The following is a 115,343-nucleotide window of genomic DNA, read 5'->3' on the forward strand; positions in this document are numbered from 1 at the left end:
GCCTGCGGCGACGTCGCCGAAGCCGCCTTCCTCTTTGTTGCCACCTGGTTACTCCTTCACGTTGGGGTGCATCTGAGCCCACAAACGCTGCACCAGCGCAACGGCCTGCGGAAAGGTCTGCGCGTCAACGTCGTGGGTGGCGGCGAGGTGCTGGTAGCGAGCGGGCCAGGAATCGGGCAGCGGAGGTAGCCGGCGTGGCGGCTCCATGACGTTCCGCTCAGCCCAAACCGTGCGCGCGGCGTCAGCGACTGCACCGGGATTGAGTAGGTCGTTCTCGATCAGCAGCACGAGGTCAAGGAGGTCGCGGACCCGCGAGTTCTCGCGATCTCCGAAGTCCCGGGTCATGGCGTGGAACTTCTCGGCGGCGTGACGGTGCACGTCGACGATTTCGACTTCTACCGTCGGGATGGCCGCGAAAGCGAGGGAGTTCGGCAAGGGCAGGCGGTCGGTCGCCAATAGTTCGTGCGCCCGAGGTGAGATGTCGAGCTTGATCGCTCCAAACGGCTTCCCGGCAAGGAAGCTCGCGATCGAAACGCGCCACGTGAGGTGCCCCCCTCCGTCCTCGCGAAGCGCGGCCGGTTCGCTCACCTCGAAGACGAACCGGTCTACGAATGGATCGGCGGACAATGCGTCGATCAAGCGGTCATGGAGATCCGCCGAACTTGGGACGCTGTCGCGCAGGCCCATGTCGACATCTTTGGTCAACCGTGCGGCGTCGGCGAGGCGCACCTCAAGAGCCATGCCGCCCTTGAGTACCCAGAGTCCCGGTTCTGCGGCTTCCAAACGCGCCACGATCCGTTCGAATAAGACACGCCGACGGAGTCGATCCAGAGCGATGCGGGTCTCCCGCGAGGTCATAAGCAATCGGTGCTCCAGAGCAGCTCGCAATGCCTGCGGTGAGCCGTATGTCATGAGACATCACCGCGATTGAGGGCGCGTTCAAGGTACAGCGCAGCACGCGGGTCGATGGATTCTGCCCGCGCTCGCAGAGCCCGGACGCTGACGAGTCCGCGTTGACGAGCGTCCGCCACTGCTCGACCCAGTTGATCCTCATCGGGTGCTGTCGCGGCAATATCGATCAGCGACCGTGCGGGCGTCGTGACCCGAAAGCCGGGCCCCTCCTGCACATCATCGACATCTAACTCTGCGTAGTGCAGGTCGACGGCGTTATCTCGCGTCGTGAAACCGGCGGGCACCGTCAGGTTTACCAGTGCAGCTTCGAACTCGCCGATGTCGTGCACAGCAAGCGCCGTTTCGTGCGAGACCACTCCCTGGCCACGCGACCACAGTGACCACCTCACCAGGTCGTCATGAACGTCGGGGATCCATTCGGCAAGTCGGAACAACCCACGTTCGATCCGCAGCCAGTTGCCTGCTGAAACGTGGTAGGCCTGCGCTTGGTACGAGTACCCGACGCCCTTGGCTTGGGCCGCGGTGAAGTACCCAGCCTGCCCGGCGGCAAGGCTGAGCAGCCTTCTTCGCAGATCGCGGCGGTCGATGGGCACACCACGATCCTATACGCAAACTGTAGTTTCATTGCGCAACTGCTAGAACAACTCAAGTTCCCATTGAGTTCAGGCCACGTATACAAGTTCTCCAAGTCTCGTTTGTGCCGTACGCCAGGCCTCCGGTGAGCCGAACCGGCGCGCGATCTCGACCGGCGTACCAAGTGCCGACAACGGCGGCACCTGGAGCACGCCGGGGCTTTCCAGTTCGGTGATCCCGTACTCGGCGTACTTGTCGAGCAGGTACTCAAGCACCTCGCGGGCGGCCGGCTGAAACTCCGTGAAGAAGTCCGCATGCTCCTTGCGGACACGCCGCGCCCGATCGGTGCGCGTCGCGAGCGGCTGATTCCAGGCCAGGTGCACGAGAATGTCGATCGGGTCGGCATCTGGCAGGCCGGCGCGCTCGGCAAGCTCGTCTGCATCGATCCCATGTTCGGCCAGCATGTCGAGCACCTCGTACCGACTGAGCCGGCTGGCCCACTTCGCCCGCAGCTCATTGGCGCTGGGAAACAGCGACCGAATAGTCTCGGTCACCAAATCGCGGTACTCCACCAGCCGCAGCCGTTGAGTCTGCGGGTCAAGTTCGTACACAGCCTCTGCGGTGACAAACACCTCGACATCGTCGACGTAGAACTTGGCGCGCGGTTCGGGCAGATCGTCGGGGTCAATATCGGCTTCGCCGTCGTCAGGGCGCGGTGCCGGCTCGAATGACGGCTCGGGCTCCTCGACGACGACATCCTCTACGACGTCACCTTCATCGTTGATCGATTCTTCAATGACACGCTCGGGTGGTCCGTCGAACTCGGGATCACTGAACAGGGCGCTCGCGCCCGAGTAGTCGATGATGTCGAAGGAGAGCTTGTCCTCATCGGGGAACAGCCGGGTTCCGCGACCGATCATCTGCTTGAACAACGCCATCGATCCGACCGTGCGGAACAGGACCACGTTACGCACGGTCGGCGCGTCCACGCCGGTGGAGAGCATCTCGGAGGTGGTCGCGATCACCGGAAACTGCGCCTCGGTGTCGCAAAACCGACTCAGGTGTCCGATGCCGATCTCCTGTTCGTTGCTGACGATCCGGACCGCATAGTCCGGGTGCTGCGGTGTGAGATCGGAATTCGCGTTGTGCAAGGCACGGCGCATCTGATCGGCATGCTCCTGGTTGACGCAGAACACGATGGTCTTGGCGAACCGATCGGTAGTCCGCAGGTAGTTCGTCAGGTGCTTTGCGGCAGCCTCGGTACGGCTGAGCAGTGAGACCACCCGCTCAAAATCTGGTGTCGTGTAAAGCCCAGCCGGGATCTCCTTGCCGAACAGGTCAAGCTGACCCTGATCGGGCGCCCAGCCGTGCGCATCCGGGCTGAGCACGACTCGGCGTACCCGGTAGGGCGCCAAGAACCCGTCTTCGATGCCCTGCGCCAGCGAGTACTCGAACAGCGGGGCGCCACCGAAGTAGGCATACGTATCGGCTGTCTCGTCTCGCTTCGGCGTGGCAGTCATGCCCAGCTGCGTCGCTGGACTGAAGTGTTTGAGGATCTTCCGCCACGAAGACTCGGCGCGGGCACTGCCGCGGTGACACTCATCGACGATGACGAGGTCGAAGAAGTCAGGCGCGAACTGACGGTACATGCCGTTGCTTTCGTCGCCGCTGTCGGCAAGTTGTTGGTAGAGGCCGAAGTAGATCTCGCGGCCCGCTTTCGCCGTACCCTTCAGCTTCCAAATCGGCGAACCCTCGCCATCGCCGAACGCCGGCTTGAACTCACGCTCAATTGGTTGGTCGATAAGGACATTCCGGTCGGCCAGGTAAAGGATGCGCGGATGCCGACCGTGGACCCATTGACTGTTCCAGAGCTTCCACACGATCTGCATCGACACGAAGGTCTTGCCGGTTCCAGTAGCCATCGTGAGGAGCAGCCTCTTGTCGCCGCCCAGGATTGCCTCGACAGCACGGTTGATCGCGGTCCGCTGGTAGTAGCGGGGCTCCTTAACTGTCCCGTCGCCGTTGCGCAATGACCGATTGAACGGAGCGAGCAGGCCATCAGCGGCGGAGTCGTCTTTGATCCCCTTCCACTCCCGGTAGCGAGCCCACAACACCTCGGGTGACGGGAACGCCGGCAGGTTGTCGCATTCAATGCCGGTGTTTCGGTCGTCTTCGACGATGCTCACGCCGTTTGTCGAGTAGGCGAAGGGAACGTCAAGCAGTTGCGCGTAGTTTTTCGCCTGCTGCATGCCTTTGCCAGCGGTCGAGTACTCACGCTTGGCTTCCACAACGGCGATCGGTACGCCCGGCTCGTACTCGAGCACGTAGTCAGCTCGCAGCGCGGCGGCTCGCCGGTGCTTGGAGCCGATCTTGACTATCCGCCCGTCGGTGATGGCGTACTGCTCGACGATTTGATCGTCGTCCCATCCCGCATCCTCCAACCGCGGCAGGACGTAATCCCGGCAGGTGTCCGCCTCAGTGGGGCGGGGGCGCTTCTTCTGTGGAGCGCCCGCAGTCGTGGGCGGATCCGGCTCCGGATCGCCGAGCAGCGCGCGCAGGGCTGCCCGGACGATTTCGCTGACCGATGTCCGCTCCGAATGGGCGCGCGTTTCCAACCGTTCCTTGAGTTCGGGCGGGACACGGATAGGTACGACTTCGGCACGTCCCTGCGGTCGCTGCCGGGCTCGGACCGCAGCAAGGTCAAAGCCCGACTCCGCCTCGGCGACCCCAGGCGATAGCTCCTTCGCGGAAGCGGCTTCTGGCAGCTCAGCGGCCTCGGATTCGAGGTACTTGAGCACGGCATGTCGAACCAGTTCGCTAACCGACGTGCGCTCGGCAGCCGCGTACCGTTTGGCGGCGGCATGCAGGCCGGCGTGTAGTCGCACGGGTAGCACGACGGCTGGTGCGGCTCCTATGCGCGGGCGCCCCAACGCGCGAGTGATGCGACCCGCGTCGTAGCCACGCTCAGCCTCGTCCGCGAGCGCACCGAGCTGCTCCTCCGAAAGTGCAGGCGCGGGAACGGCATCGTTGTCTTGCCTGTCTCCTTTCATGTGATCACCTCCCCGCCACCCGGGAGCAGGCCTAGGTACTGACGGCGGCAACGCATCGCGTGCCAGATCAAATGGTCCCCGCTGGGCTGGCGACCACCGACGAGTTCAACAAGGTTGCCCGCACTGTCCGGCCCGATGGTCAGGATCTTCGGAGGATCAGCACCGTCGTCGATAACCCCCTCAAAGACATAGAGGTCGTAGACGTGGGAGATCTCCTCGATCGAATAGCCGTGCTTGAGCGCAGACTCAGCCACCCGAAGCACAGATTCGAGTGTAATACGAAATTATGGCCTGTCCAGAGCTATCGGCCCAGCTTGAACTGTTACATCTCCGACGACGTCAGCCGCTCGGTGAGGAATTCCACCACCCGCTTGCGCGCCTCGTAGGCAGGGTGACCGTCGACCTCGCGAACCTGGTCGGTGAGCACCGAGTGCGCCATCCGAGACAGACCGTGCGGGTTGCCCGACGAGGAATCGATCTCGATCACCTCGAAAGCGTCCCCGAGCCGCGCTTTGAGCGTCGCGAAGCGGTCGCCGGGCGCCATCTTGTCCTCGCTGAACCGCAGGCCCAGCGCGCACAGGCCGCCGCCCGCGGCCCGGTCGGCAACGACGCCCAACTCGACCTCGGAGAGCCCCGGGTCGCGGCGTTGCTTCAACGTCAGCGGTATCGGCACGGACGGTTGGCTGAGCACCGGGGCCAGCACGGCGTCGTCGACCGCGGCTGCCAGCGCGAAGCCGCCGGTGAAGCACTGCCCGATCACGCCGACGCCTTTGCCGGGAGTCTTCTCGTTGAGATCACGGGCCAGCGCCCGCAGGAACTGGCTGACCGGCCGCTGCTTGTCGGTGGCGAACGCGGCGAACTCCCTGGTCACGCAGGCCCGGGCGATCGTGGTCGCGGCGTAACCCGGCGTGATCGCCTTGCCCGGCTCGCCGAACAGCGAGGGAATCGCGACGGTGAACCCGTTGTCCACCAGGTGATTTCCCAGCGCCAGCACCCCCGGGTGTATCCCCGGGATCTCCGGGATCAGCACCACGCCGGGCCCCTCGCCCTTGCGGTACACGTCGTGGGTGAATCCGCCGCCGGTGAACGGCTCGGCGACCCATCCGGTCAAGTCTGCTTCGGGTGCGGTCATCGGTCCTCTAGTCCTTTCGCCTAGGTCGGCGTCTCACGCCATGGGTGTTAGGGTATCGGCGCGAAGTGCCAGGGAAGTCGGTGTGACTCCGACGCAGGCCCGCTACGGTGTTCCGCGGCGCATTCCGGTGCGCCCCGGTCAGTCCGAATACCGGCTTCGCGTTGCCAACACTGGGCATCACGAGCGGAGCCTCAATGCAACAGCTGTACCCGTTCCCCGCTGTCCTCGGCGGCGACCCGGATGCCCCGGGCGGCCTCGACGACATGGCGCTGGCGCTTGTCCTGAGCGCGATCTCCCCCGGTATCGGCGGGGTGCTCATCCGCGGCGAGAAGGGCACCGCCAAGTCGACCCTGGTTCGGGCGCTCGCCCAGGTGCTGCCGCCCATCGACGTGGTGGCCGGCGACCGGTTCTCTTCCGATCCCACTGAGGCGAACCCGCTCTCCCCCGACGGCCCGTTCCCCAGCGACGTCGCTGTCGAGACCCGCCCGGTGCGGCTGGTGGAGCTGCCGGTCGGCGCCACCGAGGACCGGGTGGTGGGCTCCATCCACCTGGAGCGGGCGCTGAGCGCCGGCACGGTCGACTTCGAACCCGGGCTGTTGGCGCGCGCCAACCGCGGCATTCTCTACGTCGACGAGGTCAACCTGCTGGCCGACCACCTGGTGGACCTGCTGCTGGATGCCGCGGCGATGGGGCGGTTGACCGTGGAGCGTGACTCGGTCTCGGTGACCCATGCCGCCCGTTTCGTGATCGTCGGGACGATGAATCCCGAGGAGGGCGAACTGCGTCCGCAGCTGCTCGACCGGTTCGGGTTGACCGTCGAGGTGTCTGCGCCGCGCGATCCGGCGCTGCGGGCGGAGGCGGTACGGCGGCGGCTGGCGTTCGACGCCGACCCGGATGGTTTCACCGCGAGCTACGCCGCGGCCCAAGAGCGGTTGCGGGCCCGGATCCGTGCAGCCCAGAAACTGCTGCCGCAGGTGGCGCTCACCGACGCTTCGCTGGTCAAGATCGGTGAGATCTGTGCGGCGTTCGACGTCGATGGCCTGCGCGGCGACATCGTGTGTGCGCGCACCGCGGTCGCGCATGCGGCGTGGCAGGGACGCGATGCGGTCACGCTGGAGGATCTGCGGGTGGCCGCCCGGTTGGCCCTGCCGCATCGGCGACGACGCAAGCCGTTCGACGCGCCGGGTCTCGATGACGCCGAACTCGACGAGCTGCTGCCGCCGGAGGATTCCGGTCCCGAACCCGACCCGGACGGTCCGGGACCCGACGGTCCCGAGCCCGAGGGTCCGCCGGAGGGCGGGAACACCACACCAACCGACCAGAGCGGGCCGCCCCGGTCCAAGCCGGACTCCACGTCGACGGTGGGTGCCGACTCCCCTTACCGGGCACGGCTTTTCTCCGTCGACGGCGTGGGCGAGGGACGCGCCGGCCGGCGCAGCAGGGCCCGCACCAGTTCGGGTCGCCGGGTGGGCGCCACCGCGTCCGGTAACACCGGCGGACTGCACCTGTTCGAGACGCTGCGCGCCGCCGCGCCGCATCAGGGCGTCCGGGGCCGGATCGGCGGCCGGATGATCCTGCAGGCGAACGATCTTCGTCGGGCCGTCCGGGAAGGCCGGGAGGCCAACCTGGTGCTGTTCGTGGTCGACACCTCCGGGTCGATGGCCGCCGTCGAGCGGATGCGCCACGTCAAGACCGCGATCTTGTCGTTACTGCTGGACGCTTACCGGCGCCGTGACCGGGTAGCGGTGGTGACGTTCCGGGATACCAAGGCGGAGTTGGTGTTGCCGGCGACCGGGTCGGTGGAGATCGCCGCCGTCCGGCTCGACGAGTTGCCCGCCGGTGGCCGCACCCCGCTGGCCGAGGGCCTGCTGGAGGCCGCCGAGGTGATCCGCCGGGAGCGGCTGCGCGAGCCGGCCTGCCGACCGCTGCTGGTGGTGTTGACCGACGGCCGCGCAACCGCCGGGGCCGACCCGGTGCAGCGATCCGTGCTGGCTGCCGACCAGCTTGCCGGACAGGGTCATTCGGCGGTCGTGGTGGATTGCGAGAGCGGCCGGATGCGGCTCGGGTTGGCCCGCACGCTGGCCGAGCACTTGCGGGCCGAATACGTCCCGCTGCCGCAGGTCAGCGCCGAGGCACTGACCGACGTCGTCCGCGACGCCACCGGAAGAGGAGCCGCCTGATGCCGCAGGGACAACCGTTGACGGTGCCCGACGATAACCTCACCACCCGCCAGCGCCGCAACCGACCGCTGCTGATGGTGCACACCGGCGACGGCAAGGGGAAGTCCACTGCCGCGTTCGGATTGGCGCTGCGCGGCTGGAATCAGGGCTTCAACATCGGGGTCTTCCAGTTCGTGAAATCCGCGAAGTGGCGAGTCGGCGAACAGAGCGTGCTCGAGCGCCTGGGCGCACTGCACGCCGAGACCGGTGAGGGCGGCCCGGTGCAGTGGCACAAGATGGGCTCGGGCTGGTCGTGGAGCCGCAAGGCCGGCGGCGTCGAGGATCACGCCGGTGACGCCGCCGAGGGCTGGGCACAGATCAAGGAACGCCTGGCGGCGCAGACCCACGACCTGTACATCCTTGACGAGTTCACGTACCCGATGGGTTGGGGCTGGGTGGACGTCGAGGACGTGGTGGAGACGTTGGCCAACCGTCCGGGCCACCAACATGTCGTCATCACGGGCCGGCGCGCCGATCCGCGGTTGATCGAGATCGCCGACCTGGTCACCGAGATGACCAACATCAAGCACCCGATGGACACGGGCCAGAAAGGCCAGCGCGGCATCGAATGGTGAACGTGGTGGGCGTTTCCCTTCCCCGGCTGGTCATCGCCGCACCCGGATCCGGGCACGGCAAGACCACGGTGGCGGTCGGAGTGATGGCCGCGCTGTCCGCCCGCGGCCTGCAGGTCAGCGGACACAAGGTCGGCCCGGACTACATCGATCCCGGCTATCACGCGCTGGCCACCGGCCGGCCGGCCCGCAACCTGGATCCGTATCTGGTCGGCACCGACCGGATCGTGCCGTTGCTGCTGCACGGCGCCGCGGGCGCGGATGTCGCCGTGATCGAAGGCGTGATGGGGCTTTTCGACGGCCGCCTGGGCACCGACGGTGAGGCCTCCACCGCCCATGTCGCGGCGTTGACGGCAACGCCGGTGATGCTGGTCGTCGACGTCTCGCATGCCTCCCGGACGCATGCGGCGGTCGTGACGGGTCTGGCCGGTTTCGATCCGGCGGTGCGCATCGCCGGGGTGGTGCTGAATAAGGCCGGCAGCGCGCGGCACGCTGATGAAGTCGTTGCCGCGCTGCGCCCCAGCGGTATTCCCGTTCTCGGGGTGTTGCCCCGCGACGCGGATGTGCAGACGCCGTCGCGCCATCTCGGGCTGGTGCCGGCAGCCGAACGCGACGAGGCGGCCGCCATGGCCGCTCGGCTTGCCGAGCTCATGGAGCAGCACGTGGACTTGGACACGCTACTGGCGGTGGCGCGCCAAGCTCCGGAATTGACCGGTAGCGCTTGGGATCCGGCTGCTGAGGTCAGCGCCGCGTCCGGGCGCCGGCCGGTGGTGGCCGTCGCCGCGGGACGCGCCTTCACGTTCGGCTATACCGAGACTTTCGAACTGCTGCGCGCCGCCGGTTGCCAAGTGGTGACCTTCGACCCGCTCACCGACACGTGCCTTCCGCCCGATACCGCAGGGGTCTACCTGGGCGGCGGGTTCCCGGAGGTCTACGCCGAGCAGTTGGGCGCCAACACCGCGCTACTGGCTGCGCTGCGGGCGGCGATCACGGCGGGCGTGCCGACCGTCGCCGAGTGTGGCGGGCTGGCGTACCTGTGCCGCCGGGTGGGTGATGACGCCGGGGTCGGCGCACTGCCGGGCGATGCGGCGATGACCCCGCGCCTGACACTGGGCTATCGCGAGGCCACGGCGGCGGCCGACAATCTGCTGGCGCGGGCCGGAGATCGGGTCACCGGGCACGAATTCCACCGCACCCAGGCCGTTTTCGATCACGCCGTCAGCGCGGCCTGGCAGCTGCCCGACGGCCCGGACGGCTTTGCCTCCGCCAGCCTGCATGCGTCTTACCTGCACACCCACTGGGCGGGGTATCCCGGGTTGGCGCAGCGGTTCGCCGACGCGGTGCACGGTTTCAGCGGTCCGGATCTGCACCATCACGGCGATGTCGAGGCCGCGCCGGGTCTGCTCGATTTCGCAGTCAACGTCTACGCCGGGCCGCGCCCGGACTGGCTCGAGCACGCCTTGCATGCCTCCCTCGACGCGGCCGTGGCCTACCCCGAGACGTCAGCGGCCCGTGCCGCGTTGGCTGCCCGGCACGGTCGCACCGCCGCGGAGGTGCTGCCCACTGCGGGCGCGTCGGAGGCCTTCGACCTAGTGGCTCGAATGCGACCGTGGCGCGCCCCGGTGGTGGTGCATCCGCAGTACACCGGCCCGCATGCCGCGTTGACCGCCGCCGGTCACAGCGTCGGCGCGGTGCTGTGCCGGGCCGACGACGGCTTCACACTGCACCCCGATGCGGTGCCCGAGGACGCCGACCTCGTCGTCGTCGGTAACCCGACCAACCCCACCGGGGTGTTACATCCGGCCCCGACGCTGCGCCAACTGCTGCGCCCAGGCCGGGTCGTGCTGGTCGATGAGGCCTTCCTCGACGCGATCCCGGGTGAGCCGCAAACCCTCTCCGGGGAGACCCATTCGGGACTGCTGGTGAGCCGCAGCCTGACCAAGCACTGGTCGATCCCCGGAGTTCGCGCGGGATATCTGCTCGGCGATCCCGCGCTGCTCGCCGAGGCGGCACGGCTGCAGATCCCCTGGTCGGTGTCCGCATCGGCGCTGGCGGCCATGCTGGCCTGCTCGGATGAGCGGGCGGCGCACGAAAGTGACTGCCGGGCTCAGCAGTTGGCTGCCTGGCGGGCGCACCTGGATGAGGGACTCGCCGCGCGTGAAGTGCGGTCTGTGGCGGGTGTGGCTCCTTTCGTGCTGGCCCAGGTCGGCCGCGGGGTACATACAGCGTTGCGTGAGAACGGTATTGCGGTGCGACGCGCCGACACTTTTCCGGGCCTGGATGCCAGCTGGGTGCGGATCGCGGTACGGCCCCCGGGCCTGACCGATCAGCTGCTGGCCGCGCTCGACCGGACGCGGCGGTGATTGCGGCCCGGGCACTCGGGCTGGCGCTCGGCTACGCCGCCGACCGCGCTTGGGGTGATCCGCGGCGACTGCATCCGGTCGCCGGGTTCGGGACGGGTGCGCTGGCGTTGGAGCGGCGGACTTACCGCGACAATCGAGCAACCGGGGTCGCCCACGTTCTGATACTGGTCGGCGGCGCCGTCGGGCTGGCGTACGCCGGTGAGCGTGCAGCCCGGAATCCGTTGGCGCGCACGGCGCTGACCGCCGCCGTCACCTGGGCGGTGCTCGGCGGCCGGTCCCTGGAACGCGAAGCCGAGACCGTGAACGCCTTCCTGGCCGCCGGCGACCTGGACTCGGCCCGGACCCAGGTCCGCAACCTGGTCGGCCGTGACACGACCGCGCTGGGACCCGACGAGATCGCGCGTGCGGTCGTCGAATCCGTGGCGGAGAACACCTCCGATGCGGTGGTGGCGTCGTTCGTATGGGGTGCGGTGGCGGGTGTTCCGGGTCTGGTCGCGCACCGCGCTGCCAACACACTGGATGCCATGATCGGGCACCGCAACGCCCGTTATGACCGGTTCGGCTGGGCGGCAGCACGATTGGATGACCTGCTGGGATTGCCGGCCTCCCGGTTGAGCGGTGTCCTGGCGGCTGCTCTGGGCCCTGATCCCGCCGGCGCGCTGCGGGCGTGGCGCCGCGACGCCCGGTATCACCCCAGCCCCAACGCCGGGGTGGTCGAGGCCGCCTTCGCCGGGGCGCTGGGGCTGCAACTTGGCGGGGTCAACACCTACTACGGAAATCGGCGTGAAGATCGCGCCCGGATGGGCTACGGTCGGGCGCCTGCGCCGTCCGACATTCCGCGGACGACGCGGCTGGCCCGGCGGGTGGGCGTGGGCGCCCTGCTCACCGCGGTGGCATGGTGCCTGACCCGAGGCTGATGAGGAGGTAGCGGTGGCGGATCTCGACGGTGTTGAGTTCTCGAGCGATGCTGCGCGCGTGGATCGAGATTGGCTCTGGAACGAGCTCGTCGAGCACACCTACTGGGCGAAGTACCGCACCCGCGCCATGTTCGACCGTCAGCTCGACAGCGCGTGGCGCACGGTGGGCGCCTACCGGGCCGGCGACGGAGCAATGATCGGTTTCTGCCGCGCGGTCTCCGACGGTGCTGCCTTCGCCTACCTCGCGGACGTGTATGTCGCGCGCGATCAGCGGGGCCGCGAGATCGGCAAGGGCTTGCTGCGGACGATGATCGACGAGGGTCCCGGTCGCGACTTCCGGTGGACGCTGCACACCGCTGACGCGCATGGCTTGTACGAGCAATTCGGCTTCGCTGTGCCTGACGCGACATACATGGAGCGGCCGTCGCGGCTGGCGCATATCCGGGACTGACACCTTCAGGCGTGCGTCAGGTCCGCTGCGTGGCTCTTCTCATTCGGCTGGACATCGCTGGCATTCGTTGATTTCAGCCGCCAGATGGTGACCAACCCGTCGGGGCCGGTCAGCTCGCCCGCAGCGAGCGCTTCGCCGATCAGGTGCCGCACGCGTGGCTCGTCGGCGGCTTCCGTGGCGAACAGCACCCGCAATACCACTTCGTCGCCGACAACGTGGTGGGCGACGTGGTGCGGCGCCAGCGGGCACGGCGGCGGGTGATCCCAGCTGCCGCACAGCGCCTTGGCGATGGCGCCGCCGGGCGCATTCGGGCTTCCGCCGGCCTTCATCACCACGACCGCATCGTGCGCGTAGGCATGGCGAACCATGGGTGGCGATGCTACGGGATTCATCCACAGTTGTGGGTTGATCCACAGGCCGGGTGGGTGATGTGGCCGGATTCGGCTGAGCTGTCCGGGCGAGTTTTTAGTGTCGGGGTATGGCAACAGCACTGGGTGCGGCAGCGGCACGGGAGCAGGTCTGCGCTGCTCTTGATGCCATTGACACCGCCCATGCGGTGTTGCGGTCGACCGCGACGGATCTGGTGGGCAACACCTTTCGCATCGAGGTCGCCGACCGATTGGAGACCCAGGACCGGGTGAATCGTGGGTTGATGTACCGGATCTTCGGCGAACTCGCCGACCCACCCGATGGTTCCGGTTCGATCGCCGCAGCACGGGCCGCATTATGCAAACGCTTGCGGATCACCCCACGCGAGATCACCCGCCGCTGCCGTTTGGCCGCCCGCATTAGGCCCCGCCGCTGCCTGACCGGTGCCGCGATCCCACCCGAACTCCCAGCCCTAGCCGCCGCAGTCGAATCCGGTTCGATTGGGGAAGACCACATCCGCGCGATCTGCCAAGCCATCGACATCCTGCCGGGATCGGTCACCCCGCCCCAGATCGCGCAGGCAGAGGCCGCCCTGATCTCCCACGCCAGCAGAGTCGACGCCGGGATGCTCACCAAGATCGGGCAACGCATCGCCGATCACCTCAACCCCGATGGGCTGTTCAGCGACCGCGACCGCGCACGACGGCGCGCCCTGACACTGGGCCGCCAAGGCCCCGACGGCATGTCCAAACTCACCGGCCTCCTAGACCCCCAAACCCGCGCCTACTTCGAAGCAGTTGCAGCCGCCGTACGCCCCGGACGACACAACCCCGATCCCACCGCCCCGGCCGCCGGTGATGACCGCACCACAGCGCAGCGCTGCCACGACGCCTTCCGCTGGGCCATGGCCACCGCCATCGCCTCGGGAAAACTCGGCACCCACCGCGGCCACCCCGTCACCGTCGTGGTCACCACCACCTTGGCCGAACTCAACCAAGCCGCCCACGCCGCCACCGACCCCACCATCGCCATGCCACCACCAGCACTGACCGGCGGCGGCTCCCGACTGCCCATGCGCGACCTGATCGCCATGGCCGCCCAATCGATTCACTACCTCGCCGTCTTCGACGACCACACCACACGACCCCTGTACCTCGGCCGACAAAAACGCATCGCCACCGCCGACCAACGCCTCATCTGCCACGCCCGCGACCGCGGCTGCACCCGACCCAACTGCCTGCAGCCGGGCTATCACTGCGAAGTGCACCACTCCACACCCTGGGCACACGGCGGACGCACCAACGCCGACGAACTGTTCTTCGCCTGCGGCTGCGACCACACCGACGCCACCGACGGCCACCAACACACCACCATCACCACCAACGGACGCCTCGGCTGGACCGACGGCACCGCACCACCCCAAATCAACCACGCCCACCACCCCGAAGAACTCCTACGCGGTGATTCCGACCCACCCGCAGCCTGATGCTGCTCAGGCGCCGGTTCTGATCAGCTCCACCACCGGAATGACCCGCTGGGTGCGTTCACGGTAGGTGGCGAAACCCGGGTAGCGCTCGGCCTGGATCCCATAGAGCCGATCGTGTTCAGCGCCGGTGATCTCGGTGGCCGTGACCGCAAACGTGTCGGTGCCGAGTTCGACAGTCGCCGAGGGGTTCGCCCGCAGGTTGTAGTACCAGCTCGGATGGTTGTCCTTGCCCTCGTTGGAGGCGAACACGATGATCCGGTCGTCCTCGGGGAGATACATCATCGGGCTGGTGCGCTGCTGGCCGGATTTGGCGCCGGTGGTGGTCAGCAACAGGACCGGGGCCCCTTCGAACCGTCCGCCCAATTTCCCACCGCTGCTACGGAACTCCGCGATATTACGGGCGTTGAACTCCAGGGTGCGCTGTGCGTCCACGGGCGGCCATCTCCTTAGTCGATACCGACGAAGTGCTCGATCACCGGCGGCGAGTCGTAGAAACCGTGCAGCAATGCGCGCCACTGCTCGAATTCCGGCGACTTCCGAAATCCCTCGGTGTGCGCCTCAATGTTCTCCCACTGCACCAGCAACAGGTAGAGGTTCGGCGATTCGACCGACCGGGACATCGAAATCCCCAGGAATCCGGGCTGGGCGGCGATCAACGGCCGCGCCTTGGCGAACGCTGCTTCGAAGTCGGCTTCGCTGCCGGGCCGGATGGGCAGTACTCCATGTTCCACAATCACGCCTGTCAGTGTGCCCGACGATGTGTGGCCTGAATTACCGCCTAAAGACTCTTGTCTGTAACCGAATGACACAGATACGTTACCTGCAACTGACAGACACAGATATCTGGAGGAGGTGACGGGATGAGCGCTCTCGCGGCGGCAGTCGTCTTTGCCTGGTTGGGCATGGTATTGGCGATCTCATTCCTCGAAGCGCCCCTGAAGTTCCGCGCGCCGGGAATCACCATCCCACTGGGGCTGGGTATCGGCAGACTGGTGTTCCGGGCCCTCAATGCGGTGGAGATCGTGCTGGCGACGGTGGTGGTGTTAGCGGTGGTCACCGCTAACACCGGACCGATTTCGCTGGCCGGGGTCTGCGTTGCGGTGGCAGTGCTGAGCGTGCAGATACTGGTGGTCCGGCCCCGGCTGCGCCGCCGCTCGGATGCGGTGCTGGCCGCGCAGACCGCCCCGCCCGGCGGGATCATCGAGCGCTCTCGCGCCCATTACGCCTACGCGGGGCTGGAGGTGGTCAAGGTCGGTGCACTGCTGACCGCGGGTGCGGCTCTGCAACTCGCCTCAGTCGCCGGTTAATACCCAGGCCAGCGCGCGCTCGACGTCGTTCACCGTGGCCACGCCCTCCGGCCGGGCCGGCCGGCGCACGACGACCACCGGCAGGCCGAGTTCCTCGGCGGCCAGCATCTTGGGCCAGGTGTATTCGCCGCCGGAGTCTTTCGTCACGACGACGTCGGCGCGGTGATCGCGCAGCAGCGCAAGTTCTCCGGGCAGCGCGTAGGGTCCGCGGTCCCTGATCAGCGACCAGCCGGGTGGCAGGTCGATCGACGGCGGCTCGACCACGCGCGCCAGCACCGACGCGTCGGCCAGCGCCGGCAGGTAGGAAGCCAACTGCTGACGCCCGATGGTCAGTACCGGCCGCCGCCCCAGCCGGGCCGCGATCTGTGCGGCCTGCTCGTGCGAGTCGGCCCAATGCCACGCCTGTCCGGCGCGCTGCGACCAGCCGGGCCGCTCGAGGCGCAGCAGGGGCCGCCCGGCCGCCGCACACGCGGCGGCCGCGTTGGCCGACATTGTCGTCGCGAAGGGGTGGGTGGCGTCCACGACGACGTCGTAGTCGGTCAATGCCGCACGCAGACCGTCGATTCCGCCGAAACCGCCGATCCGCACCGCCCCGACCGGCAACCGTGGGTCGGCGACCCGCCCGGCCAGCGACGTTGTGACGTCGACACCCGCAGCGACCAGCCGATCGGCGAGGGCCCGGGCTTCGGCAGTGCCACCGAGCAGCAGCACGCGCGTCACGGTGCCCCCGGCGGCAGGAACGGCATACCCCGAGGCGCACCGGCCGCCAACTCCACCAGAGCGTCGATGTCCAGATGCTCCTCGACCAGATCCCCGAGCAGGTCCAGCCGGCGCTCCCGGGCGGCGGGAAAGGACACCTGCGACGGCGCCAGGCCGAGGGTTTCGGCCAGGAACGCCGCACGCAACGCGTCGACCTCCAAACACCCGTGCCGCATGGTGCCGAAAACCTGGCCGGCGCGGACTCCGCCGGGAAACGCATCCGCGACATCCCCGCGGCTGATCCGGCCATGATGTATCTCGTATCCGCCATCGGAGAGCCGCAGCACTTTCTCTGCGGCAAAACATGTTTCAACGTCCAGCAGGCCAAGACCGGCCACTTCGCCGGGCGCTCCCTCGATTCCCTCGGGGTCGCGAATCATTCGGCCCAGCATCTGAAAGCCCCCGCAGATACCCAGCACCGGCTTGCCCGCGGCGGCGTGCGCGGCGATCGCGGAATCGATCCCGCGTGACCGCAGCCAAGCCAGATCGCTGATGGTTGCCCGGGTTCCGGGCAGCACCACCAGATCAGCGTCGGACATCCCACGCGGGTCGGCGGCGAACACCACGTCCAGGTCGGGCTCCAGTCCGAGGGCGTCCAGGTCGGTGAAGTTGCTGATCCGCGGAAACCGGATCACCGCGACCCGCCGCGCCCCGGTGCGCGCGGAGCGTCGGCCGTCCAGATCCAGCGCATCCTCGGAGTCCAGCCACAGCTCCGGGTGCCACGGCAGGGTGCCGAACACCCGCCTGCCGGTGAGGCGTTCCAGATCCGCCAGGCCGGGCTCCAGCAACCGCAGCTGGCCGCGGAACTTGTTGACGATGAACCCCGCCACCAGCGCCTGGTCCTCTTCCGACAGCAGCGCGACGGTGCCGAAGAACGCCGCGAACACCCCGCCGCGATCGACGTCACCGACGACCACCACCGGCAGGCCGGCGTGGCGCGCCAGGCCCATGTTCACGTAATCGCCGGCGCGCAAATTGATCTCGGTCGGGCTGCCGGCCCCCTCGGCGACGATCACGTCATAGCGCCCGGCGAGATCGTCGTAAGCACTGTGCGCGGCCGTAGCCAACTCCGCCCGGCCGTGCATCCAGTTCGACGACGAGAGCGTCCCCCACGGCCGGCCCATGAGCACCACATGACTTTGCTGGTCACTGCCGGGCTTGAGCAGAACCGGATTCATCGCCGGCTCCGGGTCAACGCGCGCAGCGCAAGCCTGAATCCATTGCGCCCGGCCGATCTCAGTCGTCACCCCGTCAGCACCGACGCACACCATGGAGTTGTTCGACATGTTCTGCGCCTTGTAAGGCGCCACCCGCACGCCGCGGCGAGCCAGCGCCCGGCACACTCCGGTGGCCACCACGGTCTTACCGGCGTCGCTGGTGGTTCCGGCGATCAGAACGCCGGCCATCAGGTCCGCCGCACCAGGAACACATCCATCACCCAGCCCGCCTCGGCCCGGGCCGCAGCGCGGGCGGCCGCGATCTCCTCGGCCACCTCAGAGACCCGGCCGGTGACCAACCGCTCCCCCGCCGCGCCGAGGTTGGCGCCCCACCAGATCGTCCAGTCGGCCACCGCCGAAAGGTCGAGCGCCTCCGGGTTGAGCATCGCAACGATGTTGTCCTGACCAGCGACAACCGCCTCTGCCAGCCGCCGCCCGGTGGTGATGTGCACCGGACGGCCCACCTCGTGCAACACGATCCGGTGCCGGGCGGCCAACAGTTGCGGGGCGCTGATCCCAGGAAGAACCTCGTAATCCAGTTCAACACCTAGGGCTTTCACCTGCTCGACGATGCGGATCGTCGAGTCGTACAGCGCCGGGTCGCCCCAGACCAGGAAGGCGGCCGTCCCGCCGCGGGCCCGCAGCACGTCGGCGTAGCGCTGCGCCCGCGCCGCGTGCCAGTCGGCCACGGCGCGGGTGTAGCCGGGCTCGGTCAGCCCCGGGGAGCGATCGCGGGCCGGGTCGGCGACCGCGACGATCGGAGTCGAGGCGGCGTAAGCGTCGACGATCGAGCGCCGTAATGCCAAAAGGCTGTCGTCGGAGGACTTCTCGGATGCCACTATGTAGTCGGCCGACCGCAGTGCGCTGGCGACCTCGGCGGTGACGTGCGCAGGTCCCATACCGATTCCGAGAATCCAGACTTTCACCGATCCTCCAGGTCGCCTTCTACGTCCAGGTAAGCCTGCCGCAACGCCGCCATGGTCTCGGGGTCGGGGTGCTCCCACAGGCCGCGGTCGGCGGCTTCGGTCAACCGTTCCACAATGCCCTGGAGCGCCCAGGGGTTGGACTTGTCGAGGAACTCCCGAGTCTGCGGGTCCAAGACATATTCGGCCGCGAGCTTTTCGTACATCCAGTCGTGCACAACGCCGGCGGTGGCGTCGAAGCCGAACAGGTAGTCCACGGTGGCGGCCAGTTCGAACGCACCCTTGTAGCCGTGGCGACGCATCGCGGAGATCCAGCGTGGGTTGACCACCCGCGCGCGGAACACCCGCGCGGTCTCTTCGGCCAGAGTGCGGGTGCGGATGGCATCCGGCGAGGTCGAGTCGCCCACATAGGCTTTCGGGTCGGCACCGGTCAGCGCACGCACGGTCGCGATCATGCCGCCGTGATAGACGAAGTAGTCGTCGGAGTCGGCGATGTCATGCTCGCGGGTGTCGATGTTCTTGGCGGCCACCTTGATCCGGCGGTAGTTGGTGCGCATGTCGTCGGCAGCCGGCGCGCCACTCAGTCCCCGGCCGTAGGCGAACCCACCCCAGGTGGTGTAGACCTCGGCCAGGTCCTTGTCGTCACGCCACGTCCCGGATTCGATGACCTGCAGGATTCCCGCCCCGTACGAGCCGGGCGCCGAGCCGAAGATCCGGGTGGTGGCGCGGCGCAGATCCCCGTGTTCGGCGAGGTCGGCGCGAGCGTGCGCGGCCACGAAGTTCGCGTCGTCGGGCTCGTCGAGGGTGGCGACCATCTGCACCGCGTCGTCGAGCATCGACACCACGTGCGGGAAAGCGTCGCGGAAGAACCCCGAGATGCGCACTGTCACGTCGATTCTGGGCCGGCCAAGCTCCTCAGGTGAGATGACCGCCAGCCCGGACACCCTCCGCGACGCCTCATCCCACTCGGGACGCACGCCGAGCAGGGCCAGCACCTCGGCAATGTCGTCGCCGGAGGTGCGCATCGCCGAAGTACCCCACACCGATAGCCCGACCGACTCCGGGTAGCCGCCGGTGTCATCGAGGTAGCGCCGCACCAACGAGTCGGCCATCGCCTGCCCGGTCTGCCACGCCAGCCGGGACGGCACCGCGCGGGGGTCGACGGTGTAGAAGTTGCGCCCGGTGGGCAACACGTTGACCAGACCACGCAGCGGCGACCCGGACGGCCCGGGTCGTACGAACCCGCCGGCCAGCGCGTGCAGCACCGCGTCCAGCTCGGCCGAGGTGCCGGCCAGTCGCGGAACCACCTCGGTGGCAGCGAATCTCAGCACCCGGCATACCTCGGGGTCGGGATGCAGCGTGTCGGCCACGCCGATCTCCCACTCAGCCGCCTCCATGGCTTCGACCAAGGCGCGGGCGCGGCCCTCGATCTCGTCGACGACCGCCGCAGCGGCGTCTTCCTTGAGTCCCAGCGCGGCCCGCAGGCCCGGTACCGCATGGTCTACCCCGCCCCACACCTGTGGAGCACGCAGGATCGCCAGCACCAGGTTCACCCGCTCCGGTCCAGTCGGAGCGCCACCGAGCACGTGCAGGCCGTCACGGATCTGGGCGTCCTTGATCTCACAGAGCCAGCCGTCGACATGCAGCAGGAAGTCGTCGAACTCCTCGTCCTCGGGCCGCTCATCCAGCCCCAGGTCGCGGTGCATCTCCGCGGCCCGCATCAGATTCCAGATCTCGCCTCGGATCGCCGGCAGTTTGGCCGGGTCCATGGACGCGATGTTGCCGTACTCATCGAGCAGTTGCTCGAGACGCGCGATGTCGCCGTAGGACTCCGCCCGTGCCATCGGCGGGATCAAATGGTCGACGATCGTGGCGTGCGCCCGCCGCTTGGCCTGGGCGCCCTCGCCGGGGTCGTTGACCAGGAACGGGTAGATCAACGGCAGGTCGGCGATCATCGCGTCGGTGGCGCACGCGGAAGACAACGCCGCGGTCTTACCGGGCAGCCATTCCATCGATCCGTGCTTGCCCAGGTGGATCACCGCGTGCGCACCGAAACCATGTGCCAGCCAACGGTATGCAGCCAGGTAGTGGTGGCTGGGCGGCAACTCCGGATCGTGGTAGATCGCCACCGGGTTCTCCCCGAAGCCACGGGGCGGCTGGATCATCAGCACGACATTGCCGGATTGCAGTGCGGCCAAAACGATCTCGCCGGCGTCGTTGACGAACAACTTGCCCGGCGCCGGACCCCACGCTGTCGTCATGGCATTGCGCAGGTCGTCGGGCAGCTCAGCGGTCCACTGCGCATACTGCTGCGCGGTGACCCGCACCTGCGCGCCGTCCAGCTGCGTAGCAGACAGCCAGTCCTCGTCCTGACCGCCGGCCTCGATCAGGGTGTGGATGAGGCGATCGCCCGCCTGCGTCTCGTCAGCGACGTCGAGCACCCCAAAGCCGTCCCCGACGTCATACCCCTCCGCCGCCAGCCGCTGCAGCAGCCGCACGGCCGACACCGGCGTGTCCAGACCGACGGCGTTGCCCACCCGGGAGTGCTTGGTGGGATAGGCCGACAGCACCAGCGCCAGCTTCTTCTGCGCATTCGGGATACGGCGCAGCACAGCGTGATTCACCGCCACCCCGGCCACGCGGGCGCAGCGTTCGGGATCGGCGGCGTAGTGCGGCAGCCCGTCGTCGTCGATCTCCTTGAAAGAGAACGGAACCGTGATGATCCGTCCGTCGAATTCTGGGATGGCGATCTGGGTGGCCGAATCCAGCGGGGTCACGCCGTCGTCGTTGGCCTCCCAATCCGCGCGCGACGATGCCAGGCACAGCCCCTGGAACACCGGGATGTCCAGCGCAGCGATCTGTTCGATGTCCCACGCGCCGTCGTCATCGCCGGCACTGACCCCCGCGGTGGCGTTCATCGCCCCACCGGCCGCCAGCATGCAGACCACCAGCGCATCGAGGCGCCCCAGCGCGGCGAAGAGCTCGTCGGGGGCGTTGCGCAGCGACGCGGCGAAGATCGGCACCCCGACCGCCCTGGTGCCGAGCTCCACCCCATCAATGGCGTCGGCCAGGGCGTGCGCGAAACCGGCGTTGCCGCTGACCTCGTGGGCGCGGTAGTACAGCACCCCGATCCGCACCGCGTCGGAAGACTCGACCGCCGCCCGTTGGCCGTAACCCCACTCCGGGATCACCGCCGGCTCCTCGAAGCCTTCCCCGGTGAGCAGCACCGTGTCGCACAGAAACGCGTGCAGCTGCGCGAGGTTGGCCGGCCCGCCCTCGGCGAGATAGGCGTGCGCCTGCGCGGCCAGGCCGATCGGGACCGTGGAGCACTCCATCAGCTCGGCGTTGGGCGAGCGCTCCCCGCCGAGCACCACCAGCGGCAGGCCGGTCGCGCGCAGCAGCTTCAGTTCGTCGGCGATCTCGGCGGAGGACCCCAGGATGCGCAACACTACGACGTCGGCGCCGTTGACCAGCGGTTCGATGTCGTGGCGTGCGGGGTTCCCGAGCCGGTACGCCGCGCCGCTGGCCCGCGCGGACAGCAGGTCAGTGTCGGAAGTGGACAGCAACGCGATACGGCGTGCCTGCACCATCAGGGGCCTCCTCGGGGTTCTCGCCCCTCGTCGTAGGAAGTCTCGTGGCCGTATCTGGCTAGGGGCACGCGACCCCTCACAGTGGCGGAACCGCCCCGGATTCACACCGGGTTCCTGACGCCACGAGACGGCGGCCAGCCTAACGCAGCACGGCATGCAACAATGTCGCCGGTAAGGCGATGACGAATGAGGAAGCCGGTGTGAATCCGGCGCGGTCCCGCCACTGTCATCGGGGAGCGACCCTCATCAGCCACGGCCCGCCACTTGTGGGGTTGGAAGGCGAGGCGAGCAGTGATCCGAGAGCCAGGAGACTCACGTCAACGCGTCCTGCGAACCGGGGCGGTGTACCCCGAGGAAGCTGACTCACGCCCATGCCCCGTGCGCTGCGGGTAGTTCCTGCGCTCCTGGTAGCACTGGCCTTGACGCTGACAACGGCGTTGGCCGGCTGTTCTGGCGAACCCTCTTCCAGCACCCTGCAGGCGCGTGCCGGCTGCATCACCGACTTCGATCCGACCGCCGACTACTTTCCGGACAAGTCGACGCTGACCGAAGCCACCAACTTCGCCATCACCTACCACGGCAGCTACCAGGTTCTGACGGTCAAGCGGCCCTACCTCGGCGGAAAGCCGGTGTCCTGGGTGCTGGTGCGCTGCGGTGCGCCCGCGCCGGCGCTGACCGGCGAGCTGGCGACTGCCCAGCGGATCACCGTCCCGGTGCACAGCCTCTACTCGGGCTCGACGACGCACCTGGCGATGATCACCGAACTCGGCCAAGCCGGTGTGGTGACAGGAGTGGCGAGTCCGGCGGCCGTCGCCGACCCGCAGATCCGCGCGCGCATCGAGACCGGTGAGATCGTCGGCTACGCCCCCGGCGGCCAGATCAATATCGAGCGCGTGATCGGCGCGGGCCCCGACCTGCTGGTCACCGAGGGCATCGACGATCCCGGCTATCCCAAGCTGCGCGAAGCCGGTACCCCGGTACTGGCCGACGCCGAATGGCTGGAGGCCACCCCGCTGGGCCGCGCCGAGTGGATCAAGGTGTTCGCCGCGCTGACCGGGACCGAACGCCAAGCCGCGCAGGTCTACCAGGACATCCGCGACCGATATCACGCCCTGGCCGCGCAAGCCGCCACAGCCAAGCCCGTCGAGGTCTTGGTCGGCACCATGTATTCGGGCAGCTGGTCGATGCCCACCGGCGACAGCTACTCGGGGCGTCTGGTCGCCGACGCCGGGGGCACCTACCCCTGGCTGTCGGACACCGGCGCCGAGAACCGGCAACTGAACTTCGAGTCGGTGTACGCGCGTGCCGGCACCGCGCCGGTCTGGCTGGTCACCGACGACTGGCAAACCCTGGGCGACGCGGTGGCCCGCGACAGTCGCTACGGCGAGCTGACCGCGCTGCGGACCGGCCATGTGTGGTCGGCCACCAAGGCTCAGGGCACCGGGCCAGAAAAAGGAAGAAACCTCTACTGGGAACGCGGCACGGCCCGACCGGATCTGCTGCTCGGCGACTTGGTCGCGATCCTGCATCCTGAGCTCGCTGCCAACCACGCCTTCGAGTTCTACCGGCGGGTGCCGCGATGAAGCCGCGTATCGCCGTGGTGCTGACCGCGCTGAGCGCAACGGTGGTTCTGCTGGCCGTGCTGGGATTGGTGCTCGGCCCGGTGCGGGTGCCGGTGCTCGACACCGTGCAGGTGCTGTTCGGCGCCGAACCCTCCGACCCGCGCTGGCAGGTGATCGTGTGGAACATGCGACTGCCGCGGGTGCTGACCGCGCTGGCCGCCGGGTCCGCGCTGGGTGTCGCCGGCCTGCAGCTGCAAACCCTGTTCCGTAACACCCTCGCCGATCCCTACATTCTGGGCGTGAGCTCCGGGGCCAGCCTCGGCGTTGCGGTGGTGGTGCTACTCGGTGGGGCGGCCGGCGGCGGTTTCACCTCCGCAGTGGCCGGCGCCAGCCGCGCCGCGGAAGTGATCGCGGCGGCCCTGGGGGCGGCGGCCATGCTCACGCTGGTTCTGGTGCTGTCGCGATGGACCCGCTCGGCGGCGACGCTGCTGCTGATCGGCGTGATGATCGGCGCGGCCAGCACCGCGCTGGTGAGCTTGGCGCTGGTGTACTCCGATCCGCAGCGGGTGCAGCAGTACCTGTTGTGGGGCCTGGGCAGCTTCGCCGGAACCGGTTGGGCCGATTTGGAGTTGCTGCTGCCGCTGGTGGCCGTGGGGCTGTTGACCGCGGCGATGACGATCCGGCCGCTCAATGCCCTGCTGCTCGGCGAGAGTTACGCGGCGACGATGGGCATCAACGTGCACCGGGCCCGGATCGTCACAGTCGTCTCCGCCTCACTGCTGGCCGGTGTGACGACCGCGTTCTGCGGACCGATCGCGTTCCTCGGCCTGGTGGTGCCGCACGTGGCCCGCATCGTGATGGGCACCTCCGATCACCGAGTGGTGGTCCCGGCGGTGGTCTTGCTGGGCGCGGTCGCCGCGCTGGCCTGCGGCATAGTCAGCCAGGTGCCCGGCAGCGACCTGGTCATCCCGATCAACGCGGTCACCGCGCTGGTCGGGGCGCCGGTGGTGATCGCCGTGCTGCTGCGGGCCCGGCGCGGATCGGGGTTGCCGTCATGAACCCGGCCGTCGAGCTCGCCGGCCTGGCGATCGGCTACCGCAGCCGGCGCCGGTCGACGACAGTGGCGACCGGGCTGGCCGCCCAGGCCCGCCGCGGCGAACTGACCGTGCTGATCGGGCCCAACGGTGCCGGCAAGTCCACCCTGATCCGCACCCTGGCGGGGTTGCAGCCCGCGCTCGGCGGACGTGTTCTGTTGGACGGCGCTGACCTGACCGCGCTCCCCCGTGACGAACTGGCCCGCCGGGTCGCGGTGGTGCTGACCGAACGAGTCGACCCCGGCTTGTTGTCGGCGCGGGAACTGGTTGGGCTGGGCCGCATCCCACACCTGGGGCTGGGTGCCCGACTTCGCCCGGCCGATGAGGAGATCATCGACTGGGCACTGGCGGCGACCGGCGCGCAGCATCTGGCATCGCGGCCGGCGGCCGAACTGTCCGACGGCGAATGCCAGCGGGTCCTGACCGCGCGCGCGCTGGCCCAGCAGCCGGGTCTGCTGATCCTCGACGAGCCGACCGCGTTCCTGGACGTGTCGTCGCGGGCCGCACTGTTCGGGCTGCTGCGCGAACTCGCCCGCGACCAGCAGTTGGCGGTGGTGCTCAGCACCCACGACCTGGAATTGGCGCTGCGGGTGGCCGATCGGGTGTGGCTGATGGATCCGGCGGGCATCCTGGTGGACACCGTCGGTGAGGAGTTGATGTTGTCCGGGCGCATCGGGGACATGTTCGGCAACGACACCCTGCGTTTCGACCCGGCTAGCGGCATGTTCGAGTTCATCGAGGCTAATAACGAACGCACCGCCCGGGTCGACGCCCAAGAGCCGTTGCGCTCCGCACTGATCCGGGTGCTGTCTCGGGAAAGCTGGGGCATCGACGATTCCGCCGAAATCGTGCTCACGGCAACCGATCACGCTGCCATCACGCTGCGCACCTCCAGCGGCAATCAGATCACCGCGCTGCGCGACCTGCCGCAGCGACTGCGCGCCCTGCCAGCGACCCCGCACCGCTGCGCCTCCCAGGATCAGACGATCACGGCACTGGCCGAGTTATCGGCTGTCAGCTCATATTTCGCGGTCTCCACCGGGACCGCGGACGATGCTGACTGGCATCCGGTGACACAGCTCTACACCGATCCCGATCTGCTCGCGGGTGCCATCGCCGGCGTGCAGGACCGCATCGGAGCCGCAGATCTCCGCGTGGCCGTGTCCACCTTCTATCTCGGATTCGCGGCACGACTGTGGTCGATCGGTCTGGGCGGACTCGCCGAGCACAGCCTCTTGATCGATCTGGATCCCGACCAGCTCTGGTACGCCGATTCGGGCGGGCCGGTCCGCCTGTACCTGCCGAATCCGACGGCCTGGCAGGGGTCTTCGACGAACGACGAACTGGAGCCGGCGCTGGCCGACATGATCCTGACCGGGCACCTGGAACCGTTGGCCGTCGCGGTGCGCCGGCTCGGTCCGATCTCGGAGGGGCTGCTGCGAGGCAATATCGCCTCCGCAGCGCTGGGCGCTGCCCGCGCCCTGCGCTGGCACCATGGCGGGGACCTTGCAGACCAGCCTATCTGGGACCTCGCGCGCACCATGTGCGATGACGAACGACTCGCTGGCGCAGTAAGTTTCAGCGACTCCGGGACAGATTACCGCCGAGCCAGCTGCTGCCTGTTCTATCGCACGCCCGGCGGCGGGCTGTGCGGCGACTGCGCACTGACCCACAAGCCCCAGGTTCGCCTGAACCCATGAAGGAAGGGATTCCCATGACCGAGAACACCGGAACCGTCGTCGCCGATCCCCCGATCGTCGACACCGAAGACCGCGGTCGCGAACAACGCTGGCCGCTGCCGACCGATCAGCAGAGCCTGCTGGACCTGCTGCACCTGTGCTTCGACGAGTACTGGAACGAGATCTGGTTCGGCATCATCATGGAAGGCGCGGCCTGGGAGGTGGCCGCACCCAACGCGCCGCGCAAGATCGGCATGCTCGACGGCTACGCCACCATCGACTTCGGCCGCTGGCATTTTCACCTGTGCATCGGCAAGCACCGGGCCAGCGGGAACGAGCTGGGCCGCATTCGGAGATGCACCCGGGCCGAGCTGTACCGCCGCATCGGCAAGGACGGCAACCCCCAGTCGTGGGGCGTGCGCCTGTTCAACGGGCGCGACGAGCAGATGATGACCGTGATGCTGCCGAACCCGTTCCTCACCAACGACCAGCAGATGCGCGACGAGCCCGAGTGGGGCCAGCTGGAGTTGTGGGACAAGCTGCGCGAGAAGTATCTGGGCCTGGGGCCGGACGCGCTGGACCGCGGCGGGAATCGGATCCGCTGCGGCGGCTAGGAAAAGCGACGTTGATTTTGCGCCCAGGGCTGTGCACGGAGGGGCGGGAACAGCCCTGGCCGCAATTTCAACACAGCCGGTCCGGCTAGTCCGGCTCTGCCGGCCAGGTGTTGGGCATCATCGGGCTGATCGCCCCACCGCCGAACCCGTTGTCGGCCAGGGCGGTCAGCCCGCTCGGCCGTGCGCTGGCCACCCGGCGGGTCCCACCGGCGAAGCCCTGCGAGCCGGCACCACTACTCGAGGCGACCGTCCCGGCAAGTTCCATCGGCTCCGGCTCCAAGTCCATGTACTCGTAGCCGCGACCGCGCATGCCGGCCTTGGCACGGCGCCGACGTCGCTGCGGGGCCGTCTGTTCCGCCGACTCCTCCGCGGGAACCTCCGCGCTGTCCGGTTTCGGCGCCGCCTTCTTGCGCGTGCTGGTGCCCGATCCCCGACGAGCGCCCATATCCAGGCCCCCGACCATGTACATGTAGGCCGGCATCGTGACCGATGGTGGTCCGGCCGGAGTCGGCGGCGGCGCACCGGGCGGCGGCGGGGCGGCTGCTGCCGGTGCGGGCGCCGGGGCGGGTGCGGGAGCCGGAGCAGGCGCCGGCGCGGGAGCCGGAGCCGGCGGCTGGGCCATCACCAGCCCGGGTGGCGGGGCGGGCGGGGGCGGCACCGCAGGGACCGTCGCAAAGTGGTGCGCCAAGCCTCCGATACCCAGACCCCCGATCACCCCTACCGGAGCCAACACACCCGTGGCGGCGAGCGCCGGCAACAGCGCCGGCAGCAGAACCGTCTGGGTGAGCAGGTAATTGAGCGCCTGAATGGTGTTGCCGATCGTCGAGGTGACGATCTCGACCATCGCCATCGGAATGACGAGCGCCAGGCCCTGCGGGTTGAACAGCGCGGTGTACATGATGGCGATCAGGTCGTCGATGATGACGATGCTGGTGAAGGCGAAGTACGAACCCGGGTCCAACGGCACCGAGAAGATGTATGCCAAGTTCCCCGGGTTGAAGAAGCTCAGCGGGTTGCCGGTCCAGCCCAGCCACGACCCGGGGACCCCCCACGGCGGCAGCAACGACGACCCGTTCTGCAGGCTGGCGAAGAATTCGGCGAGCGGATCCGCAAGACCGGTGAAGCCGATCTTGTTGAAGAACTCCTGCAATTCGGCATACAGCGGGTACTGGCTGCTGTCGGGGTAGGGCGGATGCGGGACCAGGCTTTCGAGCCATTTGGCGAAGTCCAGAAACCACTGCGGTGGCTGCGGCGCGGTGTCGGCCGCGCTGCCGGGAGTCTTGAGCACCACCGGCGCCGGTTCGGTCTGAGCTGCCGCCGCGGTCGCCACCGCCGCGCCGGCCACGGCCTGGTAGACGGTCATCACGGTGGCGGCCTGCGCCCACATCCGCGCGTAGTCGGCCTCGTTCAGCGCGATCGGAATCGTGTTGACACCAAAGAAGTTTGTGCCCACCAGCACCGCGTGGGTGACATGGTTGGCGACCAACTCGGCCATGGTCGGCATCGCCGCCAACGCGGCGGTGTAACCGGCGGCCGCTGTCTCCTGTTGCGCCGCCGTGGCGGCACTGTTGGTGACGGCGCGCAGCAGCCAGGCCAGATACGGGGCATTGGCGGTCACGAACGCCTCGGCGGACGGGCCCTGCCATGCCCCGGCCTGCACTGCGCCCAGCACCGCCGTCAACTCGTCGGCGATCGCGGCGTATTCAGTGCTCAGCGCGCTCCACGCAGCGGCCGATGACAATAATGGACCAGCCCCGGGGCCGGCCGACAGTGACGTTGAATGTACTTCTGGCGGAGAGGCCATCCAGATCGGTGCAGTCATCGCACACCGCCGGATGCCACCCGAAAAGGGCGCAACATTGGGGTTTGTCAGCTCTCTCGGGGTACACCGCCCCGGGTCGCAGGATGCGACGATGTGAGTGTCCTGACTCTCGGATCAACGCTCGCCTCGCCTTCCAGCTCCATCAGAGCCGTGGCAGTTGAGGGTCGCTCCCCGATCACAGTGGCGGGACCGTGCCGGATTCACACCGGCTTCCTGCACCATCGTTGCCGTACCGGGGCATTATCGCACGCTGCGGCCCGCAACGCCCGTAAAGCGCGACTACACGCTGGCCCGGCCGGGGCCGCGCACCGCAGCGGCGACCGCATCGGCCAGCGCGTCGACGTCGGCGGGCGCCAGCTCGGCGATGGTGACCCGTAGGCCCGGAGTGGCCCGAATCCGGAACCGCGCCCCCGGGGCCGCGGCCCAGCCTGCGGCGAACAACGCCGTCATCGCCACCGCCTCGTCTGACACCGGAATCCACACATTGAGCCCGGACCGACCGTGCGCGATCACGCCCCGGTCGGCCAGCGCCGCGCACAGCCCGGCGCGGGCCGCCCGGTAGGCGGCTTCGGCCTCGGCCACCCGCCGCGCCGCCGCATCGTCGCGCCACAGTTCGACGGCCAGGTTCTGCAGCAGGTGGCTGACCCAGCCCGGCCCCAACCGCTGGCGGCCCTGCACCCGTTCGACGGTGCGCTGGTCACCGGCCAGCACCGCCAGCCGCAGATCCGGGCCATACGCCTTGGCCGCTGACCGAATGAACGCCCAGTGCCGGGTCACGCCTGCCAGCGGGTGCAGGGGCACCCCGGCGATCGCCGCACCGTGGTCGTCTTCGACCAGCAGCACCTCCGAATCTGCCAGCAATGCCCGCAGTGCATCCGCTCGCTCCGCCGAAACGGCTGCGCCGGTTGGGTTTTGAGCGCGGCTGGTCACCACCACCGCGCGCACCCCGTGTTGCAGCGCGCGGGCCAGGTCGGCGGGCAGCGGACCGTCGTCGTCGACTCCGACCGGCTCCGGGGTCAGCCCCAGCGCGCCGAGCAGATCAAGCAGGTTGGGCCACCCCGGATCTTCGACGGCCACCCGGTCACCGGGCCGCAAGTGGGCGCAGAGCACCCGCTCGATTCCGTCCAGGGCTCCGGAGGTGACCGCCAGCTGGTCGGCCGGTACACCGTCGGCGGCCAGCTCGGCCGCGGCATGCTCGGCCAGCGCCGACGCGATGGGCGGATGCCCGTAAAGCACGACCGGCCCGGGGTACGCCGGCATCGCGGCGATAACGGGCAGCAGCGCCGGGTTGGGGTTTCCGGTGGACAGGTCCCGCACGTCCGGCGGCACGGCCAACCCGCGCAGCGAACGCGGTGTGGTCGCCGGCCGATCACGCACCCGGGTGCCACGGCGGCCGGAGCTTTCGACCGCGCCGCGGTCGCGCAACAACCGGTAGGCAGCGGCGACGGTGTTCGGGTTCACGCCGAGCTGCTGGGCCAGCCCGCGGATCGGCGGCAGCGCGGCCCCGGGAGCCAACGCGCCTTGCGCGATGCCCTCCTCGACGCTGGCCGCGATGGCCTCGGCTCCCCCGCCGGTAATGCTGTATTGTACTGGCACATCTCCTATATTGCACTAGTACATTAATGGAGGCAACCCCGTGTCCTACGCACCGACACCCCAAACCACCCCCACTCGGTATCGGGAACGGGCCCGCTACGACCGCGACATCGTGCACCGCATCCTGGACGAGGCGCTGATCTGTCACCTGGGGTACGCCCGCGACGGCCATCCGGTGGTGCTGCCGACCACGCACGCCCGGGTCGACGAGACGCTGTACCTGCACGGCTCCACCGGCAGCGGCCCGGTGCTGGCCGCCGGCCCCGCGGGGCTGCCGGTCTGCGTCACCGCCACGTTGGTCGACGGGCTGGTGCTGGCCCGCTCGGCGCTGCACCATTCGATGGCCTACCGCTCGGTGGTCGTCATCGGTGCCGCCCGCCTCGTCGATGACGAGGCCGAGAAACGGCTCGGGCTGAACACACTGCTCGATCACGTCGCACCCGGCCGGGCCGCCGACGCCCGGCCACCCAACCGCCGGGAACTGGCGGCCACGGCAGTGCTGGCGCTCGATCTGGTGAAGGTGTCGGCCTCGGTGCGCGACGGCGGGCCCAACGACGAACCCGAGGACGTCGCGTTGCCGCACTGGGCGGGCGTGGTTCCGCTGCGGATGGTCGCCGGACGCCCGGAGCCGGCCGCCGACCTCGACCCGGCCATCGCGCTGCCGTCGTACCTGGAGTCTTACCGCAGACCGCGCTGACGCTCCGGCATCCAGGTGCCCGGCGTCATGGGCGTGGTGGCACCGCCACCGAAGGCGTCGGCGGCCAGGGCGGTGAGTCCGCTCGGCTCGACGGCGTCCGCGGCGTCCGCGGCGTCTTCCAGGTCCATGTATTCATAGCCGCGGCCGAGCATGTCGGCCTTCGCGCGCCGTCGCCGGCGGGCCTTGACCTTCTCCTCGGCGACCACGGCCTCCGCGGGCGCCGCGGCGGCGTCGGGTTCGGGGGCCTTGCGTCGGCGCGCGCTGGTGCCCGCGGCCCGGCGGGCCTGCTGGCTCGCGCCGGCGACCAGATACATCGCGGCCAGACTGTCGCCCGGGGCCAGCGGCGGCGCGGGCGGCGGAGGGGGCGCCGGCGGAGCTGCGGGCGGCGCCGGCGCAAGAGCGGGCGCCGCAGCGGGGGCGGGGCCGGGGCGGGAACCGGCGGCGTGGGAGCGACCGTCAGGCCGGCGAACGGCGGGGGCATGATCGGAACCACCGGAACCGGAACCGCATGCAGCGCGGCCAGGCCGGACAACCCCGCCAATCCGGCCAACGGTGCCGCGGCCAGTGGCGCCAATGCGGCGGTCAGCATCGGCAGCACAACCGGAATCAGCACCAGAGCCTGCTCCAGCAACGTCTTGAGCAGCGCGACCACGTCGGTGATGATCGTGCCGACCGCTTCCACCGCGGCGAACATCAACGTGAACGCAATGGTGCTGGGGTTACCGGAGGCGAACGCCGCCGCGATGTCGGCGCCGATGAATGCGAACGTCTGCGATAGGTAAGCGGCGAACGAGCCGAAGTCCATCGGATAGCCGATCGCGAACGCGAGGTTATAGGGACTCAGAAAGCTCAGCGGGTTGCCCAGGACCGGCAGCCAGGGATCGAACCCGCCGAATAGCGACTGGAAGAACGGGTTGCTGGCCAGCTCATCGATCATCGGCTGCAGCACATTGTTGTAGAAGTCGATGTAGCCGCTGTTCTGCAGCCATTCCATGATCTCGTTCTGGCGATCCGGCGGCAGCTGCGGCTGGCTGGCATCCGCTGCTTTGGCGATCTGTGGCGCTGCCGACGTCTGCGGGCTCGACGCCACCGCGGTGCCCGAGACGGCCTGATAGGTGGCCATCACGGTCGCGGCCTGCAGCCACATCCGGCCGTAGTCGGCCTCATTGAGCGTGATCGGGATGGTGTTGACACCGAAGAAGTTGGTGGCCACCAGCACCGCGTGAGTGGCGTGGTTGGCCGCGAGCTCACCCAGCGTCGGCATCGCGGCCAGTGCGGTGCTGTAGGCGGTGGCCGCAGCCTGCTGGGCGGTGGCGGTCAGGGCACTGGCGACGCCGGCCTGGATCAGCCACGCCAGATACGGCAGATTCGCCGCCACATACGCTTCGGCGCTGGGCCCCTGCCACGCCCCGGCCTGCACTGCCCCCAGCAGCGCCGTCAACTCGTCGGCGACCGTGCTGTATTCGGCGCTCAGCGTGCTCCATGCGGCTGCCGACGCCAACAGCGGACCAGCCCCAGGGCCCGCCGACAGCAATGTCGAGTGGACTTCGGGTGGAGACGCGATCCAGATCGGCGCGGTCACGGTCGTCAGCTCTCTCGGGTTACCCGCCCCGAATCGGAGGTTGCGATGACGTGAGTGTCTGGCTCTCGGGTGAGGTCACTCCCCCGATGACAGTGGCGGGACCGCTCCGGAATTGAAGCGGCGGTCCCAGCTTCGCTGAACCGCCGGTTTCACACCGGATTCCTACATCGTCATCGCCTTACCAGCGAATTGTCGCACGCCAGGCGCCCTGACCACCGCCGACTACGAAATCCAGCTCGCCGGGCACCAGGTAATCTGCCGACCGTGTCCGATCCGGCAAACACCCGCTCCGCGATCTGCCTCAACATGATCGTCCGGGACGAGGCCCACATCATTGCGGAGGTGCTGGACGCCACCGCGCCCTACATCAGTTCGTGGGTGATCGTCGACACCGGCTCGCAGGACGGAACCCAGCAGCTGATCCGCGACCACATGGCGGCCCTGGGCATTCCCGGCGAGCTGTATGAGCGGCCCTGGCGCAACTTCGGGCACAACCGCACCGAGGCGCTGACTCTGGCCCAGGGCCACGGCGACTACATCTGGGTGATCGACGCCGACGACACGATCCACGGCACACCCGATTTCACCGGTCTGGACGCCGACATCTACGACATGCGCATCCTTGAGAACGGTGTCACCGGCTGGCGCCCCCAGGTGTTCCGCGACGGGTTGCCGGCGCGCTACATCGGGGTGGTCCACGAGCACGTGGTCTGCGACGAAGACCACCTCAACACCCGCCTGGAGGGCGACTACGCCATCGAATCTCGGCGCCTCGGCGCCCGAAACCTGGATCCGCTCAAGTACGCCCGCGACCGGGATCTACTGCTGGCCGCGGTCGAGCGCGACTCCGAGGACGCACGGTCGGTCTTCTATCTGGCGCAGACCTACTTCGACTTGGATGATTTCGCCGCCGCGCGCACGTGGTACGAACGGCGCACTGAGATGGGCGGTTTCGACGAAGAGGTGTACTACGCGCTGCACCGCAAAGCCGGCGCCATGGAAGTACTCGGGGAACCGTGGCCGGAAGTGCAGGCCGCCTACCTGCGGGCCTGGGAGTTTCGACCGTCGCGTGCCGAGCCGCTGTATTGCATCGCGTTCGCGTACCGCTCCGCGGGACGGTACGAGCTCGGCTACCTGTTCGCCAAGCTGGCCACTGAAATCCCGATCCCCGACGACCAGCTCTTTGTCGATGCGGGGGTCTACAACCTGCGCGCGATCGACGAGCGTGCGGTGTGCGCGTCGCAGCTCGGCAAGCACGACGAAGCGTTCGCGCTGTGCCGAGGCCTGCTGACCGGCGCCGACGTCCCCGATGAGGAACGGCAACGCATCGCTTCCAATCGCGACTTCTCGGTTCCGGCCATGCTCGACGCCGCATCGCCGTACCCGGAAGCGCTGGCCCACAGCCTGATTGCCGGCCCATCCGACGCCGAGGTGACGGTCAGCCTGCGCACCGGACTCGACCGAGCCAGCACCGAGCAGACCCTGAACTCGTTCCTGAACTGCTGCCTGGACGTGACACACATCGGACGCTTCCTGGCGATCGACACCGGCCTGTCAGCGCAAGATCGGGCCCTGCTGACCGAGCGCTATCCGTTTCTGGAGTTCGCCGATCCCGGCACCGCGATCGGCGGGCGCTACGAGTTACGGCTGGACACGGGCTGGCGGTTCTTTGCCCCGGACAACCTCATCACCCGCTTGACCGGCGTTTTGCAGGCCGAACCGCAGGTGTTCGCGGTGGGGATCAACTTCACCGACGCGGTGAAGCTGACCGGCAGTTGCGCCGCCGAGGACGCCGTGCGCCGCACCCCCGACGCCGGCCGCTACCTGCTGACCGAGACCGCTGCCACCGGCCCGGCGATGTTCGATACCGCGCGACTGGGTCGCGTCGACGGCACCGCCACTCTCGACGAAGTGCTCTGCGTCCTGGAGTGAGTCAACAGGTAGATCGGCCGCTCGCCGTCAGTCCTTCGCGTCGATCGCGGCGTTCAGCGTCGGGCTGGGCCGCATGACCGCCGAGGTCAGGTCGTGGTCCGGCGCGTAGTAGCCGCCGATGTCCACCGCCTGGCCCTGCACGACGTTGAGCTCGTTCAGGATGACGTCCTCGTTCTTGGCCAGCGTGTTCGCCAGTGCCGCGAAGTGCTTGGCCAGCTCGGCGTCCTGCGTCTGCGCGGCGAGCTCCTGCGCCCAGTGCTTGGCCAGGTAGTACTGGCTGCCGCGGTTGTCGAGTTCACCGGTCTTGCGCGACGGGCTCTGGTTGGCGTCCAGCAGCTTGCCGATCGCAGAGTCCAGCGTCTCGCCCAAGATCTTGGCGCGCACATTGCCGGTCTTGGCACCCAGGTCGTCGAAGCTGGCACCCAGCGCCAGGAACTCACCGAGCGAGTCCCAGCGCAGGTGGTTCTCCTCCACCAGCTGCTTGACGTGCTTGGGGGCCGAACCGCCCGCGCCCGTCTCGTACATGCCGCCCCCGGCCATCAGCGGCACGATCGACAGCATCTTGGCGCTGGTGCCCAGCTCCAGGATCGGGAACAGGTCCGTGAGGTAGTCGCGCAAGATGTTGCCGGTGGCGGCGATGGTGTCCTGGCCGCGGATCAGTCGCTCCAGGGTGTACCGCATCGCCCACACCTGCGGCATGATCTGGATCTCCAGGCCTTCGGTGTCGTAGTCCAACAGGTAGGCCTTGACCTTCTTGCGCAGCTCGGCCTCGTGCGGACGCTCGGTGTCGAGCCAGAACACCACGGTCATGCCCGACGCCCGTGCCCGCTGGACGGCCAGCTTCACCCAGTCCCTGATGGCGGCGTCGGTGACCGTGCAGAGCCGCCAGATATCGCCGGCCTCCACGTTCTGGGTCAGCAGCACCTCACCGGTAGCCAGGTCCACGATGTCGGCGACGCCGGCCTCGGGGACCTCGAAGGTCTTGTCGTGGCTGCCGTACTCCTCGGCCTTCTGCGCCATCAGCCCGACGTTGGGGACGGTGCCCATGGTGGCCGGGTCGAACTGCCCGTGGGTCTTGCAGAAGTTGATGATCTCCTGGTAGATCCGGGCGAAGGTCGACTCCGGGTTGACCGCCTTGGTGTCCTTGGTCCGTCCATCGGCGCCGTACATCTTCCCGCCGGCCCGGATCATCGCCGGCATCGAGGCGTCCACGATCACATCCGACGGCGAGTGGAAGTTGGTGATGCCGTGCGCCGAATCCACCATCGCCAGCTCCGGCCGGTGCTCCCGACAGGCGTGCAGGTCCTCGATGATCTCGTCGCGCTGGGAGGCCGGCAGCGTCTCGATCTTGCTGTACAGGTCGACCATGCCGTTGTTGACGTTGACGCCCAAGTCGTCGAAGAGCTTCTGGTGCTTGGCGAATGCGTCCTTGTAGAACACCTTGATGGCGTGGCCGAACACGATCGGGTGGCTGACCTTCATCATGGTCGCCTTGACGTGCAGGGAGAACATCACGCCGGTCTTGCGGGCGTCCTCCATCTGCTCCTCGTAGAACTCGCGCAGCGCCGCCACGCTCATGAACATGGAGTCGATGACCGTGCCGGCCAGCAGCGACACCTTCTCCTTGAGCACAATCGTGTTGCCGCTCTTGGTCGTCAGCTGCATCTTGACGTCGCGGTCGCGGTCCAGCGTCATCGACTTCTCACCGTGGTAGAAGTCGCCGTGCTTCATGGTCGCCACGTGAGTGCGCGAGGCCTGTGACCACTCGCCCATGCTGTGCGGGTGCTTGCGCGCGTACTCCTTGACCGCCTTGGGCGCACGACGGTCCGAGTTGCCTTCCCGCAGGACCGGGTTCACCGCAGAGCCCAGACACTTGGCGTAGCGGTCGTGAACGTCTCGCTCCTGCTCGGACTTGGGGTCCTCGGGGTAGTCCGGCAGCTTGAAGCCCTTGCCCTGCAACTCCTTGATGGCGGAGACCAGCTGCGGCACCGAGGCGCTGATGTTGGGCAGCTTGATGATGGTGGTGTCCGGCAGCTGAGTCAGTCGGCCGAGCTCGGCCAGGTTGTCCGGCACCCGCTGCTCGTCGGTCAGGCAGTCTGGGAATGCGGCCAGGATGCGGGCTGCAAGCGAGATGTCGCTGGCTTGGACGTCGATACCCGCGGGCCCGGTGAAGGCCTGCACGATCGGCAGGAACGAGTACGTCGCCAACAGCGGCGCCTCGTCAGTCAGCGTGTAGATGATGGTCGGCTGGTCGGCGCACATGGCTGTTCTCCCGGCGTCAGGTTCGTTGTGTTCGATTGTCCCGCGTTGTACACGGCGGCATCAGTATCGCGTACCGCCAAATTGCGTCCACCGTGGCGTCCACCGCCGGTGAGCAGGTGGCGACACCTATGTGAGATGCGATAGGCTGCGTGACGGTCATGAGTGCCAGCGCGAAGCCCCGGCTTGCTGGCCGGCAACCCTCCAACCGCGGTGGGGTGCCCCGGGTGATGACCGGGTTGAGTAGCCACTATCGGCTACGCGGCAAGCGCGGGTCCGCCACAACGGGCCCCCCGAGTAGACAGGGGAACCTGATGCGTGCCTCCTTGCGCCCGCTCACCCGTTGCTGTTGTCGCTGAACCCAGGCCTAATCCGCTCTCGTCACCCAGCGACAACACTCCCGAGGAATTCATTCAGCAATGACCGCCGACAACAACACCGACCCCAGTTCGCACTGGTCGTTCGAGACCAAGCAGGTCCACGCCGGGCAGGTTCCCGACGCGGCCACCAACGCCCGCGCGCTGCCGATCTACCAGACCACCTCCTACACGTTCGACAACACCGATCACGCCGCCAAGCTGTTCGGCCTGGAGGTCCCGGGCAACATCTACACCCGGATCATGAACCCGACCAATGACGTCGTCGAGCAGCGCATCGCCGCGCTCGAGGGCGGGGTCGCGGCGCTGCTGGTGGCCTCCGGGTCCGCCGCGGCGACCTTCGCGATCCTCAATCTCGCCGGCGCCGGCGACCACATCGTCTCCAGCCCGCGGCTCTACGGCGGCACCTACAACCTGTTCCACTACTCGCTGACCAAACTGGGCATCGAGACCACCTTTGTCGAGGACCCCGATGACCTGGAGTCCTGGCGGGCGGCGGTGCGGCCCAACACCAAAGCCTTCTTCGCCGAGACCATCTCCAACCCGAAGATCGACGTACTCGACATCCCAGGTGTGTCGGGCGTGGCCCACGACAACGGCGTGCCGCTGATCGTCGACAACACCGTGGCGACCCCCTACCTGATCCAGCCGCTGGCCCACGGCGCCGACATCGTGGTGCACTCGGCCACCAAGTACTTGGGCGGACACGGCGCAGCGATCGCGGGCGTGATCGTCGACGGTGGGACCTTCGACTGGACGCAGGGCCGCCACCCCGGTTTCACCACACCCGACCCGAGCTACCACGGCGCGGTCTTCGCCGATCTGGGAGCGCCCGCGTTCGCACTCAAGGCCCGCGTGCAACTGCTGCGCGACCTGGGCTCTGCGATCTCGCCGTTCAATGCCTTCCTGATCGCCCAGGGCCTGGAGACGCTGAGCCTTCGGGTGGAGCGCCACGTCGCCAACGCCCAGCGGGTCGCGGAGTTCCTGGAAGCCCGCGACGACGTGCTGAGCGTCAACTACGCCGGGCTGGCCAGCTCGCCGTGGCACGCACGGGCCCAGCAGCTGGCACCGAAGGGTGTCGGCGGTGTGCTCTCGTTCGAGCTCCCCGGCGGCATCGAGGCCGGCAAGGCGTTCGTCGACGCACTGAAGCTGCACAGCCACGTCGCCAACATCGGTGACGTGCGTTCGCTGGTGATCCACCCGGCGTCGACGACGCACGGCCAGCTCAGCGCCGAAGAACAGCTGGCCAGCGGTGTCACCCCGGGCCTGGTTCGCCTGGCGGTCGGCATCGAGGGCATCGAAGACATCCTGGCGGACCTGGAGCTCGGCTTCGCCGCGGCCTCGGCACAGCTCGGCGACTCGCCGGCGCTGGCGGCCCGTTGAGGCGGTCCCCGGTGACGATCTCCGACGTGTCCAGGCAGCTACTGCCCGCCGAGGGAGAGACCGGCGTGGTCGCCATCGGATCGCTGACGCTGCAGAGCGGCGCGGTGCTCGATGACGTCCACATCGCCGTGCAGCGCTGGGGCGAGCTGTCGCCCCAGCGTGACAACGTCGTCATGGTGCTGCATGCACTGACCGGGGATTCCCATGTCACCGGGCCCGCCGGGCCGGGCCATCCCACCCCGGGCTGGTGGGACGGGGTGATTGGCCCCGGCGCTCCGATCGACACCGACCGCTGGTGCGCGGTGGCCACCAATGTGCTGGGCGGTTGCCGTGGGTCGACCGGTCCGGGATCGCTGGCTCGCGACGGGAAGCCTTGGGGCTCAAAGTTTCCCGCCATCACGATTCGCGACCAGGTCGAGGCCGACATCGCCGCGCTGGCCGCGCTGGGCATCACCGAGGTGGCCGCCGTGCTGGGCGGTTCGATGGGTGGCGCCCGCGGGCTGGAGTGGATGGTGGGTCACCCGGACCAGGTGGGCGCGGGCCTGCTGCTGGCCGTCGGGGCTCGGGCCACCGCCGACCAGATCGGCACGCAGAGCACCCAGATCGCGGCCATCAAGGCCGACCCGAACTGGCAGGGCGGCGACTACCACGGCACCGGCCGCAGCCCCGAAGCCGGCTTGGCGATCGCCCGGCGCATCGCGCATCTGACCTACCGCGGCGAGGCCGAGCTGGACCTGCGATTCGCCAATGCAGCCCAGGACGGGGAAGACCCGGCCGACGGCGGGCGCTACGCGGTGCAGAGCTACCTGGAACATCAGGGCGACAAGCTGGTCTCACGGTTCGACGCGGGCAGCTACGTGACCCTGAGCGACTCGCTGTCCAGCTACGACGTGGGCGCGGGACGCGGCGGGGTGGCCGCGGCGTTGCGCGCCTGCCCGGTTCCCGCGGTGGTCGCCGGAATCGCCTCGGACCGGCTGTACCCGCTGCGGTTGCAGGCCGAGCTGGCCGAGCTGCTCCCCGGCTGCGACGGACTGCAGGTACTCGACTCCGACTGCGGACATGACGGCTTCCTGCTGGACACCGCCCGAGTCGGCGAGCTGATCCGCCAGACCTTGGACTTGGCGAGCTCGGCCCGGGAACGCCGACGGTGAGCCCGTCCGAGCAGGGCCGCCGCGACCGCTCATTATCGTTCGGGTCGCAGGCCGCCGCCTACGAGCGGGGACGTCCGTCCTATCCCCCGGAGGCGATCGACTGGCTGCTGCCGCCGGGCGCCCGCGACGTCCTGGACCTGGGCGCCGGCACCGGCAAGCTCACCGCGCGGCTGGTGGAGCGCGGCCTGGACGTGGTGGCGGTGGACCCGATCGCCGAAATGCTCGAGGTGCTGGCCAGCGCCCTGCCGGGCACCCCAGCGCTGCTCGGGTCCGCCGAGCAGATCCCGCTGCCCGACAACAGCGTCGACGCGGTGCTGGTGGCCCAGGCCTGGCATTGGTTCGACCCCGCGCGGGCCATCCCCGAGCTGGTGCGGGTGCTGCGGCCCGGCGGCCGGCTGGGGCTGGTGTGGAACACCCGCGACGAACGACTGGGCTGGGTGAAGGAACTCGGCGCGATCATCGGCCGCGAGGACGCCCGCGACGTGGTCGACGCCGGGGTGAGCCTGCCCGCGCCGTTCGGCGACATCGAAAGCCACCAGGTGGAGTGGACCAACTACCTGACGCCGCAGGCCCTGATCGATCTGGTCGCTTCCCGCAGCTACTGCATCACCTCACCGGACGCGGTGCGCACCAAGACACTGGACCAGGTTCGCAACCTGCTGGCCACCCATCCGGCGTTGGTCGGGTCCACCGGGTTGGCGCTGCCCTACATCACGGTGTGCACCCGGGCCACGCTCTCGGATTCCTAGCGCAAGCAGGTGTTTACGCCGGCCGACAGCGGGTATGCCGCCTCGGTCGGCCGGAACCAGGGGGCCCTACGGTTGGCATCTGACATGGCCCCGGCCGTCCGAAGGGCCACCCCACATGACTCACCGTCTGACTCCACATTTCGCTGACGTCCAAGCCCATTACGACCTGTCCGATGACTTCTTTCGACTCTTCCTGGATCCGACCCAGACCTACAGCTGCGCCTACTTCCGGCACTACGACATGACGCTCGAGGAAGCCCAACTCGCCAAAATCGATCTGTCGCTCGGCAAGCTGGGCCTGCGCCCCGGCATGACGCTGCTCGACGTGGGCTGTGGCTGGGGCGCCACCATGCAACGGGCGATCGAACAGTACGACGTCAACGTGGTCGGTCTGACGCTGAGCAAGCACCAGGCCGTCCACGTGCAGTCGATGTTCGCCGCGATGGACTCCCCACGCAGCCGACGAGTGCTGTTGGCCGGTTGGGAAGAGTTCGACGAACCGGTCGACCGGATCGTGTCGATCGGGGCGTTCGAGCACTTCGGCTACGACCGCTACGACGATTTCTTTGCGATGGCCCACCGGGCACTGCCCAGCGACGGGGTGCTGATGCTGCACACCATTTGTGGCCTGTCCCCGCAACAGATGGTCGAGTACGGCATGGCGCTGACGGACGAGCTGGCTGCATTTCAGATATTCCTGATGACCGAGATCTTCCCCGGCGGCGAGCTGCCGTCGGTAGCGCTGGTCAAAGAGCACGCCGTCAAGGCGGGGTTCACGGTGAACCGCATCCAGTCGCTGCAGCAGCACTACGCCATGACCCTCGACCACTGGGCGCAGGCGCTGGAAGCGCACGAGTCTGAGGCCATCGCGCTGCAGTCCGAAGAGGTCTACGAGCGCTACATGCGTTACCTGACTGGCTCCGCCGAGCAGTTCCGGGAAGGCCGCTTCGACGTCAACCAGTTCACCTTGGCCAAATAGCCGCAGCGAAAGCCCTTCTCGCGACGGCGATTCCCGCTACGCGCTGAACAGGTCCGCGAAGTCGTTGGCGATCGACTGGAACGCGCTCATCACGCTCATCAGCTCGAATCCGATGGCCGTGGGGATCAGCCCAGCGTCGGCTGCGATCGGCATTCCGATGGCGTTCGTCAGGGTGGTCAGCAAGTCGTCGCCGTTGCCGAATGCGTTGAAGAACATGCTGATGTCGTAGGCGGGCATGGTGGTCAGCAAGGCGTTGATGATGTCCGCGGTCGGCAGCAGCACCGAATACAGCGTGGCGGCCGCGCCGGAGAAGGTGTTGACGACGTCGAGGAGACTGGGCAGCGCGAAGTCCATCGACGAACCGAGCGCATCGGCCGGGCCCCCGAACGACAGGTGCCCGAGGTCGTAGACGAAGTCGTTGAAGCCATGCTGCGCGCCCTGCCACAGCGAGCTCAGCAGCGTCATGACGTCGATGTCCGGGAGCACGCCGTAGTTCGTGAGCACATTGGCCGGGCCCTGGTCCCAGCCGCCATGGGTCAGCTCGCCGTCGACGTAGGTGTCGACGTTGCCGTAGCCCAGGTCGACCAGGATCCGGGTGACGGGCTCCAGCAGGTCATACAGCGGTTCGCCGATCACCGGGATGCCGAGCAGCGGCTGCAGCAGCGGCAGGATCTCCGTCGGGATCATGTAGTAGTCGGTGTTGAGGGCGGCCGAGGCGCCGTCCGGCAGGGTCAGGGGTCCGTCGTAGTTGGTGGAGCCCAGCAACAGCTGGGCGCTGTCGATGGAGTCGGGCTGGCTGTAGCCGGGGCCGTGTACCAGCGCGATCCCCAGCACGGCGTTGAGCACCGAGAGGAAGTTCAGCGGATAGCGCGGGAAGTCGGCGAATCCGTCATATTCCGCGATGTAGATGTCGGTCGCGTACGGGGTGTCGGGCGTGGCCCCGTAGAAGTCGATGCCCATCGACGGGATGTGCAGCGGGACTTCGGGGATGGCGAAGCGCGACAGCAGGCCGCCGTTGGGGAACATCTCATTGGCGATCAAGACGAACGACAACTGGTCGGGGTCGGGGGCATTGCCGGAGCTGAGCAGGTGGTTCATCTCGATCGAGGAGAGGACGGCGCTCTGCGAGACGCCGTAGACCACCACGTTGTCGCCGGCCTCGATGCGGTCGCGGATGGTCGAGTCGAGCATCCGGACACCCTGGTCGACGGAGGTGTCCAGCGGCAGGCTCTTGACGCCGGTGCCCGGGTACAGCCCTTCGGGGGTGAAGACGCCCTGCATGGTGTAGCCGTCGTAGCCGAGGTGCGAGAGGTATTGGTCGGCCCAGTGGAAGTCCCAGTTGCCTGGGATGGGGGTGCCACTGCCACCCATCACCAGGGCGACGTTGTCGAGCAACGCCACATCGGCGACCACGGTGCGCGCCCCCGCGACCGAGGCCGCCAGTGCCGGCGTGATGACCGGCGAGGCGAGCACCGCGGTGGCGCTGGTCACGGCCACTGCCGCAACTCCCAGGGAGTGGAACGTGGGGCTGACCTTCATGGCGACCTCCGAGAGCAGGGCGTGACAACGCTTGTTGCTTGCAGCACCTTAACGCCTACATGATGAAAACCTGAAGCGACTCTGAATATCTCAAACTTTCTACTGTAGAAATCTCCGGCGAACTGGGCATTTATCCGGCCTAATGCCCATAATCCGACTTATGTTGCTCGCTGTCCGCATACAGAGAGGAAACGCCAAGGTTCGAGCGGCCGGCCCCAGTCCCGCCGCTCCTGCCTCCGGGTGTGTCAGGCCGGCTTCACCTGGACGTCGACGGTGGTGGCACCGGGCTCGGCGGCGATGATCAACACGGAGGACCCCGGCGCGGACACCACGTGCCCGCCGATGACGTCCACCTGGTAGCCGTTCGGGTATTGCAGGGCCGGCACCACGATGCGGGTCTGCGCGTCGGCGGCGAAACCGCCCGAGCCGTCCGCCATCGCAGTGGTGTAGTTGAAGTGGAAGATGCCGCCCGCGAACGACCAGGCGTTGGGCACTCCGGCGATCGCCTGGGGGTACGGCTCGGCCAGCGCTGCCAGCTTGACGGCATCGACATTGTCGCCGACCGGCGGCAGATTGGTGTCGAAGACCAGCGCCTGGCCCTCCGGTGAGCTGCTGGCGACGTCACCGCCGGTATAGGCCCACTCCAGCCAGCCGTACCGGAAGGGATTGGTGTGCGCCAATGTGTTGGCGATGACACCGGCGTTGGCGGTGGCACCGAACTCAGTCATCAGCGCCGGAATGTTGTGTGAGTCGGCATATGTCGCGGCGTTGTTCAACAGGATGTCGAAGTTGAGCCCGCAACCGAAGTCGATCTCGAACACCGAATTCGCCAGGCAGTAGTTGTGGAACGCGAAGATCCCGTGCGGATCGTCCACGGCGCCCAGCGACGTGGGCACCGCCGTGTTGAACAGGAAGGTCGGCTCGAACAACACCGGGGTGTTGGGGTCGACCGAGCGAATCGCCGCGGTCATCTGGTTGTAGAACGGCGTCAAGGTCTGGGCATCGAAGTGCGGGCTGCCCAGCACGCCCGACAGCCACGGCGAGCCCGGCCACGGCTCGTTGATGATGCCGTAGCCGGCCACGCTGGCGTCGTCCTTGAAATAGTCGGCGACGTACTGCCACGATCGCGCGTAGTGGTTGGCCAGACCGATGCCGTCCTCGGCTTTGGCGTTGGACCAGAACGCATCCCAGGCGTGCAGCTGCGCGGGGTTGAACAGATAGGTGCCGATCTGGCCCACGTCGGGGTTGGGCAACCCCCCGGTCAGCACGGCCCATTCCGGCGCGCCGTCGCCGCCGAAGCCGGCGCTGTAGAAGTCCTGGTGGAAGTCCAGGATGCTGTAGATGCCGTGGTCGGACAGGGTTTGCACGGTCTGCTTGATCGCGGCGAGGTAGTCGGGGTCGAACACGCCGGGCTGCGGCTCCACGCCGGCCCAGAGCACCCCTACCCGGACGGCGTTGAAGCCGTTGGCGGCCAGGAACGCGGCGTCATCGTCGCCGAACCCGTCGGCACCCGGGGTGTACGGCGCGATCTTGTAGACCTGGTTGAGCCCGTGCAGGATCACCACCCTGCCGTCGCTGTCGGTGATCCAGGCGCCCGAGGTGGTCAGGCCGGTGTAGGGGCCGCTGTCCGGGGCGCCGGCCAGAGTGCCGAAATGCCCGACCGCACCGTGGATTCCGAACATTCCGGCCGCGCCGCCGGCACCGCCCAGCGCCGGCAGGCTTCCGGCGCCGCCATAGACCCCGTTGCCGGCGTCCCCACCGGCACCGCCGACGCCGATCAACCAGCCACCGGCACCGCCGTCTCCGCCATTGCCGCCGAGACCGCCCTCACCCCCGTCGCCGCCGGTACCGCCGTCTCCGAACATGCCCGCCGCTCCCCCGGCACCGCCGCCACCGCCGGCGGTGTTGTCCCAGCCGGCGCCGCCGTCACCGAATAGCCAGCCCGCGTCACCGCCGTCGGGATGCGCCTCGGTTCCTGCCGTGCCGTCGGCGATCATCGCACCCCAGCCCAGCGTCCTACTGAGGTCGTTGAGTCCGTCCAAGATTGGCGTGGGACCGGTGCTGTGAATCCAGCTTTCGATGCCGGTGTGCAGCGGCGCATAGATGAGCTGCTGCAGCCACGTGGTCGCATCGGCTGCTCCCGCGCTCGGCGCTGCGGACAACCCGGCCAGGACGTCGTTCCAGTGCGCCGGGTCGAAGAATGCGTCCCAGGCCGCCGGGCTCGACAGCGCGGACCAGTCCACGCTGTGGGTCGCCGCATCCACGAACGGTGCCATCAGCTGCTCGAGCACCTCGTCGATCACCTCGGCGCTCGCCGGGACCGGCACAGCCACCGCGGCCGCCAAGGCCGAACCCACTAACGCGCCAACCCCGATCGCCCGACGATTGACTGTGCCGCTGCGACGTCGAGCCATTTGGCGTTGACCTCTCTTGCGCCCCGCAAAACTGAGCGTTGAATGTGTTAACCATGAACGATTCCAGCAACCTAGCGGGCTGAGCCCCGATTTCGGCCCAAAGCCCCGAAATTGCGACATTTGGCCCGGGCGAGACAGTGCCGTAGGCAAACCGTGACCCGGCCGACTCGTCGGTGTTACCGCTTTGATGCAGGATTTCAACAACAACGTTCGGACACCGCTCGGCGCCGAACCAGGATGAGGGGGACGCATGCGAGGCTTCATGAGCAAGGCGGGCGCGGGGGCGGGTTTAGTAGGCCTGATCGCTACCACAGGGTTGGCGGCACCGGCGCAGGCGAGCCCGGTAGACACCTCGTTCCTGTCCGATCTGGCCGGCGCCGGCATACCGGTTGCCGACCCCGGCGCCACGGCTGCTCTGGGCCAATCCGTGTGCCCGATGCTGACCGAGCCCGCCGGCACCGCAGCATCTGTGGCGGCCCCGGTCGCCGGACTGGGCGGCGGACCCAGCATGTCGCCCCAGATGGCGCAGCTGTTCACCGAGATCGCCGTGCAGATCTACTGCCCGCAGATGCTGTCTCAACTGGCCAACGGCCAGCTGCCGGAGCTGCCGCAGATACCGGGAATGTCGGTCGGCATCCCCGGCTTGTCCGGTGGAATCCCCACCATCCCAGCTATTCCCGGGTTCTAGGAGGACGTCGCGGCGCCAGGCTTGAGGTAGCTGACCAGGCTGACGTCGAGGACTTCGTCGATGAAGTAGTACTCGCAGCCGCGCAAGTACTTCAGGTAGCGCTGATACACCTCGTCGGACTGAATCTCGATGGCCGATTCCTTGTTGGCTTCCAACGCGTCGGCCCAGATCTGCAGGGTCTTGATGTAATGCGGCCGCAGCGAAAGCGCTTCGGGAACAGTGAAACCGGCCTTCTGGCCGTGCTCCACCATCATGTCGGTGGTGGGCAGTCGCCCACCGGGAAAGATCTCGGTGAGGATGAACTTGATGAATCGGGCGGTCTCGAACGTCAGCTTCTTGCCGCGCGCGTTCAGATCGTAGGGGTGATAGCTGACGCTGCTCTGGATCGTCATTCGTCCGTCCGCGGGCAGGATGTCGAAACACCGCGCGAAGAAATCGTCGTAGCGCTCGTGCCCGAAATGCTCGAACGCCTCGATCGAAACGATCCGGTCGACCGGCTGATCGAACTCTTCCCACCCGTGCAGCAGTATCCGCCGCTCGCGATCGGTGTCGACGACGTCCAGTAGCCGCTGCGCGTAGACATGCTGGTTCTTCGACAGGGTGAGCCCGATGACGTTGACGTCGTAGCGCTCTAGCGCCCGCTTCATCGTCGAACCCCAGCCGCAGCCGATGTCGAGCAGCGTCATTCCGGGCTGCAGGTCGAGCTTGTCGAGATTGAGGTCGATCTTGGCGATCTGAGCCTGTGCCAGTGACAGCTCCGGCGGCTCGAAATAGGCACAGCTGTAGGTCCGGGTCGGGTCCTGGAACAGCGCGAAGAAGTCATCGGAGAGGTCGTAGTGAGCTTGGACGTCCGCAAAATGCGGCCGTAAGGTCTTGGCGGCCGGAGTATCAGTCATAGCCAGACCTACTTCTGCAACGTGTACTGGTTGACGTCGATATAGCCGGTGCGAAATCCGTTGGCGCACCCGGTCAGGTAATGCATGTAGCGGTCATAGACCTCTTGACCTTGGATCTCGATGGCCTTGTCTTTGTTGCCTTCCAGCGCTGCCGCCCAACAGTCGAGCGTTCTGGCGTAATGGGGCTGCAGCGAATGCCTTCGGGTCAGAGTGAAGCCCGCTCGGGCCGAATGCTCTTCAACCATCTCGATGGTGGGTAGCCGCCCGCCGGGGAAGATCTCGGTGGCAATGAACTTGATGAACCGGGCCATCGCGAAAGTCAGCGGCATGCCCCGGTCGGCCATCTGCGGCAGCGTCAACCCGGAGATGGTGTGTAGCAGCATCACTCCGTCGGGCGGCAGAACGTCGTGGGCCATGGTGAAGAAGTCCTCGTAGCGCTCATGGCCGAAGTGCTCGAAGGCGCCGATGGACACGATCCGATCGACCGGCTCGCCGAAGTTCTCCCAGCCCTCCAGTAGCACCCGCTTGGTGCGCTGGCTGTCCATGCCGGCGAACATCGCCTCCGCGTGGACAGCCTGGTTCTTGCTCAAGGTCAGGCCGATGACGTTGACGTCATGGGCTTCGACAGCGCGCCGCATGGTGGCACCCCAGCCGCACCCGATGTCGAGCAGCGTCATGCCGGGCTGCAGGCCCAGTTTGCCCAGTGCCAAGTCGATCTTGGCGAGCTGGGCTTGTTCGAGCGTCATGTCGTCGCGTTCGAAGTAGGCGCAGCTGTAGGTCTGGCTCGGATCGAGGAAGAGCCGGAAGAAGTCATCGGACAGGTCGTAGTGCGCCTGCACATCTTTGAAATGCGGTGTCAGGTTTTTCGGCATGGCAATGTGCTCTCGGCTGGGGACCGAAAGCGGCTCCCTTCTAGTACTTTCCGAACGCGAGCGCCACGTTGTGGCCGCCGAATCCGAAGGAGTTGCTGATCGCGTAGTGGTAATCGCCGGTCCGCGCGTCGCCGGCGACGACGTCCAGATCGATCTCCGGGTCGAGACGGTGCAGGTTCAGCGTGGGCGGGACTATGCCGTCGCGCAGCGCCAGTACCGTCAATATCGCCTCCACCGCACCGACGGCCCCGACCGAATGCCCGAGAGCGGATTTGGGCGCGTACACCGCGGCACGGTGGTCGCCCATGGCATTGTTGATCGCCTGGGCCTCGGCCAGATCGCCGATCCGGGTTCCGGTGGCGTGTGCGTTGATGTGGTCGATGTCGGTCGGCGCCAGACCCGCAAGATCGATCGCCCGGGTCATCGCGTAACCCGCGCGCTCGCCCTGCGGATCGGGCGCCACGATGTGGTGTCCGTCCGAGGTGATTCCGGCGCCCATCAGGCGGCCGAGAATGGTTGCGCCACGCGCCTTTGCGTGCTCAAGAGTCTCGATGACCATCAATGCGCCGGCCTCGCCGAACACGAACCCGCTGCGGTCGACGTCGAATGGCTGGCAGGCGCCGGCCGGGTCGTCGTTGTGAGTGGACAACACGATACGCATCGCGGCGAATCCCGCGATGGGAACCGCTTCGATCTTGGTCTCGACTCCACCGCAGATCGCGATGTCAGCCTCGTCGTAGACGATGTTGCGCCAGGCCTGAGCGATACCTTCGGAGCCGGAAGCACACGCCGAGATCGGGGTGAAGACACCCGCTTTGGCGCCACGCTCCAGGCCCACGGCAGCGGCCGCCGCGTTAGGCATGTACTTCTGCACTCCCAGCGGTGAGACCGCCTTCATGCCGCGTTCCACCATGCCTTGGTAACCCCAGACCAGTTCTTCCGGCGAGCCGAGCCCGGTGCCGATCGACACCAGCAAACGGCGCGGATCCACCTCCGGCGAGCCGGCATTCGCCCAGACCCGACGGCCCAGGATCACCGCCATCTTCTGCAGGTAGGACAGCCGGTGCAGTTCCTTGCGGTTCAACTCGTGGTCGAAGTCCTCGAGCAGATGCCCACCGATACGCACCGGGAGGTCGAACCGCTCGACGAAGGGATCGTCGAGCTTACGGATGCCGCTCTGCCCGTCCAGCAGTTTCTTCCAGGTGTCCTCGGCGTCCGTCGCCAGCGCCGTCGTCATCGCAACCCCGGTGACCACGACCTCGGGAAGGCCACTCCCAGTGGAGAGCCGAGTCATTCGGGCCATTTCCGCGCCTCGCTTCCAGGACGCTATTTGGTCAAGACGAACTGCCCGACGTTGCTGATTCCTCTGCTGAAGAGGTCAGCACAGCCGGTCAGGTAGCGCAGGTAGCGCTCGTACACTTCCTCGGACTGGATGGCGATGGCGCGTTCGCGGTTGTGGCGCAAATTGTCTGCCCACATATCCAGCGTCCGGATGTAGTGCTCCGGCATCAAAACGGCGTCCTGGATATGAAATCCGGCGCCTTGCGAGTATTCATAGATGTCGTCACGGCCCGCCATCTCCCCACCGGGAAAGATCTCCTTGCCGAGGAACCGGACGAAGCGCAGATCGCTCATCGTCACCTTGATGCCATGCTCACGCCAGTAGGTCTGCGGGTAGGTGAATATGCTGTGGAACAACATTCGGCCGTCATCGGGCAGGATGCCGTAGGCACGTTCGAAGAACGCGGCATAGCGAACCTTCTTGAAGGAGTCGAACGCCTCGATCGTGAAGATCCGATCAACCTTTTCGTCGAACTCTTCCCATCCCTGCAGGCGCGCCTCTGCACGACGCTTCGTATCGATCGCAGCCAGAGTGGCTGCGCTGCGCGCGCAGTGGTTGCGGCTGAGCGTGATTCCGATGACGTTGACGTCGAACTCCGTCACCGCTCGGGCCAGGCCCGCTCCCCATCCGCAACCGACGTCCAACACCGTCATTCCCGGCTCGAGGTTGAGCTTGCGCAATGCCAAGTCATACTTCGCGTTCTGCGCCTCCTCCAGCGTCATGTCGTCGCGCTCGAAGTACGCACAGGTGTAGGCCATTGTCGGATCGAGGAACAGCGCGAAGAAGTCATCGGAGATGTCATATGCCGCTTGAGACTCTTCGTAGTACGGCTTGAGATCAGTCAACTGCGTCACCATGTCCTCCGAATCGCCTACGCCACTGTCTTTTCCATCGTGAACTGGCAGACGTCGGTGTAACCGTCACGGAACAGCTCCCGGCAACCCGTCAGGTACTTCAAAAACGTTTCGTACGTCTCTTCGCCCTTGAGCTCGATCGCCTCGGCCTGGTGCGCTTCGAGAGCCTTGGCCCAGGTGTCAAGGGTGCGCACATAGTTCGACCCGATCCGCTGATGACGGGTGATCTCGAAACCACACCGGGTCGCGTGTTCATCGACGATCGACACCAGGGGCAGCCGGCCCCCGGGGTAGATCTCCTTGCGGATGAAATTGATGAACCGCAGCAGCGACATCGTGCGCTTGAGCCCCATTTGTTGGGACTCCTCGAGAGAGGGCACCACGATCGAATGCAGCAGCATCACGCCGTCGTCGGGCAGCACGTGGTAGCACATCTTGAAGAAATCGTCGTAACGCTCATAGGTGCCGACACCGTCGGCGAAGTGCTCAAAAGCGCCCAGTGAGACGATACGGTCCACCGGCTCGTCGAACTGCTCCCAGCCCTGCAACCGCACCTGCTTGGACCGCGGGCTGTCCATCTTGGCGAACTCGCTTTCGCAATGGGCCACTTGGTTTTCGCTCAAGGTCAGCCCGATGACGTTGACGTCGTACCTCTCGACGGCTCGCCGCATGGTGGAGCCCCAACCGGACCCGATGTCGAGCAACGTCATCCCGGGCTGCAGGCCCAACTTGCCCAATGCCAAGTCCACCTTGGCCATCTGAGCCTGTTCGAGCGTCATGTCCTCGCGCTCGAAATATGCGCAGCTGTAGGTCATGGTCGGATCCAGCCACAGCCGGAAGAACTCGTTAGACCGGTCGTAGTGCGATCGGATGTGATCGACATCCGGAATCAGCTCGACGTCGCCCATCTGTTCCTCCGCTGCACAAAGCGACTTCAAGGCGTCCGTCATCTCGACGCCGCGGCAATTCACGCCGTGCTCCCGGGGTCGATCGATTCCCGAGCTGCGCTTCACACGACCAGCTGTCTTCAAAAGGACTGTTTGCGCGATGAATTCATTGCGGGCACAGCCCCCTCCCCGACACAGCCGACCTACACCGGCCGACCGGACACGTGTTCCCCCAGAGCAGGGCCATCAAACACGGGGCCGATTGGATTGGGAGACGGGCGAATACGCGCCTCGCACCGGGCCAAAATATTGTCGGGCCGGTCAAAAACGACTAGCTGGTCCCCAGCGGGTCGATCGTCGCGGCCACGTAGAGCATCACCGTCGCCGCGGTCGTCATCGTCGCGAAGTCCAGCCCCCGCTCACGCAGCACCAGCATCCCGGCCCGATCCTCGGACAGCACCAGGCGCAGCGCGGCCGCCACCCCGGTCCCGATCCCGATCAGCAGCGCGCCGCGCCGCCAGAAGTTCGCCCCAGCCAGCACGAATGCCGCCGTGAAGATCAGCCCGACCAGCAGGATCGGCCACTGCGCGGCGATCACCCGGCGGACGTCGGTGAGGGTCACAGCGTGCTCTCGACTCTTTCCACGACGTTGGTCAACAGGAACGCCCGGGTCAGCGGACCCACCCCGCCGGGGTTGGGCGACACGTGGCCGGCCACCTCCCACACGTCGGGATGCACGTCCCCGACCAGGCCGGCGTCGGTACGCGAGACCCCGACGTCGACGATGGCCGCACCCGGACGCACCATGTCGGCGGTAAGCATGTGCGGCACGCCGACCGCGGCGACGATGATGTCGGCCTGGCGGGTCAGCTCAGCCAGATCCCGGGTCCCGGTGTGGCACAGCGTGACGGTGGCGTTCTCCGACCGGCGGGTCAGCAGCAGTCCCAGCGGGCGCCCGACCGTCACGCCACGCCCGATCACCACGACATGGGCGCCCGCAATCGGCACCTCATAACGGCGCAGCAGGTGCACGATGCCGCGCGGGGTGCACGGCAGGGCCGCCGGGGTGCCCAGCACAAGCCGACCCAGGTTGGTCGGATGCAGGCCGTCGGCGTCCTTGGCCGGGTCGACGCGCTCAAGGGCCGCGTTCTCGTCCAGATGTTTGGGCAACGGCAGCTGCACGATGTAGCCGGTGCACTCGTCGTTGGAGTTCAGCTCGTCGATGGTGTCGTTGAGCTGGGCCGGACTGCAGTCCGCGGGCAGGTCGCGGCGGATCGAGGTGATGCCGACCTTGGCGCAGTCGGCGTGCTTGCCGCGCACGTAGGCATGCGATCCCGGGTCATCACCGACCAGAATGGTCCCCAGACCAGGCGTGCGGCCGGCGGCGGACAACGCCGCCACCCGTGCCTGAAGGTCGACGAAGATCTCGTCGCGCGTGGCCTTGCCGTCCAACGTAATCGCACCCACGCGGACAGTCTGGCATGCCACCCACAGTTCCAACGATGACGATCCGTCACTAAGCTCCCGCTATGCCTGTTCCCGACGTCTTCAGCCCCGCCAAACTCGGCCCGATCACGTTGCGCAACCGGATCATCAAGGCTGCGACGTTCGAGAACCGCACGCCTAACGCGCTGGCCTCCGACGATCTCATCGAGTATCACCGGCTGCCGGCCGCCGGCGGGGTGGGCATGACCACCGTGGCCTACTGCGCGGTCTCCCAGGGCGGGCGCACCTCCAACGACGGGCTGTGGATGCGCCCGGAGGCGGTCGCCGGGCTGCGCCGGCTCACCGATGCGGTGCACGCCGAGGGAGCCCTGGTCAGCGCCCAGATCGGTCACGCCGGCCCGGTCGCCGACGCGCGCTCCAACAAGGCCCGTGCCCTGGCGCCGGTGCGATTCTTCAACCCGATCGGCATGCGTTTCGCCAAGAAGGCCACCCGCGACGACATCGACCAGGTCATCGCCCAGCACGCCAATGCCGCGCGCTACGCCGTGGATGCCGGGTTCGACGCGGTGGAGATCCATCTCGGCCACAACTACCTGGCGAGTTCATTTCTGAGCCCGCTGATCAACCGCCGCACCGATGAGTTCGGCGGGTCGCTGGCCAACCGGGCCAAGGTGGCCCGCGGCATCGTGGCGGCCGTGCATAAGGCGGTGGGTGGACAGATCGCGGTGACGGCCAAATTGAATATGGCCGACGGAGTCCGCGGCGGTATCAACCTGGACGAGTCGCTGACCACCGCGAAGTGGCTGCAGGACGACGGCGGCCTGGACGCGCTGGAGCTCACGGCCGGCAGCTCGCTGGTTAACCCCATGTACCTCTTCCGCGGGCACGCCCCGGTGAAGGAGTTCGCGAGCGTCTTCCCCCCGCCGTTGAGCTGGGGCATGCGGATGACCGGCAACAAATTCCTGCGCGAGTACCCCTACACCGACGCCTACCTGTTGGACAACGCCCGACTGTTCCGCGCCGAGTTGTCGATGCCGCTGATCCTTTTGGGCGGCGTCACCAACCGCGCGACGATGGATCAGGCGATGGCCGAGGGATTCGAGTTCGTCGCAATGGCCCGGGCGCTGCTGGCCGAACCGGACCTGGTCAACCGGATCGCGGAGGAGTCCACGACGCTGTCGCAGTGCACGCACTGCAACCAGTGCATGCCGACGATCTACCGGCGCACGCACTGCGTCGTTACGGGCGCACCGGACGCAACTCGCTAGAGTTGACTCGATGAGTCACCCAGCCCCGCCGGTGCTGACCGTCCGCCACGACGGGTCGCAAGGCACGTTCTCCGCAGGCCACGATGTGGTCATCGGACGCGACCTGCGGGCCGACGTCCGCATCCCGCATCCCCTGGTCTCGCGGGCCCACCTGCTACTGCGCTTCGAACAGGGCCGGTGGCTGGGGATCGACAACGGCTCCCTGAACGGTATTTACGTCAACGGCCAGCGGGTGCCGGTCGTCGACATCCGCGACGGACAAGCCGTCAACCTCGGCAACCCGGACGGACCGCGGGTCTCCTTTGAGGTGGGACGGCACCAGGGCCAGGCCGGCCGGCCGCCGCAGACCGTTTCGATCCAGGTGCCGCAGCCCGGCCAGCCAGGAATAGCGCGCCCCGCCCGGCCGCCACAGCCGTCGGGTTGGCCGTCACCACCCGAACCCGCGCCGTATGCAGATCCGCGGTCGGCCGGGCACCCCGGCGTGCCGCAGCCGCACCGGCCGCAATCCGGTTCGGCGCCGTATCCACCGCCGCCCGCCCCGCTCCGGCCACCGGCGTATCCGTCCGGTCCCCCCAGTCCCGTCGCCGATGCGGCACTGCGCCCCGGTTATCAGCCCCCGCACCCCCGCTGGCACCCGCTGATGTCTTCCCCCCGCACCAGCCCGCCACTCGGATGGCACCGGTGGCGTCGACGCCGCCCGAAGTCGGCAACATCGCCACCCGCATGATCGACATCCTGCGGCCGGCGTCCAGCTCCACGCCGGACGCACCGGTCGGGGCTCTGACCATCGGCCGTGCCACCGACAACGACGTCGTGATCTCCGACGTGCTCGCCTCCCGCCACCACGCCATGCTGATCGCCACGCCGCTGGGCACCGAGATCCGTGACAGCCGAAGCATCAACGGCACCTTCGTCAACGGTGTTCGGATCGGTTCGGCGATCCTGTCCGAAGGCGACCTGGTCACGATCGGCAACGTCGACCTGGAGTTCACCGGCGGAACCTTGCTGCGCCGCACCGAAGCTGCGACCCGCACCGGTGGCCTGGAAGTCCGCGATGTCTGCTTCGATGTCGAGGGCGGCAAACGGCTGCTCAACAACATCACGCTGACGGCCCGGCCGGGCACCCTGACCGCGATCATCGGCGGCTCGGGCGCGGGCAAGACGACGCTGTCGCGGTTGATCGCCGGCTATACCAAGCCCACCTCCGGCTCGGTCACCTTCGAGGGCCACAACATCCACACCGAATACGCCTCGTTGCGCAGCCGGATCGGGATGGTGCCGCAGGACGACGTGGTGCACCGGCAGCTGACCGTCAACCAGGCCCTGGGCTACGCCGCTGAACTGCGGCTGCCGCCGGACAGCAGCAAAGCCGACCGGGATAAGGCCGTCGCGCAGGTGCTCGAGGAACTCGAGCTGACCAAGCACGCCGATACTCGGGTCGACAAACTCTCCGGCGGCCAGCGCAAACGCGCCTCGGTCGCCCTGGAACTGCTGACCGGCCCGTCACTGCTGCTGCTCGACGAGCCGACCTCGGGACTGGACCCGGCCCTGGACCGCCAGGTGATGCTGATGCTGCGCGGTCTGGCTGACGCCGGCCGTGTGGTCATGGTGGTCACCCACTCGGTGTCCTACCTCGATGTGTGCGACCAGATTCTGCTGATCGCCCCGGGCGGCAAGACGGCGTTCTCCGGCCCGCCCAAAGAGGTCTTTCCGGCGATGGGGGCCGACAACTACGCCGACATCTTCGCCAACGTCGGGGCCGACCCGGACGAAGCCAACCGGCGGTTCCTGGAGCGCGGCGGCGGCCCCAAAGGCCCCGCCGCAGCGGTCCCGTCGACCCCACCGGTCGATTTGGGCAGCCCGCCGCCGGAAAGCCTGCGCAAACAGCTGTCGACGATCGCGCGCCGCCAAGTCCGGCTGATCATCTCCGACCGCGGCTATTCGGTCTTCCTGGCGGTGTTGCCCTTTATCGTGGGCGCGCTGTCGCTGACCGTGAAGGGCAAGGGAGGTCTCGGGATGCCGGGGCCCGATGCCCCGACCGAACCGCAGTACATCATGGTGCTGCTCATCATCGGCGCGGTCTTCATGGGAACCGCGCTGACCATTCGAGATCTCATCGGCGAACGCCCGATCTTCAAACGAGAACAGGCCGTGGGCCTGTCGACCGTGGCCTATCTGTTGGCCAAGGTCACGGTGTTCTGCGCATTTGCCACGGTGCAGGGTGCGATCGCCACCATGATCGTGATTCTGGGCAAGGGCGGGCCGACACAGGGCGCCGTGATGTTCGGCAGCGCGAATTTCGACTTGTTCCTCGCCGTGGCCGGGACCTGTGTGGCCTCGGCGGTACTGGGGCTGGCACTGTCGGCGTTCGCGCAGTCCAACGAGCAGATCATGCCGATGCTGGTGGTCTCGATCATGTCGCAGCTGGTGCTGGCCGGCGGCATGATCCCGGTGACCGGGCGCGCTGGGCTGGCGGAGGCCGCCTGGGTGACGCCGGGCCGGTGGGGATATGCCGCGGGCGCCTCAGCGATCGACTTCAACAAGCTGGTCAACGTGCCGCAGATCCCCAAAGACCACCTGTGGGACCACACCAAGGGCATCTGGCTGCTCGACATGGGGATGCTGGCGCTGTTGTCGGTGTTCTACACCGTGCTGGTGTGGTGGAAGATCCGGCTCAAGCGCTGAGGTCCCCGTTTCGCCCCCGCACACTCAACGCCGTCAACGCACAATGAATGCCGGTGAGTAGCCTCGGACCTGCAGCGCCTGGCGCACCCGCCACACGACCGCCGGTGCACGGTCGCGAGCTACCACCCGAATGACGATCCAGCCCATCCGGGCCAGCGTCTCAAGCCGAATGATGTCCTTGCGCCACTGCAGGCTGTCGACCTGGTGATGCTCGCCGTCGTACTCGGCGGCAACCATGACGTCGGGCCACCCCATATCCAGGTAATAGGTGGCGTCGGCGGTCGGGACCGGGATCTGGGTCTGATCCGGGGGTAGCCCGGCATCGGTCAGCAGCAAACGCAGGTAAGTCTCGCGGGGCGACTCCGCACCTGGGTCAACCAGACTCAACACCTGCTCCAACTGCCTCAATCCGCGCACGCGGGGATGACGGAGGGTTAGCGCCGCGACGACGTCAACGTCAAAGTGGGTCGCTCGGGCCAGCGCGTCGAGCTGCGCTACTGCCGGCCGCAGCGGTTGGTGGCGGCCGATATCGAAGGCGGTGCGGTCGGGGGTTGTGACGAGCATCCCGTTGTCTTGGCCGGTCAGCATCTGCATCTCGTCGTCAAGCAGGGTCTCCCGACGGGTGATCACCCCGACTGGCGCTCGCGGGTTGGCGTGCACCAGCTCGACCGGCACGTCGTCGTCAACCCACCTGGCTCCATGCAGTGCCGCAGCCGCCGGACCGGCGACGACGCCTCGCCGTCCTGACCATAACCACGCCGCGATCGTGCGCTGGTCGAGTCGCAACGAGACCTGTCCGGGCACGTAGACGTCGGGGTAGGCGGCCCGATAGTGGGTCCGCAGCCCGTGCCGATTCAGCCTTCCGGCTGCCAGTGCCTCACTGCCGATAAACGGTTGCCCCTCCACAATCGATGAGCATCGCCATGTGGGGCGACTGGCACCATTCAGCTATCCACAGGTGCTTTTGAGTGTGCGTCGAAGGCGTTGAGTGTGCGGTGACGTCGGGCGGGGCGCCAGGCTACGAGCCGGACTGCGCCTCAGCGCTCATCGGATTCACTGTCCAGGCGCAGCCCGTGGGCGGCCGCATAGGTCATGGCCTGCGTGATGTCGATCCGCGTGCCGGTCAGCGATGCCGTGGTCCACAATGTGGGATCCACTCGCGCGCCACGCAGGTCCGCCTCGTCCAGCCGGGTGCCGATAGTCCGGGCACCGCTCAGGTCGGCGCCCCGTAGCACCGCTTTGCGCAGGTCTGCCTCCACCAGGTTGGCCTCTCGCAGCCGGCAACCGCTCAGGTCCACCGCCCGCAGGTCACTGCCGCCGAGCCCGGCCAGGGTGAAGTCCACTTCGTCGAACACCAGCGGCCGCATCCGGCACTGCACGAATTGCGAGCCGAGCATGCTGCACTGGATGAATTCGGAATGCCACAGCGAGGCCCGCTCGAAGCGACAATTGCGGAACGCCGATCCGCGGTGCACCGACTCGCCGAGGTCGGCACCGGTGAAGTCGCACTCGTCGAACACCACCCGCTCGGTGCGCAGCCGCGACAGGTCCGCATCGCGAAAGTCGTGGCCAGAAAATTCTCGCCCGGTCCACTCTTGTGTGTCGGTCAAGCCCGCGGCGCCAGCGTCGACAGCGCGTATTCGCTGATAGCGATGAGCGCATCGCGGGCCGAGCGGGGATCGCGGGCATCGACGGCGATCACCGGGATGTGGTCGCCCAGAGCCAGGGCCTTGCGGACCGCGGCGACCGGATAACGCGGCGCGCCGTCGAACTCGTTGACCGCGATCAGGAATGGCAGATTCCGATGCTCGAAGAAGTCCACCGCGGCGAAGCTGTCCTGCAGTCGGCGGCAGTCGACCAGGATGATCGCACCGATCGCGCCGCGCACCAGGTCGTCCCACATGAACCAGAACCGGCGCTGGCCCGGCGTACCGAACAGGTAGAGCACCAGGTCCTCGGCCAGCGTGAGTCGGCCGAAGTCCATCGCCACCGTGGTGGTCCGCTTGTCGGGGGTGGCCTCCAGGCCGTCGACACCGACTGAAGCATCAGTGACCAGCGCTTCGGTCCGCAACGGCATGATCTCCGAGACCGTACCGACGAACGTGGTCTTGCCGACCCCGAACCCGCCTGCGATGACGATCTTGGTCGAGGCCGAGTCTCGCGGAGCTGGGGACCTATCCGAGGGCCTATCCGAGCGCTCGTAGGCCACGAAGGGTCCTTCCTATCAGGTCTCGGCGTTCGTCCCGGGTGGATGCCTCAGTCAGTGTGGCACGCACCCGAAGGTATCCCGACGTGACCAGATCTCCCACCAGCACCCGCGCGACGCCCAGTGGCAGGTTCAGCCGGGCAGAGATCTCGGCGACCGACGGCGCGCCTTGACACAGTTCGACGATCCGCCCGCGCGGATCGCTGGCCGGCCATTGGTTGGGCTGGGCCGCCCGCAGGGTCTGCACCGGGGCCTCCAGCGGCAACGGCACGTCGGTGTGGGTTCGACCGGCGGTCAGCGTGTACGGGCGGACCAAGTTGGCTTCAGTTTCCAGGTTCTCTGGGACCTCCGCCGGCTGCGGGCGCGACCAACGCTCGGGCATGTCCATCACCATTCACCGGCACCTCACGAGTGGCCGCCCCGCGACGGCGCCGACCGGCGCGCCGATGAGACCACCGCTCCGACTCGTTCCACCAGAACCGCCATCTCGTACCCGATCTGGCCGATATCGCCGGACGTGCTCGCCAACGTCGCCAGGTGCGAGCCGTCTCCGACCCGCATCAGCAGCAGGTAGCCGTGCTCCATCTCCACCACCGACTGCAGCACCCGGCCGCCTTCGAACAACTGCGACGCCCCAGTCGCCAGGCTGGCCAATCCGGACGCCACCGCCGCCAGCTGATCGGCCCGCTCGGTGGGCAGGTGCTCGCTGACCGCCACGGTCAGACCGTCGACCGACACCAGCACCGCATGCGACACCCCGGGCACCTCGCGGGCGAAATTGGATACCAGCCAGTCCAACGAGCTTTCGGCGGAACGACGCTGCGCGGTGGGATCGGTTGGGAAAGTCATTACTGGTTCTGTCCCTGGTCGGTGTCGAGGCTATTTTCGAAGCCGCTGTCTAGGCCGTTTTCCCGGGCGTGCGATCGTGCGGCGTTCACTCCGCCGAAGTGACTGCTGATCGAAGTGCGGATCGCCGCGGGATCCCGTTCCAGTGGCTCGTCGGCGGGCTGGGGCGGTACGCCGTTGGATGTTACCGGCTGTTCCGCGTCAGCCGGATCGTGCGCTGCGGCATCGGGGCCTTCCTCGGCCGGCGCCGCTGCCGCGGCGGAACCGGGCACCAGCCGGGCGCCGGGCTCGCGGACTGGCAAGCCGTGTTCGGTATGGGCGACCACCGGTACGTTCTCCGCTTCCGCAGCTACCGACCAACCGCGGTCCCAGACCGACTGCCAGTCCAGATCGGCGCGCAGGCTGGGCTCGTTGGGGTCGACGCCCACCGACTCCGAGAGCATCCGCTGATAGATCGAGTCGGTCTCGGTCTCGGGCTCGGGCTGAGGCTCGGGGGCAGCGGTGCCGACCCGGGCACGCGCCGCGAAATACCCCGACGTATCGGCGGGAGCAAACTTCTCGGCCACCGGTTCGGGTGCCCGGTGCGGATCCGGGGTCGGCGCTTCCGACTGCCCTGCGGCCTGCTCCTCGGCTTCCCACCACGGTTGCGGCAGCTCGCGGCGCACTCGCTCGGGGGCGGTCGGCGGCTGCGCCGGTTGCGCCGGTTGTTCAGAGGGCACGCCGGTGATGCCGCTGGATCCGGGGGTACGTCGCGGCAGCAGCGAGACGACGGGACCGGGCTCGGCAGGCTCGGCATCCTCGTAGGGCGGATACGACTGGTAGGGCTCGGGCTCGTATTCGTATGGTTCGGGTTCGTACGGTTCGGCTTCATACCGCTGCGGTGCGGGCTGCGACTGCTCGGCGGGGGCGAAGTAAGGCTGGGCGGGCGGCGCGAGTGCCGGCGCCGACTGCTCGAAGGGCCTGACGGTCAGCAGGTGCGGCGGCAGATACACCTCGGCGGTGATACCCCGAGATCCCTGCGAGGCCGGGAACAGCCGGACCTCGATCTCGTGGCGAGCCGCCAGTCGAGAGATCACGAACAGACCCATGTGTCGGGCGTTCTCCGGACTGAACTCGCCGCCGGCCGCAAGACGCATGTTGGCCATCCGCAGGTCGGTGTCGGTCATCCCCAACCCGACGTCGACGACCTCGACCACTACCCCACCGTCGTTCTCGAAACCGGCGACCACCCGCACCGGCTCCGTCGGCGCCGAATAGCGCAGCGCGTTGTCGATCAGTTCCGCGAGCAGGTGTATGCAGTCCGCGGCGGCGGCGCCGATCACGGTGGTGTCGGGCACCAGCACGGTCTGCACCCGGTCGTAGCCCTCCACTTCCGAGGCGGCCGCGCTGATCAGGGTCGCCAGCGGAACCGGTCGGCCCCGCTCATGCGGCACCCGCGCACCGGCCAGCACCAGCAGGTTCGCGCCGTTGCGCCGCATCCGGGCGGCCAGGTGGTCCAGCCGGAACAGGCTCTCGAGTCGATCCGGGTCGTCCTCGTTGCGCTCCAGTCGGTCGATGAGCGCCAACTGCTGATCGACCAGGGACCGGTTGCGCCGCGACATCGTCTCGAACATCTCGTTGACCAGGCGCCGAAGCCGTGCCTCATCGCCGGCGAGCAGCAGCGCCTGGGCGTGCAGCTCGTCGACGGCGTGGGCGACCTGCCCGACCTCCTCGGTGGTGTACACCGGCAGCGGCTCAGGGTCGCGGTCTGAACCGGGCACGCCGGCACGCAACCGGGCGATCTCCTGTTCGAGGTCGACGTGGGCGACCTGCAAGGCGCTGTCGCGCAGGGTCCGCAGCGGGCGCACCAGCGAGCGCGCCACCAACCACACCGCAAGCAGCGTGGCGGCGATCGCGGCCAGCACCAACACGATGTCGCGAAGGGCGGCAGCGCGCCGGTCCGCGGCCCGGTCTTCTACCGCCGCAGTGACTGCCCCGGTGTTCTCGCTGATGAGGTGGGCGGCGATCTGGTCGGTGGTACGGATGGAGTCGCGCAGTACCGGGTTGTTGGGCAGCACCTGCTCCGGGTCGGACATGATCGACATCCGGGTCACCAGCTGCTGTTGCAGCGATTTGGCGTCCGGGGAGTCCACCCCGAGCACCTCGCTCATCCCGAACAGCGTCGACGGCTCGGTACCGGCCAAGGTCATCATCGAGCTGCGCAGCTCCGGATCGGGAAGTTCGCCACCCCGATTCACCAGCAGTTCCTGCATCATCATCTGGCCCCGCGCGCCGACGGCACGACTCAGGCCCTCGGTCTGCGCCCGGATCCGCTCGCTGTCCACACGCACCGACCCGTTGATGGCGTCCTCGGCGGTCAGCAGGATCGGCGCGTAGCCGGTCACCTCGTCGCGGAGGCCGACACCGGTGGTCGAGACCGCACTCAGCAACCCCTGGCCGCGTTCGATCAGCGACTCCACCCCGGACCGCACATCGGTCGCCACGTCGGTGTGTGACAGCCGAGACTGCAGCTCGTACTTACGGTTCTCGAAGTTCTTCCGGGCACCTTCGGCGTCGCCGTCAGAGGAAGCGGCCACCAGCGCGTCGCCCAACGCCGACATGTAATTGGTGATCGCCGGGATCATCTCGGCGCGGTCGGCGACCAGCCGAAGCCGGTTGGCCTCGGTGAGCGCATTGGAGACACGCAGCCCGCCGAACAGCCCGGCCAGCGCCAGTGGCAGCAACGCGATCGCCAGCACCTTCCACCGCACCGGCCAGTTGCGCACCGACCATCGCGACGGACGTTTGACCGTTGCGGATTCCGGCTTGGGGCCGTCTTCGGCTGGTTCGGTTGACTCCTCAAAGACCTGGTCCACCTCTTCCGGGTGGTCAAAGAGCGTCACCGGTCGGCGGCCGATTCGCCGACCGCTCGGCTGAAATTCACCGTCTGCGCCTCATTCATCGGACTCTCTCCGGTACATCGCACCCGCACAGCGGGTTGCGGTGTGTTTCACGGCATAGCAATTCGACGAGTATGCCAGTCGGCCGCAGGCCTGACCAGAATTTTTACTGAACAGAACACTTTCCGAGACCTTCGCGTGTCTTGGCGTACTTCGGTCGAGCAAACAGACCGACCCGCCATGATCGACCCCATAAGACGGTCCTGGCGGTGTTGAACATCCCTCTGGAGTACCCCTGCAGGTACGCCGGCGCCCCGTACCGACCCGGCATTCCGCGCTTGGGTGTCTAGATGACTTCGCCAGGCATACCCTGCCTGATACGCGGCGACCGGGTGCCGGTCGCTTCTCGGCCTGCCGTCATACAAGGATGCTGCCTGTGTTCAAAGTGATGTTCTATTCGCCCCGCATCCCGCCCAACACCGGCAACGCGATTCGGATGGTGGCAGCGACCGGCGCGGAGCTTCATCTGGTGGAGCCCCTGGGTTTCGACCTGTCCGAACCCAAGCTGCGGCGGGCCGGCTTGGACTATCACGACCTGGCCTGCGTGCGGGTGCACTCGTCACTGCCCGCGGCATGGGAAGCGCTGGGCGTAGTGAGTGGAGCCCGGGTGTTCGCATTCACCGCCGGCGCCCACACCCCGTTCACCGACGTGAGCTATCAGCCCGGTGACGTGCTGATGTTCGGTCCCGAACCCACTGGCCTGGACGAGGCGACGCTGGCCGACCCGCACATCACCGCCCGAGTGCGCATCCCGATGCTGGCCGGGCGGCGGTCACTGAACCTGTCGAACGCCGCCGCCGTCGCGGCATACGAGGCGTGGCGTCAGCACGGGTTCGCCGACGGGGTGTGATCCGCCGCGCTCGCGATCACCCGCGCCCGCTCGCGATCACCAAGTGTCGAAGTGCGCGACCTGCTCGGCCGGCAGCCGCTTGGCCGGCTTGAAATCGGTGCCCTTGGTGTAGGCGATCGGAAACAGCCCGCCCTGGCTGTACTCGTCGTACGGGATGCCGAGCACCTCGGCGGCCTGCTGCTCGCCGTCGCCCAGCAGGTGCAGCGTCGTCCAGCAGGAACCCAGCCCGCGGTTGCGCAGCGCCAGGCAGTAGCTCCACGCAGCCGGGAACAGTGACGCCCAGAACGACGCGCCGAACCCCAGCGAGCCGGTCTCCGGCTTGCCTTCCAAGCACGGGATCATCAGCACCGGCACGTCCTGCAGGTTCTCGGCCAGGTATCGGGCTGAGCCGCTGACGAACTCCATCCGTTCGCTGCGCACGTCGCCGTCGCCGTAGTCGGGCTTCATCCGGTTCAGATACGGCATGGCGTTCGCGCGGTAGATGTCGGCGAGCGCCTGCTTCTTGACGGGGTCGGTGACGAACATCCACTGCCAGCCCTGAGCGTTGGATCCGGTGGGCGCCTGCAAGGCGATCTCAAGACACTCCATCAGCACCTCGCGGGGAACCGGCTTGTCGAGGTCGAGGCGTTTGCGGACCGATCGGGTGGTGGTCAGGACTTCGTCGGCGGACAAGTTGAGGTTCATGGCTGGAGGTTACCGCCGGGCTTGCTGCGGCGGTCCAGCTTCGGCTCTCCTGCGTCGAACCTCGCTGACCGCCGGGCACTACCGGAAATCCCGAGAGCGCGAACTCACAGTCAACTCAAGAGAGCCCAGCCGATCGGCCAGCACGGTGACCGCCCCGCTGGCGTTCTGCACCCGCCCGCGGATCAGTAGTGCCGTCGCGGTCTGCGCCAGCCGTCGATGCCGCTTCCACACCCCCGGCGTGCACAGCACGTTGACCATCCCGGTCTCGTCCTCGAGGTTGACGAACGTGACCCCGCGCGCGGTCGCCGGCCGTTGCCGATGCGTCACCGCCCCGGCCACCAGCACCCGGGTGCCGTCGGGAACCGCGGTCAGCCGCACCGCCGGAATCACCCCGAGCGCATCGAGATCGGCACGCAGGAACTGGGTCGGGAAGCTGTCGCAGGAGACCCCGGTGGCCCACACGTCGGCGGCCGACAACTCGATCTCACTCATCCCGGGCAGGGCCGGGGTATGCCTCGCAACCCCCACCCCGGGCAGCCGGTCCGGCCGCTGCCCCGCTGCAGCCCCGGCCGTCCACAGCGCCTCCCGGCGCGACACCCCGAAACCAGCGAATGCGCCTGCGGTTGCCAGCGCCTCAGCCTGGGGCACTGAAAGCTGCACCCGCGCAGTCAGATCCAGCATCGAAGCAAATGGACCGTGGACCTCACGGTCGGCCACCAGCCGCTCGGCGAGGTCGGTACCGATGCCACGGACAGCACCCAGCCCGAGCCGGACCTGCGTGCCGGCTTCGGCCAGTGTGGCGTGCGCCAGGCTGGCGTTGACATCCGGGCGGTGCACCACGACCCCGTGCCGGCGGGCGTCGGCGACCAGCGACTGCGGCGAATAGAAGCCCATCGGCTGGGCCCGGAGCAGCGCGGCGCAGAACGCCGCCGGGTAGTGCAGCTTGAACCAGGCCGAGTAGAACACCAGCGACGCGAAGCTCATCGCGTGACTCTCCGGAAATCCGTAGTTGGCAAAGGCTTCCAGCTTCTCGTAGATCCGATCAGCCACCTCGCCGGCGATGCCATGGCACTCGGCCATGCCGGAGTAGAACCGGTCGCGCAACCGGCGCATCCGCTCCGGTGATCGTTTGGAGCCCATCGCGCGGCGCAGCTGGTCGGCTTCGCCCGCCGTGAATCCGGCGCAGTCCACCGCCAGCGTCATCAGCTGTTCCTGAAACAGCGGAATTCCCAGGGTTTTCTCCAACGCCCGCGCCATGCACGGGTGCTCATAGGTCACCGGGTCGATACCGTTGCGACGGCGGATATAAGGATGCACCGATCCGCCCTGGATCGGCCCGGGGCGGATCAGCGCCACCTCCACCACCAAGTCGTAGAACACCCGTGGGCGCAGCCTCGGCAGGGTGGCCATCTGCGCGCGCGACTCCACCTGGAACACCCCGACCGTGTCGGCACGCGCCAGCATCTCGTACACCGCCGGCTCGGACAGATCGATCGCGGCCAGATCCACTTCGACGCCGCAATGCTGCGCCACCAGGTCGATCGCGTAGTGCAATGCCGAGAGCATCCCCAGGCCCAGCAGGTCGAATTTCACCAAACCGATTGCCGCGCAGTCATCCTTGTCCCACTGCAGCACGCTTCGTCCGGGCATTCGGGCCCATTCCACCGGGCACACGTCGGCGATCGGGCGGTCACAGATCACCATGCCGCCGGAGTGGATGCCCAGGTGCCGGGGCAGGTCGGCGACCTGGTCGGCCAGCTCGATCACCTGTTCGGGAATGCCGTGAAGATCGGAGTCCTCCCGGCCGGGCCGGCCCCATCGGCTCAGCTGCTTGCTCCAGGCGTCCTGTTGTCCCGGCGAGTAACCCAGCGCGCGGGCCATGTCCCGCACCGCACTGCGGCCCCGGTAGGTGATGACGTTGGCCACCTGGGCGGCGTGGTCTCGGCCATATGTGTCGTAGACGTACTGGATCACCTTTTCGCGCTCATCCGACTCGATGTCGATATCGATGTCGGGCGGGCCATCGCGGGCCGGCGACAGAAAGCGCTCGAACAGCAATCCGTTGGCCACCGGGTCCACCGCGGTGATCCCGAGGGCGTAACAGACCGCGGAGTTGGCCGCCGACCCCCGGCCCTGGCACAAGATGTCGCTGCGCCGACAGAACTGGGTGATGTCGTGCACCACCAGGAAATATCCGGGAAAACCCAGTTGGGCAATGACTTCCAGCTCGCGTTCGATCTGGGCGTACGCGGCGGGCATGCGGTCGGGCGGGCCGTAGCGCCCCACCGCGCCGTCCAGGGTCAGCCGCCGCAGCCAGCTGTCCTCGGTGTGACCGTCCGGGACGGCAAACGGCGGCAGCCGCGGGGCGATCAGCGTCAGCGGAAAGGCGCACTGTTCGCCGAGTTCGGCTGCCGCCGGCACGGCCGCCGGATGCGCCGCGAACAACCGGGCCATCTCTGCGCCCGAGCGCAGATGCGAGCCGCCCAGCGGAGCCAGCCGGCCGGCGGCGACGTCCAGCGACTGGCGGGCGCGCACCGCACCCAGCGCCATCGCCAGCCGGCCGCGATCCGGCCGGGCGAAATGCGCGCCGGTGGTGGCCACCAGCCCCACCCCGAACCGGGGCGCCAGGCCGGCCAGCACCGCATTGCGTTCGTCGTCGCACGGATCGAAGTGCCGGGTCAGCTCCACGCTGACTCGCCCGGCCCCGAACCGGTCCACCAGGTCGGCCAGCGCGGCGGCGGCCGCATCCGGGCCACCGGTGGCCAGCGCCTGGCGGACGTGGCCCTTACGACAGCCGGTCAAGATGTGCCAGTGCCCGCCCGCCGCCTCGGTCAGCGCATCCAGATCGAAACGCGGCCTGCCCTTCTCGCCGGCCAGGTGCGCGGCGGCGATCTGCCGCGACAACCGCCGGTAGCCCTCCGGGCCGCGGGCCAGCACCAGCAGGTGCGGGCCGGGCGGGTCCGGGTCGTCGGTGCGCGCCACCCTCCCCAGCGACAACTCGGCGCCGAAGACGGTGGCCATATCCAGCTCGGCCGCCGCCTCGGCGAACCGCACCACCCCGTATAAACCGTCGTGATCGGTCAGCGCGATCGCCCGCAGGCCCAGCCGGGCAGCCTCGGCGACCAACTCCTGCGGGTTGCTGGCCCCGTCCAGAAAGCTGTACGCCGAGTGCGCGTGTAACTCGGCATAGGGCGGAAAAGACACTGTTCGCCCAGTCGGCCGCAGCGGCTCGACCTGCGGAGACGGCGAGCCGTGATCGGTCGACACACCGGCCGAATTACCGGTGTGACGAGGCTTACCATCTAGAACACGTTCTATTTCCGCCCAGCTAGACGGCCCGCTGCCCCAACTCACATCTTCCAAGATATCGAACATACGTTCTAAACGCCCTGGGATGGGTGTGAAAAAGAACTTTGATGCACTAATCTGTGTCAGTTCCGGCACGATGCGAAAGGGCCACTGCTTTCATGTTCGGCGCTCTCAGACGCGCGTGGTTACCCCTACTCATCGTCATAGTCGTCGCGGTGGGGGGGTTCACTGTGCAGCGAGTCCGCGGCTATTTCGGAGCCGACGACAGCGGCAATGGGACCGTCCCGTTCGAGGACACCAAGCCGTTTCACCCCAAGGTCGTGGTCTACGACATCTTCAGCCCGGACGGCACCTACGCCGACATCAACTACCTGGACCTCGATGCCACCCCACAGCGGATCGACGGCGCCAGCCTGCCGTGGTCGCTGACCCTGTCGACCACCAACCCCGCGGTGAGCCCCAACATCGTCGCCCAAGGTGACGGCGCCACCATCGGTTGCCGCGTCACCATCGACGGCGTCATCAAAGAAGAAAGAATCGCCACCGGCCCCGTGAGCGCCCAGACCTTCTGCATTGTGAAATCCGCATGAGCAAGCACACCAGCGACCCCAACGCCGAAGCCCCGACCGAAACGCTGCCGGCCGCGCAGCCGCCCAAGCGCGGCGGGATCCCGGCGTGGATCCGCCGGCTCGCAGTACCCATCATCCTGGCCTGGTTGGCGATCACCGTACTGGTGAATGTCGTTGTGCCGCAGCTCGACGAGGTCGGGAAGATGCGCGCGGTGTCGATGGCACCCCGCGACGCTCCGTCGATGATCGCGATGATGCGCATCGGCAAGGTGTTCGACGAGTTCAAATCGGACAGCTCGGCGATGGTGGTCCTCGAAGGCGACCAGCCGCTCGGCGACGACGCGCACAAGTATTACGACCAGTTGGTCACCAAGATGGAGGCCGACCACACCCACGTCGAGCACATCCAGGACTTCTGGAGTGACCCGCTGACCGCGGCGGGGTCCCAGAGCCCGGATGGCAAGGCCGCCTACGTCCAGGTGTATCTGGCCGGCAACATGGGCGAGACCCTGGCCAACGAATCGGTCGAGGCCGTCCAGCAGATCATCGCCGACACCCCGGCGCCCGAGGGCGTGCACGCCTATGTCACCGGCGGGGCCGCCCTCAACGCCGATCAGCACATCGCCGGCGACAAAAGCCTGAAGATCATCACCGCGCTGACGTTCGTGGTGATCATCACGATGCTGCTGTCCATCTACCGGTCCATCGGCACGGTGCTGTTGGTGCTGGGCATGGTGGTCTTCGAGCTGAGCGCTGCCCGCGGCGTGGTGGCCGTGTTGGCCTACTACAACATCATCGGCCTGTCGACGTTCGCGGTGAACCTGCTGGTGACGCTGGCCATCGCCGCCTCGACGGACTACGCGATCTTCCTGCTGGGCCGCTATCAAGAGGCCCGAGCGCTCGGCGAGGACAAAGAGTCGGCCTTCCACACCATGTATCACGGCACCGCGCATGTGATCTTGGGCTCGGGTCTGACCATCGCCGGCGCGACCTTCTGTCTGCACTTCACCCGACTGCCCTACTTCCAGTCGCTGGGCGTTCCGCTGGCGATCGGCATGTTGGTCATCGTGCTGGCCGCCCTCACCTTCGGCTCGGCGGTCGTGGCGGTGGCCAGCCGCTTCGGCATGCTCGAGCCCAAGCGGGCCATGCGAATCCGCACTTGGCGGCGGATCGGCGCGATGATCGTGCGCTGGCCGGGACCGGTGCTGGTGGCCACCACGGCGGTCTGCCTGATCGGCCTGCTCACGCTGCCGGGGTACAAGACCAACTACAACGACCGGCAGTACCTGCCGGACTACGTGCCGGCCAACATCGGCTACGCCGCCGCCGACCGACACTTCTCCCAGGCCCGGATGAGTCCGGAACTGCTGATGATCGAGACCGACCACGACCTGCGCAACCCGGCCGACTTCCTGGTGATCAACCGGATCGCCAAGCGAGTGTTCGAGGTGCCTGGCATCGGGCGAGTGCAGACCATCACCCGGCCGCTGGGCACGCCGATCGAACACACCACGATCCCGTTCGCGATCAGCATGCAGGGCACCACCCAGCAGCTGAACATGAAGTACCAGCTCGACAGCATGAAGAACATGCTCAAGATGGGCGACGACATGGCGGTCTCGGTCCAGAGCATGAAGGACATGCTCGAGGTCACCCGCGCGATGTCCGAGACGACCCACAGCATGGACCTCAAGATGCACCACATGCTCGACGACATCCAGCGGATGCGCGACTCGATCGCGGACTTCGACGACATGTGGCGTCCGATGCGCAGCTACTTCTACTGGGAGCCGCACTGCTTCGACATCCCGATCTGCTGGTCGATCCGGTCCATCTTCGACGTGATGGACGGCCTTGACCAGATGACCGAGGATTTCGAAAGGGTGCTGCCCGACATCGACAACCTCGATCGGCTGATCCCGCGGATGCTCGAGATCATGCCGCCGATGATCGAGACGATGGAAAACATGCGCACCACCCAGCTGAAGATGCAGTCCACCATGGAGGGCCTGCAGCTTCAGATGGAGAAGATGATGGAAGGCCAGAACGCCATGGGCAAGGCGTTCGACGAGTCCAAGAACGACGACTCGTTCTACCTGCCGCCCGAGGCGTTCGACAACCCCGACTTCAAGCGCGGCATGAAGATGTTCCTGTCCCCCGACGGTCACGCGGTGCGGTTCATCATCAGCCATGAGGGCGACCCGATGTCCCCGGAGGGCGTCAGCCACATCGCACCGATCAAGCACGCCGTGCACGAGGCGCTCAAGGGCACCCCGCTGGAGGGCTCCAAGGTCTATCTCGGCGGCACCGCGGCCATGTTCAAGGACATGAAGGACGGGTCGGCCTACGACCTGATCATCGCCGGTATCGCCTCGCTGTGCCTGATCTTCATCATCATGTTGCTGATCACCCGGGCCGTGGTGGCCTCGGCGGTGATCGTCGGCACGGTGCTGCTCTCGCTGGGCACATCGTTCGGTATCTCGGTGCTGATCTGGCAGCACATCATTGGCCTGGACCTGCACTGGATGGTGCTGGCGATGTCGGTGATCATCCTGTTGGCCGTCGGCTCGGACTACAACCTGCTGCTGGTCTCCCGGATGAAGGAAGAGCTGCACGGCGGACTCAAGACCGGCATCATCCGCGCCATGGGCGGCAGTGGCTCCGTGGTCACCTCGGCGGGCCTGGTGTTCGCGTTCACCATGATGTCGATGCTGGTCTCCGACCTGCGCGTGATCGGCCAGGTGGGTTCCACCATCGGCCTGGGTCTGCTCATCGACACCCTGGTGATCCGCTCGTTCATGACGCCGTCGATCGCTGCGTTGCTGGGCCGTTGGTTCTGGTGGCCGCAGCGGGTGCCGTTGCGGCCGAGCCCCGTGGCGCAGCAGGCCGTGGCCCGGTCGAACGAGCCGGTGTCGGTCAGCTGACGCCGGCCCGCTACGACGGCGGGCGGACGACCACAACCGGGGCGTGAGCCGACTGCACCACTGCCTGGCTGACCGAGCCGAGCAGCATGCCGGTGAAGCCGCCGCGGCCGTGGCTGCCCACCACCACCAGCTGAGCCTCCTGGGATTGGTCGACGAGCTGGTCGGCCGGTCGGTCATCGACCACCACGCGGCGCACCGTGACGTCGGGGTAGCGCTCGCGCCAGCCCGCCAGTCGTTCGGCCAGGGCCAGTTCACCTTCGGATGCCATCGCCGCGGTGTCGATGCCGGGGAAGTCCAGCAGTCCGGTGTCGTGCCAGGCATACACCGCGATCAGTTCCACCCCACGCAACGAGGCCTCTTCGAACGCCAGCGCGGTTGCGGCCTCCGACACCGGAGAGCCGTCGATACCGACGACCACCGGTGCGGTGTCGGGGCGCAGATGGTCTTCGTGGATGACCACGACCGGGCAGTGCGCATGTCGCACCAACGACGAGCTGACCGAGCCGAGCAACAGCCGGCGCATCCGCCCATGCCCGCGCGACCCGACCACCAGGCGGACCGCTTCGCGACTCATGTCCACCAGCATCGGCACCGTGGAGCCCACGACGGTCTCGGCGGTGACCTGCGCCGCGCCGGCCGCCTCGGCGATCTCGACGGCCTCACGCAGGTAGCGTTCGCCCTGGTCACGCTGCCACTCGGTGTAGCCGGGCGGCATCGGTGTCTCGGGGAACGTCATCACCACCGGGGAAGCCAGCACGTGGACCAGGATGAGCGGCAGGTTGTGCAGCGCGGCGTCACGCGCCGCCCAGTCGACTGCCGCTACCGACGACGGCGATCCGTCGACACCGACCAGGATTCCGGGAGTGGACGACATCGGGGCTCTCCTTGTGTTCGGGGAACTCTCTAGACCCCTACCACGCTAATCGGAGTACGGCTGTGGCACCGTGGTGGACATGGTTGGCATGTCGGTCACGATCGACCCGCGCCGGCATGACGCGGTGCTGTTGCGGCTCGGCGGGGGTGCCGACACGGCGCCGTTGACCGAGCGGCTGCGACGGGCTGGCGTGCGGGTGGCCGCGGTGGCCCCCGATGACTCCGACGGTTCGAGTGCCGAACTGCTGGCTGCCGCCGCCGGGTTGGCGGTGCGGCCGGGCCGCTGCGCGGTGCTCACCGACTCCGAAGCGGGGGTAATCGCCGCTCGCAGTGCCGGATTCGCCCTGGTGATCGGTGTGGGATGCGACGGCGGTGACGCAGTGGTGGCGGACCCGAGCGCGGTGCAGGTGCGTACCGGCGATCGGCCGATGTCGGCGTTGCCGGACGCGATGACGGCCTTGAACGCCGGGGAGCTGCGCGACCTCGATCACCCGGCGGTGTTCTTCGATTTCGACGGGACCCTCTCGGACATCGTCGACGACCCCGATGCGGCCCGGCCGGTGGCCGGCGCGGTGGAGGCGTTGGCCGCGTTGGCCGCCCAGTGCCCGGTCGCGGTGCTGTCCGGTCGGGATCTGGCCGACGTGCGGACCCGGGTGGGGCTGGACGGGATCTGGTATGCGGGCAGCCACGGCTTCGAGCTGATCGGGCCGGACGGCGCCCACCACCAGAACGAGGCCGCCGTCGATGCGGTGCTGGTACTGGCCGCCGCGGCCGGTTCCCTCACCGAGCGACTCGGTGCGATCCCGGGAATCATGGTGGAACACAAGCGCTTCGCGGTCGCGGTGCACTACCGCAATGTCGCCCGGGATCGGGTCGGCGAGGTGCTGGCGGCGGTGCGCGAGACCGGCCGGCGCCGCGGGCTGCGGGTCACGACCGGACGTGAGGTGATCGAGCTGCGCCCCGAGATCGACTGGGACAAGGGCCGTACGCTGCACTGGCTGCTGGATCGGATGCCCGGGGTGGCCACACCACTGTTTCTCGGCGACGACATCACCGACGAGGACGCGTTCGACGCGGTCACCGAACTGTCGGGTGCGGCAATTATGGTGCGGCACAACGATGACGGAGATCGCGCCACCGCCGCCCGTTACGCGCTGGAGAGTCCGGCGCAAGCGGCCGAGTTCACCGCGCAGTTGGCCCAGCGCCTGGCCGCCGGCTGATCCGCAACCTCAGTCCTGGTATTCCACCGCGCCGTCGTCGAGCACCACCCGCGGGTTGGTGCCGTCGGGACCGGCCGCCTCGGTGCGGAACACCGCCTTGCCCGGCTCGGTCCGCCAAATCGAGGTGGTCAGCGTCTCCCCCGGGAACACCGGGTCGGTGAATCGTGCCGAGATGGCGCTGACCCTGCTGGCGTCGCCGCCACCGAGCTCGGCGACCAGCGCACGACCGGCGAAACCGTAGGTGCACAGCCCGTGCAGGATCGGCTTGGGGAAACCGGCCAGCGTGGTGGCGAACCACGGATCACTGTGCAGCGGGTTGCGGTCGCCTGAGAGCCGGTAGAGCAGCGCCTGGTCCTCTCGGGTCCCATACGCGACGCGGGAATCGGGTTCGGTGTCGGGGATCTGCGGAGCGACCGCCCGTTGCCCGGGTTCCCCGCCGAAGCCGCCGGCCTTGCGGATGACCAGGGTGGTCAGCGTCTCGACGACCAGCTCGGAAGTCTTCGAATCGGTGCCGCGCGCCCGCAGCATCACGACGGCGTTCTTGCCCTCGCCCTTGTCCTGAATGTCGGCTACCTCGGCCACCACCTGCAGGCTTCCGGCGGGCGGCAGCGGCGCGAACAGTCGTACCTCTTGGGAGCCGTGCAGCAGCAGCGCCGGGTTGAACGTGCCGATCTTGCCGACGGCCGCAAAGCCCATGCAGCAGATGACGGCGTAGGTGGGCAACACCTGCTGCGGGGTGTCATGGCTGTTCTCGGTGGTGAATGCCAGATCGGCTGTTCCGGCGCCAACCCCGAGCGCATAGAGCATGGTGTCGCGATCGGTCCATGCAAACGGCATCGGGTCGGCAGTCGCGCCAATGGCCGTCGGGTCCAGTGCCACGGATTCTCCTTCACCTCGGACGAATTGGCCTCCACCATTTCAGCAGAACCGGTCGCGTCAGCGCCATCCACACGGCAGGCTGTCGAACATGGGGAAGCGCATCTGGAACCGCACCGGCACCCTGTTCGCACTGTTGGCGGCGGCGCTGGCCGCAGTCCTGGTGCTCAGCGGCTGTTCGGGGACACCACACCCGCGCAACATCACCCTGACGCTGGTCCGGCACGCGGAATCGGAATCCAACGCCGCCGGAATCCTCGACACGTCGGTGCCCGGTCCGGGACTGACCGAGAAAGGCCGCGTCCAGGCTCAGCAAATCGCAGATCAGCTCTCCCGCGGTCACCATGACGGTGTCTACGCCTCGTCGATGGTGCGCACTCAGCAGACCGCCGCCCCGCTGGCCCGCGAACTCGGACGTCAGGTGCAGATCCTGCCCGGGCTGCGGGAGATCAGCGCCGGTTGGTTCGGCGACAAGCCCCGATCGATTGCCAATTCGCCGTATTGGCTGGCCCCGCAGGCATGGCTTCACGGTGACCGGACCGCGGCCATCCCCGGCTCGATCGACGGCAACCAGTTCAACGACGAGTTCGGCGCCGCGGTCCAGCAGATCTACGACTCCGGCGACACCAACCCGGTGGCGTTCGCACACGGGGCGTCGATTGCGACGTGGACCCTGATGAACGTCAAGAATCCCCGCGATGAGCTGTTGATCGACCATCCACTGCCCAACCTCGGCAAGGTGGTGATCACCGGCAACCCGGCCACCGGCTGGAAACTGTTGGACTGGGACGGGATTCGCGCATTCTGACCTCAGGTGCCGATGAGCACGCCTGACGGCTCCGATGCTCCGGCCGGCTTGACCGACACCGGACGCGTGGAGGCGTTCAGCGACGGTGTGTTCGCGATCGCGGTGACCCTGTTGGTGCTCGACCTCAAAGCACCCGAGCACGCCCCCGGGCAGCTGCTGGAGGGGTTGATCCGGCAGTGGCCGGCCTACCTCGGTTACCTCGCGTCGTTCGGCTACGTCGCGGTGATCTGGCTCAACCACCACCAGGCGTTCACCGCGATCAAACAGGTCAACAAGGGCGTCCATCTGGCCAACATCGCCCTGCTGTTCACCACGGCGCTCATCCCGTTTCCGACCGCGGTGCTCTCCCGCGCGTTCATCGACGGGGCTGACACTCACGACGCGCGTACCGCCGTGGCCCTGTACGCCGGCATTCTGGCGGCCATGTGCGCGAGTTGGCTGCTGCTGTTCGATCAGGTCAGCCGGTGCCCCGACCGGCTGGTCGCAGACGAGGTGGATCCGCGCGTGTTCGCCGCCCAACGGTTTCGGTCGATAACCGGGATCGTCGCCTATCTGGTGGCGGGCGTGATCGGCGTGGTGTGGTCGCCGATGGTCGCGCTGGCGGTTTTTGTCGTGATGCCGGCCTTCTACGCGATCAATATCGGCGGGTATCGGACGGCGAGACCCAACTCACCATTGACGTAGCCGACCCGAGCGACCACCATGACCGCATGCGTTATGTCGTTACCGGCGGTACCGGGTTTATTGGGCGGCGAGCGGTGGCCCGAATTCTGGAGCACAGTCCCGACGCGCAGGTGTGGGTGCTGGTGCGTCGCGCCTCGCTGGGCCGCTTTGAAGCGCTGGCCTCTGCGAACCGCCAGGCCTGGGGCGAGCGGGTGAATCCGCTGGTCGGCGACCTGACCGAAGAGAATCTGGGATTGACCGACTCGGCACTCACCGAACTGGGCGACATCGACCACGTGCTGCACTGTGCGGCCATCTACGACATCACCGCCGGTGCGGCCGAACAGCAGGCAGCCAACGTCGAGGGCACTCGCGCGGTGATCGGGCTGGCGAAGCGGCTCGACGCCACCTTGTCGCACGTGTCGTCGATCGCGGTGGCCGGCGACTACGCCGGTGAGTTCACCGAAGACGACTTCGACATCGGCCAGCAGTTGCCGACCCCGTATCACCAGACCAAGTTCGAGGCCGAGCAGCTGGTGCGCTCGACGCCGGGACTGCGCTACCGGGTGTACCGGCCGGCGGTGGTGGTGGGCGATTCCCGCACCGGCGAGATGGACAAGGTCGACGGGCCGTACTACTTCTTTCCGCTGCTGGCCAAGCTGGCAGCACTGCCCCGGCTCACCCCGATGGCGGTGCCGGACACCGGACGCACCAACGTCGTTCCGGTCGACTACGTCGTCGATGCGCTGGTCGAGTTGATGCACGCCGACGGATATGACGGGCGCACCTTCCACCTCACCGCGCCGCGCTCCATCGGGCTGCCCGACATCTACCGGGCCGTTGCCCGAGAGGCCGGGCTTCCGTCGCTGCGCGCCACGCTGCCCGGGGCCGTGGCGGCCCCGGTGCTCAACGTCCGCGGACGGGCCCGGGTGTGGCGCAACATGATGGCCACCCAGCTGGGTCTTCCCGCCGAGGTGCTCGACCTGGTGAACCTGCGACCGACCTTCGTCGCCGACGCCACCCGCGCGGCGCTGGGTGGCCGCGTCCAGCTGCCCGAGTTCACCGACTACGCACCGGCGCTGTGGCGGCATTGGGCGCAGCATCTGGATCCCGACCGGGCCCGCCGCGACGATCCGGCCGGGCCCCTGGTCGGGCGGCACGTCATCATCACCGGGGCGTCCAGCGGGATCGGTCGGGCCTCGGCGATCGCCGTGGCCGAGCGCGGCGCCACGGTGTTCGCGCTGGCCCGCAGCGCCGGCGCCCTCGACGAGCTGGTGGCCGAGATCCGCGCCGAGGGCGGGCAGGCCCACGCGTTCAGCTGCGACGTCACCGATTCGGCGTCGGTGGAGCACACGGTCAAGGACATCCTGGGCCGATTCGGCCACGTCGACTACCTGGTCAACAACGCCGGCCGGTCGATCCGCCGCTCGGTGGTGAACTCCACCGATCGGCTGCACGACTACGAGCGCACGATGGCGGTCAACTACTTCGGTGCGGTGCGGATGGTGCTGGCTTTGCTGCCGCACTGGCGGGAACGACGGTTCGGGCATGTCGTCAATGTCTCCAGCGTGGGGGTACAGGCGAACAGTCCCAAGTACAGCGCGTATGTGCCCACCAAGGCGGCGCTGGACGCGTTCGCCGACGTGGTGTCGACCGAAACCCTGTCGGACCACATCACGTTCACCACCATCCACATGCCGCTGGTGGCCACCCCGATGATCGCGCCGACCGGAAAACTGGTGCCGATGGGGGCGATCAGCGCCGAACACGCGGCGGCCATGGTGGTGCGCGGCCTGGTCGAGAAGCCGGACCGGATCGACACCCCGTCGGGCACGCTGGGCCAGGCCGGCAACTACTTCACGCCCCGGCTGTCCCGCCGGATCCTGCACCAGCTTTATCTGGGCTATCCGGACTCGGCCGCGGCTCGCGGCGTGGCGCCCCCAGAAACCACCGAAGCTGTTGCATCCGTTGCGGCACACCCGACTCGACGCCGCCCGAAGCGGCCGTCGCGGGCGATCCCCCGGGTACGGGCGCCCCGCCCGGTCAAGCGGGCGGTGCGGTTGGTTCCGGGCGTGTACTGGTGAGCCTGCGCTCGTGACGCTGCCCGTCTTCGCCGACTTCGATACCGGCGTCGACGACGCGGTCGCGCTGGTGTACCTGCTGGCCAGCCCGGATGCCGAACTTGTGGGGATCGCGTCGACCGGCGGAAACGTTGCAGTGCAGCAGGTCTGCCGCAACAACCTGGCCCTGTTGGAGTTGTGCGGGGCGACCGACGTCCCGGTGTCGCAGGGCGCCGACAGACTGGCCCGCACCGCGGAGAACATCCACGGCCCGCAGGGGCTGGGGTACGCCGAGTTGCCGCCCGGCACCGGACAACTCACCGGATCCGACGCCGCCGCAGCCTGGGTCGCCGCCGCGCGGGAACATCCGGGACAGCTGATCGGTCTGGTCACCGGACCGCTGACCAACCTGGCATTGGCGCTGCGGGCCGAGCCTGCACTGCCCACGCTGCTGCGTCGGCTGGTGATCATGGGCGGCGCGTTCTCCGGCGAGCGGTCCGGCTGGGCCGAGTTCAACATCGGATTCGATCCGGAGGCGGCCGCTGAGGTGCTCACGACATGGGGAACGGTTGCGCCGCAACGGCTCCCGATCGTGTGCGGCCTGGATCTGACCCGGCACATCGCGATCACGCCGGCGATCCTGGCGCGGCTGTCCGCGCCGAACCGCCGCATGAGCCCGGTGGTTCAGCGAGGCTCGACGAAGGAGAGGCGAAGCTGGAACCGCCGCATGAGCCCGGTGGTTCGGATGCTCAACGACGCGCTGCGGTTCTATTTCGAGGCACACGAGGCGCGCGGCCACGGCTACCTGGCGTATCTGCACGATCCGCTGGCCGCGGCGGTCGCACTGGAACCCACCCTGGTGACGACTCGCCCGGCTGCGGTGCGGGTCGAGCTTGCTCCCGGCGATGCGCGCGGGCGCACGATCCCCGACTGGGATGCCGCACAGCCCAACGCGCTGATCGGGGTGGGCGTCGACCCGGCGGTGTTCTTCGACCGGTTCGTGCAGCGGGTCAGCGCATTCGCCCGCGCTCTCCCACCGAACGTGTACTGAGGGCGATTTCGGAGCCGAATTCTCGTCCTGAGTACACGTTCGTTCCCTTCCCCCCGCGCGGCAATTGACCGGATCACTCGTACACCCCCTCCAGATACCACCGCCGCAGCCGGTAACACAGCAGCAGCGCCTGCCCGGGCGCTGCACTGCCCGAAGAGTCCTCCAGCAGCGCCTGAACCCGGGCGGTGCGCCCGGACCCCGGCCCCTCCCGCTGCGGGTCCCACCACCGTTCGTCGACCGGCCAGGGACCGGCCCACCAGCGCAGCCGGTCGTCGCGGCCCCGCGCGACCAGCCACGCCGGGTCGGCGGAGAAGAATCCCCGGCCCGTCACCCGGATCGGATTACGTTCGGCGTCAAGCAGTTCCACCGGGTCGTCGAGCAGTACCGCCGGCGAGGGTTCGGGGAGTCGGCCGGGCCATGGCTGGCGCGGGTCGGCCAGCGGCACCGGCTCGTCCCCCAGGGGGGTCAAGGTGATGCGCTCGGCGGGGCCGCGGCCGCCGGAGAGCACCGGCACCCGCACCGCTTCGGGGCCGAGCAGGCCCTGCACCCGCACCAGGGCGCGGCGGGCACGCAGCCGGTCCTCCTCCCCGAGGCCACCCCACAGCGGTAACTGCAGCGCCTCGGTCGCCGAGAGCACCTCCACCGGCTCCAGCCGCAGCTGCGTCACCGGGCCCGTCGGCCGATCGGAGCCGACGCGGCTGTTCAGCCAGCCGTCCAGCTGCCAGCGCACCCGATCCGCGGTGGCGTCCTCGGTCAACGGCTCGGCACATCGCCACACCCGAGTCAGCTCTTCCCCGGTGTCGGTGACGGCGTGAATGGCCAGCCGGGTGCAGCCGACCCCGGCGGCCATCAGCGTCCGGTGCAGTACACCGGCCAGCGAGCGCCCGGCGAAGGCCGCGGCGTCGACCCGGTCGAGCGGCGGATCGCAGTGCAGCACGGCCTCGAGATCCGGCGTGGGCTCCCGCCCGGACGGCCCGCGTTCCGGCTCGGCGCGGGCGAACCGGTGCGCGATGAGCGCGTCGGGGCCGAACCGCGAGGTGACATCCGGACGGGGCAGCGCCGCGAATTGCCCGATGGTCCGAATACCCAGGCGCCACAACAAGTCGACCAGGCCGTCACGCCCGGGACCGGACAGGCTGGGCTCGGCGGCCAGCTGCCGGATCGACAGCGCCGACAGGAAGCGGGCGCCTGTTCCGGGCGGCACCACGGCGCCGGCACGTGCGGCGAGCACCGCGGTGGAGAGCCCGTCGGCAATCCCGACCTGGCATTCGACATCGGTCGCGGCCACTGCATCGACGAGGCGTTCGGCGGCCTGCTCCTCGGAGCCGAAGGCGCGCACCGCACCGCGCACCGACACCACCAGCAGCCCGGGCCGCAACACCTCAGCGGCCGGCATCAGTTCGTCGACCGCGGCCAGGACCGGCTCGAACAGCCGAGCATCGCGATCGGTGTCGGCGGCCACCACATGCAGCGCCGGACAGCGGGCCGCCGCCTCTCGGCGTCGCAGCCCACGTCGGACCCCCGCCGCACGGGCGCCCGCCGAACAGGCGATCACCCGGTTGGCCAGAGTGACCGCAATCGGCGCGGTGGCCGGCAGCCCCGCCGCGGCCGCCGCGGCGACCGCGGGCCAGTCCATGCACCACAGCGCCAGTACTCGAGAGTCGGCCATGAGAAGGCTCGCTACCCAGCCCTGGTTCGCCCGGCCGCGCGTCCGGCGGCCCGCACCTCGAGCCGCACCGCGCCGATCCGGCCGAAGCCCGGAACCGAGGCGCAGCCTGTCGTCTCATAACCGCTCACCCGGGCGTCCAACTGCAGCGCCGTGCCCTGCCAGGTGCCGCCGGAGACCAGCAGGGTGCAGCCCCGGTGCCGCGCGCGGGCCAGCACCACCCGGGTGCGCGCCGGCGGCACCGATCGGCCGCCCAGTCCGAGCACCACCAGATCCATGCCGTCCATCAGCACCGCGGCCACCTCCACCGGGTCGTTACCGGGGTCGGGGATCACCGCGAGCCGGCTCAGGTCGGCGCCCATCTCGGAGGCGGCCAGCAGCCCGAGATCCGGCTGACCGACGATGGCTGCGTTACCGCCGGCCGCCGTCACCGTGGCCACCATGCTCAGCATCAGCGAGCGGGCCCCCGAGAGCACCGCCACCGTGCCGCGCGGCAGTCCGGCGGGCAACACCCCGGCCAGCAGCGACGGGACCGGCAGCACAGCGTCGGAGGCCGGGGCCACCGGAGAGGTCGTAGCCGACGGTCCGACCCCCCGCCGGCCCGCGCCCACCTTGCCCGACACCGCCGCCATCTGCCGACGCAGCTGTTCTAGCTGGTCGGCGCGATTTTTTCCGGAGCTATGACGTTGCCCCAAGTCCACCGCCGCCGTCATGATCGCCTCCGGAAACACTCGAATATGTTCGAAACTATGTTCGATTGACCCGAGTGAACACTCCCCCACCGACAACCGTCAAGCCGGATCTTCCGGCGGCGCATCAACGGCCCCTCACGCCCCATCAGCACCGCACCAAAGTCCGCCAACCGCCGACGATTGGTACAGAGTTCAAAATATGTAACACTGTTCCGCATGACCCAATCCGTGGAGTCCGACGCCGCTACCGACGCCCTGCCGCTGGGGCCGCAGTCCCTGGTGTGGCGCTACTTCGGCGACAACCGGATGTTCTTGATCGGGCCTCGGCCCGCGGTGCTGCAGAACATGCTCGCCGAGCTCGGCCAGGGCGTGCTGGATCACTCGGTGTTCTTCACCGACACCGCCGCGCGCATCAAACGTTCCCTGCCGCCGATCTTCATGACCGTCTACGGCGACGACTCGGACAACACCGGCCAGCAGGTCCGCGACTTCCACCACAACATCAAGGGGACGATGCCCGACGGAAACCGGTATCACGCCCTGGATCCCGAGACCTACTTCTGGGCGCACGCTACCTTCGTCGAGCAGGTGCTGTACTTCGCCGACACCTTCGTCAAGCGGCTGACCCCCGCCGACAAGGAGCAGATCTACCTCGAATCGAAGACCTGGTATCGCCGCTACGGTGTCAGCGACCGGGCGATGCCGGCCGACTACGCCGCGTTCGAGCGCTACTGGAATCAGATGCTGGACAAGGTTCTCGTCGACCACCCCACCGCCAAGTACGGCGTCGGCTATGTCACCAAAGGCTTCCCCTGCCCCAAGGGTGTGCCGCCGATGCTGTGGCGGCCGATCTCGATGGTCTTCAATCCGCTCGCAGCGTTTCTCACCACCGGCGGTATGCCGCCGAGCACCCGCACCCAACTGGGTCTGCCGTGGAGTGATCGCCACGAGCGGCGCTATCAGCGGTTCGCCGCGGTCTGCCGGTCGCGGCCCGTCAACTGGGCGTGGGATCATTTGCCGATGCGACTGCGCTACAACCAATTCGCCTATGCCGGCTACACCCGGAACTGACCCGGCGACCACCGCCATCCTCGATGCCGCGGTCGCCGAGTTCGAGCAGCACGGCTTCCGGCGTGTCGCACTCGACGACGTCGCCCGCCGCGCCGGGGTCAGCCGCACCACCATCTATCGCCGGTTCGCCGGCCGTGACGAGCTGGTCGCCGCGGTCATCGACTGGGAGAATGCCGTACTCTACGACGACATCGCCGCCGAGCTGAAAAACTCTGGCCCCCAGTCGAATTACTATGTCGAGGCGTTCACCTCGGCGATCATGCAGTTTCGCCGGCATCGGGTGCTCAACCGGATGATCACCGACGAGCCGGCGCTGGCTCTGGCGCTGGGCCAGCGGCACTACGACGCGATCGTGGACCGGATGTCCGAAGCGCTGCGGGTGATCTTCCCAGCCGGGTTCGCCGAACGCATCGGCCCGCAGGTGGTCACCGAATTGGCCGACACCATCCTGCGCTACGCCGCGATGGCACTGTTATTGCCGTCGCGCGAACCGCTGGAGTCCGCCGAGGACATCCGCAGGTTCGCGACCGTGCATTTTCTGCCGAGTCTTCCCGCGGCACTGCGCGCAATGCCGATGTAGGGGTTACCCCACTCGATCAGAGCGCCGCACTGACTCCCATCGAGGCAGCCACCTCGGGCATGTAGCGCTCCGCGAGCAGGGTCGCGATGGCCTCGACATCACTGGCCAGTGGATACATGTGGCGATATTGCAGCACCTGTTTGCCGATCAACCCGAGTCGCTCGGTGAACGTCGGCATGCGGCCCGGATCCAGCAACGGGGTGTTGAACGGCGCGCAGTCGGAACGCTGAAACTCGAAGGCGGCGCTGATCCGCGGCGCGGCTCCGAGGCGGCTGCCACGCCCGCCCCAGTGCAGGACTGCCTGATTCCAGGCGAACATGGTGCCCGCCGTGGCCGGCAGCGCCCGAATGTCCTGGAGATTGCGGACCACAGCGTTGTCCGGCCCGTCCCATCGACGCTCGACGAACCGATCATCGAGATGGGCGGGCAACATGTACATACATCCGTTGAGCGGGGTGGCATCGGTGAACGGGAGCCACACGGTCAGCGTGTGAGGCGAGTTGTCGTCATCGAGGGTGTTGATCAGCTTGTCCCGGTGCGGTCCCCAACCCACGGCGTTATCGCTGGGGTTCACATGCCAGACCCAGAAGTCGGGCAACGCCTGGTACCCCTCGCCCATCACGCTGGACAGGAACTCCGAAAGCCCCTGGAAAGCCAGCCACAGCTCGTCATAGACGAAGGCGAAAGCCAGTGGGATTCCTTGTTGGAACAGCGTCGACACGCCCGCGCGAATGGGCGCGATAGCCGCTTCCGGCAGGGCGTCGGGGACCTGGACGTAGCCCTCGCGCTTCAAATTGGCCAGCTGGGTGTCGAGCTCACCGACCGCAGCCGATGGGCGGGCACCCCCGGCTTCTATCGACATTCCTGGACACAGCTGCGTCCAGAATTCGCGACGTTGAACGTCGGCAGCCGAAAGCACAGCGGTCATCGTGGCTACTCCCACTCAATAGTGCCGGGTGGTTTGCTGGTGACGTCCAACACTACGCGGTTGACCTCGGAAACCTCATTGGTTATCCGGGTTGAGATCCGCTCCAGCACCTCGTAGGGCACCCGAGTCCAGTCGGCGGTCATGGCGTCCTCGCTGGACACCGGCCGCAGCACGATCGGATGGCCGTAAGTCCGGCCGTCGCCCTGCACCCCCACCGAACGGACATCGGCCAGCAGCACCACCGGGCACTGCCAGATCTGGTGGTCCAGACCGGCGGCGGTCAACTCCTCGCGGGCTATCGCGTCGGCCGCCCGCAATGTCGCCAGCCGCGGGCCGGTGACCTCGCCGACGATCCGGATGCCCAGACCGGGGCCCGGGAACGGTTGGCGGGCAACGATCTCCTCCGGCAGTCCCAACTCGCGTCCGACCGCACGCACCTCGTCTTTGAACAGCAGCCGCAGCGGCTCGACGAGGCTGAACTTCAGGTCGTCGGGCAGCCCGCCGACGTTGTGGTGGCTCTTGATGTTCGCGGTGCCGGTCCCGCCGCCGGATTCCACCACGTCCGGATACAGCGTGCCCTGCACCAGGAACTCGACTCCCCCTTCAGAAGCGTGGTCTCCCAAGGTGTCTCGCACCGCACCCTCAAACGCCCGGATGAACTGGCGCCCGATGATCTTTCGCTTGCCTTCGGGGTCGGACACCCCCGACAGCGCGTCAAGGAACACCGCTTCGGCGTCCACGGTGACCAGCTTGGCGCCGGTGGCCGAGACGAAGTCGTTCTGCACCTGCTCGCGCTCCCCGGCGCGCAACAGCCCATGGTCGACGAACACACACGTCAGGCGGTCACCGATGGCGCGCTGCACCAGCGCCGCGGCCACCGCGGAGTCCACCCCGCCGGACAGTCCGCAGATGGCGTGGCCGTCACCGATCTGTTCGCGCACCTGCTCGATCAGCGCATCGGCGATGTTGGCGGGCGTCCAGGCCGCGTCGATGCCGGCGAACTCGTGCAGGAACCGGCTGAGCACCCGCTGCCCGTAGGGGGTGTGCAACACCTCGGGGTGGTACTGCACCCCGGCCAGCCGGCGGGCGCGGTTCTCGAACGCCGCCACCGGGGCACCCGCGGTACCGGCCACCACGGTGAACCCGTCCGGCGCAGCGGTCACCGCGTCGCCGTGGCTCATCCACACCGGCTGGGTGCCCGGCAGGCCCGAGTGCAGTTCCCCACCGGTCACCGTCAGTTCGGTGCGGCCGTACTCACTGGTCCCGGTGTGCTCGACGGTGCCGCCCAGCGCGGCCGCCATGGCTTGAAAGCCATAACAGATGCCGAACACCGGAATGTCCAGGTCAAACAGCGCCGGATCGAGCTGCGGGGCCCCCTCGGCGTAGACGCTGGCCGGTCCGCCGGACAGCACGATCGCCAGCGGATCGCGCGCGGCGATCTCTTCGACGGTCGCGGTGTGCGGGAGAACCTCGGAGAACACCCGCGCCTCCCGAACCCGGCGGGCGATCAATTGGGCGTACTGCGCGCCGAAGTCGATGACCAAGACGGGGCGAGACGATGGTGATGACACGCAAAGAGTCTAGTGGCGGCGAAAGTCAGCCGGACCAACGGCGGGCATGGTGAAGTGTAGGCACGCCGGATCGCCGGAGGGAGAACACGTGCTGGGTCTGCCCGAAACGGTGCGTGCCTGCCTGTTCGACCTCGATGGCGTGCTCACCGACACCGCCAGCGTGCATACCCGAGCCTGGAAAGCAATGTTCGACGCCTACCTGTCGGGGCGCGCCGAACGCACCGGTGAACCTTTCGTGCCGTTCGACCCCGACGGCGACTATCGGCGCTTCGTCGACGGCCGCAAACGCGACGACGGCGTGCGCGCGTTTCTGGCCAGCCGCGGCATCACGCTGCCCGACGGCGCCGACGACGACCCACCCGACGCCGAAACCGTGCACGGTCTGGGCAACCGCAAGAACGAGGCGTTCCGGGTGACGCTGCAGGCCGACGGCGTGGAGGTGTTCGAGGGGTCCCGGCGCTACCTGGCAGCGGTCACCGCCGCCGGCCTGGCCACCGCCGTGGTGTCGGCCAGCGCCAACGCCGGTGACGTGCTGGCGCTCACCGGTCTGGAGAAATTCATTGCGCAGCGGGTCGACGGCGTGACGCTGCGCACCGAACACATCGCGGGCAAGCCCGCACCGGACTCGTTCCTGCGGGCGGCGCAGCTGCTCGGTGTCACCCCCGCCGCGGCCGCGGTGTTCGAGGACGCGCTGTCGGGGGTGGCGGCCGGTCGAGCCGGCGGGTTCGGCTTCGTGGTGGGCGTCGACCGGGTGGGCCAGCGCGATGACCTGCTGAGCCACGGCGCCGATGTCGTCGTCACCGATCTGGATCAACTCTTGTGAAAGCGGGCCGATGATCTCCGAGGATTACTTTCCGATAGAACCGTGGCAGATCCGCGAAACCCACCTCGACCTTGATCTGCTCGGGCAGACCGAATCCCTGTTCGCCCTGTCCAACGGACACATCGGCTTACGCGGCAACCTCGATGAGGGCGAACCGCACGGCCTGCCCGGCACCTACCTGAACTCGTTCTACGAGGTGCGGCCGCTGCCGCACGCCGAGTCCGGGTTCGGTTACCCGCAGGCCGGGCAGACCGTCGTCGACGTCACCAACGGAAAGATCATCCGGCTGATGGTCGACGACGAACCGCTGGATGTCCGCTACGGCGAGCTGATCGACCACGAGCGCATCCTCGACCTGCGGGCGGGCACCCTGTCCCGCCACATCCATTGGCGCTCACCAGCGAAGAAACAGGTCAAGGCGCATTCGACCCGGCTGGTGTCGCTGGCGCAGCGCAGCGTCGCGGCCATCGAATACGTCGTCGAGGCGATCGACGAATTCGTCCGTGTGACAGTGCAATCCGAACTGGTCGCCAACGAGGACCAGCCCCCGACCTCCACCGACCCGCGGGTTGCGGCGATCCTGGAGAATCCGCTGGAGCCCGTCGAGTGCGAGAACACCGACACCGGTGCGGTACTGGTGCATCGCACCCGGGCCAGCGAACTGATGATGGCTGCGGCCATGGATCACGAGGTTGAGGTACCCGGCCGGGTCCAGGTCTCCACGATGACAATTCAAGACGTGGCGGCGACCACCGTGGTGTGCGGCCTGCGCCCGGGGCAGAAACTGCGCATCGTCAAATACCTGGCCTACGGCTGGTCCAGTGAGCGGTCCCGGCCCGCGCTGCGCGATCAGGCCATCGCGGCGCTGACCGGTGCCCGCTACAGCGGCTGGCAGGGGCTGATCGACGCCCAACGCGCCTACCTCGACGAGTTCTGGGACGGTGCCGACGTCGAGGTCCACGGCGACCCGGACTGCCAGCAGGCGATCCGCTTCGCGTTGTTCCACCTGCTGCAGGCCAGTGCCCGCGCCGAACGTCGCGCCATCCCCAGCAAGGGTCTGACCGGCACCGGTTATGACGGCCATACCTTCTGGGACAGCGAGAGTTTCATCCTGCCGGTGTTGATCTACACCGCTCCGCACGCCGCGGCCGACGCGCTGCGCTGGCGAGCGACCACGCTCGATCTCGCGCGCGGGCGAGCCACCGAACTGGGGCTGTCCGGCGCGGCTTTCCCATGGCGGACGATCCGTGGTCAGGAGTGCTCCGGGTATTGGCCGGCGGGCACCGCCGCCTGGCACATCAACGCCGATATCGCGGCGGCGTTCGAGCAGTACCGTGTGGTCACCGGCGATGACACGGTGGAGCAGGAGTGCGGGCTGGCGGTGCTGATCGAGACCGCGCGGCTCTGGCGCTCGCTGGGGCACCACGACCGGCATGGGGTGTGGCATCTGTATGGGGTCACCGGCCCCGACGAATACACCGCGATCGTCCGGGACAACGTGTTCACCAACCTGATGGCCGCCCACAATCTGCGTACTGCCGCGCAGGCGTGCGCCCGCCACCCCGACGCCGCCCACGAACTGGGGGTCACCACCGAGGAGATGGCCGGCTGGCGGGACGCGGCCGACGCGGCGCACATCCCCTATGACGAGGAACTCGGCGTGCATCCGCAGTGCGAGGGTTTCACCACGGCCGCGGAATGGGACTTCGACACCCGCAACACCTACCCGCTGCTGCTCAATGAACCCTATGTGCGGCTGTATCCGGCCCAGGTGGTCAAGCAGGCCGATCTGCTGCTGGCCATGCAGTGGCGCAGCCACGCGTTCACCGACGAGCAGAAGGCCCGCAACGTCGACTATTACGAGCGACGCACAGTGCGCGACTCGTCGCTGTCGGCGTGCACCCAGGCGGTGATGTGCGCCGAGGTAGGGCATTTGGAGTTGGCCCACGACTACACCTACGAGACGGCGTTCGTCGACCTGCGCGATCTGCACGACAACACCCGCGACGGACTGCATATGGCGTCGCTGGCCGGGACCTGGCTCGCCTTGGTGGCCGGGTTCGGCGGCCTGCGTGACGACTCCGGCGTGCTGTCGTTGGATCCCGCACTGCCGGACGGGATCTCACGGCTGCGGTTCGGGTTGCGCTGGCGGGGATTTCGGGTGACGGTCGACGCCAACCACAGCAAGGTCACCTACACCCTGCGCGATGGCCCCGACGGTCGGCTGACGATCAACCATGCCGGCAAGGAGGTCGAACTGAGCACACAGTCCCCGACCACGCTGCCGGCCCGTCGGCGGGAACCGCTGTTGCCCACCCCGACGCAGCCGCCCGGCCGCGAACCGAAGCACCGCCGGGAGGTGGCGCGGTAAACCCGTGCGACGACCCCGCGATTTCGGCGCGGTTGCGCCCGCTCAGCGGGAATTACCGCGCCGAATTCACTACTTCCAGCGCAGCGCGCCGAAGGCGCTGTCGGGCACCGCCGCGTTCTTCGGCGCGATCGGGTCCAGCCGCCGGTAGGGCTCGTTCTGGGCCGGCCGCAGATCGGCCTCGCCCTTGTTGGGCCACAGTGACGCGGCCCGCTCGGCCTGCGCGGTGATCGACAGCGACGGGTTGACGCCGAGGTTGGCCGAGACCGCCGCACCGTCCATCACCGCCAAGGTCGGGTAGCCGTACACCCGCTGGTAGGGGTCGATGACGCCGTGCTCGGGGCTGTCACCGATCGCCGCGCCGCCCAAGAAGTGCGCGGTCAGCGGGATGTTGAACAGCTCGCCCCAGGTGCCGCCGGCCACCCCATCGATCTTGGCGGCGATGCGGCGGGTGACCTCGTTGCCGACCGGAATCCAGCTCGGGTTCGGCTCGCCGTGACCCTGCTTGCTGCTGTAGCGGCGGATCCCCAGCTTGCCGCGTTTGGTGAAGGTGGTGATCGAGTTGTCCAGGTGCTGCATGACCAGCGCGATCACGGTGCGTTCGCTCCAGTCCTTGGGGTTCAGCAGCCGCAGGATGTTGCGGGGGTCTTCACGGCCCTGGTTCAGCAGTTGCTTCCAGCGCGGCACATCGGTGCTTTTCCCACCCCCCGGGCTTGGTCCATCGGTCATCAGGGTCTGCAACAGCCCCATGGCGTTGGAGCCCTTGCCGTAGCGGACCGGCTCGACGTGGGTGTCGGCAGTGGGATGAATCGAGGAGGTGATCGCCACGCCGTGGGTCAGGTCCAGATCCGGATTCACGCTCAATGTCGCCGCACCCACGATGGATTCGGAGTTGGTGCGGGTCAGCACTCCGAGCTTGTCGGACAGGTTGGGCAGCTTGCCCTTGTCGCGCATCTTGAACAGCAGCCGCTGGGTGTTGTAGGTGCCGGCGGCCAGGATCAGATACCGGGCGGTGAAGGTCTTGCGGTGCCGACGCGCACGCAGGCCGGTTCGCACCGTCGTCACCTGCCACAACCCGTCGGCCCCCTGCTCGAAGGCGGTCACCGTCGTCATCGGATGCACCTGTGCGCCATTCGATTCCGCCAGATACAGGTAGTTCTTGACCAACGTGTTCTTGGCGCCCCAGCGGCAGCCCGTCATGCATTCGCCGCACTCGATGCACCCGGTGCGTTTCGGGCCGGCGCCGCCGAAGAACGGGTCGGCCACCGTCTTGCCCGGCTCCTTGGCTCCACTGGCGCCCTCCGGGCCGAAGAACACCCCGACCGGGGTGGCCACGAACGTGTCGCCGACCCCCATCTCATCGGCGACCTGCTTGACGATGCGGTCCGCGTCGGTGAAGGTCGGGTTCTTGACCACGCCGAGCATCCGCTGGGCCTGGTCGTAGTGCGGCGTCAGCTCGGCGCGCCAGTCGGTGATGTGTGCCCACTGCTTATCGGCGAAGAACGGCTCCGGCGGTACATAGAGGGTGTTGGCGTAGTTCAGCGACCCGCCGCCGACCCCAGCCCCGGCCAGCACCATGACGTTGTTGAGCAGGTGGATGCGCTGGATGCCGTAGCACCCCAGCTTCGGCGCCCACAGAAACTCGCGCAGGTGCCAGGAGTTCTTGGCGAAATCCTTGTCGGCGTATCGGCGGCCGGCTTCCAGTACGCCGACCCGATAGCCCTTCTCGGTCAGCCGCAGCGCGCTCACGCTGCCACCGAAACCCGAGCCGATGATCAGGACGTCGTAGTCAGGCTCCATAGCCAGCAAGTATGACCGTACTCACCGGTAACTTGCTAGATAGGCTGCCCTTACCTGGCGGGTTCCTGACCGGCGGTCAGGAACCGACGGTCAGGCCGACCTTCTGGAACTCCTTGAGATCGCAGTAGCCGGCCTTGGCCATCGCACGACGCAGCCCGCCGACCAGGTTCAGCGAGCCGAACGGGTCGTCGGAGGGGCCCTCGAGCACCTGCGCCAGGCTGGGACGCTCCCCGTAGGCGACCTGCATCAGCGCGCCGCGCGGCAGGGAGGGGTGCGCGGCTGCCGACGGCCAGTACCAGCCGTCGCCTTGCGCCTCGGCCGCTCCCGCCAGCGGCGTGCCCAGCACCACCGCGTCGGCGCCGCAGGCGATCGCCTTGGCCAGATCGCCGGACGTGTGGATGTCGCCATCGGCCAGCACGTGCACGTAGCGCCCGCCGGTCTCATCGAGGTATTCGCGGCGCGCGGCGGCCGCGTCGGCGATCGCGGTGGCCATCGGCACCGAGATGCCCAGGACCTCATCGGAGGTGGTCACCCCGGAGGTGGAGCCGTAGCCGACGATCACCCCGGCCGCGCCGGTCCGCATCAGGTGCAGCGCGGTGCGGTGGTCGATCACGCCGCCGGCCACCACCGGGATGTCCAGCTCGGAGATGAAGGTCTTCAAGTTGAGCGGTTCGCCGGCTCCGTCGCGGTCCACCGCGACCCGCTCAGCGGAGATGATGGTGCCCTGGATGACCAGCAGGTCGACCCCGGCGGCCAACAGCGCCGGGGTCAGTGCCGCGGCGTTCTGCGGGCTCACCCGGACCGCGGTGGTCACGCCGGCCTCGCTGATACGCGCCACCGCGGCGCCGAGCAGCTCGGGGTTCAGCGGCGCGGCGTGCAACTGCTGCAGCAGCCGGATCGCCGCCGAGGGCTCCGGCTCCTTGGCGGCAGCCTCGGTCACCTGGGCGATCTTGGCCTCGACGTCGGCGTGGCGGCCGATCAGTCCTTCGCCGTTGAGCACACCCAGTCCACCGAGCCGGCCCAGTTCGATGGCGAACTCCGGGGAGACCAGCGCGTCGGTGGGATGAGCCAGGACCGGCATCTCGAAGCGGTAGGCGTCCAGCTGCCAGGCGGTGGACACGTCCTTGGAGGAACGCGTACGCCGGGACGGCACGATGTTGATGTCATCGAGCTCGTAGGTGCGACGGGCGGTGCGGCCCATGCCGATCTCAACCATGTCACGCATGACGGGTCAGCCTCGTTTCTGTTTGCTCTGCTTGTCTGCACGCAGACGCGGGAACGAACGCCTGCTCAGCGGACGTAGTAGTTGGGGGCTTCGACAGTCATGGTGATGTCGTGCGGGTGGCTTTCCTTCAGACCCGCGGCGGTGATGCGCACGAACTGTGCCTGCTGCAGCGCCTCGATGGTGGCCGAACCGGTGTAGCCCATTGCCGCCCGCAGCCCACCGGTGAGCTGGTGGATGACCGTGCTCAACGGGCCCCGGAACGGCACCCGGCCCTCGATGCCCTCGGGCACCAGCTTGTCCTCGGAGAGCGCGTCGTCCTGGAAGTAGCGGTCCTTGGAGTAGGACTTGGCGCCGCCGCGGCCTTGCATGGCGCCCAGCGACCCCATCCCGCGGTAGCTCTTGAACTGCTTGCCGTTGACGAAGATCAGCTCGCCGGGCGACTCGGCGGTGCCGGCCAACAGCGAACCCAGCATCGTCGTCGAGGCGCCGGCGGCCAGCGCCTTGGCGATGTCTCCGGAGTACTGCAGTCCACCGTCGGCGATCACCGGCACACCGGCCGGCGCGCACACGGCGACGGCCTCCATGATGGCGGTGATCTGCGGAGCGCCCACCCCGGCGACCACCCGGGTGGTGCAGATCGAGCCGGGGCCCACCCCGACCTTCACCGCGTCGGCGCCGGCCTCGACCAGCGCGGCGGCGCCGCTTCGGGTGGCCACGTTGCCTCCGACCACATCGACCCGCTCCCCCACTTCGGCTTTGAGCTTGCCCACCATGTCCAGCACCCCGCGGTTGTGGGCGTGCGCGGTGTCCACGATCAGCACATCCACCCCGGCATCCACCAGCGTCATCGCCCGGATCCAGGCGTCGTCACCAACACCGACCGCGGCGCCGACCAACAGCCGGCCGTCGCGGTCCTTGGTGGCCAGCGGGTGCTGCTCGGTCTTGACGAAGTCCTTGACGGTGATCAGCCCGGTCAGCTTGCCGTGGCCGTCCACGATCGGCAGCTTCTCGATCTTGTGCCGGCGCAGCAGGCCCAGTGCGGCGTCGGCGGAGACGCCCTCCTGCGCGGTGATCAGCGGCGTCTTGGTCATCACCTCGGCGACCGGCTTGTTCTGGTCGACCTCGAAGCGCATGTCCCGGTTGGTGATGATGCCGACCAGAGAGCCCTTGTCGTCGACGACCGGCAACCCGGAGATCCGGAAGCGGGCGCACAGCGCGTCCACCTCGGCCAGGGTGTTCTCCGGCGTACAGGTGACCGGGTCGGTGACCATCCCGGCCTCGGACCGCTTGACGGTCTCGACCTGGCCGGCCTGCTCGGTGACGGGCAGATTGCGGTGCAGCACGCCCATGCCACCGGCGCGGGCCATCGCGATCGCCATCCGGGCCTCGGTGACCGTGTCCATCGCGGAGCTGACCAGCGGCACCTTGAGCGCGATGTTGCGCGTGAGTCGACTCGCGGTGTCGGCGGTGGCCGGCACCACGTCGGATGCCGCCGGAAGCAGCAGGACGTCGTCGAAGGTCAGCCCCAACATCGCGATCTTGGGGGCCTGTCCGTCGAGCGCACCACCGGCGTATACCGCATCGTCTTGCGGGCCCATGGCACCAATCATCGGAGCGCTGACCTCTGTTTTGGACAACCAACGGCCATCTGGGAGCCTCCACTACAAAGCCGGGGTGAAAAGTCCATCCTAATAGCGGCGCGCAGCTGCTTTCGCCCGCCACCACCCTTGACCTCCGGGCGGGCCCCTGGACCCACCGCTGGCGTTCTGTCGTGGCGACTGCGTACCCTGATGGGCGTGCGTGACCACCTGCCACCCGGTTTGCCACCCGACCCGTTCGCCGACGATCCGCATGACCCGTCTGCCGCACTGGACGCCGTCGAACCGGGCCAGCCGCTGGACCCGCAGGAACGGACCGCAGTCGAGGCCGACCTCGCCGATCTGGCGGTCTACGAAGCGTTATTGGCGCACAGGGGAATTCGCGGCCTGGTGGTGTGCTGCGACGACTGCCAGCAGGACCACTACCACGACTGGGACATGCTGCGCGCCAACCTGCTGCAGCTGCTCATCGACGGCACCGTCCGGCCGCACGAGCCGGCCTACGACCCGGAGCCGGACAGTTACGTAACGTGGGATTACTGCCGCGGCTATGCCGATGCGTCGCTCAACGGGGCGACCTCGGAAGCCGACGGCTACCGCTGATCAACGCCGCCAGGTTCCGCCGCGGTGGACCACCAGCTGTGCGGCCTCATCACGCAGACCGCGTAACTCTTCAGCCGTCCGCGTAGTACTGCCGACATCGGCCAACATGCACGCCAGCGCCCATTGCAGGGGAATCAGCCCCAGCCGACCGGTGTCCTGCAGTGCGCCCTCGGCCACGACGCGCGCTCGATCGAGGTTCCCCGCGCAGCACAGCGCGCCGGCCAGCACCACCTGACTTTTCACCCGGTGCCGCACCATGCCGTCGCTCACCAGCTCGCACGCCTGCTCGGCATGACGCACCGCGGTGGCTCCGTCGCCGGTGACCATCGCCAATTCCGCGGTCACCCAATGCCGGCGGACCGCCAGGCGCGGCACAGCGGTGGACGGCTCCGAATCGGCTCGGGCCAACAGTGCCGCCGACGCCGCGAAACGCCCGACCCCCAGGGCGTCGGCGGCGAGCCCGACCAGCGCATCGGCGCGGGCCTGCGGGTCGACTTCGCGGTCATTGAGGGTCAGTGCCAGCGCCCGGCCGTCGAAGCCGCGGGCCAAATCGTGCCCGCCGAGTTGGCGCAGGAACGAGCCCCGGGTGCTGTATGCCAGGGAGGCCAGCGGCCCAGCCGGCACCTCGCGCAGCAACGCGGCCAGATCGGCGGTGGCGCTGGCGTAGCGCCCCTGCCCCCCGGCCGCGACGGCACGCAGCCACCGCTGCCGGGGATTGGTCGCCTTGGGCAGGGGCCAGCGGCCGGGTTCATCGCCGAACGCGGCGGCCACTAGGACGGCATTTGGGTCGTCAATCATCGCTGCGCGACGTTACGCGGTACCGCATACGCATAACCACTCCACAGAATGCGGAATAACATCCACTCTCACGGAAACTCCACCCGTTTAGGCCAGCCTTTCTTAACCATCACGTTGGTTTTACTTCAGATCGTTTAGTTACCGTCCCCTCGGCGCCGGAAGACAGCCGGCGCTGTTTTACGCGCACCACCCAGATACCGCTCGACAAGCCGCATCCCAAAGATCCGGCCCCAACAGCGTTTTGAGAGGGGTTCCCATGCCACAGGTTGAGCAATTGCCCGGGCGCAACGCGGACGTATGGGATTGGCAGCTCCGGGGTGCGTGTCGAGGTGTCGACTCATCGGTGTTCTTCCCGCCCGACGGCGAGCGCGGCCGCGCCCGGGCCCAGCGCGAGCAGAACGCCAAGAAGTGGTGCCGCAGTTGCCCGGTGCTGGAACAGTGCCGGACGCACGCACTCGCCGTAGGTGAGCCCTACGGCATCTGGGGCGGCATGTCCGAAGCCGAGCGGCACGCCGCGCTGCGCTGCAACCTGCGCCCCAGCGGCTGATTACTTCCCGACCGGCCGCGGCGTCACATCCGCGGCCCGTGGGCACCCTGAGCAGCCCCCGGTTCAGCCGGGGGCTGTTCGCTCACTGCACCTCCCCCGGTGTCGTCGCTGAGTTGGATACGGATCGCTCAGTTCTCCGGTCGCAGACCAGTTGCGCCATTACGCTTTTCTTTCGGCGGCCCGCGGGGCTGCGAGTGCAAGAAAAGCAAGGAGGGCGCCGTGAAGAAGCAGCTTCTGCTCGGAACCATCGCGGCCGGGTTCGCCGTCGGCCTCATCGGCGCACCCATCGCGAGTGCTGACGACGAGGGATTCCTCAATGAACTGCGATCCAATGGGTTTCCGGGCCTGACGCTGGGTGATCAGCAGCTGCCCGACGGCGTGGTAGTGGCCAACGGTTGGATGGCCTGCAACCGGCTGCGACTGGGCGAGAAGCCCGAACAGACGCTGGCCCAGGTGAACCCGAACGACGCCGACAAGGGACGCATGCTGATCAATGCCGCGCAGCATCACCTGTGCCCCGACACCCTCTGACAGCCCTCGACGTCGTACGTGCGATGGCATCGCAAGGCAGGGCAGGCAAAAACGCAGTTGCTCACGTCGCCGTCGTCGGCCTGATGGCGGCCGCGGCCGGTGTGGCAACCGGCCAACCGGTCGTCAACGCCGCGGCCGCTCTGCTGTCGGCCACCGGACCGCTGGCGGGCAGTCAAACGGCGCTCATCCTCGGCGGAACCACCCAACCGACGCCGTCGCCCGAGTTCGCGCGGTCGGCCGAGAATCTGTTCCTGAATCCGCTGGGTTTCAACGGTGGCTCAACCGGTTCGATGGTCTGCTACATGGACGGCACCGACCCGTGCAGCGCCCCGCTGCAGGTGCTGACCACGCCCGAGTTGATCCAGCAGGGCCCGAGCAGTCTGACGGCCGCATCGGCCATCGTCCTGGCGGTCGAGAACCAATTCAACGCCAACCCGGGCGCTTACGACGCCGAGCACCCTCTGACGATCTTCGGCTACTCGCAGAGCGCCACCGCCGAATCGATCGCCATGACCCGACTGGCCGAGGCCGGCATCCCCAGCGACGCTCTGCACTAAGTGTTCATCGGTGACCCGTCCACGCCGACCGGCATCTGGCAACACCTGGAAGCGGCCGTGGAGGCGCTGCTCGGCCCCAGCCTGACCGCCTACCTGTTCAACCTTTTCGGCATGACCGACGTCCTGGGCGTCCAGACACCAAATGATCTGTACGCGGCCACCATTTACGGCCTGCCCGGCGATCCGGTCTCCAACTTCGCCAATGTCTACGCCTCCGAGGGCCTGTGGGGCGCGCTGCTGGACGTCTTGGGTCCGCACGTGTGGTATCTCGGGTTGACTCCGGAACAGGTCGCCGACGCCACCATCACGGTCGACGGCAGTCTGACCTACGTCGACATCTCCGACAGCGATATCAATGGCTTCGACGCCTGGATCAATGCGGTTTTCTTCGGCGGGGCCGCCAACAGCGGCATCTTCGACAGCCTGTGGGATTCGCTGCAGCTGTTCTTCAACGACTTCTACTGATCGCCCCTACGGTGACGCCGGCAGCTTTCTCCAACACTTTGACGATGGAGGTGAAGTCGGACTCGGGGCCCTGTTCCCGCAGTGTGGACTCCCACATCCCGGCCACCGTGTCGGCCAGTTCCCGCGGCAGGTCGAGCGCTTGCGCTTCGTCGAGGTAGAGCCGGACGTCCTTGACCATCAGGCCGGTGGCGAACCCGTAGTCGAAGGTGCGCGGCAGCACCGCTTTGGGGAACTTGTCTCGGCTGGCGTGTGTTGCTCCCGAGCCGGCATTGAGCACGTCGAGCATCACCTGCGGGTCGAGGCCGGCCTTGACGCCCATCACCATGACCTCGGCGGTGGCGGCCAGTGTGGTGGCCGCCATCAGGTTGTTCACCAGTTTCATCGTCTGGGCCGTGCCGGGCTTCTCGTCGACGAAGAACGGGCGTCCGAGTTCGTTCAACACCGACCCGGCGGTCTCGAACGCTGCGCGCGGCCCCGACACCATGATGGCCAGAGTGCCCTGCTTGGCCCCGCCGACGCCGCCGCTGACCGGTGCGTCCAGTGCCGCGATCCCGTGGGCAGCCAGTGTGGCGTGATTGCGCTGCGCCACTTCACTTCCCACGGTCGACAGGTCGATGAACAACGCGACCTTCGCGCCGGCGGCCACCTCGTCGGTCACCGTCGCCGACGCCTGTGGTGACGGCAGACTGGCCAACACGATCTCGGCACGATCGGCGACCTCCCTCGGCGAAGACGCGCCCTGTGCGCCGAACTTTATTGCGCGCTCGACCACTTCACTGCGGGTGTCGTAGACCACCAGCTCGCGGCCGGTATCGGCCAGCCGGTTGGCCATGGGAAATCCCATGTTGCCCAGGCCGATGAAGCCGATCACTGCTGCTGCTCGTACTCGGCGAACGCCTCACGGGCGATCCGGAAGCTGTCCACTGCGGCCGGGACGCCCGCGTAGATCGCCACCTGCATGAAGACCTCGCGGATCTCCTCACGTGTGACGCCGTTGGTGAGCGCGCCCTTGACGTGGGTGCGCAGCTCGTTGGGCCGGTTGAGCACCGCGATCATGGCCAGGTTGAGCATGCTGCGGGTCTTGCGCGACAGGCCCTCGCGCCCCCATACCGCCCCCCAGCAATACTCGGTGACCAGGTCCTGGAACGGTTTCGAGAAGTCGTCTCCGGGGTCGGCGGTGGCGACATAGGCGTTGCCCAGCACGGCGGCACGGATCTCGCGGCCGCGGTCGTAGGTCTGTTGATCCATGATTTCCCCTTCTCGCGGCCCATGAGAACTTTAGACTTCAAAAACGAGAATGTGATATTCATATGCCATACACAGCGGGGGTTCTGATGGCTCAGGTGAGACTGCGCAAGGGCAAAGGTGCTAGCACTGTCGGTCGCCTGGCCACGGTCAGCATGGTTCTCGCTGCATCCGGCGCAGCGATCGTCCAACCGGCCGGGATCCTGCTCGCCGAGGCGGCCCTGCTGGCCACCACCGGGCCGCTGGCGGGCAGCCAGACCGCACTGATCCTCGGCGGAACCGGCCAACCAACGCCATCGCCGGAGTACGCACGCTCGGCAGAAGAGCTGTACCTCAACGCGCTGGGCTTCAACGGCGGCTCGATCGGCTCGATGGTCTGCCACATGGACGGCACCGACCCGTGCAGTGCCCCGCTGCAGGTGCTGACGACACCCGAGCTGTTCCAGCAGAGCAGCCTTGCCGACGCAACGGCGCTCGTCCTGGCCGTGGAGAAAGAGTTCGACGCAAACCCAGGCGCATACGACGCCGACCACCCGCTGACCATCTTCGGCTACTCGCAGAGCGCCACCGCCGGGTCGATGGCCATGGCCCAACTCGCGGCGTACGGAATCCCCAGCGATGCACTACATTTCGTATTCATCGGAAATCCCTCCAACCCGGACGGCGTCTGGCAACACCTGGAAGCTGCCATGGACGCGACACTGGGCACCAAGTTCACCGATGCCTTCCTCAGCTTCACCGGTATGGATGACAGCATCGGCAGCTCTACGCCGAATGACCTGTACCCCACCACCATTTACAGCCTGCCCACCGACCCGGTGGCCAACTTCGTGGACTCCTACGCCGAAAACGGCCTGTGGGGCGCGCTACTGAACATCTTCGGCCCGCACGTGGAGTACTTGGGTCTGACCCCCGAGCAGATCGCCGACGCCACCACCGTGACCGACGGCCTGTTGACCTACGTCAACATCAACGATGACGACATCAACGGCTTCGACGCCTGGCTCAACGCGCTGTTGTTCAACGGGGTCGCCAACAGCGATCCGCTGCAGAGTCTGTGGGACTCGCTGATGCTGCTGTTCACCAACTCGTACTGAGCTCAGCCGGCCTTATCCGGCTCGAACAGCGCTGCACCCTCAGCCGTGCGGAGCTTCGGATATCTTGCTGTCCGGCTGTCCCAGCGTCTTGCAGTAGGTCGACACCGACAGGCGAGTCGCCGAGATCTCCAGATTCGATGGGTCGGCGCCGCTCTTGTCTTTGAGCATCTTGGTGATCTCGTCGTCCTGCTTCTTCTCGTCCTGGTCGACGAAGTCCTTGCACTTCGTGTCGCCGCCGGTATTGATCACCTGCGAGGCCGAGCACCCGCTGGAAAGCAGCACCCCCAGCGCAAAGGCGGCAAACGCAACGCTTTTCATCTTCATCACTCCTTACGCCTCACGCCCGAAGAGGCGCAGCAACCAAAGAAGGATGACCGCACCCAGAATTGCGGTGAACAAGGTGAACCACCAGCCGCCGCTCGCGGTATCGACGACGAAACTAAGCAGGAATCCGCCGATCAACGCTCCGACGACACCCACGACTACGTCGGCAAGCAGGCCGAATTTGGTCTTCATGGCCATGCCCGCGATCCAGCCGGCAATAGCGCCGATCACGATGTAGCCGATCCACCCCACACTGGTCAACGTTGTGGAACGGGCCAGGAATTCGGTGGCCGCCACTGCGTTCATGGTGATCTCCTTCTCGACACCCTTAGCGGCGCCCGGTCAGCGCCGCGGTGGGTTCATACCCGTTCTACGCGGCGGCTAATCACCCATCGCTCACTGTTCACCGCTGGGCCGAAAAATGAATTGATAACCGATGCAATGGATTCGCTGGCCCTGAGCTATCCCGAGCCCTTCGGCAGCTGGTAGGCAAACGATTTCTCCTGGCGCTGCTTCATCTTCTCCAGGCACTGATGGTGCTTGCGGGCGTGGTATGCCAGCGGGAAGTAGGTGAGCCGGTCGGGCAGCACGCGGTAGGCGATCCGAATGGCGGTATAGATGCGGGTGAGCTGACGTTCCTCGTCGGCACTCCAGGTGACGCCGAGCTTCTCGCGAAGACGCGGGTCCAGCAGTCCGACCACCGACAGATAGTTGAACCGAAGGGCCGGTCGCAGCGCGGCCTGCACCAGCGGCGCCAACAGTTTGGGCACCGTGGGCGGCAGCTCGGCCTTTCCGGACTGTAGGTCGGCGATCAACTGCAGCGCCTGCGGCGTGCCGCGCAGAGTGTCGATCATCCGCTCGAAGTAGTCGGCCATCTCCTGCTGCGACTCCGGATAACCACGCATCGGTACGTGCAGCAGCCGAGCCAGCCGGCGGTTGTCGCGCAGCAGTTCTTCCTTTTCGGCGCCGGTGAATTCGCGGCCGATCATCAGTCGCCCCGCCTGCGCGTTGATGATGTAGCCGGTGGCGATCACCCACTGATAGGACTCCGGGTGCAGCGCGCTGATCTGCTTGCCGGTTTCGGCGCTTTTCATGGTGATCGGCTTGTGCAGCGCGCGAACACGATCACCTTCGGCCTTGGCCTCGGTTCCGCCGTAGGTCCAGCGCAGCACCGAGTCGACCGACCGGATCGCCCGACCGCCCGGGTCGCCGTGGAAGGCCGCGGAGTAGCGGCCGGTGACCTCGGCAATGACCGGATGCATGGCCTGCATCATGAACGCCGCGCCCTCCAGGATGAGGAACGTCCATCGTCCGGTGTGCTCGGCGGTCAGCGATTCCGGCGGAATGAGCTCGATCTGCTCGAGGTCTTCGATCTCCTCGAAATCCTGGGCGGGCTGGTGAGCCTCGAGATCGGGTGTAGAAGTCATCGGCTTCCCCTGTCGTCCCTTGCCATCTGATGCTGGCGCCGACGCTAATGTGCACGTACGGTCGCATACAAGTCGCGTTAGGAGCTCAGGTGAACGTACATAGCCCCAGTTCACGGCGTCGTAAGTCACCGAAGCAGGCGCGTTCCCGTGAGATGGTCGCAAAAATAGTGACGTCGACGGCGTGGCTACTGCATCGGCATCCGCCCGAGCAGATCACCACCAATCTGATCGCCGAGAAGGCGGACATCAGCAAGGGATCGATCTATCAGTACTTCGCGAACAAGGAGCAGATCATCGACGCCGCGGTGGAGCGACTGGCCGCCGAACAGGCGCCCGCGATCGAGGACATGCTGCGGGCGATCACGTTGGACCGGCCGGCCTCAGCGATGGAGGCATCGATCGACATCCTTATCGACTACACGATCGCCAACCGTCGGCTGATCCGCTACCTCACTCAACGGCCCGATCATCTGCGCGCCTTCGAAAACGTCTCGGGGCTCAACGCCACCTTGTTGGCGATGACCACACTGCACATGAGTCACTACCGCAGCCAATACCGCGACGAATTGAGCCCGAGCGCTCTGGCCTGGTTGTTCTTCAACATGGCCGTGGCAACCACCATGCGCTACATCGAGTCCGACGACCCCATTTCGCTGGACGAACTACGCGCCGGCCTGAAATTTGCCTCCGCCGGATTGCTGGCGCCCAGCCCGTTGGGTTAGCTCGCGCCCGCGGCGATCACCTCGTCGACTTCGACGGCGCGCTCGGCCATCTCGGCATGCGCCCTGTCCAGGGATTCGGCCTGATCCTCATCGGCTTTCATCAGCGCGTCGATGTTGAATTCGGCCATGTCGAGCACGCCCATGTCCCGGAATGCCCTCTGCACCTTGGGTCCCCACAGTCCGATGTCCTTGACGATCGGCACGATGCGGCTGAACAGATGTGAGCGGAACTGGGACATCAACGGCGACGCGTCGACCCACTGTGCACATTCGGTGACGTTCAGGCCGAGGGTCTCAAAGACCTCTTCGCCCCGGAACCGGTCGCGCATCAGGTAGCAGGCGTCCACGACGAACTCTTCGCGCTCGTCGCGCTCCTTCTCGGTGAGCGCAGAGTAGTAGTCCTTCAACGAGATTCGGCCGAACGCGACGTGCCTTGCCTCATCCTGCATGACGTAGGCCAATATCTGCTTGGCCAGCGAACCCTCCGCCGACACGTCACGCAGCACGCCGAACGCGGCAAGCGCAAGCCCCTCGATGAGGACTTGCATGCCCAGATAGGGCATGTCCCAACGAGAATCACGCAGGGTATCGCCCAGCAGTGCAGTCAAGTGCTGGTTTACCGGGTAGACCATCTCGGCCTTGTCCTGCAAGAACCGTGAGAACGCCTCGACGTGCCGGGCCTCGTCCATGGTTTGGGTGGCCGCGTAGAACTTCGCATCCAAGTCCGGAACGACCTCGACGATCTTGGCCGCACACACCATCGCACCCTGCTCGCCGTGCAGAAACTGCGAGAACTGCCAAGACTGATGGTGCTGACGCATCTCGGCGCGACGCTTGTCGTCTGCGGCATCCCACATGGGGCTGCCGAACAGGGGATGGAAGTCGTCAGGCAACCCGAGCGGATTCATCGGGTCGACATCTTGATCCCAATCAATGCGCGACTGGGCATCCCACTGCTTGTCCTTGCCCTTTTGGTACAACGACAGCAGCCGTGAGCGCCCCTCGTCGTATTCCCACGTGAAGCACGCGTCGCCGGCGCTGGCGACCTCCCACGAATAGGTCGCGGGAACCGTCGTGTACTTGTCCCTCGTGGTCATGAGCTGCCGCCTTTTACCGGGTGTGGCCAGTGGTCTATGCCACACTGCGCCGCGGGCGGCGGCGCGTCAAGCATGGCGGGGCGGCTAGCTCAGACGTGGTTGTATGCAAACGCCCGTGTGCCTGCCCCCTGCGTTGCAACGGTCCTGCATCGGACACGAAAACACCCCCGGCCCAAATCGTGGACCGGGGGTGCTTGCGAACTACCTAGTGGGCGTGCCCGTGATGCCCGTGGCCGGCGTGCGCGTCGACCTCGACGGGCTTGTCGACCACAGCGGTCTCGGTGGTCAGCACCATCCGCGCGACCGACGCGGCGTTGAGCACCGCCGAGCGGGTCACCTTGACCGGGTCGATGACCCCGTCGGCAGCCAGGTCGCCATAGGACAGCGTGGCGGCGTTGAAGCCCTGCCCGGCCGGCAACTCGGCCACCTTGCTGGTCACCACGGCACCGTCCACGCCGGCGTTGGTGGCGATCCAGTACAGCGGCGCGCTCAGCGCAGCGGCGAACACCTGCACGCCCTGCTTCTCGTCGCCGGTCAGCGAGGACGCCAGCTCCGACAACGCCGCGCGGGCCTGCACCAGCGCCGCGCCGCCACCGGTGACGATGCCCTCCTCCACCGCAGCCTTGGCCGCCGCGACCGCGTCTTCGACGCGGTGCTTGCGCTCCTTGAGTGCGGTCTCGGTGGCTGCGCCGACCTTGATCACGGCCACGCCGCCGGCCAGCTTGGCCAGCCGCTCTTCGAGCTTTTCGCGGTCCCAGTCGGAGTCGGTCGCCTCGATCTCGGCGCGCAGCTGCTTGACCCGTCCCGCGATGGCCTCGGCAGTCCCGGCACCGTCGACGATCACGGTGTCGTCCTTGCTGACCACCACCCGGCGAGCCGTGCCCAGCACGTCCAGACCGGCCTCCCGCAGCGTCAGGCCCACGTCGGGGTTGACCACCTGGGCGCCGGTGACGATCGCGAGGTCCTCCAGGAACGCCTTGCGGCGGTCACCGAAGTAGGGCGCCTTGACCGCAACGGCCTTGAGCGTCTTGCGGATTGCGTTGACCACCAGGGTCGACAGCGGCTCGCCCTCGACGTCCTCGGCGATGATCAGCAGCGGCTTGTTCGCCTCGACGACCTTCTCCAGCAGCGGCAGCAGGTCCGGCAGCGAGCTGATCTTGTCGCGGTGCAGCAGGATCAGTGCGTCTTCGAGGACGGCTTCCTGCGAGTCGAAGTCGGTGACGAAGTACGCCGACAGGAAACCCTTGTCGAAGCCGACACCGTCGGTGATCTCCAGCTCGGTCGAGAGCGTCGAGGACTCCTCCACACTGACCACGCCGTCGGTGCCGACCTTGGTCATCGCCTCGCCGACCAGCTCACCGATCTCCTCGTCGCGCGAGGATACGTTGGCCACCTGGGCGATCGACTCCTTGCCGGAGACCGGGATGGCCGCGGCCAGCAGCGCTTCGGACACCGCGTCGGCGGCCTTGGCGATGCCGGCGCCCAGCGCGATCGGGTTGGCGCCGGCCGCAACGTTGCGCAGCCCTCCGGAGATGATGGCCTGGGCCAGCACGGTGGCGGTGGTGGTGCCGTCGCCGGCCACGTCGTTGGTCTTGGTGGCCACCGACTTCACCAGCTGCGCGCCGAGGTTCTCGAACGGGTCTTCCAGGTCCACGTCCCGAGCCACGGTGACGCCGTCCATGGTCACCGTCGGGCCGCCGAAGGACTTGGCCAGCACCACCGTGCGACCGCGCGGGCCGAGTGTCACCCGGACTGCGTTGGCGAGCTTGTTCACGCCGGCTTCCAACGCCCGGCGCGCGGCCTCGTTGAACTCAATCTGCTTGCTCATAGCTGTTTAAGCCCTTTTCTCTACGCGTGCCGCCCCGGACATCACCCGTATTACGGGGATCTCCGGGGCGGGCACGGTGGTTGCTTTGTGGCTACTTGCCGACGATGGCCAGCACGTCGCGCGCGGACAGGATCAGGTACTCCTGGCCGCCGTACTTGATCTCGGTGCCGCCGTACTTGCTGTACACGACAACGTCACCCTCAGCGACGTCCAGCGGAATCCGCTTGCTGCCGCTCTCGTCCCACCGGCCGGGGCCGACGGCGACGACAGTGCCTTCCTGCGGCTTCTCCTTGGCAGTGTCCGGAATGACCAGACCGGAAGCGGTCGTGGTCTCGGCCTCGTTGGCCTGAACGAGGATCTTGTCCTCGAGTGGCTTGATGTTCACGCTCGCCACGATTGGAGCCCTCCACATTGTCTGGATGCGACCCGGCCGATGCCGAGCCCATCGGAACGTACTTACTTAAGGTGTTCGGCATTCGTACGAGCCCTCGCATCGTCGTCGCGGGTGCCGAGCGAGAGTCCGACCGACTGCCACCTAGCACTCTATACATGAGAGTGCTAGCACTCAAGGGCACCCCGGTGCCGAGGAGTTCCCCCAGGTTGCGTCCGGCAACGGAGCCGATCGCGGCGCCGCCATGGCCGGTACCGACACCCCACAACGACGTCGTTCACCGCGCCCACCCCGACTCGCGCCGGACTCAAATTAAAGCCGTAAAGAAATCCGCGCAGATATTTCTTGACGACATATCCGGTCGTATACTCAATCGTAATTCTTGGATAAGAATTCTCTTAGCACTACCTGATACATCCCTTTGGTCGGGGAGGTTGGCGATGACTGTTCAACGCCGCCAAACGCGCACTCGGTGGCCGCGTGTCGCGCAGGGGCATCGTCGTCGACTGGCCAGTTTGGGTACATCAGTTGGGGCGTTCTTGGCGTTGGGTATGGCTCCGCTGGCGGCCGCGCCGCCGGCGCACGCCGACGAGTTCGATCTGATCATCGACCAACTCATCAATTCCTTTGCGGCCCTGTTTGATCCGGCCGCGACGCCGGATACCGGCGCGGAATCGGATGATCCGTGGGCGGCGTTGGTGTTGCCGGCGGTGTCCTCGGGCGATCCAATTCAGGTGTGGTTCGACGAGCTGTTCTACCAGCCCCTGCACGCCCTGGAGCAGGACTGGATTACCAACCCGCTCGGGCTCCAGATCGACAACGAGATCAATGCCCTCACGGGCATGTTCTTGATCGGCAACGGCGCTGACGGTACCGCCGCCGACCCCAACGGTGGGAATGGCGGGCTGTGGTTCGGCGATGGTGGGGCCGGCTACAACCAGACCGAGGCGGGGCTGGTCGGTGGCAACGGCGGAAACGCCCTTGGGTTCGGCGATGGCGGCCACGGCGGCTACGGCGGAGCGGGGGCCGATGGCGGGGCGGGCGGCAACGCCGGCACCGTCGGCGACGGCGGCGCGGGCGGTAGCGGCGGCGCCGGCCTGGCCGGCATCGACGGGATCACCGGCGCCGGCGGCAACGGCACCAATGGCCTGGCGGGCGGCAACGGCGGTAACGGTGGGGCCGGTGGGCTGGGTGGATCCATCGAGGGCCTGGGCGGTGCCGGCGGGCACGGCGGCGCTGGTGGATCCGGCGGCGACGGCAGCGACGGACTGAGCGGCGTCAACGGGGTTTTCAGTCTGGGCGGCAACACCAGCGTCAACGGCGGCGACGGCCGCAACGGCGGGGACGGCGGGACCGGCGGAGCGGGCGGCGCCGGAGGAGCCGGCGGCGGCGTCAAGAGCGCCTTGGGCATGGCCGGTCGCAACGGCGACGGCGGGGCCGGCGGGGCCGGCGGCGATGCGGGCAAACCCGGCAACGGCGGCAACGGTGCCAGCGGCGGAATCATCGGCAACGGCGGCAACGGCGGTAACCCCGGCAACGCCGGTGCCGGCGGAGCCGGCGGCGCGGCCGGCACCGGTGGCCGATCGGGCAGCGGCCAGATCGGCGGGACCGGCGTGGCGGGTGTCGCGGTCACCCACGGCGGAAACGGCGGAAACGGCGGCAATGCCACGGTCGACGGCGACGGCGGGGCCGGCGGTAACGGCGGGGCGGTCGGCAATGGCGGCAACGGCGGTAACGGCGCGAACGCCATCAGCATGGCCGGAAACGGCGGTGCCGGCGGCAACGGCGGGGCGACCGGCAACGGCGGCAATGGTGGCCGGGGCGGCAACGGCCTGGCCGGTGTCAACGGCTCAGGCGGAATCGACCCGGGCGCGTCGGGCGGCAACGGCACCGGCGGCGGAACCGGCGGCAACGGCGGCGCCGGCGGCCTGGGTGGCTCGATCTCGGGCCACGGCGGTGCCGGCGGGGTCGGCGGCCAAGGTGGCGCCGGCGGTAACGGCGGCAACGGTGTGGCTGGCGGCGCCGGAGTGTCGGGTAACGACAACGGTGCGGGTCAATCAGGCGGAACCGGCGGAACCGGCGGAACCGGCGGAACCGGCGGAACCGGCGGCGCAGGAGGCGGTGTGGCCGCCGGCGGGTCGGGCAGCGCGGGGCTCAACGGCCGTGGCGGCGCAGGCGGAGCCGGTGGCAATGCCGGCGCAGCCGGCGACGGCGGTAGCGGTGCGGCCGGCGTGGCGAACGTGGCCGGGTCCGGCGGCAAGCTAGGGGCCGGCGGGGACGGCGGCAATGGCGGCAACACCGGCAATACCGGGGCCGGCGGCAGCGGCGGGGCGGCCGGCACCGGTGGCTTATCGGGTAGCGGCCACGTCGGCGAAACCGGCGCCCTCGGGGCCGTGGGCAGTGGCGGCAACGGCGGCGACGGCGGGACCGGTGTCAACGCGACTGCCGCCGGGCAGACCGGCGGCGCCGGTGGGACCGGGGGCAACGGGGGTAACCACGGCAATGGCGGGAACGGCGGGGCCGGTGGAACCGGCGCGAGAGGTGTCGACGGGGTTCTCGGGGGCGTCGTTCAGATCGGGCCCAATTCCTACATCACCATTCCGGATACGCCCAGCAGTAACGGCGGCACCGGCGGGGCGGGCGGAGCCGGCGGCTTGGGCGGCGCGATCTCCGGAACCGGCGGAACCGGCGGAACCGGCGGCGTCGGCGGGGCCGGCGGCAACGGCGCCGCGGGCGTCAACGGCGCCAACGGCGTCTTCACCCTCGATCCCGCGAGCCAAAACGGTGGTGACGGCAGCAACGGTGGCAACGGAGCCCGCGGCGGCGACGGCGGCACCGGCGGAACAGCCGGCGGCGTGGCCGCGGGCGGATCGGGCCATGCGGGTATCAACGGCGACGGTGGGGCCGGGGGTAATGGCGGCAACGCCGGCAAAGCCGGCAATGGAGGTAACGGCGCCGACGGCAACATCGTGTTAGTCAACGGCGGGAATGGCGGCGACGGCGGTAACCCCGGCATTGCCGGGGCCGGCGGGACCGGCGGCGCGGCCGGCGCCACGCCCGGCGCGGGCGGGAACGTCGGGGCAACCGGCGCCAACGGCATCCCGATCACCGGCGCGGCCGGCAACGGCGGCAACGGCGGGGCGGGCTTCACCGCCATCCTCCCGGGCAGCAGCGGGGGCAACGGCGGCAACGGCGGCAACGGCGGGTCGATCGGCAACGGCGGCAACGGCGGGGCCGGCGGCTACGGCGCGGCCGGCAGTGTGGGCCCGCAGGGCAGCGACGGCAACGGCGGCCCCGCCGGCAACGGCACCAACGGCGGTAATGGCGGCAACGGCGGCAACGGCGGCTTGGGTGGCTCGACATCGGGTAACGGCGGGGCCGGCGGGGGCGGCGGTCTCGGCGGGGCCGGTGGTGACGGTGGTCGCGGTGGCAACGGCAAGTCCGCCACCGTTTTTACCGATGCGCAGGCGGGGGGCACCGGCGGCAACGGCGGAATCGGCGGTTATGGCGGTGCCGGCGGTGAAGGCGGCACCGCCCTGGGGTCGGGCAACGGCGGGACCGGCGGTAGCGGCGGCGGCGCAGGGCAGGGCGGCAACGGCGGAATCGGCGGTCACGGCGGCCAGGGCAACGGTTCGTTCCTGACCCCTGACGCGGGCAGGAGCGGTGCCGGCGGCGCCGGCGGCCGCGGTGGCGCCGGCGGCGAGGGCAACGCCGGCGGCACCGGCGGCTCGGCCCTGGGATCGGGTACCGGCGGCGACGGCGGCCTAGCCGGCCCCGGCGGGGCCGGGGGAAAAGGCGGTAACGGCGGTGCCCCCGGGGAGAATCCCGACACCGGGGCTCAAAACGGCGGCGGCAATGGCGGCCCGGGCGGCACCGGCGGCGCCGGCGGCGACGGCGGCGCGGGCGGCTACTCGCAGTCCGGCACCGCCGGCAGCGGCGCCGGCGGCGGCACCGGCGGGGCCGGCGGTAACGCCGGCAACGCCGGACCCGGCCGGCGCTTTCCTGATCTCCCCCTTTCCGGCACCCCCGGCACCGGCGGCCCCGGCGGACAGGCCGGCGCCGGTGGCAGCTCTACCACTGGCACCGGCGGCAACGGCGCCAATGGCGGCGAGGGCGGCAAAGGCGGGAACTCCGGCCTCTGCAACATTCCCGATGTTTACTCCAACCCCCCGGACGGCGGCGCCGGCGGCGCCGGTGGTGGGGGCAGCTCGGGCGGCTTCGGCCTGCCTCGGGGCAGCAACGGCATCAGCGGCGGCCAGGGCGCTACGGGCCTCGACTACAACAACGCATACAACCAGGCGATGTCCATCGCGATGGACCAGGCCGAGAGGGACAACCCGCTGGGGTCCTACAGCTCCTGGCTCAGCGCGGCGCGGGACATGATCTGCCCCTAGCCGGCGGACATCCGCTTGGCGTTACGTCACCTGCGCGCGGATGACCGGCAGGCCCGGGTTGGTGGCCACGTCCAGCGGTGACGGCGGAGCGCCGGCCGCGATCAGGTGCGCCGCGAACGACGCGATCATCGCCCCGTTGTCGGTACACAACCGCGGCGGCGGAATCCGCAGCTTCAAACCTGCCGCCGCGCAGCGTTGTTCGGCGAGCTCTCGCAACCGCGAGTTGGCCGCTACCCCGCCGGCGATCAGCAGCGTGCCGACCCCCAGTTCGGTGGCCGCGCGAACCGCCTTGGCGGTCAGCACGTCGGCGACCGACTCCTGGAAACCGGCCGCCACATCGGCGGGCGAATAGTCCGGGGTCTTCTCGACGTAGCGGGCCACCGCGGTCTTCAAGCCCGAGAAGCTGAACACGTACGGGTCGTCGCGCGGGCCGGTCATCCCGCGCGGGAACACCACCGCACTGCGGTCCCCGGTGCGGGCCAGCTCGTCGAGCACCCGCCCGCCGGGGTAGCCCAGCCCCAGCAGCCGGGCCACCTTGTCGTAGGCCTCCCCTGCGGCGTCATCAACGGTGCTGCCCAGCTCGACGATCGGCTCGCCCAGCGACCGCACGTGCAGCAGGTGGGTGTGGCCGCCGGAGACCAGCAGCGCCACGCATTCGGGCAGCGGACCGAACTCGTAGACGTCGGCGGCCAGGTGCCCGCCCAGGTGGTTGACGGCATAGAACGGCACCCCCCAGGCCGCCGCATAGGCCTTGGCCGCTGCCGCACCCACCAGCAGCGCACCGGCCAGGCCCGGCCCGATGGTGGTCGCCACGGCGTCAGGGCGTCGGATACCCGCCTTGTCCAGCGCCCGGCGCATGGTCGGACCGAGTGCCTCCAGATGGGCCCTCGACGCGATCTCGGGCACCACACCACCGAAGCGGGTGTGCTCCTCCACGCTGGAGGCCACCTCATCGGCCAGCAACGTCAGGGTGCCATCGGCTTCCAGGCGAGTGATGCCGACACCTGTTTCGTCGCAAGAGGATTCGATGGCCAGGACTACTGTCATGAGCTAGCCTCCCGCCGCATCGTGTAGGCATCGGCGCCGTTGCGGTAGTAGCGCTTACGCAGGCCGGTCTCGACGAAGCCGACATCGCGGTACAGCGCGATTGCCGCGGCGTTGTCGGTGCGGACCTCCAGGTACACCACGCCCCCGTCGGCGTACTCCAGCAGGTCGGCAAGCAGTCGCCGCCCGATGCCGCGCCCCTGATGGGCCTTGTCCACCCCGATGGTGTGCACCTCGTACTCGAACGGCGCTGTGCGCCCAAGCCGCGCGATTCCGCCGTAACCCACCACGGCATCGCCGACCCGGGCCCCGACGTAGTGGTGGTCGCGCGCACCGATCGCCCGGCTGAACGCCTCGGCGGGCCACGGGTCGTCGCCGCCGAACAGTTGGGCTTCCAATTCGGCGCAGCGCTCCGCGTCGCTGTCCACCAGTGCGCCCAGCGTCACCGGCACAGCGGCCGTCGATGGCGGTTTGGCGTCCGGGCGGCGCAGGTACAGCGGCACCAGCGACTCCGGAATCTCGTTCCAGTCCCGCACTGCGGCAACCAGTCCCGCAGGGGTCGGGTAGGTGGCATCGAGGGCCGGCAGATCGAACAGCTCGGTGTGCGCGGGCGAGCCGGCCACCGCGACTGCATCGGCGGGATCGACGTCGGCCGGGGCACACACCGCGGGGCCCGCCACCCGGACACCGTCGCGATAGCGCGCCCAGTAGACCTCCCGACGGCGGGCATCGGTGACCACCAGGGTCGGGCCGGATGTGCGCACGCCGATCGCGTCCAGGCTGCACACGCCGTAGACCGGGATTCCCAGGGCGTGGCCGTAGGCGGCCGCGCTGGCCATCCCGACCCGCAGGCCGGTGAACGGTCCCGGCCCGCAACCCACCACGACCGCAGCCAGATCGGCCATGCTCAGTTCGGCGTCGGCCAGGGCGCCCAGCACGTTGGGGGTCAGTCGTTCGGCGTGAGCCCGCGCGTCGGGCGTGACCCGTTCGGCCAATACGGTCGGTCGACCAGCCTCATCGAGGACCACCACGCCTGCGGTGACGGCGGGGGTGGCGGTGTCGATGGTCAGAATCGCTCCGGTCATGGCGTGTGCCACCGCCAGCTCGCGGTGCGCGTCTCGGAGTCGGCCGCGCGGTCCAACCGGATGTCGAGGTGCCGGTCGGAGAGCCGCTCGGCCAGTCCTTCGCCCCACTCCACCACGACGACCGCGTCGTCGAGTTCGGTGTCCAGGTCCAAAGAGTCCAGCTCGGCCAACAGGTCCAGGCCCGACTCGTCGAGCAGCCGGTAGAGGTCGACGTGGATCATCGCCGGGCTGTCGGGCCGGCGGGCCCGATGCTCGCGGGCCAGCACGTACGTCGGTGAGGTGACCGGGCCGTCGACATCCAGTGCCGCCGCGATCCCCTTGGCCAACACGGTTTTTCCGGCGCCCAGCGGTCCGGACAGCACCACCACGTCGCCGGCGCGCAGCTGTTCACCCAGCCGAGCTCCCAGCGCAACAGTGTCCTCGGCGGTGGCCAAGGTCGCCTCCTGCGGATCAGCCACTGCGCCCGGCCTTCCGGCGCAACCGGTGCGTCAGCATGCCACGGCGCGGGGTGGCCCGCTCCACCAGTCGCACCAGCGCCTCGTCGATGACATCGGGTTCCTCCAACTGCACCAGATGCCCGGCCCCGGGCACGATCACCAGCTCACAATCCCACAACGTGGCCGCCGTCGCCCGCGAGTACCCCGGCGGGGTGAGCAGGTCCTGGTCGCCACAGGCGACCAGCGTAGGGATCTTGGCCAGCGTCGGCAGCGCGACACTCTCGTCGTGCACTTCCAGGGCGTGCAGGAAGCCCACCATGGTGGCGACCGGGGTGGAGTGCATCATCTCCTCGGAGTAGGCCACCACACTCGGGCTGATCTGGTCGGTGCCGTAGGAGGCGGCCCGCAGAATCGGTGCGATCACCCCGCGCGCCGCGCCGCGGCCGCGGTGCACCAGCTTCGGCGCGTAGCGCACACTGAACTGCACGGCTTCCAGCGCCGGGTTGCGCAGGATCTGGCCCAGCGGGGAGCGCGAAACACCTTTGGCGGCCGACGATATCAACGCCGCGCCGACGATCCGGTTGCCGTAGCGCTGGGGAAACTGCCGTGCGTGCGCCAGCACCGTCATGCCGCCCATCGAATGCCCGACCAGCACTATCGGACCGCGCGGCACGGCCGCCCGCAGCACCGCCTCCAGATCCTGGCCGAGGCGCGGCACGGTGTAGGTCCCCGGTGGGGCGACAGTGGAATCGCCGTGCCCACGCTGGTCGTAGAAGACCATGCGCACCTGATCGCCCCACTCGGCGGCCAGCCGCGCCCGCTGAAAATGGAAAGAGCCCATCCGCAGGCAGAATCCGTGCGCGAACACCACGGTCAACGGTGCATTGCGCGGACCCACGTCGCGTACCGCCAGTTCGACGCCGTCGTCGGTGACCACCACCGAGCTGTGGTCGTGGTCGAGGATTTCGAAATCCTCGTCGGCGTAAGCGTCTTCGGCGGTGGTGCGTCGGGTCACCGACCGGGCGATGGTGCTTCCGGCGATGGTGCCGACGGCCGCCAGACCGGCCATCCCCGCCAGCCAGCCGCCGGCCCGCCGTGACCCGCGCCGGTTACCCGCCATCGGCGCCCCGATATGTCCGGGCGACCCGCCCGCGTGGACTGTTGACGACCTCGTAGTGAATGGTGCCCAGCACGTCGGCCCAGTCCTGGGCCAGCGGTTCGCCGTCTGCTCCGGACCCGAACACGATGACCTCGTCACCCTCGGTGACGTCGACGGGGCCCGGACCCAGATCGACGACGAACTGGTCCATGCACACTCGCCCGACGCTGCGCCGGCGCCGGCCGTTGATCAACACGTCGAACCGTCCGCTCAGCGGTCGGAACACTCCGTCGGCGTAGCCCATCGGCACCAGTGCCACGGTGGTGTCGACCGGGGCGACCCAGGTGTGCCCGTAGGAGACGGCCTCCCCGGCTTTGATCGGACGGACCAGCACCACAAGAGATTTCAGCGTCATCGCCGGAATCAGACCCATGTCGCCGCGCTCGGGGATCGGACTCAGGCCGTACATGGCTATTCCCGGCCGGACCATGTCGAAGGCCAGGTCGGGGCGGGTCATGGCCCCGGCCGAGTTGGCCAGGTGCGCGACCGGGAACTCCAGGCCCTGCGCGCGCGCCACCCTCATAAGGTCGGAAAACCGTTGGGCCTGAACGTCGTTGACTGGGTTAGCGGTCTCGTCGGCGCAGGCCAGATGCGACATCAGGCCGCGCACCCGGATCGCGTCGTCGGCGACAGCTTTCCGCAGCGCGGTCACCAGTTCCGGGAAGTCAGCGGCACCTACCCCGTTGCGGTTCATGCCGGTGTCGGCCTTGACGGTGACGGTCGCGGTGCGCCCGGTACGCCCCACCGCGTCGAGCAGCTCGTCCAGCTGCGCCACCGAGGAGACCGCGATCTGTACGTCGGCGGCCAGGGCCGGAGCGAAGTCGGTGTGGGGCCCGTGCAGCCACGCCAGCACGGGCGCGGTGATCCCGGCCGCTCGCAACGTGAGGGCCTCGTCGACGGTGGCGACCCCGAGTTCGGCCGCGCCGGCGGCCAGTGCGGCGCGGGCCACCGGGACGGCGCCGTGGCCGTAGCCGTCGGCCTTGACCACAGCCATCACCCCGGCGGCGCCGGCGTGTTCGTCCAGCACCCGCACGTTGTGAGCAATGGCGTCCAGGTCCACCAGCGCTTGCGCGAGCAGACCGGACGTTCGGGATACGGCAGTCATGTCAGCCTCGATTGTCCCAGAAGCTGCCGAACCGGCCCGTCGGATCGCCGAGTGTGCGGTTTGATCGGCTCGGAGGCCGATTTGTGACCGAAAACGCACACTCGACGCCCGCCTGTGGATCGACGTCGTCCCCGAGCCGCCCCGGGGTGCCAGGCTGCGGTCATGCCAGCACCGGTGTGGCCGATTCGGGCCGCAGAAGCGCTGGCCGCCGGCGCCATCACACCTGACCGGCTGCGCCGTGACTATACGAGGCTCTACCCCGGTGTTTGGCTGCCACGCGAGGCAGCTCTCTCGGCGACGCTGCGGGCCCGGGCCGCCTGGCTGTGGTCGCGTCGGCGTGGAGTTCTTGCCGGGCTGTCGGCATCAGCGCTTCTGGGGGCAAAGTGGATCGACGCCGACAGCCCCGCGGCACTCATCTACGGCAATCGGCGAGCACCGCCGCTACTCACCGTGCACACCGAGACGCTGTTAGCCGGCGAGACTCGGACGGTACGCGGGCTGCCGGCGACGACAGCTGCGCGTACGGCATTCGACCTGGGCAGACATCTCAAGCTCACCGAAGGGGTGCAGCGCATCGACGCCTTGATGAATGCCACCGACCTCAAGGCGGTGGAGGTCATGGCGCTGGCTGACGCACACCGGGGTGCGCGGGGGCTACGGCAACTCGACGAGACGTTGCAGCTTGTCGACGGAGGAGCCGACTCACCCTACGAGTCGCTCACCCGACTGCTGCTCGTGCGCGCCGGGTTTCCCCGGCCGCAGACCCAGATCCCGGTGTATGGCGACTACGGGCAACTTGTCGCCGTAATCGACATGGGGTGGAAGGAGCACCTGGTCGGCGTCGACTTCGAAGGCGCCCACCATTGGATCGATCCCAAGCAGCGGGAACGTGACGCCGAGCGTTACAACACCCTTCTCGAACTCGGGTGGATCGACATCAAGCTGACGAGTCGCACGCTGCACATGGCACCCGGGAGGTTCCTGGACCGAGTCGGAGCAGCCCTGATCAGCCGCGGCTGCCAGAAAACCTGGTGATCTCCCGCGCCGAGTGTGCGGTTTGGTCGGTCCTAACGCGGTTTTACCCACGAAAACGCACACTCGACGGGAAGGCCTCAATGGGCGAAGTGCTGCGCGTCGTAGTGCCCGCCAGGCTTCACCTTGTCGAGCGCGGTCACCGATTTCATGATGTCGTCGAAGAGCGCCCGGGCAAGATCGGCCGACAGCCCCTCACGGACCACGACGCGCAGCACCGCGACGTCCTCGGCGCCCTCCGGCATGGTGTAGGCCGGTACCTGCCAGCCGTACGTGCGCAACTCGTGGGACACGTCGAACTCGGTGTAGCCGCGCTCGCCGGCCAGCCGGCAGCTCACCACCGGGATCGCCGAACCGTCGCTGATCACCTCGAAGTGCTCAGAGGCCGCCAGCTGATGCGACAGCCAGCGGGCGGTGTCGGACAGGGTCCGCATCACCTCGGTGTAGCCGGCGCGGCCCAGCCGCAGGAAGTTGTAGTACTGGCCGACGACCTGGTTGCCCGGCCGGGAGAAGTTGAGCGTGAATGTCGGCATGTCCCCGCCGAGATAGTTGACCCGGAATACCAACTCCTCGGGCAGGTAGTCGGCGCTGCGCCACACCACGAAGCCGATGCCCGGATAGGTCAGGCCGTACTTGTGGCCGCTGACGTTGATCGAGACGACCCGCGGCAGCCGGAAATCCCACTTGAGGCCGGGATGAAGGAACGGCACCACGAATCCGCCGCTGGCCGCGTCTACGTGCACCGGCACGTCCGGCCCGCCGCCGGCTGCCAGGGTGTCCAGTGCCGCGCAGATCGCCTCGATCGGTTCCAGTTCCCCGGTATAGGTGGTGCCCAGGATGCCCACCACGCCGATCGTGTTCTCGTCGACGGCATCGATCACCTGCTCGGGGGTGATCACGTAGCGGTCCTGGCCCATCGGCAGGTAGCGGGGTTCGACGTCGAAGTAGCGGCAGAACTTCTCCCACACCACCTGGACGTTGGAGCCCATCACCAGGTTCGGGGTGCGGCCCTTCCAGTCGTCGCCGATCTGCTGACGCCAGCGCCACT

General features: G+C 68.0%; 99 protein-coding genes, 1 pseudogene and 6 riboswitches (2 of these 106 running past the window's edge). Of the genes and pseudogenes, 42 read left to right on the top strand and 58 right to left on the bottom strand.

From position 1 onward, the window contains the following. The 6 genes from RCP37_RS16490 to RCP37_RS16515 all read right to left on the bottom strand — a co-directional run. Window positions 1-44: the 5' portion of a class I SAM-dependent DNA methyltransferase gene (locus tag RCP37_RS16490; RefSeq protein WP_308484093.1), read on the bottom strand. The gene continues 1,438 nt to the left of window position 1, outside the view; the window shows 44 of its 1,482 coding nt (coding positions 1-44); it begins with the start codon at window positions 42-44; its stop codon lies beyond the left edge, outside the window. Window positions 45-48: 4 nt separating this feature from the next. Next, window positions 49-792, bottom strand: coding sequence for a nucleotidyl transferase AbiEii/AbiGii toxin family protein (locus tag RCP37_RS16495; RefSeq protein WP_308484094.1), 744 nt, complete (start codon window positions 790-792; stop codon window positions 49-51). A 116-nt stretch (window positions 793-908) separates the two neighbouring features. Next, window positions 909-1,505 carry a type IV toxin-antitoxin system AbiEi family antitoxin domain-containing protein gene (locus tag RCP37_RS16500; RefSeq protein ID WP_308484095.1) on the bottom strand — a complete coding sequence of 199 codons (597 nt, stop codon included), beginning with the start codon at window positions 1,503-1,505 and terminating at the stop codon, window positions 909-911. Between the two features lie 69 nt (window positions 1,506-1,574). Next, the gene (hsdR, locus tag RCP37_RS16505; RefSeq protein WP_308484096.1) at window positions 1,575-4,586 is read right to left on the bottom strand and encodes an EcoAI/FtnUII family type I restriction enzme subunit R; all 3,012 of its coding nucleotides are present in this window, start codon (window positions 4,584-4,586) and stop codon (window positions 1,575-1,577) included. Then, window positions 4,532-4,798 carry a hypothetical protein gene (locus RCP37_RS16510; protein WP_308484097.1) on the bottom strand — a complete coding sequence of 89 codons (267 nt, stop codon included), beginning with the start codon at window positions 4,796-4,798 and terminating at the stop codon, window positions 4,532-4,534. The genes hsdR and RCP37_RS16510 overlap by 55 nt, the downstream gene beginning before the upstream one ends. A 59-nt stretch (window positions 4,799-4,857) precedes the next feature. Next, window positions 4,858-5,667, bottom strand: coding sequence for a dienelactone hydrolase family protein (locus RCP37_RS16515; protein WP_308484098.1), 810 nt, complete (start codon window positions 5,665-5,667; stop codon window positions 4,858-4,860). Window positions 5,668-5,713: 46 nt separating this feature from the next. Then, window positions 5,714-5,840: riboswitch (cobalamin riboswitch) on the top strand. Between the two features lie 21 nt (window positions 5,841-5,861). On the opposite strand from RCP37_RS16515, the gene RCP37_RS16520 reads away from it, so the two are divergent. Genes RCP37_RS16520 through RCP37_RS16540 form a run of 5 tightly spaced genes read left to right on the top strand, consistent with a single transcriptional unit; the run spans window position 5,862 to window position 12,189 of the window. Then, the gene (locus tag RCP37_RS16520; RefSeq protein ID WP_308484099.1) at window positions 5,862-7,847 is read left to right on the top strand and encodes a magnesium chelatase subunit D family protein; all 1,986 of its coding nucleotides are present in this window, start codon (window positions 5,862-5,864) and stop codon (window positions 7,845-7,847) included. Continuing rightward, the gene (gene cobO / locus RCP37_RS16525) at window positions 7,847-8,461 is read left to right on the top strand and encodes a cob(I)yrinic acid a,c-diamide adenosyltransferase (RefSeq protein WP_308484100.1); all 615 of its coding nucleotides are present in this window, start codon (window positions 7,847-7,849) and stop codon (window positions 8,459-8,461) included. Before RCP37_RS16520 ends, cobO begins: the two co-directional genes overlap by 1 nt. 5 nt (window positions 8,462-8,466) lie before the next feature. Continuing rightward, on the top strand, window positions 8,467-10,821 hold the full coding sequence (locus RCP37_RS16530; RefSeq protein ID WP_308484101.1) for a bifunctional hydrogenobyrinic acid a,c-diamide synthase/histidinol phosphate aminotransferase CobBC: 2,355 nt from the start codon (window positions 8,467-8,469) through the stop codon (window positions 10,819-10,821). Continuing rightward, entirely contained in the window at window positions 10,818-11,738 is a 921-nt protein-coding gene (locus RCP37_RS16535) for a cobalamin biosynthesis protein (protein ID WP_308484102.1), read from the top strand. The genes RCP37_RS16530 and RCP37_RS16535 overlap by 4 nt, the downstream gene beginning before the upstream one ends. 13 nt (window positions 11,739-11,751) lie before the next feature. Further along, window positions 11,752-12,189 carry a GNAT family N-acetyltransferase gene (locus tag RCP37_RS16540; protein WP_308484103.1) on the top strand — a complete coding sequence of 146 codons (438 nt, stop codon included), beginning with the start codon at window positions 11,752-11,754 and terminating at the stop codon, window positions 12,187-12,189. A 5-nt stretch (window positions 12,190-12,194) separates the two neighbouring features. On the opposite strand, the gene RCP37_RS16545 is transcribed toward RCP37_RS16540, so the two are convergent. Continuing rightward, window positions 12,195-12,557 (bottom strand): hypothetical protein, encoded by a 363-nt coding sequence (locus tag RCP37_RS16545; RefSeq protein ID WP_308484104.1) that lies wholly within the window; start codon window positions 12,555-12,557, stop codon window positions 12,195-12,197. 110 nt (window positions 12,558-12,667) lie between these two features. On the opposite strand from RCP37_RS16545, the gene RCP37_RS16550 reads away from it, so the two are divergent. Beyond that, window positions 12,668-14,044, top strand: a complete 1,377-nt coding sequence (locus RCP37_RS16550; RefSeq protein WP_308484105.1) for an HNH endonuclease signature motif containing protein — start codon at window positions 12,668-12,670, stop codon at window positions 14,042-14,044. 6 nt (window positions 14,045-14,050) lie between these two features. On the opposite strand, the gene RCP37_RS16555 is transcribed toward RCP37_RS16550, so the two are convergent. Together RCP37_RS16555 and RCP37_RS16560 are read right to left on the bottom strand one after the other, a co-directional pair. Next, window positions 14,051-14,476 (bottom strand): nitroreductase family deazaflavin-dependent oxidoreductase, encoded by a 426-nt coding sequence (locus RCP37_RS16555; RefSeq protein ID WP_308484106.1) that lies wholly within the window; start codon window positions 14,474-14,476, stop codon window positions 14,051-14,053. 14 nt (window positions 14,477-14,490) lie between these two features. Next, complete coding sequence (locus RCP37_RS16560) at window positions 14,491-14,781, bottom strand: antibiotic biosynthesis monooxygenase family protein (protein ID WP_046283492.1); 291 nt, start codon at window positions 14,779-14,781, stop codon at window positions 14,491-14,493. Between the two features lie 123 nt (window positions 14,782-14,904). Between RCP37_RS16560 and RCP37_RS16565 the strand changes: the two genes are divergently transcribed. Continuing rightward, window positions 14,905-15,351 (top strand): hypothetical protein, encoded by a 447-nt coding sequence (locus RCP37_RS16565; protein WP_308484107.1) that lies wholly within the window; start codon window positions 14,905-14,907, stop codon window positions 15,349-15,351. Here RCP37_RS16565 and RCP37_RS16570 read toward each other — a convergent pair. The 4 genes from RCP37_RS16570 to cobN are packed head-to-tail and all read right to left on the bottom strand — an operon-like array spanning window position 15,337 to window position 21,840. Further along, complete coding sequence (locus tag RCP37_RS16570) at window positions 15,337-16,071, bottom strand: cobalt-precorrin-6A reductase (protein ID WP_308484108.1); 735 nt, start codon at window positions 16,069-16,071, stop codon at window positions 15,337-15,339. The genes RCP37_RS16565 and RCP37_RS16570 overlap by 15 nt on opposite strands. Next, the gene (locus tag RCP37_RS16575) at window positions 16,068-17,516 is read right to left on the bottom strand and encodes a cobyric acid synthase (protein WP_308484109.1); all 1,449 of its coding nucleotides are present in this window, start codon (window positions 17,514-17,516) and stop codon (window positions 16,068-16,070) included. Before RCP37_RS16575 ends, RCP37_RS16570 begins: the two co-directional genes overlap by 4 nt. Further along, window positions 17,516-18,253 carry a precorrin-6A synthase (deacetylating) gene (cobF, locus tag RCP37_RS16580; RefSeq protein WP_308484110.1) on the bottom strand — a complete coding sequence of 246 codons (738 nt, stop codon included), beginning with the start codon at window positions 18,251-18,253 and terminating at the stop codon, window positions 17,516-17,518. The genes RCP37_RS16575 and cobF overlap by 1 nt, the downstream gene beginning before the upstream one ends. Next, on the bottom strand, window positions 18,250-21,840 hold the full coding sequence (gene cobN, locus RCP37_RS16585; RefSeq protein WP_308484111.1) for a cobaltochelatase subunit CobN: 3,591 nt from the start codon (window positions 21,838-21,840) through the stop codon (window positions 18,250-18,252). Before cobN ends, cobF begins: the two co-directional genes overlap by 4 nt. 29 nt (window positions 21,841-21,869) lie before the next feature. Continuing rightward, window positions 21,870-21,980: riboswitch (cobalamin riboswitch) on the bottom strand. Between the two features lie 6 nt (window positions 21,981-21,986). Beyond that, window positions 21,987-22,173, top strand: a riboswitch (cobalamin riboswitch). A 38-nt stretch (window positions 22,174-22,211) separates the two neighbouring features. Here cobN and RCP37_RS16590 point away from each other — a divergent pair. Genes RCP37_RS16590 through RCP37_RS16605 form a run of 4 tightly spaced genes read left to right on the top strand, consistent with a single transcriptional unit; the run spans window position 22,212 to window position 26,789 of the window. Beyond that, a complete protein-coding gene (locus RCP37_RS16590) occupies window positions 22,212-23,423 on the top strand; it encodes an ABC transporter substrate-binding protein (RefSeq protein WP_373693042.1) in 1,212 nt (403 codons plus the stop codon). Further along, window positions 23,420-24,460 (top strand): FecCD family ABC transporter permease, encoded by a 1,041-nt coding sequence (locus tag RCP37_RS16595; RefSeq protein WP_308484113.1) that lies wholly within the window; start codon window positions 23,420-23,422, stop codon window positions 24,458-24,460. The genes RCP37_RS16590 and RCP37_RS16595 overlap by 4 nt, the downstream gene beginning before the upstream one ends. After that, the gene (locus RCP37_RS16600; protein WP_308484114.1) at window positions 24,457-26,196 is read left to right on the top strand and encodes an ATP-binding cassette domain-containing protein; all 1,740 of its coding nucleotides are present in this window, start codon (window positions 24,457-24,459) and stop codon (window positions 26,194-26,196) included. The genes RCP37_RS16595 and RCP37_RS16600 overlap by 4 nt, the downstream gene beginning before the upstream one ends. 14 nt (window positions 26,197-26,210) lie before the next feature. Beyond that, on the top strand, window positions 26,211-26,789 hold the full coding sequence (locus RCP37_RS16605) for a DUF7676 family protein (RefSeq protein WP_308484115.1): 579 nt from the start codon (window positions 26,211-26,213) through the stop codon (window positions 26,787-26,789). An 85-nt stretch (window positions 26,790-26,874) separates the two neighbouring features. Here the strand turns inward: RCP37_RS16605 and RCP37_RS16610 are convergent, their stop codons facing one another. Both RCP37_RS16610 and RCP37_RS16615 read right to left on the bottom strand, forming a co-directional pair. Beyond that, window positions 26,875-28,611 (bottom strand): PPE family protein, encoded by a 1,737-nt coding sequence (locus tag RCP37_RS16610; protein WP_308484116.1) that lies wholly within the window; start codon window positions 28,609-28,611, stop codon window positions 26,875-26,877. A 75-nt stretch (window positions 28,612-28,686) separates the two neighbouring features. Continuing rightward, a riboswitch (cobalamin riboswitch) is annotated at window positions 28,687-28,869 on the bottom strand. 21 nt (window positions 28,870-28,890) lie between these two features. Continuing rightward, window positions 28,891-30,207 carry an aminotransferase class I/II-fold pyridoxal phosphate-dependent enzyme gene (locus RCP37_RS16615; RefSeq protein ID WP_308484117.1) on the bottom strand — a complete coding sequence of 439 codons (1,317 nt, stop codon included), beginning with the start codon at window positions 30,205-30,207 and terminating at the stop codon, window positions 28,891-28,893. Between the two features lie 40 nt (window positions 30,208-30,247). Between RCP37_RS16615 and RCP37_RS16620 the strand changes: the two genes are divergently transcribed. After that, entirely contained in the window at window positions 30,248-30,904 is a 657-nt protein-coding gene (locus tag RCP37_RS16620; RefSeq protein ID WP_308484118.1) for a pyridoxamine 5'-phosphate oxidase family protein, read from the top strand. Here the strand turns inward: RCP37_RS16620 and RCP37_RS16625 are convergent. Beyond that, window positions 30,886-32,486 (bottom strand): annotated as a pseudogene (locus RCP37_RS16625) (PPE domain-containing protein). The gene RCP37_RS16620 and the pseudogene RCP37_RS16625 overlap by 19 nt on opposite strands. 30 nt (window positions 32,487-32,516) lie before the next feature. Next, a riboswitch (cobalamin riboswitch) is annotated at window positions 32,517-32,718 on the bottom strand. Between the two features lie 32 nt (window positions 32,719-32,750). Between RCP37_RS16625 and RCP37_RS16630 the strand changes: the two are divergent. Next, window positions 32,751-34,418, top strand: a complete 1,668-nt coding sequence (locus tag RCP37_RS16630) for a glycosyltransferase (protein ID WP_308484119.1) — start codon at window positions 32,751-32,753, stop codon at window positions 34,416-34,418. Between the two features lie 27 nt (window positions 34,419-34,445). On the opposite strand, the gene RCP37_RS16635 is transcribed toward RCP37_RS16630, so the two are convergent. Next, window positions 34,446-36,680 (bottom strand): NADP-dependent isocitrate dehydrogenase, encoded by a 2,235-nt coding sequence (locus RCP37_RS16635; RefSeq protein WP_308484120.1) that lies wholly within the window; start codon window positions 36,678-36,680, stop codon window positions 34,446-34,448. A 154-nt stretch (window positions 36,681-36,834) separates the two neighbouring features. Beyond that, window positions 36,835-36,954, top strand: a riboswitch (SAM riboswitch). A 142-nt stretch (window positions 36,955-37,096) separates the two neighbouring features. Between RCP37_RS16635 and RCP37_RS16640 the strand changes: the two genes are divergently transcribed. From RCP37_RS16640 to RCP37_RS16655, 4 genes are all read left to right on the top strand, one after another. Beyond that, on the top strand, window positions 37,097-38,437 hold the full coding sequence (locus RCP37_RS16640; RefSeq protein WP_308484121.1) for a bifunctional o-acetylhomoserine/o-acetylserine sulfhydrylase: 1,341 nt from the start codon (window positions 37,097-37,099) through the stop codon (window positions 38,435-38,437). A gap of 11 nt (window positions 38,438-38,448) precedes the next feature. After that, window positions 38,449-39,588: a homoserine O-acetyltransferase MetX gene (gene metX / locus RCP37_RS16645; RefSeq protein WP_308484122.1), complete on the top strand. Its 1,140-nt coding sequence runs from the start codon at window positions 38,449-38,451 to the stop codon at window positions 39,586-39,588. After that, on the top strand, window positions 39,585-40,337 hold the full coding sequence (locus RCP37_RS16650; protein WP_308484123.1) for a class I SAM-dependent methyltransferase: 753 nt from the start codon (window positions 39,585-39,587) through the stop codon (window positions 40,335-40,337). The genes metX and RCP37_RS16650 overlap by 4 nt, the downstream gene beginning before the upstream one ends. A 115-nt stretch (window positions 40,338-40,452) precedes the next feature. Beyond that, window positions 40,453-41,316, top strand: coding sequence for a cyclopropane mycolic acid synthase family methyltransferase (locus tag RCP37_RS16655; protein ID WP_308484124.1), 864 nt, complete (start codon window positions 40,453-40,455; stop codon window positions 41,314-41,316). A 36-nt stretch (window positions 41,317-41,352) separates the two neighbouring features. Here RCP37_RS16655 and RCP37_RS16660 read toward each other — a convergent pair whose 3' ends face one another. Together RCP37_RS16660 and RCP37_RS16665 are read right to left on the bottom strand one after the other, a co-directional pair. After that, complete coding sequence (locus RCP37_RS16660) at window positions 41,353-42,855, bottom strand: PE-PPE domain-containing protein (protein WP_308484125.1); 1,503 nt, start codon at window positions 42,853-42,855, stop codon at window positions 41,353-41,355. 245 nt (window positions 42,856-43,100) lie between these two features. Next, window positions 43,101-45,269 carry a cellulase family glycosylhydrolase gene (locus RCP37_RS16665; protein WP_308484126.1) on the bottom strand — a complete coding sequence of 723 codons (2,169 nt, stop codon included), beginning with the start codon at window positions 45,267-45,269 and terminating at the stop codon, window positions 43,101-43,103. Window positions 45,270-45,519: 250 nt separating this feature from the next. On the opposite strand from RCP37_RS16665, the gene RCP37_RS16670 reads away from it, so the two are divergent. Beyond that, the gene (locus RCP37_RS16670) at window positions 45,520-45,957 is read left to right on the top strand and encodes a DUF732 domain-containing protein (protein ID WP_308484127.1); all 438 of its coding nucleotides are present in this window, start codon (window positions 45,520-45,522) and stop codon (window positions 45,955-45,957) included. On the opposite strand, the gene RCP37_RS16675 is transcribed toward RCP37_RS16670, so the two are convergent. The 7 genes from RCP37_RS16675 to RCP37_RS16705 all read right to left on the bottom strand — a co-directional run bounded on the left by RCP37_RS16675 (window position 45,954) and on the right by RCP37_RS16705 (window position 52,275). Continuing rightward, window positions 45,954-46,853, bottom strand: a complete 900-nt coding sequence (locus RCP37_RS16675) for a cyclopropane mycolic acid synthase family methyltransferase (RefSeq protein WP_308484128.1) — start codon at window positions 46,851-46,853, stop codon at window positions 45,954-45,956. The two genes, RCP37_RS16670 and RCP37_RS16675, sit on opposite strands and share 4 nt — an antisense overlap. 8 nt (window positions 46,854-46,861) lie before the next feature. Continuing rightward, the gene (locus RCP37_RS16680) at window positions 46,862-47,725 is read right to left on the bottom strand and encodes a cyclopropane mycolic acid synthase family methyltransferase (RefSeq protein ID WP_308484129.1); all 864 of its coding nucleotides are present in this window, start codon (window positions 47,723-47,725) and stop codon (window positions 46,862-46,864) included. A gap of 40 nt (window positions 47,726-47,765) precedes the next feature. After that, window positions 47,766-49,019: a 3-oxoacyl-ACP synthase KasB gene (kasB, locus tag RCP37_RS16685; RefSeq protein WP_308487122.1), complete on the bottom strand. Its 1,254-nt coding sequence runs from the start codon at window positions 49,017-49,019 to the stop codon at window positions 47,766-47,768. Between the two features lie 32 nt (window positions 49,020-49,051). Next, window positions 49,052-49,912 (bottom strand): cyclopropane mycolic acid synthase family methyltransferase, encoded by an 861-nt coding sequence (locus RCP37_RS16690; RefSeq protein ID WP_308487123.1) that lies wholly within the window; start codon window positions 49,910-49,912, stop codon window positions 49,052-49,054. A gap of 26 nt (window positions 49,913-49,938) precedes the next feature. After that, window positions 49,939-50,829: a cyclopropane mycolic acid synthase family methyltransferase gene (locus RCP37_RS16695; RefSeq protein ID WP_308484130.1), complete on the bottom strand. Its 891-nt coding sequence runs from the start codon at window positions 50,827-50,829 to the stop codon at window positions 49,939-49,941. A gap of 310 nt (window positions 50,830-51,139) precedes the next feature. Then, window positions 51,140-51,430: a DUF3017 domain-containing protein gene (locus tag RCP37_RS16700; RefSeq protein WP_308484131.1), complete on the bottom strand. Its 291-nt coding sequence runs from the start codon at window positions 51,428-51,430 to the stop codon at window positions 51,140-51,142. Continuing rightward, on the bottom strand, window positions 51,427-52,275 hold the full coding sequence (locus RCP37_RS16705) for a bifunctional methylenetetrahydrofolate dehydrogenase/methenyltetrahydrofolate cyclohydrolase (protein ID WP_308484132.1): 849 nt from the start codon (window positions 52,273-52,275) through the stop codon (window positions 51,427-51,429). The genes RCP37_RS16700 and RCP37_RS16705 overlap by 4 nt, the downstream gene beginning before the upstream one ends. A gap of 62 nt (window positions 52,276-52,337) precedes the next feature. Here RCP37_RS16705 and RCP37_RS16710 point away from each other — a divergent pair, with 62 nt between their 5' ends. Genes RCP37_RS16710 through RCP37_RS16715 form a run of 3 tightly spaced genes read left to right on the top strand, consistent with a single transcriptional unit; the run spans window position 52,338 to window position 56,207 of the window. Further along, window positions 52,338-53,522 (top strand): NADH:flavin oxidoreductase, encoded by a 1,185-nt coding sequence (locus RCP37_RS16710; protein WP_308484133.1) that lies wholly within the window; start codon window positions 52,338-52,340, stop codon window positions 53,520-53,522. 10 nt (window positions 53,523-53,532) lie between these two features. After that, on the top strand, window positions 53,533-54,249 hold the full coding sequence (locus RCP37_RS22200; RefSeq protein ID WP_373693043.1) for an FHA domain-containing protein: 717 nt from the start codon (window positions 53,533-53,535) through the stop codon (window positions 54,247-54,249). Then, window positions 54,204-56,207, top strand: coding sequence for an ATP-binding cassette domain-containing protein (locus RCP37_RS16715; RefSeq protein ID WP_373693044.1), 2,004 nt, complete (start codon window positions 54,204-54,206; stop codon window positions 56,205-56,207). Before RCP37_RS22200 ends, RCP37_RS16715 begins: the two co-directional genes overlap by 46 nt. 33 nt (window positions 56,208-56,240) lie before the next feature. Here RCP37_RS16715 and RCP37_RS16720 read toward each other — a convergent pair whose 3' ends face one another. From RCP37_RS16720 to RCP37_RS16745, 6 genes are all read right to left on the bottom strand, one after another. Further along, complete coding sequence (locus RCP37_RS16720; protein ID WP_373693197.1) at window positions 56,241-57,116, bottom strand: endonuclease domain-containing protein; 876 nt, start codon at window positions 57,114-57,116, stop codon at window positions 56,241-56,243. A 128-nt stretch (window positions 57,117-57,244) separates the two neighbouring features. Beyond that, window positions 57,245-57,817 carry a pentapeptide repeat-containing protein gene (locus RCP37_RS16725; RefSeq protein WP_308484135.1) on the bottom strand — a complete coding sequence of 191 codons (573 nt, stop codon included), beginning with the start codon at window positions 57,815-57,817 and terminating at the stop codon, window positions 57,245-57,247. Continuing rightward, window positions 57,814-58,416: a GTP-binding protein gene (locus RCP37_RS16730; protein ID WP_308484136.1), complete on the bottom strand. Its 603-nt coding sequence runs from the start codon at window positions 58,414-58,416 to the stop codon at window positions 57,814-57,816. Before RCP37_RS16730 ends, RCP37_RS16725 begins: the two co-directional genes overlap by 4 nt. Further along, on the bottom strand, window positions 58,394-58,795 hold the full coding sequence (locus RCP37_RS16735) for a DUF742 domain-containing protein (protein WP_308487124.1): 402 nt from the start codon (window positions 58,793-58,795) through the stop codon (window positions 58,394-58,396). Before RCP37_RS16735 ends, RCP37_RS16730 begins: the two co-directional genes overlap by 23 nt. A 23-nt stretch (window positions 58,796-58,818) precedes the next feature. Continuing rightward, a complete protein-coding gene (locus RCP37_RS16740; protein ID WP_308484137.1) occupies window positions 58,819-59,262 on the bottom strand; it encodes a roadblock/LC7 domain-containing protein in 444 nt (147 codons plus the stop codon). Next, window positions 59,262-62,141, bottom strand: coding sequence for an ATP-binding protein (locus RCP37_RS16745; protein ID WP_373693045.1), 2,880 nt, complete (start codon window positions 62,139-62,141; stop codon window positions 59,262-59,264). The genes RCP37_RS16740 and RCP37_RS16745 overlap by 1 nt, the downstream gene beginning before the upstream one ends. Window positions 62,142-62,586: 445 nt before the next feature. Between RCP37_RS16745 and RCP37_RS16750 the strand changes: the two genes are divergently transcribed. Further along, the gene (locus tag RCP37_RS16750) at window positions 62,587-63,048 is read left to right on the top strand and encodes a tRNA (cytidine(34)-2'-O)-methyltransferase (protein ID WP_373693198.1); all 462 of its coding nucleotides are present in this window, start codon (window positions 62,587-62,589) and stop codon (window positions 63,046-63,048) included. Between the two features lie 36 nt (window positions 63,049-63,084). Here RCP37_RS16750 and RCP37_RS16755 read toward each other — a convergent pair whose 3' ends face one another. Then, window positions 63,085-63,732 carry a nitroreductase family protein gene (locus RCP37_RS16755; RefSeq protein ID WP_308484139.1) on the bottom strand — a complete coding sequence of 216 codons (648 nt, stop codon included), beginning with the start codon at window positions 63,730-63,732 and terminating at the stop codon, window positions 63,085-63,087. A gap of 78 nt (window positions 63,733-63,810) precedes the next feature. Further along, window positions 63,811-67,086, bottom strand: coding sequence for an error-prone DNA polymerase (locus RCP37_RS16760; protein ID WP_308484140.1), 3,276 nt, complete (start codon window positions 67,084-67,086; stop codon window positions 63,811-63,813). A 113-nt stretch (window positions 67,087-67,199) separates the two neighbouring features. Here RCP37_RS16760 and RCP37_RS16765 point away from each other — a divergent pair, with 113 nt between their 5' ends. Together RCP37_RS16765 and RCP37_RS16770 are read left to right on the top strand one after the other, a co-directional pair. Then, window positions 67,200-67,631 (top strand): MmpS family transport accessory protein, encoded by a 432-nt coding sequence (locus RCP37_RS16765; protein WP_308484141.1) that lies wholly within the window; start codon window positions 67,200-67,202, stop codon window positions 67,629-67,631. Next, a complete protein-coding gene (locus tag RCP37_RS16770) occupies window positions 67,628-70,534 on the top strand; it encodes an MMPL/RND family transporter (protein ID WP_308484142.1) in 2,907 nt (968 codons plus the stop codon). Before RCP37_RS16765 ends, RCP37_RS16770 begins: the two co-directional genes overlap by 4 nt. A 10-nt stretch (window positions 70,535-70,544) precedes the next feature. Here RCP37_RS16770 and RCP37_RS16775 read toward each other — a convergent pair whose 3' ends face one another. Further along, complete coding sequence (locus RCP37_RS16775) at window positions 70,545-71,408, bottom strand: universal stress protein (protein ID WP_308484143.1); 864 nt, start codon at window positions 71,406-71,408, stop codon at window positions 70,545-70,547. Between the two features lie 88 nt (window positions 71,409-71,496). Here RCP37_RS16775 and otsB point away from each other — a divergent pair, with 88 nt between their 5' ends. Continuing rightward, complete coding sequence (otsB, locus tag RCP37_RS16780; RefSeq protein WP_308487126.1) at window positions 71,497-72,627, top strand: trehalose-phosphatase; 1,131 nt, start codon at window positions 71,497-71,499, stop codon at window positions 72,625-72,627. 9 nt (window positions 72,628-72,636) lie between these two features. Here the strand turns inward: otsB and RCP37_RS16785 are convergent, their stop codons facing one another. Beyond that, a complete protein-coding gene (locus tag RCP37_RS16785) occupies window positions 72,637-73,506 on the bottom strand; it encodes a MaoC/PaaZ C-terminal domain-containing protein (RefSeq protein WP_308484144.1) in 870 nt (289 codons plus the stop codon). Between the two features lie 88 nt (window positions 73,507-73,594). Between RCP37_RS16785 and RCP37_RS16790 the strand changes: the two genes are divergently transcribed. Genes RCP37_RS16790 through RCP37_RS16805 form a run of 4 tightly spaced genes read left to right on the top strand, consistent with a single transcriptional unit; the run spans window position 73,595 to window position 78,085 of the window. Then, window positions 73,595-74,311: a histidine phosphatase family protein gene (locus tag RCP37_RS16790; RefSeq protein WP_308484145.1), complete on the top strand. Its 717-nt coding sequence runs from the start codon at window positions 73,595-73,597 to the stop codon at window positions 74,309-74,311. Between the two features lie 12 nt (window positions 74,312-74,323). Further along, window positions 74,324-74,995 (top strand): TMEM175 family protein, encoded by a 672-nt coding sequence (locus tag RCP37_RS16795; RefSeq protein ID WP_308484146.1) that lies wholly within the window; start codon window positions 74,324-74,326, stop codon window positions 74,993-74,995. Window positions 74,996-75,021: 26 nt separating this feature from the next. Continuing rightward, the gene (locus tag RCP37_RS16800) at window positions 75,022-77,058 is read left to right on the top strand and encodes an SDR family oxidoreductase (RefSeq protein ID WP_308484147.1); all 2,037 of its coding nucleotides are present in this window, start codon (window positions 75,022-75,024) and stop codon (window positions 77,056-77,058) included. A gap of 10 nt (window positions 77,059-77,068) precedes the next feature. Continuing rightward, on the top strand, window positions 77,069-78,085 hold the full coding sequence (locus tag RCP37_RS16805; protein WP_308484148.1) for a nucleoside hydrolase: 1,017 nt from the start codon (window positions 77,069-77,071) through the stop codon (window positions 78,083-78,085). Window positions 78,086-78,158: 73 nt separating this feature from the next. On the opposite strand, the gene RCP37_RS16810 is transcribed toward RCP37_RS16805, so the two are convergent. Then, on the bottom strand, window positions 78,159-79,754 hold the full coding sequence (locus tag RCP37_RS16810) for a DNA polymerase Y family protein (RefSeq protein WP_308484149.1): 1,596 nt from the start codon (window positions 79,752-79,754) through the stop codon (window positions 78,159-78,161). Between the two features lie 11 nt (window positions 79,755-79,765). Then, window positions 79,766-80,464, bottom strand: coding sequence for a DnaE2-dependent mutagenesis accessory factor ImuA' (locus RCP37_RS16815; protein ID WP_308484150.1), 699 nt, complete (start codon window positions 80,462-80,464; stop codon window positions 79,766-79,768). Window positions 80,465-80,659: 195 nt separating this feature from the next. Here RCP37_RS16815 and RCP37_RS16820 point away from each other — a divergent pair, with 195 nt between their 5' ends. Together RCP37_RS16820 and RCP37_RS16825 are read left to right on the top strand one after the other, a co-directional pair. Then, entirely contained in the window at window positions 80,660-81,514 is an 855-nt protein-coding gene (locus RCP37_RS16820) for an oxygenase MpaB family protein (protein WP_308484151.1), read from the top strand. Continuing rightward, window positions 81,492-82,094: a TetR/AcrR family transcriptional regulator gene (locus RCP37_RS16825; protein WP_308484152.1), complete on the top strand. Its 603-nt coding sequence runs from the start codon at window positions 81,492-81,494 to the stop codon at window positions 82,092-82,094. The genes RCP37_RS16820 and RCP37_RS16825 overlap by 23 nt, the downstream gene beginning before the upstream one ends. Before the next feature lie 16 nt (window positions 82,095-82,110). Here RCP37_RS16825 and RCP37_RS16830 read toward each other — a convergent pair whose 3' ends face one another. Continuing rightward, window positions 82,111-83,022: a phytanoyl-CoA dioxygenase family protein gene (locus tag RCP37_RS16830; RefSeq protein ID WP_308484153.1), complete on the bottom strand. Its 912-nt coding sequence runs from the start codon at window positions 83,020-83,022 to the stop codon at window positions 82,111-82,113. A gap of 5 nt (window positions 83,023-83,027) precedes the next feature. Next, window positions 83,028-84,593, bottom strand: a complete 1,566-nt coding sequence (gene guaA / locus RCP37_RS16835) for a glutamine-hydrolyzing GMP synthase (RefSeq protein ID WP_308484154.1) — start codon at window positions 84,591-84,593, stop codon at window positions 83,028-83,030. Between the two features lie 46 nt (window positions 84,594-84,639). Here guaA and RCP37_RS16840 point away from each other — a divergent pair, with 46 nt between their 5' ends. After that, a complete protein-coding gene (locus tag RCP37_RS16840; protein WP_308484155.1) occupies window positions 84,640-85,416 on the top strand; it encodes a beta-phosphoglucomutase family hydrolase in 777 nt (258 codons plus the stop codon). 10 nt (window positions 85,417-85,426) lie between these two features. Continuing rightward, window positions 85,427-87,787 carry a glycoside hydrolase family 65 protein gene (locus RCP37_RS16845; protein ID WP_308484156.1) on the top strand — a complete coding sequence of 787 codons (2,361 nt, stop codon included), beginning with the start codon at window positions 85,427-85,429 and terminating at the stop codon, window positions 87,785-87,787. A 69-nt stretch (window positions 87,788-87,856) separates the two neighbouring features. Here RCP37_RS16845 and RCP37_RS16850 read toward each other — a convergent pair whose 3' ends face one another. From RCP37_RS16850 to guaB, 3 genes are all read right to left on the bottom strand, one after another. Continuing rightward, complete coding sequence (locus RCP37_RS16850; RefSeq protein WP_308484157.1) at window positions 87,857-89,584, bottom strand: FAD-dependent oxidoreductase; 1,728 nt, start codon at window positions 89,582-89,584, stop codon at window positions 87,857-87,859. Window positions 89,585-89,660: 76 nt separating this feature from the next. Beyond that, on the bottom strand, window positions 89,661-90,809 hold the full coding sequence (locus RCP37_RS16855) for a GuaB3 family IMP dehydrogenase-related protein (protein ID WP_308484158.1): 1,149 nt from the start codon (window positions 90,807-90,809) through the stop codon (window positions 89,661-89,663). 65 nt (window positions 90,810-90,874) lie between these two features. Next, the gene (guaB, locus tag RCP37_RS16860; protein ID WP_308484159.1) at window positions 90,875-92,407 is read right to left on the bottom strand and encodes an IMP dehydrogenase; all 1,533 of its coding nucleotides are present in this window, start codon (window positions 92,405-92,407) and stop codon (window positions 90,875-90,877) included. Between the two features lie 198 nt (window positions 92,408-92,605). Here guaB and RCP37_RS16865 point away from each other — a divergent pair, with 198 nt between their 5' ends. Next, window positions 92,606-93,010 (top strand): DUF5319 domain-containing protein, encoded by a 405-nt coding sequence (locus RCP37_RS16865; RefSeq protein ID WP_024440345.1) that lies wholly within the window; start codon window positions 92,606-92,608, stop codon window positions 93,008-93,010. Here the strand turns inward: RCP37_RS16865 and RCP37_RS16870 are convergent, their stop codons facing one another. Further along, window positions 93,011-93,808: a hypothetical protein gene (locus tag RCP37_RS16870; RefSeq protein WP_308484160.1), complete on the bottom strand. Its 798-nt coding sequence runs from the start codon at window positions 93,806-93,808 to the stop codon at window positions 93,011-93,013. It lies immediately after the preceding gene. 256 nt (window positions 93,809-94,064) lie between these two features. Between RCP37_RS16870 and RCP37_RS16875 the strand changes: the two genes are divergently transcribed. The 4 genes from RCP37_RS16875 (at window position 94,065) to RCP37_RS16890 (ending at window position 95,908) form a co-directional block, all read left to right on the top strand. Beyond that, complete coding sequence (locus RCP37_RS16875) at window positions 94,065-94,355, top strand: WhiB family transcriptional regulator (RefSeq protein WP_046189106.1); 291 nt, start codon at window positions 94,065-94,067, stop codon at window positions 94,353-94,355. A 219-nt stretch (window positions 94,356-94,574) separates the two neighbouring features. Continuing rightward, window positions 94,575-94,886: a DUF732 domain-containing protein gene (locus RCP37_RS16880; protein ID WP_308484161.1), complete on the top strand. Its 312-nt coding sequence runs from the start codon at window positions 94,575-94,577 to the stop codon at window positions 94,884-94,886. A 23-nt stretch (window positions 94,887-94,909) separates the two neighbouring features. After that, entirely contained in the window at window positions 94,910-95,443 is a 534-nt protein-coding gene (locus tag RCP37_RS16885) for an alpha/beta hydrolase family protein (RefSeq protein WP_308484162.1), read from the top strand. Continuing rightward, window positions 95,444-95,908, top strand: coding sequence for a hypothetical protein (locus RCP37_RS16890; protein ID WP_308484163.1), 465 nt, complete (start codon window positions 95,444-95,446; stop codon window positions 95,906-95,908). It begins immediately after the preceding gene. Here RCP37_RS16890 and RCP37_RS16895 read toward each other — a convergent pair. Then, complete coding sequence (locus RCP37_RS16895) at window positions 95,892-96,752, bottom strand: NAD(P)-dependent oxidoreductase (RefSeq protein ID WP_308487127.1); 861 nt, start codon at window positions 96,750-96,752, stop codon at window positions 95,892-95,894. The genes RCP37_RS16890 and RCP37_RS16895 overlap by 17 nt on opposite strands. 23 nt (window positions 96,753-96,775) lie before the next feature. Next, window positions 96,776-97,156, bottom strand: coding sequence for a carboxymuconolactone decarboxylase family protein (locus RCP37_RS16900; RefSeq protein ID WP_308484164.1), 381 nt, complete (start codon window positions 97,154-97,156; stop codon window positions 96,776-96,778). Between the two features lie 86 nt (window positions 97,157-97,242). On the opposite strand from RCP37_RS16900, the gene RCP37_RS16905 reads away from it, so the two are divergent. Next, a complete protein-coding gene (locus RCP37_RS16905; RefSeq protein ID WP_308484165.1) occupies window positions 97,243-98,250 on the top strand; it encodes a PE-PPE domain-containing protein in 1,008 nt (335 codons plus the stop codon). A 39-nt stretch (window positions 98,251-98,289) separates the two neighbouring features. Here the strand turns inward: RCP37_RS16905 and RCP37_RS16910 are convergent, their stop codons facing one another. From RCP37_RS16910 to RCP37_RS16920, 3 genes are all read right to left on the bottom strand, one after another. Further along, window positions 98,290-98,568, bottom strand: a complete 279-nt coding sequence (locus tag RCP37_RS16910) for a hypothetical protein (RefSeq protein WP_308484166.1) — start codon at window positions 98,566-98,568, stop codon at window positions 98,290-98,292. A 12-nt stretch (window positions 98,569-98,580) separates the two neighbouring features. Next, window positions 98,581-98,880, bottom strand: coding sequence for a GlsB/YeaQ/YmgE family stress response membrane protein (locus tag RCP37_RS16915; RefSeq protein ID WP_308484167.1), 300 nt, complete (start codon window positions 98,878-98,880; stop codon window positions 98,581-98,583). Between the two features lie 155 nt (window positions 98,881-99,035). After that, window positions 99,036-100,001, bottom strand: coding sequence for an oxygenase MpaB family protein (locus tag RCP37_RS16920; RefSeq protein WP_308484168.1), 966 nt, complete (start codon window positions 99,999-100,001; stop codon window positions 99,036-99,038). Between the two features lie 152 nt (window positions 100,002-100,153). Here RCP37_RS16920 and RCP37_RS16925 point away from each other — a divergent pair, with 152 nt between their 5' ends. Next, window positions 100,154-100,723 (top strand): TetR/AcrR family transcriptional regulator, encoded by a 570-nt coding sequence (locus RCP37_RS16925; protein WP_308487128.1) that lies wholly within the window; start codon window positions 100,154-100,156, stop codon window positions 100,721-100,723. Here RCP37_RS16925 and RCP37_RS16930 read toward each other — a convergent pair. From RCP37_RS16930 to groES, 3 genes are all read right to left on the bottom strand, one after another. Beyond that, the gene (locus RCP37_RS16930) at window positions 100,720-101,820 is read right to left on the bottom strand and encodes a ferritin-like domain-containing protein (RefSeq protein WP_308484169.1); all 1,101 of its coding nucleotides are present in this window, start codon (window positions 101,818-101,820) and stop codon (window positions 100,720-100,722) included. The genes RCP37_RS16925 and RCP37_RS16930 overlap by 4 nt on opposite strands. A gap of 205 nt (window positions 101,821-102,025) precedes the next feature. After that, window positions 102,026-103,648, bottom strand: coding sequence for a chaperonin GroEL (gene groL / locus RCP37_RS16935; RefSeq protein WP_308484170.1), 1,623 nt, complete (start codon window positions 103,646-103,648; stop codon window positions 102,026-102,028). Between the two features lie 91 nt (window positions 103,649-103,739). Further along, window positions 103,740-104,042 (bottom strand): co-chaperone GroES, encoded by a 303-nt coding sequence (groES, locus tag RCP37_RS16940; RefSeq protein WP_046286723.1) that lies wholly within the window; start codon window positions 104,040-104,042, stop codon window positions 103,740-103,742. A gap of 512 nt (window positions 104,043-104,554) precedes the next feature. Here groES and RCP37_RS16945 point away from each other — a divergent pair. After that, complete coding sequence (locus RCP37_RS16945) at window positions 104,555-108,433, top strand: PGRS repeat-containing protein (RefSeq protein WP_308484171.1); 3,879 nt, start codon at window positions 104,555-104,557, stop codon at window positions 108,431-108,433. A 21-nt stretch (window positions 108,434-108,454) separates the two neighbouring features. Here the strand turns inward: RCP37_RS16945 and tsaD are convergent, their stop codons facing one another. The 5 genes from tsaD to alr are packed head-to-tail and all read right to left on the bottom strand — an operon-like array spanning window position 108,455 to window position 113,263. Then, entirely contained in the window at window positions 108,455-109,480 is a 1,026-nt protein-coding gene (gene tsaD, locus RCP37_RS16950) for a tRNA (adenosine(37)-N6)-threonylcarbamoyltransferase complex transferase subunit TsaD (protein ID WP_308484172.1), read from the bottom strand. Next, window positions 109,477-110,562 carry a tRNA (adenosine(37)-N6)-threonylcarbamoyltransferase complex dimerization subunit type 1 TsaB gene (gene tsaB / locus RCP37_RS16955; protein WP_308484173.1) on the bottom strand — a complete coding sequence of 362 codons (1,086 nt, stop codon included), beginning with the start codon at window positions 110,560-110,562 and terminating at the stop codon, window positions 109,477-109,479. The genes tsaD and tsaB overlap by 4 nt, the downstream gene beginning before the upstream one ends. Continuing rightward, window positions 110,559-111,020, bottom strand: a complete 462-nt coding sequence (gene tsaE, locus RCP37_RS16960) for a tRNA (adenosine(37)-N6)-threonylcarbamoyltransferase complex ATPase subunit type 1 TsaE (RefSeq protein ID WP_308484174.1) — start codon at window positions 111,018-111,020, stop codon at window positions 110,559-110,561. The genes tsaB and tsaE overlap by 4 nt, the downstream gene beginning before the upstream one ends. Further along, complete coding sequence (locus tag RCP37_RS16965; protein ID WP_308484175.1) at window positions 111,013-112,119, bottom strand: alpha/beta fold hydrolase; 1,107 nt, start codon at window positions 112,117-112,119, stop codon at window positions 111,013-111,015. The genes tsaE and RCP37_RS16965 overlap by 8 nt, the downstream gene beginning before the upstream one ends. Further along, window positions 112,109-113,263: an alanine racemase gene (gene alr, locus RCP37_RS16970; RefSeq protein WP_308484176.1), complete on the bottom strand. Its 1,155-nt coding sequence runs from the start codon at window positions 113,261-113,263 to the stop codon at window positions 112,109-112,111. The genes RCP37_RS16965 and alr overlap by 11 nt, the downstream gene beginning before the upstream one ends. A 162-nt stretch (window positions 113,264-113,425) precedes the next feature. Here alr and RCP37_RS16975 point away from each other — a divergent pair, with 162 nt between their 5' ends. Then, the gene (locus tag RCP37_RS16975) at window positions 113,426-114,298 is read left to right on the top strand and encodes a putative endonuclease domain-containing protein (protein WP_308484177.1); all 873 of its coding nucleotides are present in this window, start codon (window positions 113,426-113,428) and stop codon (window positions 114,296-114,298) included. Window positions 114,299-114,375: 77 nt separating this feature from the next. On the opposite strand, the gene RCP37_RS16980 is transcribed toward RCP37_RS16975, so the two are convergent. After that, window positions 114,376-115,343 carry the 3' portion of a glutamate decarboxylase gene (locus RCP37_RS16980; protein WP_308484178.1) on the bottom strand. The gene runs 418 nt beyond the window's last position, so 968 of the gene's 1,386 nt are visible here — the last part of the coding sequence; its start codon lies beyond the right edge, outside the window; the stop codon is at window positions 114,376-114,378.

Source organism: Mycolicibacter sp. MU0102, assembly GCF_963378105.1.
Classification (GTDB): Bacteria; Actinomycetota; Actinomycetes; order Mycobacteriales; family Mycobacteriaceae; genus Mycobacterium; species Mycobacterium holstebronense.

Bases quoted from the DNA above. Each gene is read 5' to 3' on its own strand.
- RCP37_RS16605 (WP_308484115.1), top strand. From the start codon at position 26,211: ATGACCGAGAACACCGGAACCGTCGTCGCCGATCCCCCGATCGTCGAC.
- RCP37_RS16590 (WP_373693042.1), top strand. From the start codon at position 22,212: ATGCCCCGTGCGCTGCGGGTAGTTCCTGCGCTCCTGGTAGCACTGGCC.
- RCP37_RS16655 (WP_308484124.1), top strand. From the start codon at position 40,453: ATGACTCACCGTCTGACTCCACATTTCGCTGACGTCCAAGCCCATTAC.
- RCP37_RS16930 (WP_308484169.1), bottom strand. From the start codon at position 101,820: ATGACCACGAGGGACAAGTACACGACGGTTCCCGCGACCTATTCGTGG.
- RCP37_RS16755 (WP_308484139.1), bottom strand. From the start codon at position 63,732: ATGAACCTCAACTTGTCCGCCGACGAAGTCCTGACCACCACCCGATCG.
- RCP37_RS16910 (WP_308484166.1), bottom strand. From the start codon at position 98,568: ATGAAAAGCGTTGCGTTTGCCGCCTTTGCGCTGGGGGTGCTGCTTTCC.
- RCP37_RS16740 (WP_308484137.1), bottom strand. From the start codon at position 59,262: ATGACTTTCCCAACCGATCCCACCGCGCAGCGTCGTTCCGCCGAAAGC.
- otsB (WP_308487126.1), top strand. From the start codon at position 71,497: ATGTCGGTCACGATCGACCCGCGCCGGCATGACGCGGTGCTGTTGCGG.
- RCP37_RS16775 (WP_308484143.1), bottom strand. From the start codon at position 71,408: ATGTCGTCCACTCCCGGAATCCTGGTCGGTGTCGACGGATCGCCGTCG.
- RCP37_RS16765 (WP_308484141.1), top strand. From the start codon at position 67,200: ATGTTCGGCGCTCTCAGACGCGCGTGGTTACCCCTACTCATCGTCATA.
- RCP37_RS16670 (WP_308484127.1), top strand. From the start codon at position 45,520: ATGCGAGGCTTCATGAGCAAGGCGGGCGCGGGGGCGGGTTTAGTAGGC.
- guaB (WP_308484159.1), bottom strand. From the start codon at position 92,407: ATGGGCCCGCAAGACGATGCGGTATACGCCGGTGGTGCGCTCGACGGA.
- RCP37_RS16820 (WP_308484151.1), top strand. From the start codon at position 80,660: ATGACCCAATCCGTGGAGTCCGACGCCGCTACCGACGCCCTGCCGCTG.
- RCP37_RS16770 (WP_308484142.1), top strand. From the start codon at position 67,628: ATGAGCAAGCACACCAGCGACCCCAACGCCGAAGCCCCGACCGAAACG.
- RCP37_RS16660 (WP_308484125.1), bottom strand. From the start codon at position 42,855: ATGAAGGTCAGCCCCACGTTCCACTCCCTGGGAGTTGCGGCAGTGGCC.
- RCP37_RS16665 (WP_308484126.1), bottom strand. From the start codon at position 45,269: ATGGCTCGACGTCGCAGCGGCACAGTCAATCGTCGGGCGATCGGGGTT.
- RCP37_RS16565 (WP_308484107.1), top strand. From the start codon at position 14,905: ATGAGCGCTCTCGCGGCGGCAGTCGTCTTTGCCTGGTTGGGCATGGTA.
- RCP37_RS16750 (WP_373693198.1), top strand. From the start codon at position 62,587: ATGTTCTATTCGCCCCGCATCCCGCCCAACACCGGCAACGCGATTCGG.
- RCP37_RS16640 (WP_308484121.1), top strand. From the start codon at position 37,097: ATGACCGCCGACAACAACACCGACCCCAGTTCGCACTGGTCGTTCGAG.
- RCP37_RS16870 (WP_308484160.1), bottom strand. From the start codon at position 93,808: ATGATTGACGACCCAAATGCCGTCCTAGTGGCCGCCGCGTTCGGCGAT.
- RCP37_RS16905 (WP_308484165.1), top strand. From the start codon at position 97,243: ATGGCTCAGGTGAGACTGCGCAAGGGCAAAGGTGCTAGCACTGTCGGT.
- RCP37_RS16575 (WP_308484109.1), bottom strand. From the start codon at position 17,516: ATGGCCGGCGTTCTGATCGCCGGAACCACCAGCGACGCCGGTAAGACC.
- RCP37_RS16795 (WP_308484146.1), top strand. From the start codon at position 74,324: ATGAGCACGCCTGACGGCTCCGATGCTCCGGCCGGCTTGACCGACACC.
- RCP37_RS22200 (WP_373693043.1), top strand. From the start codon at position 53,533: ATGAGTCACCCAGCCCCGCCGGTGCTGACCGTCCGCCACGACGGGTCG.
- RCP37_RS16680 (WP_308484129.1), bottom strand. From the start codon at position 47,725: ATGCCGAAAAACCTGACACCGCATTTCAAAGATGTGCAGGCGCACTAC.
- RCP37_RS16800 (WP_308484147.1), top strand. From the start codon at position 75,022: ATGCGTTATGTCGTTACCGGCGGTACCGGGTTTATTGGGCGGCGAGCG.
- RCP37_RS16515 (WP_308484098.1), bottom strand. From the start codon at position 5,667: ATGACCGCACCCGAAGCAGACTTGACCGGATGGGTCGCCGAGCCGTTC.
- RCP37_RS16550 (WP_308484105.1), top strand. From the start codon at position 12,668: ATGGCAACAGCACTGGGTGCGGCAGCGGCACGGGAGCAGGTCTGCGCT.
- RCP37_RS16915 (WP_308484167.1), bottom strand. From the start codon at position 98,880: ATGAACGCAGTGGCGGCCACCGAATTCCTGGCCCGTTCCACAACGTTG.
- groL (WP_308484170.1), bottom strand. From the start codon at position 103,648: ATGAGCAAGCAGATTGAGTTCAACGAGGCCGCGCGCCGGGCGTTGGAA.
- RCP37_RS16875 (WP_046189106.1), top strand. From the start codon at position 94,065: ATGCCACAGGTTGAGCAATTGCCCGGGCGCAACGCGGACGTATGGGAT.
- RCP37_RS16830 (WP_308484153.1), bottom strand. From the start codon at position 83,022: ATGACCGCTGTGCTTTCGGCTGCCGACGTTCAACGTCGCGAATTCTGG.
- alr (WP_308484176.1), bottom strand. From the start codon at position 113,263: ATGACTGCCGTATCCCGAACGTCCGGTCTGCTCGCGCAAGCGCTGGTG.
- RCP37_RS16810 (WP_308484149.1), bottom strand. From the start codon at position 79,754: ATGGCCGACTCTCGAGTACTGGCGCTGTGGTGCATGGACTGGCCCGCG.
- RCP37_RS16975 (WP_308484177.1), top strand. From the start codon at position 113,426: ATGCCAGCACCGGTGTGGCCGATTCGGGCCGCAGAAGCGCTGGCCGCC.
- RCP37_RS16885 (WP_308484162.1), top strand. From the start codon at position 94,910: ATGGCATCGCAAGGCAGGGCAGGCAAAAACGCAGTTGCTCACGTCGCC.
- RCP37_RS16610 (WP_308484116.1), bottom strand. From the start codon at position 28,611: ATGACTGCACCGATCTGGATGGCCTCTCCGCCAGAAGTACATTCAACG.
- RCP37_RS16845 (WP_308484156.1), top strand. From the start codon at position 85,427: ATGATCTCCGAGGATTACTTTCCGATAGAACCGTGGCAGATCCGCGAA.
- RCP37_RS16735 (WP_308487124.1), bottom strand. From the start codon at position 58,795: ATGCCCGAGCGTTGGTCGCGCCCGCAGCCGGCGGAGGTCCCAGAGAAC.
- RCP37_RS16825 (WP_308484152.1), top strand. From the start codon at position 81,492: ATGCCGGCTACACCCGGAACTGACCCGGCGACCACCGCCATCCTCGAT.
- RCP37_RS16545 (WP_308484104.1), bottom strand. From the start codon at position 12,557: ATGGTTCGCCATGCCTACGCGCACGATGCGGTCGTGGTGATGAAGGCC.
- RCP37_RS16635 (WP_308484120.1), bottom strand. From the start codon at position 36,680: ATGTGCGCCGACCAGCCGACCATCATCTACACGCTGACTGACGAGGCG.
- RCP37_RS16520 (WP_308484099.1), top strand. From the start codon at position 5,862: ATGCAACAGCTGTACCCGTTCCCCGCTGTCCTCGGCGGCGACCCGGAT.
- RCP37_RS16900 (WP_308484164.1), bottom strand. From the start codon at position 97,156: ATGGATCAACAGACCTACGACCGCGGCCGCGAGATCCGTGCCGCCGTG.
- tsaD (WP_308484172.1), bottom strand. From the start codon at position 109,480: ATGACAGTAGTCCTGGCCATCGAATCCTCTTGCGACGAAACAGGTGTC.
- RCP37_RS16965 (WP_308484175.1), bottom strand. From the start codon at position 112,119: ATGGCGGGTAACCGGCGCGGGTCACGGCGGGCCGGCGGCTGGCTGGCG.
- RCP37_RS16920 (WP_308484168.1), bottom strand. From the start codon at position 100,001: ATGACTTCTACACCCGATCTCGAGGCTCACCAGCCCGCCCAGGATTTC.
- RCP37_RS16675 (WP_308484128.1), bottom strand. From the start codon at position 46,853: ATGACTGATACTCCGGCCGCCAAGACCTTACGGCCGCATTTTGCGGAC.
- RCP37_RS16815 (WP_308484150.1), bottom strand. From the start codon at position 80,464: ATGACGGCGGCGGTGGACTTGGGGCAACGTCATAGCTCCGGAAAAAAT.
- RCP37_RS16840 (WP_308484155.1), top strand. From the start codon at position 84,640: ATGGTGAAGTGTAGGCACGCCGGATCGCCGGAGGGAGAACACGTGCTG.
- RCP37_RS16595 (WP_308484113.1), top strand. From the start codon at position 23,420: ATGAAGCCGCGTATCGCCGTGGTGCTGACCGCGCTGAGCGCAACGGTG.
- tsaB (WP_308484173.1), bottom strand. From the start codon at position 110,562: ATGACCGGAGCGATTCTGACCATCGACACCGCCACCCCCGCCGTCACC.
- RCP37_RS16600 (WP_308484114.1), top strand. From the start codon at position 24,457: ATGAACCCGGCCGTCGAGCTCGCCGGCCTGGCGATCGGCTACCGCAGC.
- RCP37_RS16710 (WP_308484133.1), top strand. From the start codon at position 52,338: ATGCCTGTTCCCGACGTCTTCAGCCCCGCCAAACTCGGCCCGATCACG.
- RCP37_RS16855 (WP_308484158.1), bottom strand. From the start codon at position 90,809: ATGCGTGACATGGTTGAGATCGGCATGGGCCGCACCGCCCGTCGCACC.
- RCP37_RS16790 (WP_308484145.1), top strand. From the start codon at position 73,595: ATGGGGAAGCGCATCTGGAACCGCACCGGCACCCTGTTCGCACTGTTG.
- RCP37_RS16895 (WP_308487127.1), bottom strand. From the start codon at position 96,752: ATGGGATTTCCCATGGCCAACCGGCTGGCCGATACCGGCCGCGAGCTG.
- RCP37_RS16695 (WP_308484130.1), bottom strand. From the start codon at position 50,829: ATGGGCGACGTCGAGCTGATTCCGGATGTCGATCACATCCGATCGCAC.
- cobO (WP_308484100.1), top strand. From the start codon at position 7,847: ATGCCGCAGGGACAACCGTTGACGGTGCCCGACGATAACCTCACCACC.
- RCP37_RS16850 (WP_308484157.1), bottom strand. From the start codon at position 89,584: ATGGAGCCTGACTACGACGTCCTGATCATCGGCTCGGGTTTCGGTGGC.
- kasB (WP_308487122.1), bottom strand. From the start codon at position 49,019: ATGACTCGGCTCTCCACTGGGAGTGGCCTTCCCGAGGTCGTGGTCACC.
- RCP37_RS16925 (WP_308487128.1), top strand. From the start codon at position 100,154: ATGGTCGCAAAAATAGTGACGTCGACGGCGTGGCTACTGCATCGGCAT.
- cobN (WP_308484111.1), bottom strand. From the start codon at position 21,840: ATGGTGCAGGCACGCCGTATCGCGTTGCTGTCCACTTCCGACACTGAC.